The sequence below is a fragment of the Chitinophaga ginsengisegetis genome (assembly GCF_900168065.1).
GTDB classification, from domain to species: domain Bacteria; phylum Bacteroidota; class Bacteroidia; order Chitinophagales; family Chitinophagaceae; genus Chitinophaga; species Chitinophaga ginsengisegetis.
In genome coordinates this window covers 1,845,484-1,960,826 of the sequence record NZ_FUZZ01000001.1, presented here as the reverse complement: position 1 = coordinate 1,960,826, position 115,343 = coordinate 1,845,484, and the positions used below count along the sequence as shown (strand labels likewise).

At 47.4% G+C, this 115,343-nt stretch carries 103 protein-coding genes (2 of these 103 only partly in view); 58 read left to right on the top strand and 45 right to left on the bottom strand.

Annotated features, from left to right (window positions below; translation table 11 throughout):
- Positions 1–137, top strand: the 3' portion of a protein-coding gene (locus tag B5Z18_RS07775; RefSeq protein WP_310009845.1) for a pyruvate dehydrogenase complex E1 component subunit beta. Its footprint begins 898 nt before the window's first position; only the last 137 of its 1,035 coding nucleotides appear in the window; its start codon lies off the left edge, out of view; its stop codon occupies positions 135–137.
- A gap of 84 nt (positions 138–221) precedes the next feature.
- On the opposite strand, the gene cysM is transcribed toward B5Z18_RS07775, so the two are convergent.
- From cysM to B5Z18_RS07760, 3 genes are all read right to left on the bottom strand, one after another.
- Complete coding sequence (gene cysM, locus B5Z18_RS07770; protein WP_079468804.1) at positions 222–1,103, bottom strand: cysteine synthase CysM; 882 nt, start codon at positions 1,101–1,103, stop codon at positions 222–224.
- Between the two features lie 4 nt (positions 1,104–1,107).
- Positions 1,108–1,920 carry a serine O-acetyltransferase gene (locus B5Z18_RS07765; protein WP_079468803.1) on the bottom strand — a complete coding sequence of 271 codons (813 nt, stop codon included), beginning with the start codon at positions 1,918–1,920 and terminating at the stop codon, positions 1,108–1,110.
- Between the two features lie 98 nt (positions 1,921–2,018).
- The gene (locus B5Z18_RS07760) at positions 2,019–2,168 is read right to left on the bottom strand and encodes a GrpB family protein (protein WP_079468802.1); all 150 of its coding nucleotides are present in this window, start codon (positions 2,166–2,168) and stop codon (positions 2,019–2,021) included.
- Positions 2,169–2,270: 102 nt separating this feature from the next.
- Between B5Z18_RS07760 and B5Z18_RS07755 the strand changes: the two genes are divergently transcribed.
- Both B5Z18_RS07755 and B5Z18_RS07750 read left to right on the top strand, forming a co-directional pair.
- Positions 2,271–3,455, top strand: a complete 1,185-nt coding sequence (locus tag B5Z18_RS07755; RefSeq protein WP_079468801.1) for a sigma-54-dependent transcriptional regulator — start codon at positions 2,271–2,273, stop codon at positions 3,453–3,455.
- 12 nt (positions 3,456–3,467) lie between these two features.
- Positions 3,468–4,115: an alpha/beta fold hydrolase gene (locus tag B5Z18_RS07750; RefSeq protein WP_079468800.1), complete on the top strand. Its 648-nt coding sequence runs from the start codon at positions 3,468–3,470 to the stop codon at positions 4,113–4,115.
- Positions 4,116–4,122: 7 nt separating this feature from the next.
- On the opposite strand, the gene B5Z18_RS07745 is transcribed toward B5Z18_RS07750, so the two are convergent.
- Positions 4,123–4,992, bottom strand: coding sequence for a MerR family transcriptional regulator (locus B5Z18_RS07745; RefSeq protein WP_159454230.1), 870 nt, complete (start codon positions 4,990–4,992; stop codon positions 4,123–4,125).
- Between the two features lie 176 nt (positions 4,993–5,168).
- Between B5Z18_RS07745 and lepB the strand changes: the two genes are divergently transcribed.
- The 3 genes from lepB to B5Z18_RS07730 all read left to right on the top strand — a co-directional run bounded on the left by lepB (position 5,169) and on the right by B5Z18_RS07730 (position 7,427).
- Positions 5,169–6,368: a signal peptidase I gene (gene lepB, locus B5Z18_RS07740; protein ID WP_079468798.1), complete on the top strand. Its 1,200-nt coding sequence runs from the start codon at positions 5,169–5,171 to the stop codon at positions 6,366–6,368.
- 109 nt (positions 6,369–6,477) lie between these two features.
- Positions 6,478–6,966: a cytidine deaminase gene (locus B5Z18_RS07735; RefSeq protein WP_079468797.1), complete on the top strand. Its 489-nt coding sequence runs from the start codon at positions 6,478–6,480 to the stop codon at positions 6,964–6,966.
- Positions 6,967–7,043: 77 nt separating this feature from the next.
- Positions 7,044–7,427 carry a hypothetical protein gene (locus B5Z18_RS07730; protein WP_079468796.1) on the top strand — a complete coding sequence of 128 codons (384 nt, stop codon included), beginning with the start codon at positions 7,044–7,046 and terminating at the stop codon, positions 7,425–7,427.
- 186 nt (positions 7,428–7,613) lie between these two features.
- Here B5Z18_RS07730 and argS read toward each other — a convergent pair whose 3' ends face one another.
- The 4 genes from argS to B5Z18_RS07710 all read right to left on the bottom strand — a co-directional run bounded on the left by argS (position 7,614) and on the right by B5Z18_RS07710 (position 12,167).
- Positions 7,614–9,542 carry an arginine--tRNA ligase gene (gene argS, locus B5Z18_RS07725; RefSeq protein WP_079468795.1) on the bottom strand — a complete coding sequence of 643 codons (1,929 nt, stop codon included), beginning with the start codon at positions 9,540–9,542 and terminating at the stop codon, positions 7,614–7,616.
- A 106-nt stretch (positions 9,543–9,648) separates the two neighbouring features.
- Positions 9,649–10,224, bottom strand: coding sequence for a porin family protein (locus B5Z18_RS07720; protein WP_079468794.1), 576 nt, complete (start codon positions 10,222–10,224; stop codon positions 9,649–9,651).
- An 81-nt stretch (positions 10,225–10,305) separates the two neighbouring features.
- Entirely contained in the window at positions 10,306–10,791 is a 486-nt protein-coding gene (locus B5Z18_RS07715) for a GNAT family N-acetyltransferase (RefSeq protein WP_079468793.1), read from the bottom strand.
- Between the two features lie 65 nt (positions 10,792–10,856).
- Positions 10,857–12,167 (bottom strand): OmpA family protein, encoded by a 1,311-nt coding sequence (locus tag B5Z18_RS07710; protein WP_227024657.1) that lies wholly within the window; start codon positions 12,165–12,167, stop codon positions 10,857–10,859.
- 325 nt (positions 12,168–12,492) lie between these two features.
- Between B5Z18_RS07710 and dnaK the strand changes: the two genes are divergently transcribed.
- The 3 genes from dnaK (at position 12,493) to B5Z18_RS07695 (ending at position 18,346) form a co-directional block, all read left to right on the top strand.
- Complete coding sequence (gene dnaK, locus B5Z18_RS07705) at positions 12,493–14,400, top strand: molecular chaperone DnaK (protein ID WP_079468791.1); 1,908 nt, start codon at positions 12,493–12,495, stop codon at positions 14,398–14,400.
- Between the two features lie 230 nt (positions 14,401–14,630).
- Positions 14,631–17,243, top strand: a complete 2,613-nt coding sequence (locus B5Z18_RS07700) for a 4-alpha-glucanotransferase (RefSeq protein WP_143313522.1) — start codon at positions 14,631–14,633, stop codon at positions 17,241–17,243.
- Positions 17,244–17,305: 62 nt separating this feature from the next.
- Positions 17,306–18,346 (top strand): dipeptide epimerase, encoded by a 1,041-nt coding sequence (locus B5Z18_RS07695; RefSeq protein ID WP_079468789.1) that lies wholly within the window; start codon positions 17,306–17,308, stop codon positions 18,344–18,346.
- Here the strand turns inward: B5Z18_RS07695 and B5Z18_RS07690 are convergent.
- Together B5Z18_RS07690 and B5Z18_RS07685 are read right to left on the bottom strand one after the other, a co-directional pair.
- Positions 18,322–18,591 carry a hypothetical protein gene (locus B5Z18_RS07690; protein ID WP_079468788.1) on the bottom strand — a complete coding sequence of 90 codons (270 nt, stop codon included), beginning with the start codon at positions 18,589–18,591 and terminating at the stop codon, positions 18,322–18,324. The two genes, B5Z18_RS07695 and B5Z18_RS07690, sit on opposite strands and share 25 nt — an antisense overlap.
- Positions 18,578–20,134 carry a C25 family cysteine peptidase gene (locus B5Z18_RS07685; RefSeq protein ID WP_079468787.1) on the bottom strand — a complete coding sequence of 519 codons (1,557 nt, stop codon included), beginning with the start codon at positions 20,132–20,134 and terminating at the stop codon, positions 18,578–18,580. Before B5Z18_RS07685 ends, B5Z18_RS07690 begins: the two co-directional genes overlap by 14 nt.
- A 145-nt stretch (positions 20,135–20,279) precedes the next feature.
- Here B5Z18_RS07685 and B5Z18_RS07680 point away from each other — a divergent pair, with 145 nt between their 5' ends.
- The 9 genes from B5Z18_RS07680 (at position 20,280) to B5Z18_RS07640 (ending at position 30,343) form a co-directional block, all read left to right on the top strand.
- A complete protein-coding gene (locus tag B5Z18_RS07680; protein ID WP_079468786.1) occupies positions 20,280–21,503 on the top strand; it encodes a DUF6807 domain-containing protein in 1,224 nt (407 codons plus the stop codon).
- Positions 21,504–21,630: 127 nt separating this feature from the next.
- Positions 21,631–21,939: a hypothetical protein gene (locus tag B5Z18_RS07675; RefSeq protein ID WP_079468785.1), complete on the top strand. Its 309-nt coding sequence runs from the start codon at positions 21,631–21,633 to the stop codon at positions 21,937–21,939.
- Positions 21,940–21,958: 19 nt separating this feature from the next.
- Positions 21,959–22,486 (top strand): hypothetical protein, encoded by a 528-nt coding sequence (locus tag B5Z18_RS07670; protein WP_079468784.1) that lies wholly within the window; start codon positions 21,959–21,961, stop codon positions 22,484–22,486.
- A gap of 14 nt (positions 22,487–22,500) precedes the next feature.
- On the top strand, positions 22,501–23,511 hold the full coding sequence (locus B5Z18_RS07665) for a DUF3137 domain-containing protein (protein WP_079468783.1): 1,011 nt from the start codon (positions 22,501–22,503) through the stop codon (positions 23,509–23,511).
- Positions 23,512–23,882: 371 nt separating this feature from the next.
- Complete coding sequence (locus B5Z18_RS07660; protein ID WP_079468782.1) at positions 23,883–26,324, top strand: AAA family ATPase; 2,442 nt, start codon at positions 23,883–23,885, stop codon at positions 26,322–26,324.
- 36 nt (positions 26,325–26,360) lie between these two features.
- Complete coding sequence (locus B5Z18_RS07655; protein WP_079468781.1) at positions 26,361–26,807, top strand: hypothetical protein; 447 nt, start codon at positions 26,361–26,363, stop codon at positions 26,805–26,807.
- Positions 26,808–26,845: 38 nt separating this feature from the next.
- Complete coding sequence (locus B5Z18_RS07650) at positions 26,846–28,216, top strand: DUF5458 family protein (protein WP_079470003.1); 1,371 nt, start codon at positions 26,846–26,848, stop codon at positions 28,214–28,216.
- A 117-nt stretch (positions 28,217–28,333) separates the two neighbouring features.
- On the top strand, positions 28,334–29,233 hold the full coding sequence (locus B5Z18_RS07645; protein ID WP_079468780.1) for a hypothetical protein: 900 nt from the start codon (positions 28,334–28,336) through the stop codon (positions 29,231–29,233).
- Between the two features lie 9 nt (positions 29,234–29,242).
- Positions 29,243–30,343 (top strand): lytic transglycosylase domain-containing protein, encoded by a 1,101-nt coding sequence (locus tag B5Z18_RS07640; RefSeq protein WP_079468779.1) that lies wholly within the window; start codon positions 29,243–29,245, stop codon positions 30,341–30,343.
- On the opposite strand, the gene B5Z18_RS07635 is transcribed toward B5Z18_RS07640, so the two are convergent.
- From B5Z18_RS07635 to B5Z18_RS07625, 3 genes are read right to left on the bottom strand one after another with little or no spacing between them, the layout of a single operon-like run.
- Positions 30,324–32,150, bottom strand: a complete 1,827-nt coding sequence (locus B5Z18_RS07635; protein ID WP_079468778.1) for a type VI secretion system baseplate subunit TssF — start codon at positions 32,148–32,150, stop codon at positions 30,324–30,326. The genes B5Z18_RS07640 and B5Z18_RS07635 overlap by 20 nt on opposite strands.
- A gap of 23 nt (positions 32,151–32,173) precedes the next feature.
- Complete coding sequence (locus tag B5Z18_RS07630) at positions 32,174–32,605, bottom strand: GPW/gp25 family protein (RefSeq protein WP_079468777.1); 432 nt, start codon at positions 32,603–32,605, stop codon at positions 32,174–32,176.
- 9 nt (positions 32,606–32,614) lie between these two features.
- Positions 32,615–33,670, bottom strand: coding sequence for a PKD domain-containing protein (locus tag B5Z18_RS07625; RefSeq protein WP_079468776.1), 1,056 nt, complete (start codon positions 33,668–33,670; stop codon positions 32,615–32,617).
- Between the two features lie 232 nt (positions 33,671–33,902).
- Here B5Z18_RS07625 and B5Z18_RS07620 point away from each other — a divergent pair, with 232 nt between their 5' ends.
- The 5 genes from B5Z18_RS07620 (at position 33,903) to tssD (ending at position 38,211) form a co-directional block, all read left to right on the top strand.
- A complete protein-coding gene (locus tag B5Z18_RS07620; RefSeq protein ID WP_079468775.1) occupies positions 33,903–34,865 on the top strand; it encodes a type VI secretion system baseplate subunit TssG in 963 nt (320 codons plus the stop codon).
- A gap of 110 nt (positions 34,866–34,975) precedes the next feature.
- The gene (locus tag B5Z18_RS07615; RefSeq protein WP_079468774.1) at positions 34,976–35,830 is read left to right on the top strand and encodes a TssN family type VI secretion system protein; all 855 of its coding nucleotides are present in this window, start codon (positions 34,976–34,978) and stop codon (positions 35,828–35,830) included.
- 10 nt (positions 35,831–35,840) lie between these two features.
- On the top strand, positions 35,841–37,016 hold the full coding sequence (locus tag B5Z18_RS07610; protein WP_079468773.1) for a hypothetical protein: 1,176 nt from the start codon (positions 35,841–35,843) through the stop codon (positions 37,014–37,016).
- Between the two features lie 129 nt (positions 37,017–37,145).
- The gene (tssO, locus tag B5Z18_RS07605) at positions 37,146–37,670 is read left to right on the top strand and encodes a type VI secretion system TssO (RefSeq protein ID WP_079468772.1); all 525 of its coding nucleotides are present in this window, start codon (positions 37,146–37,148) and stop codon (positions 37,668–37,670) included.
- Positions 37,671–37,824: 154 nt separating this feature from the next.
- Entirely contained in the window at positions 37,825–38,211 is a 387-nt protein-coding gene (tssD, locus tag B5Z18_RS07600) for a type VI secretion system tube protein TssD (RefSeq protein WP_079468771.1), read from the top strand.
- Positions 38,212–38,298: 87 nt separating this feature from the next.
- On the opposite strand, the gene B5Z18_RS07595 is transcribed toward tssD, so the two are convergent.
- From B5Z18_RS07595 to B5Z18_RS07575, 5 genes are all read right to left on the bottom strand, one after another.
- Positions 38,299–39,057, bottom strand: a complete 759-nt coding sequence (locus tag B5Z18_RS07595; protein WP_079468770.1) for an MBL fold metallo-hydrolase — start codon at positions 39,055–39,057, stop codon at positions 38,299–38,301.
- A 36-nt stretch (positions 39,058–39,093) separates the two neighbouring features.
- Positions 39,094–39,540 carry a DoxX family protein gene (locus B5Z18_RS07590; protein ID WP_079468769.1) on the bottom strand — a complete coding sequence of 149 codons (447 nt, stop codon included), beginning with the start codon at positions 39,538–39,540 and terminating at the stop codon, positions 39,094–39,096.
- 82 nt (positions 39,541–39,622) lie between these two features.
- A complete protein-coding gene (locus B5Z18_RS07585) occupies positions 39,623–40,201 on the bottom strand; it encodes a Crp/Fnr family transcriptional regulator (protein WP_079468768.1) in 579 nt (192 codons plus the stop codon).
- Positions 40,202–41,158 carry a type I pantothenate kinase gene (gene coaA, locus B5Z18_RS07580; protein ID WP_079468767.1) on the bottom strand — a complete coding sequence of 319 codons (957 nt, stop codon included), beginning with the start codon at positions 41,156–41,158 and terminating at the stop codon, positions 40,202–40,204. It abuts the gene before it with no gap.
- Positions 41,159–41,167: 9 nt separating this feature from the next.
- Positions 41,168–42,523 (bottom strand): NAD-dependent succinate-semialdehyde dehydrogenase, encoded by a 1,356-nt coding sequence (locus B5Z18_RS07575; protein WP_235015887.1) that lies wholly within the window; start codon positions 42,521–42,523, stop codon positions 41,168–41,170.
- Positions 42,524–42,659: 136 nt separating this feature from the next.
- On the opposite strand from B5Z18_RS07575, the gene B5Z18_RS07570 reads away from it, so the two are divergent.
- Positions 42,660–43,835 (top strand): MFS transporter, encoded by a 1,176-nt coding sequence (locus B5Z18_RS07570; protein ID WP_079468765.1) that lies wholly within the window; start codon positions 42,660–42,662, stop codon positions 43,833–43,835.
- Positions 43,836–43,892: 57 nt separating this feature from the next.
- Here the strand turns inward: B5Z18_RS07570 and pyk are convergent, their stop codons facing one another.
- Together pyk and pfkA are read right to left on the bottom strand one after the other, a co-directional pair.
- Positions 43,893–45,380, bottom strand: coding sequence for a pyruvate kinase (gene pyk / locus B5Z18_RS07565; protein ID WP_079468764.1), 1,488 nt, complete (start codon positions 45,378–45,380; stop codon positions 43,893–43,895).
- Positions 45,381–45,392: 12 nt separating this feature from the next.
- Complete coding sequence (pfkA, locus tag B5Z18_RS07560) at positions 45,393–46,373, bottom strand: 6-phosphofructokinase (RefSeq protein ID WP_079468763.1); 981 nt, start codon at positions 46,371–46,373, stop codon at positions 45,393–45,395.
- 171 nt (positions 46,374–46,544) lie between these two features.
- On the opposite strand from pfkA, the gene B5Z18_RS07555 reads away from it, so the two are divergent.
- Both B5Z18_RS07555 and B5Z18_RS07550 read left to right on the top strand, forming a co-directional pair.
- Complete coding sequence (locus tag B5Z18_RS07555) at positions 46,545–48,638, top strand: prolyl oligopeptidase family serine peptidase (protein WP_079470002.1); 2,094 nt, start codon at positions 46,545–46,547, stop codon at positions 48,636–48,638.
- Positions 48,639–48,746: 108 nt separating this feature from the next.
- Entirely contained in the window at positions 48,747–49,646 is a 900-nt protein-coding gene (locus B5Z18_RS07550) for an SDR family oxidoreductase (protein ID WP_079468762.1), read from the top strand.
- Positions 49,647–49,649: 3 nt separating this feature from the next.
- On the opposite strand, the gene B5Z18_RS07545 is transcribed toward B5Z18_RS07550, so the two are convergent.
- The 3 genes from B5Z18_RS07545 to B5Z18_RS07535 all read right to left on the bottom strand — a co-directional run bounded on the left by B5Z18_RS07545 (position 49,650) and on the right by B5Z18_RS07535 (position 55,523).
- The gene (locus B5Z18_RS07545) at positions 49,650–50,585 is read right to left on the bottom strand and encodes an HU domain-containing protein (protein WP_079468761.1); all 936 of its coding nucleotides are present in this window, start codon (positions 50,583–50,585) and stop codon (positions 49,650–49,652) included.
- Between the two features lie 169 nt (positions 50,586–50,754).
- Positions 50,755–52,404 (bottom strand): TonB-dependent receptor, encoded by a 1,650-nt coding sequence (locus B5Z18_RS07540; RefSeq protein ID WP_079468760.1) that lies wholly within the window; start codon positions 52,402–52,404, stop codon positions 50,755–50,757.
- Between the two features lie 41 nt (positions 52,405–52,445).
- On the bottom strand, positions 52,446–55,523 hold the full coding sequence (locus B5Z18_RS07535; RefSeq protein WP_159454229.1) for a tetratricopeptide repeat protein: 3,078 nt from the start codon (positions 55,521–55,523) through the stop codon (positions 52,446–52,448).
- Positions 55,524–55,814: 291 nt separating this feature from the next.
- Here B5Z18_RS07535 and B5Z18_RS07530 point away from each other — a divergent pair, with 291 nt between their 5' ends.
- The 4 genes from B5Z18_RS07530 (at position 55,815) to B5Z18_RS07515 (ending at position 59,330) form a co-directional block, all read left to right on the top strand.
- Positions 55,815–56,222: a DoxX family protein gene (locus B5Z18_RS07530; protein ID WP_079468758.1), complete on the top strand. Its 408-nt coding sequence runs from the start codon at positions 55,815–55,817 to the stop codon at positions 56,220–56,222.
- A gap of 41 nt (positions 56,223–56,263) precedes the next feature.
- Complete coding sequence (locus B5Z18_RS07525; protein WP_079468757.1) at positions 56,264–56,674, top strand: acyl-CoA thioesterase; 411 nt, start codon at positions 56,264–56,266, stop codon at positions 56,672–56,674.
- Positions 56,675–56,692: 18 nt separating this feature from the next.
- Positions 56,693–57,940 carry a CinA family nicotinamide mononucleotide deamidase-related protein gene (locus B5Z18_RS07520; RefSeq protein WP_079468756.1) on the top strand — a complete coding sequence of 416 codons (1,248 nt, stop codon included), beginning with the start codon at positions 56,693–56,695 and terminating at the stop codon, positions 57,938–57,940.
- Positions 57,941–58,010: 70 nt separating this feature from the next.
- On the top strand, positions 58,011–59,330 hold the full coding sequence (locus B5Z18_RS07515; protein WP_079468755.1) for a dihydrolipoamide acetyltransferase family protein: 1,320 nt from the start codon (positions 58,011–58,013) through the stop codon (positions 59,328–59,330).
- A 134-nt stretch (positions 59,331–59,464) separates the two neighbouring features.
- Here the strand turns inward: B5Z18_RS07515 and B5Z18_RS07510 are convergent, their stop codons facing one another.
- Entirely contained in the window at positions 59,465–59,785 is a 321-nt protein-coding gene (locus tag B5Z18_RS07510; protein ID WP_079468754.1) for an RNA recognition motif domain-containing protein, read from the bottom strand.
- A 253-nt stretch (positions 59,786–60,038) separates the two neighbouring features.
- Between B5Z18_RS07510 and B5Z18_RS07505 the strand changes: the two genes are divergently transcribed.
- Positions 60,039–60,758 (top strand): hypothetical protein, encoded by a 720-nt coding sequence (locus tag B5Z18_RS07505; RefSeq protein ID WP_079468753.1) that lies wholly within the window; start codon positions 60,039–60,041, stop codon positions 60,756–60,758.
- Here the strand turns inward: B5Z18_RS07505 and B5Z18_RS07500 are convergent, their stop codons facing one another.
- From B5Z18_RS07500 to B5Z18_RS07460, 9 genes are all read right to left on the bottom strand, one after another.
- Complete coding sequence (locus B5Z18_RS07500) at positions 60,759–61,376, bottom strand: DUF4230 domain-containing protein (protein ID WP_079468752.1); 618 nt, start codon at positions 61,374–61,376, stop codon at positions 60,759–60,761.
- Positions 61,377–61,426: 50 nt separating this feature from the next.
- Positions 61,427–61,930 carry a cupin domain-containing protein gene (locus tag B5Z18_RS07495; protein WP_079468751.1) on the bottom strand — a complete coding sequence of 168 codons (504 nt, stop codon included), beginning with the start codon at positions 61,928–61,930 and terminating at the stop codon, positions 61,427–61,429.
- Between the two features lie 161 nt (positions 61,931–62,091).
- On the bottom strand, positions 62,092–62,931 hold the full coding sequence (locus B5Z18_RS07490) for a helix-turn-helix domain-containing protein (protein ID WP_079468750.1): 840 nt from the start codon (positions 62,929–62,931) through the stop codon (positions 62,092–62,094).
- A 131-nt stretch (positions 62,932–63,062) separates the two neighbouring features.
- Positions 63,063–63,815 carry an ATPase gene (locus B5Z18_RS07485; protein ID WP_079468749.1) on the bottom strand — a complete coding sequence of 251 codons (753 nt, stop codon included), beginning with the start codon at positions 63,813–63,815 and terminating at the stop codon, positions 63,063–63,065.
- A gap of 114 nt (positions 63,816–63,929) precedes the next feature.
- Positions 63,930–66,776, bottom strand: a complete 2,847-nt coding sequence (locus B5Z18_RS07480; protein ID WP_079468748.1) for an alpha/beta hydrolase family protein — start codon at positions 66,774–66,776, stop codon at positions 63,930–63,932.
- Positions 66,777–66,835: 59 nt separating this feature from the next.
- Positions 66,836–67,711, bottom strand: a complete 876-nt coding sequence (locus tag B5Z18_RS07475) for a DMT family transporter (RefSeq protein ID WP_079468747.1) — start codon at positions 67,709–67,711, stop codon at positions 66,836–66,838.
- An 84-nt stretch (positions 67,712–67,795) separates the two neighbouring features.
- On the bottom strand, positions 67,796–68,536 hold the full coding sequence (locus B5Z18_RS07470) for a polyprenol monophosphomannose synthase (protein ID WP_079468746.1): 741 nt from the start codon (positions 68,534–68,536) through the stop codon (positions 67,796–67,798).
- A gap of 71 nt (positions 68,537–68,607) precedes the next feature.
- On the bottom strand, positions 68,608–69,381 hold the full coding sequence (locus B5Z18_RS07465) for a 3'-5' exonuclease (RefSeq protein WP_079468745.1): 774 nt from the start codon (positions 69,379–69,381) through the stop codon (positions 68,608–68,610).
- Positions 69,382–69,415: 34 nt separating this feature from the next.
- A complete protein-coding gene (locus tag B5Z18_RS07460) occupies positions 69,416–70,777 on the bottom strand; it encodes a UDP-N-acetylmuramate--L-alanine ligase (RefSeq protein ID WP_079468744.1) in 1,362 nt (453 codons plus the stop codon).
- A 310-nt stretch (positions 70,778–71,087) separates the two neighbouring features.
- Between B5Z18_RS07460 and ytxJ the strand changes: the two genes are divergently transcribed.
- Genes ytxJ through aroQ form a run of 3 tightly spaced genes read left to right on the top strand, consistent with a single transcriptional unit; the run spans position 71,088 to position 72,509 of the window.
- Positions 71,088–71,420, top strand: coding sequence for a bacillithiol system redox-active protein YtxJ (ytxJ, locus tag B5Z18_RS07455; RefSeq protein ID WP_079468743.1), 333 nt, complete (start codon positions 71,088–71,090; stop codon positions 71,418–71,420).
- Between the two features lie 42 nt (positions 71,421–71,462).
- Positions 71,463–72,044: a UbiX family flavin prenyltransferase gene (locus tag B5Z18_RS07450; protein ID WP_079468742.1), complete on the top strand. Its 582-nt coding sequence runs from the start codon at positions 71,463–71,465 to the stop codon at positions 72,042–72,044.
- 39 nt (positions 72,045–72,083) lie between these two features.
- A complete protein-coding gene (aroQ, locus tag B5Z18_RS07445) occupies positions 72,084–72,509 on the top strand; it encodes a type II 3-dehydroquinate dehydratase (RefSeq protein WP_079468741.1) in 426 nt (141 codons plus the stop codon).
- 229 nt (positions 72,510–72,738) lie between these two features.
- Here aroQ and bioB read toward each other — a convergent pair whose 3' ends face one another.
- Positions 72,739–73,713, bottom strand: coding sequence for a biotin synthase BioB (gene bioB, locus B5Z18_RS07440; protein ID WP_079468740.1), 975 nt, complete (start codon positions 73,711–73,713; stop codon positions 72,739–72,741).
- Between the two features lie 157 nt (positions 73,714–73,870).
- Between bioB and B5Z18_RS07435 the strand changes: the two genes are divergently transcribed.
- On the top strand, positions 73,871–74,647 hold the full coding sequence (locus B5Z18_RS07435; protein WP_079468739.1) for a hypothetical protein: 777 nt from the start codon (positions 73,871–73,873) through the stop codon (positions 74,645–74,647).
- Between the two features lie 376 nt (positions 74,648–75,023).
- Here B5Z18_RS07435 and B5Z18_RS07430 read toward each other — a convergent pair whose 3' ends face one another.
- The 4 genes from B5Z18_RS07430 to B5Z18_RS07415 form a co-directional block, all read right to left on the bottom strand.
- Positions 75,024–76,124 carry a M42 family metallopeptidase gene (locus tag B5Z18_RS07430; protein ID WP_079468738.1) on the bottom strand — a complete coding sequence of 367 codons (1,101 nt, stop codon included), beginning with the start codon at positions 76,122–76,124 and terminating at the stop codon, positions 75,024–75,026.
- A 60-nt stretch (positions 76,125–76,184) separates the two neighbouring features.
- Positions 76,185–77,018, bottom strand: a complete 834-nt coding sequence (locus B5Z18_RS07425; RefSeq protein ID WP_079468737.1) for a UbiA family prenyltransferase — start codon at positions 77,016–77,018, stop codon at positions 76,185–76,187.
- 54 nt (positions 77,019–77,072) lie between these two features.
- Positions 77,073–78,611, bottom strand: a complete 1,539-nt coding sequence (locus B5Z18_RS07420) for an acyl-CoA carboxylase subunit beta (RefSeq protein WP_079468736.1) — start codon at positions 78,609–78,611, stop codon at positions 77,073–77,075.
- Positions 78,612–78,702: 91 nt separating this feature from the next.
- Complete coding sequence (locus B5Z18_RS07415) at positions 78,703–79,134, bottom strand: hypothetical protein (protein ID WP_079468735.1); 432 nt, start codon at positions 79,132–79,134, stop codon at positions 78,703–78,705.
- Positions 79,135–79,283: 149 nt separating this feature from the next.
- Between B5Z18_RS07415 and B5Z18_RS07410 the strand changes: the two genes are divergently transcribed.
- Positions 79,284–80,267, top strand: a complete 984-nt coding sequence (locus tag B5Z18_RS07410) for a LuxE/PaaK family acyltransferase (RefSeq protein ID WP_079468734.1) — start codon at positions 79,284–79,286, stop codon at positions 80,265–80,267.
- Positions 80,268–80,290: 23 nt separating this feature from the next.
- Here B5Z18_RS07410 and B5Z18_RS07405 read toward each other — a convergent pair whose 3' ends face one another.
- The gene (locus B5Z18_RS07405) at positions 80,291–81,013 is read right to left on the bottom strand and encodes a hypothetical protein (protein ID WP_079468733.1); all 723 of its coding nucleotides are present in this window, start codon (positions 81,011–81,013) and stop codon (positions 80,291–80,293) included.
- Positions 81,014–81,338: 325 nt separating this feature from the next.
- Between B5Z18_RS07405 and B5Z18_RS07400 the strand changes: the two genes are divergently transcribed.
- The 15 genes from B5Z18_RS07400 (at position 81,339) to B5Z18_RS07330 (ending at position 100,398) form a co-directional block, all read left to right on the top strand.
- Entirely contained in the window at positions 81,339–81,677 is a 339-nt protein-coding gene (locus B5Z18_RS07400; protein WP_079468732.1) for a hypothetical protein, read from the top strand.
- Positions 81,678–81,755: 78 nt separating this feature from the next.
- Positions 81,756–82,583, top strand: coding sequence for an HvfB family MNIO-type RiPP peptide maturase (locus tag B5Z18_RS07395; protein ID WP_079468731.1), 828 nt, complete (start codon positions 81,756–81,758; stop codon positions 82,581–82,583).
- A complete protein-coding gene (locus B5Z18_RS07390; protein ID WP_079468730.1) occupies positions 82,567–83,316 on the top strand; it encodes an HvfC/BufC N-terminal domain-containing protein in 750 nt (249 codons plus the stop codon). Before B5Z18_RS07395 ends, B5Z18_RS07390 begins: the two co-directional genes overlap by 17 nt.
- Positions 83,317–83,380: 64 nt before the next feature.
- Positions 83,381–84,343: a polyprenyl synthetase family protein gene (locus tag B5Z18_RS07385; protein WP_079468729.1), complete on the top strand. Its 963-nt coding sequence runs from the start codon at positions 83,381–83,383 to the stop codon at positions 84,341–84,343.
- 17 nt (positions 84,344–84,360) lie between these two features.
- A complete protein-coding gene (locus B5Z18_RS07380) occupies positions 84,361–84,549 on the top strand; it encodes a hypothetical protein (protein WP_200817211.1) in 189 nt (62 codons plus the stop codon).
- 530 nt (positions 84,550–85,079) lie between these two features.
- The gene (locus B5Z18_RS07375; protein ID WP_079468727.1) at positions 85,080–88,079 is read left to right on the top strand and encodes a SusC/RagA family TonB-linked outer membrane protein; all 3,000 of its coding nucleotides are present in this window, start codon (positions 85,080–85,082) and stop codon (positions 88,077–88,079) included.
- A 17-nt stretch (positions 88,080–88,096) separates the two neighbouring features.
- Positions 88,097–89,572, top strand: coding sequence for a RagB/SusD family nutrient uptake outer membrane protein (locus B5Z18_RS07370; protein WP_159454228.1), 1,476 nt, complete (start codon positions 88,097–88,099; stop codon positions 89,570–89,572).
- 12 nt (positions 89,573–89,584) lie between these two features.
- Entirely contained in the window at positions 89,585–90,727 is a 1,143-nt protein-coding gene (locus B5Z18_RS07365; protein WP_079468725.1) for a carbohydrate-binding protein, read from the top strand.
- Positions 90,728–90,729: 2 nt separating this feature from the next.
- On the top strand, positions 90,730–91,773 hold the full coding sequence (locus tag B5Z18_RS07360; RefSeq protein ID WP_079468724.1) for a DUF5007 domain-containing protein: 1,044 nt from the start codon (positions 90,730–90,732) through the stop codon (positions 91,771–91,773).
- Positions 91,774–91,812: 39 nt separating this feature from the next.
- Positions 91,813–95,052 carry a SusC/RagA family TonB-linked outer membrane protein gene (locus B5Z18_RS07355; protein ID WP_079468723.1) on the top strand — a complete coding sequence of 1,080 codons (3,240 nt, stop codon included), beginning with the start codon at positions 91,813–91,815 and terminating at the stop codon, positions 95,050–95,052.
- A gap of 21 nt (positions 95,053–95,073) precedes the next feature.
- Positions 95,074–96,543, top strand: a complete 1,470-nt coding sequence (locus B5Z18_RS07350; RefSeq protein ID WP_079468722.1) for a RagB/SusD family nutrient uptake outer membrane protein — start codon at positions 95,074–95,076, stop codon at positions 96,541–96,543.
- Between the two features lie 18 nt (positions 96,544–96,561).
- Complete coding sequence (locus B5Z18_RS07345) at positions 96,562–97,260, top strand: fasciclin domain-containing protein (protein WP_079468721.1); 699 nt, start codon at positions 96,562–96,564, stop codon at positions 97,258–97,260.
- 18 nt (positions 97,261–97,278) lie between these two features.
- Entirely contained in the window at positions 97,279–98,877 is a 1,599-nt protein-coding gene (locus tag B5Z18_RS07340; RefSeq protein WP_079468720.1) for an IPT/TIG domain-containing protein, read from the top strand.
- A gap of 28 nt (positions 98,878–98,905) precedes the next feature.
- The gene (locus B5Z18_RS07335) at positions 98,906–99,823 is read left to right on the top strand and encodes a class I SAM-dependent methyltransferase (protein WP_079468719.1); all 918 of its coding nucleotides are present in this window, start codon (positions 98,906–98,908) and stop codon (positions 99,821–99,823) included.
- 20 nt (positions 99,824–99,843) lie between these two features.
- The gene (locus B5Z18_RS07330) at positions 99,844–100,398 is read left to right on the top strand and encodes a DUF1415 domain-containing protein (protein WP_079468718.1); all 555 of its coding nucleotides are present in this window, start codon (positions 99,844–99,846) and stop codon (positions 100,396–100,398) included.
- Here B5Z18_RS07330 and B5Z18_RS07325 read toward each other — a convergent pair.
- The gene (locus B5Z18_RS07325; RefSeq protein WP_079468717.1) at positions 100,393–101,409 is read right to left on the bottom strand and encodes a LacI family DNA-binding transcriptional regulator; all 1,017 of its coding nucleotides are present in this window, start codon (positions 101,407–101,409) and stop codon (positions 100,393–100,395) included. The two genes, B5Z18_RS07330 and B5Z18_RS07325, sit on opposite strands and share 6 nt — an antisense overlap.
- Before the next feature lie 129 nt (positions 101,410–101,538).
- On the opposite strand from B5Z18_RS07325, the gene B5Z18_RS07320 reads away from it, so the two are divergent.
- The 3 genes from B5Z18_RS07320 to B5Z18_RS07310 all read left to right on the top strand — a co-directional run bounded on the left by B5Z18_RS07320 (position 101,539) and on the right by B5Z18_RS07310 (position 104,753).
- Positions 101,539–102,420 (top strand): inositol oxygenase family protein, encoded by an 882-nt coding sequence (locus tag B5Z18_RS07320; protein WP_079470001.1) that lies wholly within the window; start codon positions 101,539–101,541, stop codon positions 102,418–102,420.
- A gap of 140 nt (positions 102,421–102,560) precedes the next feature.
- Entirely contained in the window at positions 102,561–104,252 is a 1,692-nt protein-coding gene (locus tag B5Z18_RS07315) for a sodium:solute symporter family transporter (protein WP_079468716.1), read from the top strand.
- 138 nt (positions 104,253–104,390) lie between these two features.
- Positions 104,391–104,753: a hypothetical protein gene (locus tag B5Z18_RS07310; RefSeq protein ID WP_143313521.1), complete on the top strand. Its 363-nt coding sequence runs from the start codon at positions 104,391–104,393 to the stop codon at positions 104,751–104,753.
- Between the two features lie 9 nt (positions 104,754–104,762).
- Here B5Z18_RS07310 and B5Z18_RS07305 read toward each other — a convergent pair whose 3' ends face one another.
- The 4 genes from B5Z18_RS07305 to B5Z18_RS07290 all read right to left on the bottom strand — a co-directional run bounded on the left by B5Z18_RS07305 (position 104,763) and on the right by B5Z18_RS07290 (position 108,736).
- Entirely contained in the window at positions 104,763–105,677 is a 915-nt protein-coding gene (locus B5Z18_RS07305; protein ID WP_079468714.1) for a helix-turn-helix domain-containing protein, read from the bottom strand.
- 2 nt (positions 105,678–105,679) lie between these two features.
- Positions 105,680–106,564: an NAD(P)H-binding protein gene (locus B5Z18_RS07300; RefSeq protein WP_079468713.1), complete on the bottom strand. Its 885-nt coding sequence runs from the start codon at positions 106,562–106,564 to the stop codon at positions 105,680–105,682.
- A gap of 113 nt (positions 106,565–106,677) precedes the next feature.
- On the bottom strand, positions 106,678–107,718 hold the full coding sequence (locus tag B5Z18_RS07295; protein WP_079468712.1) for a hypothetical protein: 1,041 nt from the start codon (positions 107,716–107,718) through the stop codon (positions 106,678–106,680).
- 64 nt (positions 107,719–107,782) lie between these two features.
- Positions 107,783–108,736 (bottom strand): NADP-dependent oxidoreductase, encoded by a 954-nt coding sequence (locus B5Z18_RS07290; protein ID WP_079468711.1) that lies wholly within the window; start codon positions 108,734–108,736, stop codon positions 107,783–107,785.
- 100 nt (positions 108,737–108,836) lie between these two features.
- On the opposite strand from B5Z18_RS07290, the gene B5Z18_RS07285 reads away from it, so the two are divergent.
- Positions 108,837–109,721, top strand: a complete 885-nt coding sequence (locus B5Z18_RS07285; RefSeq protein ID WP_079468710.1) for an AraC family transcriptional regulator — start codon at positions 108,837–108,839, stop codon at positions 109,719–109,721.
- A 16-nt stretch (positions 109,722–109,737) separates the two neighbouring features.
- Here the strand turns inward: B5Z18_RS07285 and trhA are convergent, their stop codons facing one another.
- Positions 109,738–110,382: a PAQR family membrane homeostasis protein TrhA gene (trhA, locus tag B5Z18_RS07280; RefSeq protein ID WP_200817210.1), complete on the bottom strand. Its 645-nt coding sequence runs from the start codon at positions 110,380–110,382 to the stop codon at positions 109,738–109,740.
- Positions 110,383–110,579: 197 nt separating this feature from the next.
- On the opposite strand from trhA, the gene B5Z18_RS07275 reads away from it, so the two are divergent.
- The 3 genes from B5Z18_RS07275 to B5Z18_RS07265 all read left to right on the top strand — a co-directional run.
- Positions 110,580–111,158, top strand: coding sequence for an RNA polymerase sigma factor (locus B5Z18_RS07275; RefSeq protein WP_159454227.1), 579 nt, complete (start codon positions 110,580–110,582; stop codon positions 111,156–111,158).
- 77 nt (positions 111,159–111,235) lie between these two features.
- A complete protein-coding gene (locus B5Z18_RS07270; RefSeq protein WP_079468708.1) occupies positions 111,236–112,195 on the top strand; it encodes a FecR family protein in 960 nt (319 codons plus the stop codon).
- Between the two features lie 91 nt (positions 112,196–112,286).
- Positions 112,287–115,343, top strand: the 5' portion of a protein-coding gene (locus B5Z18_RS07265) for a SusC/RagA family TonB-linked outer membrane protein (protein ID WP_079468707.1). The gene runs 327 nt beyond the window's last position; 3,057 of the gene's 3,384 nt are visible here — the first part of the coding sequence; its start codon is at positions 112,287–112,289; its stop codon lies beyond the right edge, outside the window.

Sequence of the window (115,343 nt, the reverse complement as noted above, 5' to 3'; positions counted from 1 at the left end):
ACCTGGATGCACCTATCCGCCGTATCACCGCACAGGATGCACCTATGCACTACGCGCCTAACCTGGTTAAACAATATCTGCCGGATGTGGAACGTACCGTGAAACTGGTGAAAGAAGTGATGTACATGAAGAAATAGCAACCGCTATAAGTATAAAAAAGAAACGGAGCGAAGATTTTCTTCGCTCCGTTTCTTTTTATCTCTTTAAATATTAAATATTTATCAGGAAAACAGATCGCTGGAAAGGTACCTGTCGCCACGATCACAGATGATACTAACGATCACGCCACTACTTAACTCCTTCGATACCCGCACTGCCGCTGCCACAGCGCCGCCGCTGCTCATACCGCAAAATACCGCTTCTTCTTTTGCCAGTCTTTTGGTCATGATTCTCGCTTCTTCTTCTGAAATGTCCATAATACGGTCTACCCTCGGTTTTTCAAATATTTTGGGAAGATAAGCCTCCGGCCATTTGCGGATGCCCGGGATTTTTGAACCTTCTGTAGGCTGGCATCCCACAATCTGTACTGCCGGGTTCTGTTCTTTTAAATAGCGGGATACTCCCATAATAGTACCGGTAGTGCCCATTGCGCTTACAAAGTGGGTCACTTCCCCGTTGGTATCTTTCCAGATTTCCGGTCCGGTAGTTTTATAGTGCATGCCGTAGTTATCGGGATTGGCAAACTGGTTGAGCATATAATAGCCGCCTTTCTCCATCTGGGCATTGGCGTAGTCAATAGAGCCTTCCATCGACAGCTCCTTTGGCGTGAGCGTAACTTTTGCACCATATACTTCCATGGTGAGCACCCGTTCGCGGGTGGCGTCTGCAGGCATTACCAGCTCTATTTCAAGTCCGAAAATACTGGCAATCATAGCCAGCGCAATACCGGTATTACCGCTGGTAGCTTCTATCAGTTTCATGCCCGGTTTAATATCGCCCCTGTCCAGTGCGCCTTTGATCATGCCATAGGCGGCCCTGTCTTTTACGCTGCCGGCAGGATTGTTCCCTTCCAGCTTGGCGAAAATTTTAACGGCCGGGTTAACGGATATCTTCTTTAATTCTACCATCGGCGTATTGCCGATCAGATCTATGATGGAAGCCATTGTACTAGTCCTGGTTTGTATCTGAAAATTTATGTTCTGCTTTATAATAGATCCGGGAGAAAGGTTCCACACTTTTAATCAGCCACACATTCCCGCCTATTACGCTATGATGGCCTATCACTGTATCTCCGCCAAGAATGGTGGCGCCGGCGTAAATCACCACATGCTCCTCAATGGTCGGATGGCGCTTGCTGCGCGCCATACTCTTCTCAATGCTCAGTGCACCCAGTGTTACGCCCTGGTACAGCTTTACATGCGGTCCTATCACGGTGGTTTCCCCGATCACAATGCCGGTACCATGATCTATGCAGCACCACGGTGCAATTACGGCGCCCGGATGAATATCCACTCCTGTGCGGGAATGCGCCAGTTCTGTGATCATCCGGGGTAATACCGGTATCTTCAGCTGGTACAGGGCATGCGCAATGCGGTAAAAGGCAATGGCATAAAACCCGGGATAGGCGCGGATTACCTCGTATAAACAGGATGCCGCCGGATCGCCCTGGTAAATGGCCGAGGCATCTTTTGTCAGTTCATCATATATTACCGGTACTTTATTCATAAAGTCGCGGCTCAGGCCCGCGGCATCTGCGGGCAGCTGATTTTCCATTGATTGCAGCAATTGCTGCAACTGAGCTTCCAGTTCATGGCCAAAACGCTCCAGCGCCACCGGATCAGCAATTACCTGACCGGTATGTTCAGGGAATAACCAGTTTAACAGGTGGCTCACAAATTCATCTACTGCACCCGTGGCAGGATAGGCGTTCGCCGCTGCCAGCTGGTGCCGCCGCTTCAACTCTTCCAGAAAATCATTCATATGCGGATCGAATTACAGGTATTGGCACTTTAATAGTTACTGAAATTACGCATTAATCCTGTAAAGGTAGTAGACTGTCTGCTAATATTCAAGCCTTCTTATCTGCCCGGATATAGGCCACTTGTAGAACCAATGTGGTCAATAGCCAGCGCGTATTCACCGGCCGCATCGCCCGGCTCCCGGGCTATTTCGGGGAATTCTTCCGGCCAGCACGGACTATATGGTAATATCTCAATTGTTTCTGACATGTTAAATGATCCCTGATATAATGCAATTTTAAGGGATTAATCTTTATTTTTGCCCGTTGTATAAAAGGCAGGTATTGCCGGTCGTACAAAATAAAACTGATTATGGCTAACATTTTAATAATAGACGACGAAAAAAGTATTCGTAAAACACTCACGGAAATTTTAACTTATGAAGGTTATAAGGTAGATGAGGCCGCGGATGGTATGGAAGGATTTAAAATGTTCCAGGCAAAGTCATATGATGCCGTTCTTTGCGATATCAAAATGCCTAAAATGGACGGACTGGAGTTTCTCGAGAAAGCCCGTGAGGTGAACGGAGATATTCCTATTATCATGGTTTCCGGCCACGGTAATATTGATACGGCAGTAGATGCGGTAAAAAAAGGCGCCTATGATTATATTTCAAAGCCGCCGGATCTGAACCGCTTACTCATTACCCTGCGTAATGCAATGGATAAAACCACGCTGGTTACCGAAACCAAAACCCTGCGCCGCAAGGTGAATAAGGTGCCGGAAATGATTGGTCAGTCCAGCCCGATCCTGAAAATTAAAGAAACGATAGAAAAAGTAGCGCCCACGGATGCCAGGGTACTCATCACCGGAGATAACGGGGTAGGTAAAGAACTGGTAGCCCGGTGGCTGCATGAACGCAGTAACCGCGCCGCCGGCCCGATGGTGGAAGTGAACTGCGCAGCCATCCCCGGAGAGCTGATAGAAAGTGAACTGTTTGGTCATGAAAAAGGTTCCTTTACCTCTGCTGTAAAGCAGCGGATCGGAAAATTTGAACAGGCCAGCGGCGGTACCCTTTTCCTGGATGAAATTGGCGATATGAGTCTCAGTGCCCAGGCAAAAGTACTGCGCGCCCTGCAGGAAGGAAAGATCACCCGCGTAGGCGGAGATAAGGAAATAAGTGTAGACGTACGGGTGGTAGCCGCTACCAACAAAGATCTGCTGCAGGAAGTGGAAAACAAGAACTTCCGCCTGGATCTCTATCACCGTTTAAGCGTGATCCTGATCCACGTACCTTCCCTGAACGACCGCCGGGATGATGTACCTTTGCTGGTAGACAGCTTCCTGGACAGCGTTTGCAGTGAATATGGCATTACCCGCAAAGTAGCAGATAAAGAGGCCATGAAGGCTTTACAAAACCACAACTGGACTGGTAATATCCGTGAGCTGAGGAACGTGGTGGAAAGGCTCGTGATCCTTTCCGGTAAAACCATCACTGCGGAAGATGTGGACGATTTTGTGGTACCGAGCCGCGACAAAAGGAAAGTAAGCTCTTAACCGGCTAACAATATGCAAAAACACCTGTATCTGATCAGTGGGCTGGGAGCGGATGAACGCATTTTCAACAACCTGCGTTTTCCCTCCGGCTACCAGGTGCATCACCTGCATTGGATCCCTCCATTGCCGGATGAACCCATCAGCCGCTATGCGGCACGTATGGCCAAAAACATTACGGCTGATGGGACGGTAACCTTAATAGGCGTGTCTTTTGGCGGTATTATGAGCCTGGAAATAGCCCGGCACATCCCTGTAGAAAAGAACATCCTGCTATCAAGCATTAAACGAAGCTCGGAAAAACCTCCCTACTATAACTGGGTAAAGAAACTCGGCCTGCATAAGTTGCCCGACAGCCTGCTGTACCAGCGGCGAAGCGCTATTGTCAGGAAATTCCTCAATATTGAAACACCGGAAGAACGTACACTGGTAAACGAATATCTTGCGAAGCGCGATTACACCTATACGCGGTGGGCGGTAAATGCTATCCTGCATTGGGAAAACGAGCAGGTACCGGAAGGCGTGGTGCATATCCACGGTGCACGCGATATGCCTTTCCCGGTTAAATATCTTCAACCTACACACCTGATCCCCGATGGTGGCCATTTTATGGTGCTGAACCGCTCGGAAGCCATTAATCGTATCCTCGAAGAAGTGCTCTGAGAAATGGTCAGCTGAATGCCTGCAGCTCTTCCAGGCTTTTTATAACAAATACATTCGCCGGCAGCGGCATGGTCAATTGCCAGGACTGTGGCCCCGATAACAGGATTTTAATGCCCGGGAACTGCTGTGAGAGTGTGGCAGCAAAGCGGTTCATTACCTGTTGCGTAACATTGGTAAGCAGATGGGTATAGATGTGGGTCACCGGACGGGCCGGGGCAAATGCTTCCAGGTCTGCCAGGGGGACATTGGCGCCAAAACTGGTGACCAGTTTGCCACTCTTCTTCAACAGGTATTGTGCGTATAACAAAGGTATTTCATGAAATTCTCCCTCCGGGAGAAATAACAGGTAATGGGCGGTAGCCTGTTGGTTCATCTGCTGGCCGTCGATAGCCGTCATTATTTTAGTACGGATAATATTGGAGCAGAAGTGCTCCTGTGCCGGAATCACGTTGCCGGTAAGCCATAGTACGCCTATCTTTTCAAGGAAAGGGTAAATGATTTTTGTAATGCAGTGTTCAAATCCCAGGTGCAGTACCTGGCTGTAAAAAACACGTTCAAAGCGGAAGTAATCGTAGTCGAGTGTGGCGGCAATCAGCTCATTTACCTGGAGGCCGGCGGAAGATCCTTCAGCGGCCAGCTGCAAGGACAGTTTATTTTGTTCCTCGTCCGACAAAGCAGCTATGCGCGAGATCCTGATCCCGTGATGATATAAATACGCAATACGCAGTAAGGTTTTCAGATCCTCCCCGTCATAGATCCTGTGGTTGGTATCCTTCCGCCTGGCGGAGAATAACTGGAACCGCTGCTCCCAGATCCTGATGGTATGCGCCTTTATACCGGTAAAGTTCTCAATATCCTTAATCGTAAATGTATTCAACGGAGGTATAGTAAACGTCAAATTTAGGCAATTCGGCGTAGGGTACACCATATACCTAAAAATTATAATAAACAATCTTTTAATCTATTTTTAAGAAAACTTTTGTAAAGTAATAGCAACTGGCTAGCAACAGAATATTATATTTGCCTTTTTAAGCATCTAATAAGCGTAACTGAATGAACCTGGCATTTTGGAAAAAAAACAAAGACAGTCAGCCTAAGAAAAAGAAATCTGCGGTTAGAGAATGGTTAGACGCTGCGATCTTCGCTATTATAGCAGCCACGCTTATCCGCACCTTTATTTTTGAGGCCTATACGATCCCGACCCCTTCAATGGAAAAAACCTTACTTGTGAACGACTTCCTGTTTGTGAGCAAGATCAGTTACGGACCACGTATCCCAATGACCCCACTGGCAGTACCTTTTGTGCATCACACGCTGCCTTTCACCAAATCTGCCAAAGCCTATTCAGAGGCGGTAAAATGGAAATACAGACGTTTACCCGGTTTTTCAGCAATCAAGCGGTATGATGTAGTGGTATTCAACTTCCCCGAAGGAGATACCGTGGCCATTGATTCGCCCGATCCCAGTTATTATGGCATGGTGCGGCAGTTCGGCTGGCAGTCGGTCCAGAATTCTTACAAAATCATTCAACGCCCGGTAGACAAAAGGGAAAACTATATCAAACGCTGCATGGCCGAAGCCGGCGATACGATCCGGATCATTAAAGGTGCAGTATATGTAAACGGACAGGCAGCACCGGTTCCCCCTGGCAGCCAGCATAAATATGTAGTGGAAACTACCGGCGATCAGCTTAACAGCAGCCGCCTGGAAGACCTGGGCATTGCTACTTCCGGTTCTGACTTCTACCAGCTCGATGCCAGCAAGTTCATTTACAACCTCACACCGGCCAATGTTGCAGCGCTGGAACAATTTAAGCCGATCGTAAAAGACATTAAAATATACCAGGAGTCTGATTTTACAGATTTCAATTACAATAACGTTTTCCCGCACGATACTGCCCATTTCAAATGGACAGAAGAAAACTTCGGTCCGTTGTATATTCCTAAAAAGGGCGTTACCGTTAAGCTGGATGAAAGCAACATTGCTTTATACGACCGCATTATCCGCGTATATGAAGGCAATACACTGGAAAGAAAAGACGGTAAATTTATCATCAACGGTCAACCCGCTGATAGCTATACTTTTAAAATGAACTATTACTGGATGATGGGGGATAACCGTAACAACTCCCTGGATTCCCGTTTCTGGGGTTTTGTGCCGGAAGATCACGTGGTGGGTAAAGCCTGGCTGATCTGGATGAGTTATGGAGAAGGCGGTATCCGCTGGAGCCGTATCTTCAGAAATATCAAGTAAGCAACCGCCCGAAATATAATTTAAAGTAAATTACGGACCGGCACTATGCCGGTCCGTCGTTGTCTTACCCCGACAACGGCTATACGAAGAACCCTTTTCAACTGTTGTTATGGAGAAACAATTGCTGCATATCGAATACGAGGTATATGATGATCTTGCCGGTCTTTCCGACGCTGATGCATGGCTGCTGAAGGAAGCAAGGGAAGTAACGGAATACGCTTATGCGCCTTATTCCCGTTTCCAGGTGGGAGCAGTGATCCGGCTGGCCAACGGTGAAATCATTGCCGGTTCCAACCAGGAAAACGCTTCTTATCCGATCGGGTTATGTGCGGAGAGAGTGGCGCTGGCTTCTGCTGCGTCGGTATATCCCAATATTGATATTGATACCATCGCCATCAGTTATAATAACCTCAATGGGGAGAGTACGCATCCTATTTCTCCCTGCGGGATTTGCCGGCAAACATTGTCGGAGTACGAAAGGAAACAGGAAAGCCCTATCCGGGTGATTATGGGGGGATTAAGCGGTAAGATATATGTGATCAGCCGTGCGAATGACTTGCTGCCCCTTTCCTTTAGCGGGGACGAGCTGGGTTTGTGATTACTACATATAGATAAGTTTTCATTTGCAATATATTCTTTATATATTTGTCCGGCGCCCCATAAGTGCTGCGACCTATGAAACCCTGTCAGCTATCAGTTAGTATCTGTTGTATTGTATTACTTACTGCAGTGTATAGTGAACCGGCAGCCTGTTACTTTGATAAAAAAGAAGTCAACTACCGTCCGGGGCTATACGTTTTTAAGGATACCCTGAAAAGAGTTAACCGTTATCAGCATCTGGCACACGACTTGTACGAAAGGAAACTTTTTAAACAGGCAATAGTGCAATGGAAAAAAGTTTTACACTTGCAACCTACCAATGCTTTTGCTATGTTTATGCTCGGAAAATCGTATATGGGTGCGGGTGAGCAGGAGAAGGGGGAACGCCTGTGCGATGAGGCCATCATAATGGGAGAACTACATGATAAAAATATTTGCCACAGTGTAGAGGGACTTTAAACAGCGCATAAAGGATAGGCAAGCTCCTTTTTCGCTGCGCTGCTTACTGTGGTATTTTCTTCGGCAATTTCGGCCACGGCGGCCGCAAGTTGCTAACGCTGCAACCCGTAAGGGCTGCAGCGTTTTAATGAAACAAAAAAGGAAGGCATTGCGCCTTCCTTTTTCTGTTTATAATTTTAACCGTTATTACATTCTTTCCGGTACACGGATACCCAGTAATTTCATGCTTTGAGCAATAGTGTGGGCGGTGAGCATGATAATCTGTAAACGCAGCTTCTTCTTTTCTTCACTGGTTGCGCGGATGATGGAATAGGTGGGTACCCCTTCCACTTTCTCGGCATAAAAGGAATTGAATAACTGGGCCAGCTGGAACGCATAGTTGGCAATCACAGAAGGACTCAGTTCGCGGTACGACTCTGCGAGTATACCCGGAAACTGTTCGTTCAGGATGATCAGTTCCTTTTCCAGCGGCAGCAATTCTCCTTCGTAGGTGTACGCCTCCAGCCCTTCTGTTGTGCCGGCATCGCGGAGGATAGATTTGATACGCGCGTACGCATACTGGATAAACGGAGCGGTAAACCCGTGCAAATCGATTGATTCTTCCGGATTGAAGATCATTTTCTTTTTAGGATCTACACGAAGCAGGAAGAATTTCATAGCGCCCATGCCTACGGTATCATACAGTTCGTTGAGCTGCTCATCGGAAAACATATCCAGGTTTTTGCCGGATTGTTGTGTTTTTTCGGCGGCAGTATTCACCATTTCTGTGATCATATCATCTGCATCCACTACGGTACCTTCCCGGCTTTTCATCCGGCCATGCGGTAATTCCACCATGCCATAGCTGAGGTGGTGGATACCTTTGGCAGAAGGTTCTCCCAGTTTCTCCATAATCAGCTGGAGTACTTTGAAGTGATAGTTCTGCTCATCTGCCACTACATATACACTCTGGTCCATGTGGTACTGTTCATATTTCAAACGCGCCGTACCCATGTCCTGGGTCATATATACAGAGGTGCCATCTCCGCGGAGCAGCAGTTTCTGATCCAGCCCGTCGGCGGTCAGGTCTATCCATACAGAGTTATCTTCTTTTTTAAACAGCACGCCTTTCTCCAGTCCTTCGGCTACGAGGTTTTTACCTAACAGGTAAGTTTCACTCTCGTAGTACATCTGGTCGAAATCAATACCAAGCCGTTTGTAGGTTTGATCAAAGCCTTCATACACCCAGCCGTTCATAGTAGCCCACAATTCCCTTACTTCAGGGTTGCCGGCTTCCCATTGCTGCAGCATGATCTTCGCCTGCTGCATGATCTCTGTTTTATTACGCGACATCTCTTTGATGTCGTCCATGATCTTGCCAGACTTTTCTTTATCGTCTTTTACTTCCGGCTTATGCAGCGCAGTAACCAGCTTCTCCAGCTTTTCAGTTTCGGCGCTGTCGAAGTCGCGGAAATCATTTTCCAGTACGCGGTCAATGATAATTTCTGCCTGTTCCTTCACTACAGATTCAAACTTCACGTAGTAGTCGCCCACCAGGTGATCGCCTTTTATACCGGTAGATTGTGGGGTGTCGCCATGTGCAAACATTTGCCATGCCAGCATGGATTTGCAGATGTGTATACCGCGGTCATTTACCAGGTTGGCTTTGATCACTTCGTAGCCATTGGCTTTCATAATTTCAGCGATAGCATATCCCAGGAAATTATTACGCAGGTGACCGAGGTGTAAAGGTTTGTTGGTATTGGGAGATGAATACTCTACCATGATCCTTTTACCATTGGCAGGCTGTATCCCGATGTTTACGTCACTATAATGTTGCTGCAGGAATTTTGTCCAGTAGGTATCGTTAATGCTCAGGTTCAGGAATCCTTTTACTACGTTGAATCGCGCAATCAGTTCCGGATAGTGGGCAGTCAGGTATTCCCCGATACGTTGTGCAGTTTCTTCCGGTTTCTGCCGGCTGAATTTTGTAAAAGAGAAAACGACAATGGTATACTCACCTTCGAATTCAGGCTTGGTGGTATTAATAGCAATATCTGCTGCTGTTAACTGCTGATCGTAAAGTGAATTAATGGCGGCCACGGCGGCCGTTCTGATGGATTGTACAACACTCATGCTGAAAATGATTAATGCGAGGGGCAAAGATAGTTAATTAGCCGAAAGCAGCGAAGGTTGTCTTTATCAGACAACCTTCGCTTATCCGGAATATTTTATTCCTGCATTAAAAAGTGTAAAACACACCGATCTGTGCTACGGAGTTTTTGCTGTCCACTTTGTCGGAATCATACACATTGGTAAGTCCGAAATTATACCGGCCGCTAACACCGAGGCCCATATCGAACTTATAACCAAAGCCGAAGCCCAGTCCAAAGTCTACGGATTGCATATCATCTTTGATATCTACCGTTACGTCGCCGGATTTAACCTTGGCTGCTGTGAGAAAGCCTACCTGCGGACCTGCTTCCAGGTAAAATTCAGGCACAATGGAATACTGCACCATTACCGGTACATTAACATAGTTAACCTTTACGGTGTTGGAAGTGGTTAACCATAATACACTTCTTTCTGCTTTGGTGCCCTGGGTAGAATACAATACTTCCGGTTGGATAGCCCAGCTTTTATCCAGCCCGATGTTAACAAGACCTCCTGCGTGAAAGCCTGCGAGGGTTTTGGAGCCGTCGGTATCAGTTAGTTTGGAGATATTCAAACCACCTTTAACACCGAACTTTACATTTTGTGCTTGTACTGCCAGCATAGTTCCAATGGCTAATACACCAGACAGAATAAGTTTTTTCATGATATGTTATTTTGTAAGCCCCAGTTGGCAAGAAGTGTGCCGGTTTACAAAGAGGAATAGAAATCCACCTGTTGAGGAAAACTACAAATCCTTCAGCATCCAGCTGTCACAGCCAAAATGGCCGGTATTACCCATCGGGCCTGTCAGGTACCGGAATCCGAACTGTTCATATACTTTTCTGGCCCTGGCTAATTCGGGGGCAGTTTCCAGGTAGCATTGCGTGTAGCCGTTTTGTTTAGCGTAATCCAGGCATAAGGTGATTAGCTTGCCTGCCAGTCCTTTTCCGCGGGCTTCGGGGAGGAGGTACATTTTCTGTAGTTCGCATACGTGCGCTTCACCGCCATCCAGCGGGTGGATGCCGGCCCCGCCGATTATTTCATTGTTTGCCACTGCTACGTAATAAACTGCACGGGGAATATCAAACAGTTGCGAGAGGTGGTCGGTGGTAGGGTCTGAAAACGCAGTACCGGCCTTGTTCATGCCGAATTCTGTCAACGTGGTTTTTACTATATGGGCAATTGCCGGATCGTCTGCTGGCGCTATTGTTCTGATGATATATGGTTCCATAAAATGAAAATAGGGATTTTTTGATTTTTACATCAAAAAATCCCTATCATCTTATAGTCAGCCTGTTAGAATATTGTAAACTCTACTCTTCTGTTTTTCTGCCTGCCTGCCGCTGTTTTATTGGAGGCAATAGGTTGTGTCATACCATAACCTACGGCTTCAATTTTAGAAGCGTTCACGCCTTTTTCCACAAAATAGGCTTTAACGGATTCGGCTCTTTCCTTTGACAGGGCGAGGTTCCGTGATTTGCTGCCTACATTGTCGGTATGGCCGGCCAGCTTGAGGTTGAGGTTTTTGCGTTTCAGGAGTGCTGCCACCCTGTCGAGTGCAGGATAGGAGCTGGGCTTGATACTGGCCTTTGCAAATTCAAACTCCAGGTTCTGAATGGCTTCTCTTACTAGACGGTTATCTTCTTCTGTAATCACTACTTTTTCTTCCTGCTTCACTACTTCCGGTACCGGCAACGGACAGCCGGAACCATCTACTTTGGTATTGGCAGGTGTGCCTGGGCATTTATCGAAGAAGTCGGAAACACCGTCTCCGTCACTGTCTTTTGTCAGTTTATCCACATCAGCCGTCAACCTGGCATTGTTCTGATTGGCAGCATCCAGTGAGGCTGCGAGGGTGGTTTTCTGGGCTTCCAGCTCGTCGTACATCACTTTGGCCGGATTGGACCACTGCAGTTGTTTTTTGCCTTTCTTTCCCAGGGCGAACTCCAGTCCTGCGTAGCCATAGGAGTACTTATCCTTATTGGGACCGTAGTTGTAACCGTCGAGGTTATCACCGTCGGTGTAATACATGGTATAGCCCAGGTCCAGGTTAACAGCTTCTGACAGTTTGAATTTGAGCCCAGCGCCTACAGGAATAATCAGTTCCTTGATGGCTTTATCTTCTGCTTTATAAGGAAAGCTGGTGTTATCGTTCCTGGTTACGGTTGGTTTATATCCGGCCAATCCGCCGCCTACAGAGGCGTACAGCTGAACAAAGTTCTCACGGAATAACCAGTTGACCGTGGTGATATTAAATACGGCGTTTAAAGTTCCTGACCAGTTTAGTTTGGTTTCGTAGGATTTATATGGTCTGACAGGAAGGGAGCCATTGCCGAGTTCCTTGCTGTTATCGGCCTGGAGTTTACCGCCTACATAATCGGCCCGGAGGGCAAAGAAGTGCAGGATCTGGTACTTCACATAGGCGCCGTAACCGGCAGATCCTTTCCACTTGGTGAAGTCGTTACTGCCACCAGTGGCAGCAACTGGCGCCAATACGCCGCCGTTTACGCCGATTGACCATGTTTTATAGTCACTGGGGCCACTGAATAATTTCGCTGTGGGTACAGCCGCAGAAGTGGCAGAAGGTTGATCCTGAGCCTGGCTCATCATTGGGGTGGTTGCTAACAACAAGCACGCAGCCCTCCATAAAATGGATGTGTTCATAAGAAATAACGGTTAGGTTACACAATTTGTACAATTATTAAAACAAAGGGTCAGGAATAAAATAGCTTAAAGGAAGGCGAGGTTATGAACAAATTAAACGATACAGTTATTAGTAATCAGGTGTGTTTACCAACAGGCTAACTGCGATCTATGATCAAATATAGGGTACCTGACTGACATAATTTCATATTTTTTTGCTTGGCATAATCATTGACAAACCAACGACAAACACGAAAATACTTACAACTAAAGGATAATCTTTAATACTATGGGAAAAATAATAGGCATTGACTTAGGAACTACCAATTCATGCGTTGCCGTAATGGAAGGTAACGAACCGGTAGTGATTGCCAATGATGAGGGCAGGAGAACAACCCCATCTGTAGTGGCTTTTTTAAAGAACGGAGAAAGGAAAGTAGGTGACCCCGCAAAGCGTCAGGCTATTACCAACCCCGTAAACACTATTATGTCAGTGAAGCGTTTCATGGGCCGTCATTTTGACGAAGTTGCCAGTGAAGTGAGCCACGTTACATATAAAGTGGTAAAAGGGGACAACAATACCACAAGAATCGATATAGACGGCAGATTATATACTCCGCAGGAAATTTCAGCAATGATCCTGCAGAAAATGAAGAAAACGGCCGAAGACTACCTGGGCCAGGAAGTAACAGAAGCAGTAATCACTGTACCTGCTTACTTTAATGACGCACAACGTCAGGCTACCAAAGAAGCCGGTGAAATTGCCGGTTTAACTGTTCGCCGTATTATCAATGAGCCTACTGCTGCGGCATTGGCTTATGGTATGGACAAAAAACACCACGACAGCAAAATCGCTGTATTTGACCTCGGTGGTGGTACCTTCGATATCTCTATCCTGGAATTAGGTGATGGCGTATTTGAAGTAAAATCTACCAATGGTGATACTCACCTGGGTGGTGACGACTTCGATAAAGTGATCATGGATTGGCTGGCAGACGAATTCAAAAAAGATGAAGCAGTAGATTTACACAAAGATCCAATGTCATGGCAGCGTTTAAAAGAAGCTGCTGAAAAAGCAAAGATCGAATTATCTTCTTCTCAGGAAACTGAAATCAATCTTCCTTATATCACCGCAGTGGATGGTGTTCCCAAACACTTAGTGAAAAAATTAACCCGCGCTAAATTTGAGCAGCTGAGCGACAGCCTGGTGGAAAGAACACTGGAACCTTGCCGCAAAGCACTGAAAGATGCCGGTATGAACACTTCTGAAATCGACGAAATTATACTGGTAGGTGGTTCTACCCGTATCCCTAAGATCCAGGAAGTAGTAGAAAAATTCTTCGGTAAGAAACCTAATAAAGGTGTAAACCCGGATGAAGTAGTAGCCGTAGGTGCTGCTATCCAGGGTGGTGTACTGACAGGTGAAGTGAAAGACGTACTGTTACTGGACGTTACTCCGCTGTCACTGGGTATCGAAACAATGGGTGGTGTAATGACCAAACTGATCGAATCCAATACCACTATCCCTACCAAGAAATCTGAAACCTTCTCTACTGCAGCAGATAGCCAGCCTAGCGTGGAAATCAATGTACTGCAGGGTGAAAGGCCAATGGCTAACCAGAACAGAACCCTGGGCCGCTTTATCTTAGGTGATATTCCTCCCGCTCCGCGTGGCGTTCCACAGATCGAAGTAACTTTCGATATCGATGCCAACGGTATCCTGCACGTAACTGCAAAGGATAAAGGCACCGGAAAAACACAGAACATCAAGATTGAAGCTGGTAGCGGTTTGAGCAAGGAAGAAATCGAAAAGATGAAAGCCGAAGCAAAAGCCAACGAATCATCAGATAGAGAACAACGCGAAAAGATCGAAAAGCTGAATAAAGCAGACAGCCTGATATTCCAAACCGAAAAACAGGTGAAAGAATACGGCGACAAACTGCCTGCTGATAAGAAAGCAACTATCGAAGCGGCACTTGAAAAGCTGAGAGAAGCACACAAATCACAGGATAGCGCACAACTGGATACTGCTACCGCAGAACTGGAAGCTGCCTGGACTGCTGCTTCTGAAGAGCTGTACAAAGCCTCTCAGGGTCAACCGGAAGGTGGCCAGCCAAATGGCGGTCAGCAACAGGGCCAACCTCAGGGTGGTGGCAACGATGGCGTTACCGACGCAGAATTCGAAGAAGTAAAATAAGCGCATATGCTGTCTTTCTCAGGATTAGACTGATTATGCTGATTTCTTTGATTTTACTTTTTAGATTATAAATGATTTAGGGGAGATATAGGCGAATATAATCGCTTATGTCTCCCCTAATCTTTTTAAATCACTGTGATCAAATCCCTGAATCAGCATAATCAGTCTAATCCTGAGAAAGACAACATTCGCTATTTTTTCCTACTTTGTTCCGGCTTAGCCGGGACCAGATGAGTTATAGTGTACGTTTTTATCTCCGTTATCATACTTATTACGGGCAGGATCTATACCTGCTTGGTAATTTACCTGCGTTGGGTAATGAAGTTCCCCTGCATGCCCGCCGTATGCAATGGGGAAATGAAGAATGGTGGTATACGGATATCCAGCTGACACCCGGTGGTGCTTTTACCCTGCGATACCAGTACCTGTTAAAAGAAGGGGAAGAAGCAGTATATGAAGGCGCTGTGCGCGAATTTGTTTTTATCCCCGGAGAACATCCCGATATTGTTTTCATAGATAGCTGGAATGATGCTTATCGCCCGGAGAATGCCTGGTTAACGGCTCCCTTTTCACGTGTTTTTTATAAAAGACCTGCCGCAGCAATTGCTGCTGTACTAACAGCCACGCATATATTCCGTGTACAGGCCCCCCTGTTAACTGCCGGTAAAACCGTTTGTTTGCTGGGTAGTGATCAACCGATGGGTAACTGGAACACCGGTAAACCCCTGCTGCTGCAATACGATGAACAGGGCTGGTTTTCTATAGCACTGGACCTTTCCGGCGTAACGGCGCCTGTGTATTATAAATACGGCATCTACGACCTGGAGCGGCAACAATTTGTTCAGTATGAAACCGGCAGCAACCGCGAATTACACACCACTGCTGTGGCAGGGCGGCAGGTAATTTTGCACGACGGATTTTTGCGTGTTGTGCATACCCCCTGGAAGGGCGCCGGTGTGGCTGTACCCGTGTTCAGCCTGCGCAGCCCGGAAGGATTTGGTACCGGCGAATTTGCAGACCTGCCCGCACTTGCGCAATGGGCGCAGCATAAAGGACTGCAACTGATACAGCTGCTACCGGTGAATGATACCATACAAACCGGTACCTGGAAAGATTCCTATCCATATGCCGCTATTTCTTCCTTTGCGCTGCATCCGCAATATATCCGCTTACAGGATGTAGGCAGCCTGCCCGCACAACACCCGTTGCAACGGCAATTCGACCGGCTACGGCAATGGCTCAACGAAAAAGAAACCGTTGACTATGAAGAAGTGATGTCGTTTAAACTGGCCTATCTGCGGGCACTGTTTGAAGCAGAAGGCAACCGCCTGCAAACGGCTGAATACCGGCAATGGCTGGGTGCCAATGAACATTGGTTGCTGCCTTATGCCGTGTATTGCTTCCTGCGCGATCGCTATGGAACCGGCGATTTTACGCTGTGGCCGGAGTATAACGTATATGACTATACGGCTGTAAAATATCTGGCGGAGACGGATAAAAATGCTGCAGCGGCCGTGCAGTATCACTTCTTTGTACAGTATCACCTGCACCGGCAACTGGTTGCCGCCAGCACCGCGGTACACAGCTACAACGTAGTGCTGAAAGGGGATATCCCCATTGGGGTAGCCCGCCACAGTGCAGATACGTGGATGAACCCGGATCATTACCACCTGGATATGCAGGCAGGCGCGCCACCAGACAGCTTTACCAGCGAAGGCCAGAACTGGGGATTTCCCACCTATAACTGGAAACGCATGATGGAAAACGGGTTGCAGTGGTGGCAGCAGCGGCTCCGTCATATGTCTGTTTACTTTGACGCGTTCCGCATTGACCACATCCTCGGATTCTTCCGCATCTGGCAGATTCCGCGGGAAGCGATACAGGGAATCCTGGGATATTTTCATCCAGCCGTTCCCGTTACCCCGGAGGAAATACACCGCCGCGGCATTCACTTTGACGAAAGCAGGTACTGCCTGCCTTATATAACAGACGCCATCCTCGGGGAATTATTGGGTAACTACGCAGGCATGATGAAAGAGCAGCTGATGCATCCCTTGCCGGATGGGCGCTACCAGCTATTGCCGGCATACAGCACGCAACGAAAAATAGAGGAATCAGCATTGCCGGAAGCAGTAAAAACAATCCTCTATACCCTGATAGCCGATGTATTGTTTATAAAAGTGACTGACGCCGGCAAAGCGTTGTACCATCCCCGTTATGATATGGCCGCCACCAGGTCGTTTGCCGCGTTAGATGCCAATAGCAGGGAAGCGCTGTCTGCATTGTACCACGACTACTTCTACCTGCGGCAGGAAAGCTGTTGGCGAAGGGAAGCGCTTGATAAGCTCCCCCTGATAAAAAGGGCCACGCATATGCTCATCTGCGGAGAAGATCTCGGCATGGTGCCCGCCTGCGTGCCCGGCGTGATGCAGGCACAGGGCATTTTAAGCCTGGAAATTGAACGCATGCCCAAATCAGGAGATGCCCTCTTCGCAGACATCTCAAAGGCGCCCTACTTGTCTGTTTTAACCCCTTCCACGCACGACATGAGCACCCTGAGAGGGTGGTGGAAGGAAAACGCATCTGTCTCCCGGAAATACTATCAGCAACAACTGCAACATACCGGACCAGCTCCTGCTACCGCCACGCCGGAACTGATCCGCGAAATTATCAGCCGGCATATGGCGGCTCCCGCCATGTGGCGCATCTTCCAGGTACAGGACCTGTTAGCTGCGGAAGCCCCGGAAAGCAACCGGCATCCTGATGTGGAAAGGATCAATATTCCCGCAGTAGCATCGTATTACTGGCGTTACCGCATCCCACGGAACCTTGCAGACAGATGACCGGGCGCAGTTAACAATATCATAAATGCGTTGTATTTTCACAGAAAGAACCCGTTAGTAAAATGAAGCTCACCCTTTTTCCTTTTGAACTGAAATTCAGGCACACTTTTACGATTTCCCGTAAGTCAAAAGATCTGCAACCCCTGCTGGTAGTAAAACTGGAACAGGAGGGCAAGAGCGGGTTGGGTGAAACCGCCGACAATGCCTATTATGAGATGACTATACCACGGCTGATGGCAGATATTGAACAGCACCGTTCTTTTATTGAAAATTATACCCTGCACACACCTGAGCTTTTCTGGCAGGATATGTATCCGCTGCTGAAAGACAATATGTTTGCACTATGCGCGCTGGACATCGCCGCGTGGGACCTGTACGCCAAACAACAGCAACAGAAACTCTACGAGGTATGGGGACTGGATATTTCGCATAACCCACTCACCGACTATACCATCGGTATTGATACCATTGAAAATATGGTGCGGAAACTACAGGAATTTCCGTGGCCTATCTATAAAATTAAACTTGGCACAAAGGAAGATATTGCCATTATCAAAGAGCTGAGAAAGCATACCACGGCTGTTTTCCGGGTGGATGCCAATTGTGCCTGGGGAGTAGAGGAAACCCTGCGTAACGCGGTTGCCTTAAAGGAACTGGGTGTGGAGTTTATTGAACAGCCAATGGCTGCAGCAGATAAAGAGGGTATGAAACGGGTATATGATGAAGTAGTGTTACCGGTTATTGCCGATGAAAGTTGTATTGTAGAGCAGGATGTAGCCCAATGCCACGGCTATTTTCACGGCATCAATATCAAGCTCACCAAGTGTGGTGGCATTACGCCGGCGCTACGGATGATTGCGGAAGCGAAGCGTTCAGGCATGAAGGTAATGACCGGCAGTATGAACGAAAGCACCGTGGGCACCTCTGCAGTGGCGCATCTGCTGCCGCTGCTGGATTATGTGGATATGGACGGACCGCTGCTACTGGCAGAAGACAGCGCTGATGGTATTAAGATGGAAAACGGTCGTATTATTTACGCCGACAGATGGGGAACCGGTGCTGAGTTATTACATGAAGATCACTCTTCTTCTTTCCACGTTTGAGCAAGGAAAACATAGTCTTCAATGCAGCCGGTGGCTACTATTATTTTGCCGGCCAGTGGCATCAGCGGGTTAGGCATAAAAGGATTTGCTCCTGACGGGCGTATCAGGTAATCTCCCTGATCTGTTACCAGGAATACGCCGAGGTGTTCACTTTTACTGTGTTTACCAAATGTGCGGAGCACCAAACGCCCGGTAAGTGTAATAAAGGGACTGTTTTTGTCCCTGTTGCTGTTATCTGCTGACATATTCACGATACCCCAGTATTTGATTATTCTTTTCTTTCACCACTATCACCTTTGTTGAAGGTGAGTCCCCAATGGTGGCAGATTCCGAAAATACGTGAAATTTTACAGATGGCATGGAACCGCTCACATCTTCTTTCACCGCCGGGTTATTTTTCTTGTTTATAAATACTTTCGGATCCCTTTTTTCGGCGAAGTTTTTTTCGTCCAACAGCTTGTGCATCGCATTGTGCAGCGCGGGATCTGTGGCATGCGAGCCGTCGGATGGATGGGGTACAGCGATAAAGTCGTCCAGCATTTTACCCCGTGCTTCGAGGTTATCGCGGCGGTTTTGCAGGGTGTTCACAAAAAGCTGTGTATCACCGGGGCTGCTGGGATCTTTGTCGTTGATCACCGGCTGCCAGGATGGATCGCCCAGCAGGTAAAACTGTGCAGCTGTTTTCAGTTCGTAGGGGTCCAGCGTGGGGCCCATTTCATTCAGGAACCGTTGCCTGGCCTCCAGCAGGGCTCTGCCGGTAGAGGCGCCGTTCAGCACATTGATCACAAAATACTGTGTAAGCAGATCTGCCAGTCCCTGCCCGGTGGGCGGGCCATAGGCAATATTGGAGCTGCCTACAAAAGCGAGGGCATGATTCAGCAGGTAGCTGTTGGCCATGCTAATCCGCTTACCGCTGTTTTTCTTCGGGTCAAACAGCTGGCCGCCATAGCAGCATTCTGCCGCTACGATGGTGCCGTGGGTGATTTTGTCTTTCAGGATATCTGATCTGAGCGCCAGTGGAAATTCGGTGGATTTTTGTCCGTAAAACCCAGGATTATAAATTGCCCCGTGGCAGTTGATGAAATGTGTTTTTGCCTGTAGTTGTGCGGCGGTCCAGTTGGTGCCATTCAGCGTTTCATCGCTGCCGGGAAATATCAGCAGGTTGGCGGTACTGCCAAAAATGTTCTGGAGCGTGTTCTGGGTAGAGTTCTGCCAGTCGAAAGTGCTCATGGAAAAATAGGGGAGGTAATCGCCCTGTTGGGAGGGCACTGCCGCCATAATATTGGTAATGAGCGTGTGCAGGTAAGAAGCATCCGCCACGCCGGGAATATCCGGCAGGCGGCCTACCACCCGGATAGGCGAAATAAACTTACCCGGGTCCGTATCATATGGCGTGTCGCACGCATAGGGCAGATCGCTGGGGATAAAGGTATCGGGGTCATTGTCTCCCGGTAATAAATTCTTCAGCCGCTGAAATGGAATGATGTCCTGTGAACCCAGCAACAGGATATATCCGGGTGAAAAGAAGCGGTACAACTCATCAATCGCTTTTTTATTCTGGGCGTCGTCCGTAACCTGTGTCACTGCGGTAGACTGGCAGGCTTGCATCTGTGCCGCATCATCAAGGAAAATAATGTGGGCATCCAGGTGCCTGTTGTTATCAAATGCCTGTAATGCGTTTATATCATCCAGGATCTGCTGGTGAGTGTCGCCGTATTTCTGTTGAAGGGCGGATTTATTGGTTATAATGAGTTTTGTTGTCAGCATATTAATGTGAGGGCCGGCCATAATTATCCTGATTAAGCGTTCAAAAATATTGAATTAAAGGGTAATATGGTACCGGTCTCCAAACAATATTAATATTTCCCTGCGCAAGGTATTTGCATACTGAAAAAGTAAACCGTATTTTTCAGGGAATCTACTGGCGCGTTATATGAAAAAATTCCACCTGTTATCGTTACTATCTGTTTTCTTTTATACCGGCACTTATGCACAGGTAATTGCACACTTTACTGTAAAGGCAGGGAAACTAAACCGTTATAACAGTATTGTATATACGGGCGTTCCTTCATCTGCCACCGGTCCGGTAGTGCTGGAAGAAATAGCCGGCAATAAACGTATACCCGTTGCCGTTAGCCGGCAGGCGGGCCAGCTTTGCTGGATTCTTACAGGAGCCACTGCGGCCGGTGCAGAAAGGAAGTATGAACTGAGCAAAGGTAAGGGCACCGCCGGCACCCTTATGAAAGCGCTTCGCCAGGATGGGCACGTACTGCTGGAACAATCCGCGGAGCCTATCCTGCAGTATAATTTTAAAACGGTGCCCGCGCCTGCCGGTGCAGATACCGTGTATAACCGCAACGCATTTATCCACCCGCTCTGGGCGCCCAATGGAGTCGTGCTCACCAACATCTTCCCCAACGCTGGTCACCGCCATCATATGGGCATCTGGAACCCGTGGACGCATACGCTTTTTGAAGGACGTGAAACTGATTTCTGGAACGTGCAGAAGAAAGAAGGTAAGGTTCGCTTTGCCGGTAAAATGGAAACCTTTTCCGGAAATGTATGGTGCGGATTCAGCGCCAGCCAGGATCATATCGCATTGCTGAAAGATGGTACCGAAAAAACAGCCATTCATGAAACCTGGCTGGTACAGGCGTATCCCGCCACCAATGATGGCGCCCGCCGCCTGTGGGATTTTACTTCTACTTTTACACCGGCAACTCCTACCGGCATCACGCTGCTGCAGTACCGCTATGGCGGCGGATTCGGATTAAGAACCACTGCCGACTTTACGGATAAAACAAGCCAGGTGCTTACCTCCGAAGGCAAAACGCGCCGCGACGCCGACAGCACCCGTGCCCGCTGGGTAAAAATATCCGGCGCCACCCCAAAGGGAAAGGCAGGACTGCTGATCATGAACTATCCTGATAATTTTGATTCTCCTGAACCGCTGCGTGTATGGCCCGAAAATGCGGAAGGCGGCGAACTGATGTTCAATTATACCCCCACCCGCATGAAGCCGTGGCAGCTTTATCCGGATGCCCGCTACCAGCTGAAGTACCGGGTAATGGTGTACAACGATGATATCACCGCGGAAGAAGCAGAGGCGGCCTGGCAGGATTATGCGTATCCCCCGGAAGTGATCACAGCGCCGTAATGTGTTTGTGAATTATCTCTTTTTCATTTATTTTCGTAACGTGAGTGATTCGGTTTCAATTCGGTTAACCTCGGAGAAGCCATGTGAACAACAGCCCTGTATTTAATAACCCTTAACCATCATCCAAATGAGTAATGTAAATGAACCTGGTAAAGACGTGCGTCCCGACAGTCCTGAAGAAGACGATGATCCGCCTTCCTGGGGTGGCGTTATTGTTGGCTTGTTACTCGGCATAGCAGGTATCGTGCTGATCTTCTACCGTTATAAACAATTTCACGCCATTAGCGACGCCAGTATCAGTATCACCAAAATTGAAATGCTGATCTATAAAGTAACAGGTGAAAGCATCTGGGCACTGATGGCTGCTTATGGGCTGGTAGCGCTGGCAGGATTCTATCTTGCTATCAGTAATTACAGCAAACTGCGGGCAAAATAATTTTTCAAAACCGTATCTGATGAATAACTTCTCCGAGCTGAAAACAACGCTGCTGGAAATCCATGAAAAAGACAGAAAGCAGACCATCACCGCCCTCATTACCGCAGAAGTATTGGCGGTACTGGTGTTTGGGCTCATCGGCTACAGCATCTTTGCCGGTAAAAGCACTGAAACACCTACAGCCGTTCTTTTTATACTGCTGTTTATGCCGGTAGGCGTATTGATCCCCTATCTTTTTATGTTTGCACAGATCAGGAAACGGCCGGAGAAAATTAATGATTTGGTGAGCCGTCTTGAAAGAGGCGAAGCTGTGAATAACGTGAACACCTATACGGACTATAAACTTACTTTGCCACTGCGGATTATCAGGGTGCGTTTATTTCCTATGGAATATGCGCATATACAACTGGGACAAAGCCGGTCGTTTTTCAAACTGCCTTTGTCTGCGGAAAATGTGCAACCGTTTAAAGCGCTCATCAGCCAGCCATTTACAGGCGAGGTGGTAAACAGCATAGGTGGCACTGCTGCACACTGGTCCTCTAACTGATAACAGCAATTGTAATGAAAACACTGGAAGAATTCAATGCCTTCCTGGATCAGCAGCTCGGGGATGAAGTAGAGTCGCTGGAACAGCAGCGTATTACCGGCCGCAACTGGGTACGCCGGATGTGGGTCGCCTCCCTGGTGCCGTTTGCTATTTTTGTTTTTTTTATGGTGCGTTTTTCCCTGCAACCCGCTTCGGGAAATGAAGGGAACAGAACGTTTATTATAGTTGCACTGGTACTGCTCGTTACCCTGGGCGGTTATGTAACACGCTATTTTATGATGAAACGGGGAGGGGTAAACGAAGCAACAGATTACCGGCCTGATTTTAAGAACAGGATTGTAAAACCGCTGATCAGCTTCCTCCATCCGGACTATCACTACCAGCCTCTCAATCATGCCAGCTACGAAGAGTTTACAGAAAGCGGGCTGTTTGAAAAGAAAGCATATCAGATGACCGGTAACGACCAGGTGTATGGTAAATTGGGAGAGATGAATTTTCAGTTCTGCGACCTCACGGTGACGCATATGCCGGTTGTAACCGTACGCGGACAAGGACCGGATACCGTTTTCTGCGGCAGCTATTTTATCGCGCAATTTCCACGGTACTTCAGTACGCCGGTGTATGTGCTGTCACGTAACAATAACGCTGCCGGCGACGGATATATCCAAACCTGGCATCTTGGTAAGAAAGTGTTACCGGCTGATGCCGCTTTTAATAAACTATTCATGGTGTATGCCCCCGATGATGCGGCAGCACAGCAGTTGCTTACGCCGGCGCTGATGGAAAGGATTGTGGCGCTGCATGAACGCACGGCAGCGAAATTGTTTATTTCTTTTTATAATAACCGTGTTTACGTGGGCATTGATCATGGAACGGATTACTTTGAAACGACCCTGAATAAGTCACTACATAACCGGCAGATGCTGAATAATTTTTACCTGGATTTTATGTCTATGTTACAACTGGCAGAAGACCTGAAAAGTAATCTGCCTATCTGGACGTCCCGTTCATTTTCCCCGTCGTGAAAATTCCGGATGAGTATGCCTGGATTTTTTTTCGGGAGATATAAAGACCGCACGTTCCTATTTAATTGGTAGACATCCTCCCTATATCCGCTGTTATTTTTTAATGATTATTTATATTAGTAAAATATTAAATAATATTGTTTGATTATTGACGTTCTTTAAAACCCTTTACTGTATTGTGTTTGGTGGGTTTTATTTATTGCGGGGGATAAGATATATATCCGGTGCCGGTGCGCTTAAAAAAAGAGTGCATTTTTTTCCGGAATGAATTCTATGTATATGTTTTCGCTGTATCTTTACTTTGCTTCCAAAAGAGGCAACCCGGTAATTGTAATTGTTAACTGAATTCTGAAAAACCTGGAATCATCCAAATGACCCTGTCAACCTTGACCATATTCGGCCCGGCATTGCAATCTGCTATTAGAATTGCAACAGCCATTGCAAAGGAGTATCATCATCCGCAGTTTACGCCTGCGCACTTATTGCGCGCCTGTTTGCATAAGGAAACAGGTCTGGCTCCTGCATTGCATCAAATGGATATCGATGTATACTACCTGGAAGAATGGGCGGAAGTGCGGCTGGATGAGATGCCCAGGGCATCGCGTATTCCGGATGAACCGGAGCCCGATGAAGCCGCAGCCGCAGTGTTGAATGAGGCCATCAGCATAGCGCAGGATAACGACAGTGAACCGGATGCGTGGAGCCTGCTCATCGCTTTGTGCACACCGGGTGTGGGCTTTTCCTATGAGCAACTCAAAACATTTCCGTTCACACGCGACCAGCTTATAAGCGCCGGCAAAAAGGGGAAAGAAACCAATACTGCTAATACCGTTGCGCCGGGCGTTATCAAACCGGGCGCACTGAAATATGTATATCGTATCACCGATCCGCAACTGCTGAAATCCTTTCACCCGGTAATTGGCCGCGACGGGGAAATCAGGGCAGTAACGGAAGTGCTTACACGTAAAGACCGCGCCAGTGTACTGATCATTGGTGAAGGCGGGGTAGGGAAAACCGCAATGGTAGAAGGATTGGCCCGCGCCATTGTGCAGAAGCAGGTGCCGCTGCAGCTGCAATCCTCTGAAATTTACGCACTGGACTATGGCGCATTTATAGCAGGCGCCGCCTATAAAAGTGAACTGGAAGACCGTCTCCTCCAGATCATCCAGCAACTCAAACAATCAGGCAGGCATATCCTCTTTATCGATAATCTTCACAGCCTGCTGGATAAACAATCCGGTACCGGCATGGCCAATGTGCTGAAAGCAGCGCTGGGTAAAGGAGAGATCATCCTGATAGGAACCACCACACCGGAAGGTTTCCGTAAACTTATTGAGCCGGACGCTATCCTGCGGCACCGTTTTGAAACGATTACACTGGCAGCGCCCGATGAAACGCTGGCAGGAAGAATGGTAAGTGCCGTGGTGCCGGTGTATGAAAACTTCTACCAGCTCAAAGTTTCACCCGAAGGGATATACGAAGCCATCCGTTTGTCAAAACGTTACCTGAAGGAAAGAAGCCTGCCGGATAGCGCCGTAAACCTGCTGGACCGCACAATGGCCGCAGTTAGAGCGATGGAAGATACCAGCCAGCCGCTGTTGCAAACTTTACAACAGGAATTTGCTGATCTGAATAGTAAGGAATCCTTACAGGAAGCAGATTTTCATTGGTTTTACCGCCAAATGAAAGAAAGACTGGGTGTACTGTTATCATCCCGTTTGCATACAGATACCGATCCTGATAAGATAACATCTGTTCCGGAACTGCAATCTTCATTGCAGCAATTACTGGAGCAGCTGGAAACAATAGCCGCCAACCGGCAGGAGGAAGTAACCCCGGTGGATCTGGCCACCATGATAGCTGCCATAACAGGTATTCCCCTGGGGAAGGTGCAATCGCAGGAAAGGGAACGGCTGATCAATATGGAAGCGCAACTGCGCAAACGCGTAGTAGGGCAGGACCATGCCCTCAAAGCAGTAGCAGATGCGATCCTGGAATCCCGCTCCGGCCTGAGCCGCCCCGGGCAACCAATAGGCTCCTTCTTTTTCCTGGGGCCAACAGGAACCGGTAAAACGGAACTGGCAAAATCACTGGCGGATTTTCTCTTCCAGGACGAACGCTCCATGATCCGTTTCGACATGTCGGAATTCAAGGAAGAACACGCCGCAGCGCTGTTATATGGCGCCCCTCCGGGATATGTGGGATATGAGGAAGGCGGATTACTGGTAAATAAAATACGGCAACAACCCTACGCAGTAGTGTTGTTTGATGAAATAGAAAAAGCGCATCCGTCTGTATTTGATATTTTTCTGCAGATCATGGATGAAGGGAAGCTGCACGACAGGCTGGGAAAAACAGGCGACTTCTCCAATGCGCTGGTGCTGTTTACCTCCAACATAGGTAGTGAAGCCATTAGCCGCTCCTTCCAGGAAGGCGTGATTCCTGCTTCACAACAGCTGATGGAGTTAATGGCCCGCCACTTCCGGCCGGAGTTTTTGGGCAGGCTCACGGAGATCGTTCCCTTCGGACCTATCCAGTCTGCCAACGTAGAAAAGATCTTCGATATTCATTTACAGCATTTACTGCAACTGCTGGAGCAACAGCAGATCAGTTTTACCGTAACAACAGATGCCCGCCGGCACCTGGCGCTGATGGGATATTCTCCCCAGTATGGCGCAAGGCCGCTGCGGGAGGTGATACGGGGACAATTACGGAAGCCATTGTCGAGAATGATCATCGACGGCAGCCTCCGGAAAGATATGACGGTAACACTGGATATAAAAAATGATCAGTTAGACTGGACAATAATTTGATGATTGTCAGATTCCAAAATTCTAAATTTATCTCAAATGAACGACAACTACGGAATTGGCGGCACAGAAGTGAAGCTGGACGCCAACGAAGCCATCGCGGAAATTTCGCACAACCGTACCTTGTTTGCTGAAAAGTTAACCCAGCAGGCACCTGTTAAACCGGAAATAGTGGAAGGGCTTACTTCCGTAGAAAGTGTGTTTGAACACTTCAAACCGGCAGTGAATGTAAGTTTCCATGATGCAGAAGGCCGCCCTGTGCCGGAAAAATTACAGTTCCACCACCTGGGCGATTTCGGCGTAAAAGGTATCACTGCACAAAGCGCTTTTCTGAACGACCTGGCCACTGAAAAGGAACAGTACCTGAAAATTATGAAACAACTGAAAACGAATAAGATCCTGAAGTCAGCCCTGGCAGATCCGGACGCCCGTAAAGCCATGCTGAACGCTATTCGTGGAATGATGAAAGACCTTAATACCAAATAATTAACCGTTGCCTATACGGGAACATAACCTCAATGATTATGGCAGAATTACAGAAAAACGAGGAACTGCAGAATGAAAGCCTGTCTTCACAGCAATCTGAAGTAAACCTTGCCGGAAGTATTGAAGACCTGGCAAAGTATGGCGGCTTCGACCTGCTGGAAGCAGCCGTGGAAGGTGCGCAAAACCTTAACCCCGATCGTAAGGCGCGCCGCAATATCTTTTTGACCGAAGCCGGCAAAAAAACAGAAAGAGATAAATTAAAGAAGATACTGTCCCTCTGGGAAAAAGTATTGTCCGAAACAAACGAACTGCCTGAAATGGTGGACTACTGTACGTCTCATGCAGAAGAAGCGGAGAAGGTGCTGTCAACTAATCTCGGGGAAGCAGTAGAGGCTACCCGCGAGCTGGAGCAGTCGTACCGCAATGTGGCCCTCTTCTTCAAAAATACAGAGTCGGACAAGGTGAAGAATATATCCTTCATCAATGTGGAACTGGAGCAGCTCAAAGACCTGGATAACACCCGGTTTATTGATGCCATCAGTACCGAACTGGTGAACAACTACGATCGCCTGGATCTTCGCACCAACTACAGCCTGCTGGTGATTCCCGGCTACCTGGGCTCCAACAAGGTGATAGAGAAATGGGCAAAAATTGCGCATGAAAACAAAGCCATGCTGGTAACAGATTTCGCGCATCTCGACGCACCGGATGATGTAATGGAGATGTTTGAACTGGCGAATCTGACCGGTGGGGAAATTCATCGCTCCAATGTAATCATGTCCTGCAACTGGCTGGTTGGCCGCGGGAAATTTGATGAAGTGGGAGAGCAGGAACACCTGTATGTACCACCTTCCGGCGCACTGGCAGGTAAGATCTATAAAACCCTGATGTCGCAGGTGACCGCCGGTAAGAAATTCGGTGGCATGAACGAAGTAGATGGGGTGAAATTTGAACTGAAGAAAAGTGAAATCGCCAGCCTGGAAAAAATGGGCCTGGTACCAATGGTGAAAGAATACGGAAAAGTGATGGCGTTCAGTGCCAAAACACTGTTCAACGGGGATAACCTGGGGCTGCAAACCTATTCGGTAGTACGTGTGTTCGACTTTGTAACCAAAGTGCTCATGGACTTCCTGAACCGCAGGGCCTTTGAAAATTTCAACGCCAATACCCGCAAGGACCTGATGAAACAGATCATCCGCTTCCTTGATGGCATCACCGGGCCGGACAAGCTGATCGAAGATTTTAATATCCGCCGTTTCGAGCAGGACCCGATACAGAAAGACCGTATCCACCTGGATATACATCTGAAGCCTTATTTCCCTGCCAAGAACTTCCTGATCAAAATGGAGGGGCAAAGAGGCGATGATGCGGCAGATTGGGATACTACTTACGAACAGGATGGTAAATAGCCGTCAGCGGTCAGCTTTGGGGCTTAAATGTGCATTTGGGAGTAACCTCCCATCCCGGAGCTGATTGCTTTAACCCCCGTAGATAAAATATCATAAGCATTAAAGCCAATTGAAACGATGAAACATGTGCTGTGCAGTTTGCTGCTTTGTTTGTTAATCACAGGCGCCTTGTCAACGGTAAGTGCCCAAACGGGCACAGATAGTATTCTGACCACCAAGGGGGCTGTGACGCTGATCACATCCGGTGCGCCTATCAGCACTTTCCAGATCGGCGACGGGAAAAACACCGACTACGATTACCGTATCGTGGATGGTAACATGGTTTTTCTGCGCCCTATAACGCCTACTCCCCGGCCTACCAACCTGATAGTGAGAGAGGGAGAAAATATCCACTACATGATTATTGCCTTCCGCGATAAAGTGGACCTGGCCCGCCTGAAGTATACGCTGTCCGGTAAAACCAAAACAACCGGCGCGTTTACCACACCAGAAACAGCGCCACAGGCGCCCCGCGCCGGCTATGGCGAAAGGGACGGACAAATCTCCCTGGCAGAAGTGCCCGAAGAAACCGGACACCTGATCAGTGTTGATACCGTAACAGTTGGTAAAATTGCGGAAGACTTCGGGAAAGACCGTAAAGTGAACCGCCAGTATGAAGTGAAAGTGGAAGATGTGAGCGTTGGATATGCACAGGCCATGACACTGAACAACATGAACTACTTCTGTTTCCGTATCCGCAATAAAGGAAAGGTACCCTTTGAAATAGTGAAGACCAGCCTGCTGCACAAGGAAAAGAAAGATACCGCCCTGCTGCATGCAATGCCTATCCTCTATAAAAAGGGACCGGAAACCATAGCGCCAAAAGAAGAGGCCAACGAAGTATTTGTGGTGCCTTCCAAACAATTCAGGAAGGAAGATGAAGTGATCATTGTACTGCAAACCACCGAAGGAAAACAACAGCTGGTATTGTATGTACCGGTAACCGTGTTCCCGAAATACATGCTGGCGAAGCAATAGAAAAACCAAATGAAGAAACAGGTTGTTCTGATAGGAATACTGCTGTTGCTGTTGCCGCGTTATACCACGGCGCAGCAGGTGGATTTCTGTGGTGAGGTGGTGCCAATGGAAAGGGACTTTGTTTCTTACCGCCTCATGGATGTTATTAAACGCAACCTGCGCTACCAGGGCTATCTGCCGGCACTGCGGCTGAAAGCGGAACAATATTTCCCGGTGATAGAACCCATATTGCAACAATACCAGGTACCACTGGATTTCAAATACCTGCCTATTGTGGAAAGCGGTTTAAGCAATGCCACCTCACCTGTTGGCGCACAAGGCGTGTGGCAGATCATGCCCGGTACTGCTGCTGAACTGGGACTAACCGTTAGCGCAGGTTACGACGAAAGGAATCATCTGATCAAAGCCACACACGCCGCCTGTAAACTGATACGGTTATTACACCAGCAGCTCAACTCCTGGACACTGGCCGCAGCAGCCTATAACGCCGGTTCGGGCAACATCTCCCGGAACATAAAACGCCAGGGGAGCAGTGATTACTACCAGCTACTGCTGAATAACGAAACAGCCCAGTATATCTATAAGATCATCGCTATAAAACAGCTTTTTGAAAGTCCCGAATTATACCTGCCGGGTTTTGGATATAATGTGTTCAGTAAAAGTTCTGCTAACGGTTCCGTCTTCTCTACGCCCGCACCAGTAAGCAAAGCGGGCGACAAAGATTTTAATTCTATCCGTATCTCTGTAGGTAAACAGGCCATTAGCCGGCCGGCAATGGTGACATATGCTGCCCGGCTGAAAATCAGCAAAGCCTTTGAAGATGGCCAGCTGATAAGCATCCAGCTATTGGACGATCTGCAGGCGAATGGCGTGTACATCCGCAAAAATGCGAGCCTCTCCGGCAAAGGCTGGATGGTGGGCAGCCGGATCTATGTGGATCTTGGCTTTGAAAATGCCGTAGTGTTATATGCCGCGGATGGCAAAAAAGGAGTGCCCGCCGACTTGCTGAAAACCGGCGGAGATGTACAGTTGCGCGGAAGAAGCGATAACAGGAGCGCTATTTCGGCACTCTCTTCACCAGCTGACGCACTTACATCAATACTTCATTAATAAACACCCGGAACGGAAAAGTATTGCTGGACTTTTCTTCCAGCTGTAAAAGCAATTCCTCTTTCATGTATTGCAAATTGGCAGCAGGATAACGTTCGGTTTGCTGGAATAATGAAATACGGATATCAAGCGTACGGCTGTAACCCGCATTCATACCAGGCTGCAGGGCCATCCCTTTAACAACAGCGGCCGATTTCATTTCCCTTCCGAAAATAGTACGGCAAAGCGCCTTGATATCTTCCGGGGTAACCACACGGTTGTGCGACAGTAAATGAGAACGGTACAGGTTAATTTTCTCATCAATATTCAGCCTGTCTTTTCCCCCCTGCGTATTGCTCAGCAGTGTGATACTGTTGGGACGGGCATTGATGCTGCCATATTCCAGCAGCCGCGTACCCATGCGGATGTTATTCGCGGCGGTGCCGTTGGTAGAATAGAATTCCAGGAAGATGTATTCTGCATTTTCTTTGGGTTTCACCATCACATAAGGAATATTTCCTTTATTGTTACCGGGTTGCAGCTGTTCTTCCAGTGAGGCAATCAGCTGATGCAGTTCCCGCATGCGGTTGGTAACAAAATCATTCTTTACTTCTTCAAATAAAGAGCTTTCGTCGCGGATCACTTCCACGAGGTATGCAATCACTTCTTTGGCTTCGCGGGTATCAAAACGCCCGATGCCACTGCTGCGGATCACCAGCTCCCCTTCCTGCATTTGTCCGGCTGTAGAGAAGTTGCGCACATAATAATCGGTTCCTTCCAGATCGTACACGCGTTTGATATCAAAGAAGATATCCGGTGTTTGCAAAGGAATGATATTCAGATAACGATTCAGTTTCATGGACTGCTCGTTATTTTTTTTGTTGATAACCGGGAAACAGTTGATGCTGCAATACAGGTCTTCCAGCAGGGTATGGTGCAGCGCTTCGGGAAACTCGATGCGTAACCAGTGCACCTCTTTGTTTAAGCGGGCGGTATCCTGACCAAAGATCCTGGTGAGGGCTTCCGGTGTGCGGGAGGCCAGAGGAGGCTGCGTATCCGTGATGGTAAGGAAGTGACGGCGGAAACGTTGCAGGATATGCTGGCTGTAACGGGAGTTATTATTTACCGCCACCTGGATCATATTATCAGTTTCTTCTTCTGCCACGCTCCGGCTGTGGTGATAGCCGCCTTTTATCATCAGTTCCCTGTTGCCGCTGAATACTTTTGCCAGCGGGAGATAGTGATAAAACATTTCCTGCTGATGGATATTCCGCAGGTCAAAAAAGAAGGACATGCCTTCCCAGGAGTTCGGTACATCTTCCAGTGAAATGCCTATCCATAAATGATTTGGGGCCATATCCGGGAAAACCTGACCCTGTAATATCTGCTCTTTGAACCAGTGATCGCGGGTTTCGTACAGCTTATTACCAATGGCCATGTATTGTACTTGTCCGCGGAACAGGCGGTGACTGGTCACTGGCGCAAAGAACAGGTCGCGGTTATGCGTGCCTGATTTGGTATGATGATAAAACTGGTGATCGGCATGAATATCGGCTACCGGCTCAGTAGCAATGGCGTGGAGGATGCCATAGGCAGGCTGACTGCTGGTAATTGGTTCCGGCATCATGATCTGTGCGAGCCGCTCCACCAGCCGGGCATGTGAAACGTCTACTTCTCCTGAAATTTTCTCCAGCTCGCTGGCACAGGCTTCCAGCAGCAGTTGCACTACCGGGTCGAAAGAAGTTTCCACTTCAGCATCCGGATATCCCCATAAACGTGCAGCTGTTTTCAGCATGCGGTCTTTTATTCTTTCTTTTTTTTCTTTCATGAGAGTGGTTAATAAACAAGTAATCAATCGTACGACAACGGGCTGATGTAAAAGAAGCTGCTGTACTGAAACGGATGATTGTTTTTGGTAACGTTTCCTGAAACGGTTACCCGGATCTTCTTTTTCATCTTACGGGTAGATGGCAGCAACAGCTCTTCCTGGTTCACAGCGGCCACTACCCTTATTTGCGAAATCCGTTTTTCGTACCGGGTAATGGATGCTTTAACCGCATTTTCTATCTGTTCTTTTACTTCGTTATTGGAAGCTTTGATGTCAAAGTCGCTGTCCCACCATTGGCAGCCGTAATTGGGATCATCTTTATTTTCCCCCAGTACGGTAGTAATGAGCAGATGGATATGCTGTGCGATAGAGTCTTCCAGCGAAATGGCCGGCATATCTTTTTTCTGCAGCAGCTGCGAAAAGTCGATGGGTAATTGATAATATTTTCCTTTCATGATATCAGCTTAAAATATGCCCAGCACTTTTTTGCGGTCGTACATGATGAGAATTTCCTTTACACATCCTTTCTCGTCTTTTGCCAGGTTTACTCTTTCGATCTTGAATTTCTTCTTTCCATAAATCCGTTGGCAGAAGTGCGTGAAGTTATCCACGTCGTTGGTATTGAGTACTACTCTTGCGTTGAGGTTATTGCAGAGGTATTGAGCGAAGTCGTTAGCCGTTTTTTGTTTCAGCGTCACCTGGGTGAGCATGTATTTAAACTCATCATCGGAGATGGTAGGCCGTGGCTCTTCTTTCTTTACCGGTGCTTCCGGCGTTGGTGCAGGCAGTGGTACCGGGTTAAAGGCCGGTTCGGGCTGCTCTTCATGCTGCGGGGCTCTTGCAGGGAATACGGTGATATGTTTCAGTACCATATGGCTGCTATCGCCGTTGATGATCAGTGACAGGGTTCTTTCCCCGGGAGAGGAGAAAGTATAGGTAACAGAAGAACCGCCATGAGGCTCTGCATTATCCTGCAACAGGCGCCAGGTCCAGCTTTTGGCAGTTGGAGTAGAGTTGGTAAAGGTAACCGGCCGGCCTGCAAATGCTTCAGCGGGGCCATCAATAACCGGGAAGATATCGGGCTGACTGCTGGTGGCAGCAGGTGTATTCATGATTACCAGTACTTCTTTACGCCAGGTGCATTTGCCGGAAGTGAGGGTGATCATATAGCTGCCGGCTTTGTTAAAAGAGTGGTATACCTGTCTGCCGGTGGCCCTGGCACTGGAGTCGCCGAATTCCCAGGAGTAGTCTGCAATTTTTTTATCAGCGCTTTCTGCATTAAAGGTGATCACTTCTCCTACGGCATATGCTTTACTGTTACTATTTTGAATATGACTGAGTTTTATATCTGTATTACTGCAATCTTCCCGGCCGTCGAGCTGAAAAGCCAGCAGCACAATGCTAATGAGGAACAGGCCCAGGAAGGTCCACAGTACCATCGGGTCAACATGACTGGCAATTTTTCCAAAGGGTCTGAATGAATTTACCTTGCGTTCATTTTCGGGTTTACGGGGGGCCATCGGTTTTTCAGGTTTTTACAATTTTAGTGTTTTTTTTAGATAAATTGCCAAAGATAAATGACCGTAGAAAAAATTTTTTCCCGGTTCAAAATTTAAGCCGTAATATTCATAATAATAAAATCAAACCGCTATTTTTGTTACTGGAGTTGTTAGCCCGGAACCATAGACGAAAGATAGTTATGCTAACAGTTTACCGCTAATAGCAGAATCAGAGAAACCTAAATATGACCTCATGGTAAATAATGCGCAGAAGGCTGCCGTGCTGGAAGAAGTGATTGACCACGTCAATGCTTTACCATACGACGTAAGAGCCGAGGTAGTGGTGGGGGAATTACTCGATAATCATGTGCGGGAGGAGGAAATTGTAGTGCAGTTGCAAAATGTGTTTACCCGTTCTTTTGCAACAGATATTACAGGGGTGAAGCTGGACGACAGCCAGCCCTATCAGCCGTTTATTAGTTTTTCCCTTTCGCGCGATGGTATTTACGACCGGCTGCCGCAGGGAATGTTTCATGAATTTAAGCAGGAGCCCTCTTCCAGGCAGAACGCTGTTGCCGAAATGGTGGTGCGGTATAAAAGGCAGCAGCAGCAGCAACAGCAGGCGCGCCGCTTTTTTCAGCCCCTGGAAAATGAGTTCTTCCTGCAACGTGTATACCTGGAGCAACGGGAAAAGCACCTGTTGTTTGATGTATTCGGCAAGGATACGGACCAGTTATTTCATGAATTCTGGAAGTTGCCCGCCGGGCTTCCTGATGCCGCCGTGAACAGGCTGGTAAAGCTGTTACCATATGTTCACCGGATAGCAGGTAACATGACCCTGGTTAAACTTTGCCTGGAACAGGTATTGGAGGAAACCGTAACAATCAGCTGGCAACGCCAGCCACAGATGGTTAGCACAGGGAACAGTGTTCCGCTGGGCGAATGTATGCTTGGGGTAGATGCGATGGTAGGAACAACGTGCTATACGGATATGCCGGTAGTAACGGTGAGTATAGGCCCGGTAAAACGCCAACGGATATACGATTACCTGCCCTGGCAACCCTATGGGAAGCTGCTGGAAACCTGCTATGGCTACCTGTTTCCGGCGGATGTGGAAATTAATACCTTGCTGGTGCCTTCTTCCGGGGAGAAAAAAGTAATCCTGTCCGATAAGCAACCTGAGCAGGGAATTATGGGTTATAATTTTTTTCTCTGAAAACAGCGGGCAGCAGCTTACATGGAATCATTTTTGCTATTAACGACCATCTGAAAAAACCTGAAATGTTAGTACCCAAACCCGAAAAACCTTGACATACCAACAGAACTATGAGATACACCGCTAAGTTTTATATCATGCTGGCCGGCGCCCTGGCTATAGGCTCCTTTATAGTGGCTCTGCTCAGCAGGTACATCAAAAATTTCAGTCTTTATAAGAAGAAAGCACTGCTGTATTTAGTGTGTATGACGCTGGTATTTGCTGTAATCAGTTCCATTCCTTTCCTGTTTACCCACCAGAACCTCATGAACCAGTATCTCTTTTATGAAGTATGGTTCCTGGGATTAGGTGTAGTGCATTGTCACTTTATGTATACCCGCTTCTGGGCCAATGAAACCACCCTGGTATCTGAACTGGCTTTTATACTGGCCATCTGGTTATTTGGAGGCGCCGGATTTGTGTTGGTAAACCGCTTCCTGGATAAGGACACCTTTCTTTACTATCCGATGCTCACCAGCATGTTTTCCTTTGTACTGCCCACCTTCGTTTATAAAACTTTTGAAAAGATGATGGCCATCCCGGTAAAGGTGCATAAGTGGTGGCAGTATCCTGTTTATAAAGATGTACCGGAAGTGAATGAGGAAGAAATGAAAGACCTGATTGTCATTGGCCTGGAAATGGAAAAAGGACCGCTTGACAACAGCCGTACTTACTTCCGCGCACGTACCCCCATCAAGATGGACCTGGGCGACCTGTTCTATCATTTTATCAATGACTACAACGACCGTTATCCCAATACCCCGATTGATTTTGTGGATCACACCGGGCAGCCCTATGGCTGGGTTTTTCACCTGAAACCACGCTGGTTTGGCAGCGCCAAAACACTGGACCCGAATAAGGCCGTGTTTATGAATGGCATCAAAGAAAACAGTGTGATTATTTGCAACAGAATTATGTTATCGTAAAAGCAGTATTATGGCAGAACCGCTAAAGCATTTTCCCGTTAACTGGGTTGATGGTATGAAGATAAAAAAGCAGCATTTCATTGATACGGAAAATGCTTTGCTGGACCAGATCAGGGATGCATTGGCGTGTGGTATCCATGCACTTAATTATGGACTGCTGCCACCCAAAGCAGAAAATAAAGAGTCGCTGCGTTGCTGGTTTGTAAGCGACAACCAGCAGCAGTGGAGGATCAAGCTAACAGAGTGCCGTGCGGTAACCCCTGGCGGCGGCCGTATTGAGATCCCTGAACATACCGTGCATTCATTGAAGTATGCCACCACTTTTCCGGAGGCCACTTATACCTGGGACCCGCAGCACACAGAAAACACCTACTACATCTTAATACAGGTAAATCCCTTTAACAGGCAACCCAGCGGAGAACCTTTGCTGGATGAAGATCCGCCAAGACTGCCTTATGCTACACCGGAATACAGCCTTTATGTGGCGCCGGCGTCGCAGCTGCCTTCTGGCCAGTTAGGCAGCTACCAGATGGTGCTGGGCCGCATCAGCGTGACCGACGGCCGCCCACAGATGGATGATGATTACATTCCACCCTGCAGCATTGTTAGCGCGCATCCTGCACTGATAGATCTCTTTCATGAACTGGATCAGTTCCTCGGACAAATGGAGTTATACGGCGTGCATATTGTGCAGAAGATCTATGGCAGAAACCAGCAGAATGACCTGGCGCTTGTTGTGTTGTATATCACCGAAAAAATGGTACAGTTTCTCGGTACCAGGATCACACAATTCAGGTGGCTGGCATTACAGCAACCACCGGCTCAAATGCTGGAAATTATTGCGGGCCTGGCCCGCACCATGAAAAATGCTATTGATCAGCGTGCCGGCGCAGGTAAAGAGGAACTGCTGAACTACTTATCCGAATGGTGTGAGCTGCGTCAGGGTGAACTGGAAACACTCATGATCAACTGCGCCAATATCAAGTATAAACACCTGGATGTAAGAGAGTGCCTGCAACCAATGATTCCTTTTGTAAGGGCTGTGAATAAACTGTTTGAAAGCCTGAGCAGGCTGGATTATATCGGACGCAAGCAGGACAGCAATATTTTCGTAAAAGAAGAATCACAGGAAGATGCAGAATATCTGCGGAAGCATAAAACCAAACGCTGGTTTTTTACAGACTAATATGGTTACTGCAGTAATATAACGGCTACCATAAAAGGTGTAGGCCGGCTGCCATAACACTATATGTTTCAACAGGAATTCAGCAGATAAATCAACAAGATAATTTCCATCAAAAAAACGATCCGCAATATGCAAGTATTAAACAGGCAGGAAAGAAATGTTTCCTTTATTTGGTTCCTGTTATTTTTCATCATAACAGTCGCCTTATTTGTATTGGCCGTATTCTTTAATTACCAGGTGCCTGCCAGGGAAAACGCATCCCTGCGGAAAGAATTAACTTCATTCAGGGAAGAGCAGGCGTTCCAATCGGAGTTCCTGCAAAAGCTGGATAAGGTAAAACATAACCTCGATTCTATTAACCTGCCTAACCAGAACGCGAATTACATGGATCAGGTGATTGCCGCATCCCTGGCGGATATGCGCAACTCTATTCCAAAAAATGCGGTAACGCATTATGGCTTGTATGATAACATTGTACAGAACTGTTTGTCGTTGCAACAAACAAAACAACAGCTCCGCGAACTACAGAATGCACAACAAAATATTGCAGGTTTGAAAGAGCAGGTGGCCGACCTGAATGCGAAGCTGGAAAGTAAGAGCAGGGACCTTGATAACTGCAGGCAAATGATGTTGTTAAACAGCCGCGCTCACTAACTTTAAGAAGGGTATTAATCCGGTAAATATTGGAATAATAATTATTTGTTAGGAATCTTGACTATTAAAATTTTCATCCTATATTTGGTACTTATAATTCATAAATAAATACTAATTATTTTTTCTTTATTGTAACCTTAAAAATTAACCCAACATGTCATTCAAAGCCAAATTTGAAGCCGGCGGCAACGAGTACAATGTACAGCATGTCGCCTACGATCTCACACAAGAAGTAGATGCAACCGGTCGCCCTTCAGCCATTACGCGTGGCGGACGTATTAAGCTGACCGTAGAATCTACCGGAAAAACAGATCTCTTTGAGTGGATGGTAAACAACTTTGAAAGAAAAGATGGTACCATTACTTTTTACAAAAGAGACACTGATTCCAAACTGAAAACCCTCGAATTTAAAGAAGGGTATCTGGTAAAGTTTGAAGAGTCTTTTGACTACGAAAACAAAAACCCAATGGTAATTTCCTTTACCATTTCGGCCCGTGAAGTTAGCATGGGTAATGCAAAACATGTTAATGAGTGGGTATAAAAACTCCTTACATTATGCAGAAAGGGCTGTCACCGGAAGGTTACAGCCCCTTTTTTTTGCGGGCAAAAGCTCCGCATGAAATCCTTTTTATGAAAGACTAATCCATTCACCTTGTTCAGGGATAATCGCCGACAACTGTTCAGCGGCAACAGCTTCCCTCAGCGCTTCCCTGCTGAGGAAGCAGTGATTAATAGCACCCATATGCACCGCTATTACTTTCGGCTGCGTGGCATGCCGGATGGTTTTAATAACGTCTGCTGCAGTCATGGTGATAGGATCTCCCTGCAGGAATTGTGCAGCGCCTGCATTTACTACCACGTAACCGGGGCGGAAAGTATCCAGCGCAGCCACTACGTCCTCACACCAGATCGTATCACCGGCGATGTATAATGTAGTGTTCCCCTCTTTCAGTACAAAGCCGGAAACAGGTGCCATCATTTTACCTATTTCACCAGTGCCATGTTGCCCGCCTGTACGGGTAATCTCTATGTTTTCCCAATTAACCGATGTAACAACAGGAATCACCTGCGTAAAAGCCTGTTCCCTGATAACGGCCTCGTCTTCCGGCTGACAAAACAAGGGAATACTTTTAGGCAGTATAGCCTGTGCCGTTACATCCCAGTGGTCACGGTGCCGGTGGGTAACCAGTATAGCATCCAGGGAAGATAACAATTGTTTTAAAGCGTCGTCGTCGAGCGGAAGGTCGGTCATGGGATTCCGGATGCTGTTGGCTGCGTTGGGAACGGGGTCCAGGCTGTCTTTAACGCCGAGCATGGGATCAACCAGTATTTTCTTATTATTCCATTCTATCAGCAATGTGGCATTGCGTAAATAATGTATGCGCATGGTTAAATTTTTTATAGCATGGCATAAAGTTATTGATTAATTGATGGCCCACCATATCCATAAAATATAAACAGGTTGAAATAATAAGCGGCTCCATATGTACCAGGGTTTTGAAGGTAATCCACCAGGCGCCGGTAAGTTCAGCACTGCCACGCGGATGTTGGCGGGAAACATGGCTACCAGGAGTATTATTAATCCCCATCCGGCATAATATTGTGTAGCAGGAAACAGCAAACCTGCACCCAGCAGTATTTCCAGCGCCCCGGTAAACAGCACCATGAATAAAGGGTACGGGATCATTCCTTCAATCATATAAGTAAGCTTGCGTGGTTTGAGCAGATGCGTAACCCCTATCATGAGAAACATAACGGCAGCGGATATACGGGCATCCGCAGGGAGTTGCTGTAACAGCGGAATCTGGAAGATATAACCAATCGCCAGTAATAAGAGGGCAATGCTGCATAACCCGGAAAAGAAAGCCATTTGTATATTTTTTAGGACTCAAAGATCCACATCTTCCGGAGGAATAAAACTAACAAATGTTAGTTAATGGAGAGGGAGCAACTCAGGTGCTTCTTTTTTTCCTGATCCGGCTTAAACTCTCCGGCTCAATTCCCAGGTAGGAAGCAATTTGTTTGACAGGAATATGCTGCACAACTTCCGGGTGTTCGTGCAGCAGCTGCGTATACCGCTCCTGTGCGGAGTACTGCAGGAAGGATAGTTCCCGGTTGTATTTCCGCAGGTATTGCTGCTCGGCTATCAGTCGCCCGATCTTCTCCGCCTGGTGGGAGGTGCGATACAACTGTTGCAGATCAGCATAATAACAGGCGTATCCACTTACCGGCGTAACCGCCTGTAAACTAACCGCAGCGGGCTTTTGTGTAATGAAAGAGGCATAAGAAGTAGTGAAGTTGTGTGGAAAGGCAAAGTCCATACTGATGTCTTTACCGTCGTGGAGGGTATATACCCGCACTACTCCTTCTTCAATATAATAAATGGCGTTGGCAGTTTTACCGGCTTCCGACAGGTGATCGCCTGCCGGAAAAGTTACCGGCTGCAGGATGGCTTTAAACAGTTCCCAGTGAACTATTGGTTCCTGCAGCAGTGCCTGCAGCTGTTGCCGGATAATTTCTGTGCCTTGCATTCAGGTCTTCCTCAATTGAATGGATTGAACGAAATGATGATGACCTTTTTCCAGGATCAGGCTGGCGCGGTAGCGGGTAGGCGCAATATTTTGTTCCAGGTTAGGCTTGTTGATATCGTCCCATATTTGTGTGGCCAACTCAATAGTGGCAGCATCAGAAAGGTGTGCATAACGGTGGAAAAAAGACTCCGGGCTCTGAAAAGCAGTTCTGCGCAGGGTTTCAAAGCGCGCAATGTACCACTTGCGGATATCTTTTTCTGCAGCGTCTACATAAATGCTGAAGTCAAAGAAATCGGATACGAATACAGCGGGATCTTTTTGTTGCTGACGGTGACGAACCTGTAACACATTCACGCCTTCTACAATTACAATATCGGGTTGCTCAATCCATTGCAGCTGGCCCGGCAGGATATCGTATTCGAGATGGGAATACAGCGGCGCTGCTACCTTTTCTTTGCCTGATTTTACATCTGCCAGGAAGTGGATCAGTCTTTTGATATCATAACTTTCCGGGAAGCCTTTTCTGTTCATGATATTATTGGCTTCCAGTATTTTGTTGGGATACAGAAAACCGTCCGTTGTTACCAGGTCTACCCGCGGATGATTGGGCCATGCCTGTAATAATTTCTGTAACACCCTGGCGGTGGTACTTTTTCCAACGGCCACGCTTCCGGCGATGCCAATAATATAAGGCACTTTATGTACCTGGCTGCTGAGAAAATTGCTGGTGGCGGTATGCAGTTGTTGCGATGCTGTTACATATAAGTTGAGCAGATGTGCCAGCGGAAGATATACCTGTGTTATTTCTTCCTGTGTGAGTGGTTCGTTCATGCCGTGCAATGCTTCCAGGTCATAATCCTGTAGTTGCAGCATGGCATCATCGCTTCTTTCTGCCCATTCTTTACGGGAGAAACTGATATAGGGAGTATAGCGGTCGCGTTTCAGAGAGGTGGTCATTCCAGTGCTTTATTGTTGTATATAGACAGTCTTTACATTCAGAAATTCGTGTGTGCCTTCCAGTGATAGCTCCCGTCCGTAGCCCGATTGCTTTACGCCGCCGAAAGGTAAGCGTGCATCGGAGCGAACCATCGCATTAATAAATACGTTGCCGCTTTCTATCTGTGTGGCCAGTTGTGCCGCTTTGTCGAGATCGCTGGTCCACAGTGCTGCGCCCAGTCCAAATTCCGTTTCATTGGCCAGTGCAATAGCATCCGCTTCATCTGCAGCTTCGATGATCACTGCCAGCGGACCAAAGGTTTCTTCTTTGAAAGCAGTCATTTTGTTGGTAACCCCGGTAAGCAGGGTAGGTGCAAAGTTACAGCCTTCATGCGTGCCACCCAACTCCAGCTTTGCGCCCTGGTTAACAGAGTCCTGTAATTGTTTGGCCAGCTCCTCTGCCAGGTCGGGGCGGGCCATCGGGCCCATTTGTGTGCTTTCCTGTGTGGGATCTCCCTGTTTGAGGTCCTGTAAAATCCGTTTTACTTCCGCAGTAAACGCAGGAACAATATCTTTTTCTACGATCCACCGTTTTGCGGCAATGCACGACTGACCAGCGTTTTGCATACGGCCCTGTACTGCTGTTTTAGCGGCGGCTTCGAGGTCGGCATCTTTCAATACAATAAAAGGATCGCTGCCACCCAGCTCCAGTACCGTTTTCTTAATGTATTTCCCGGCAAGCGCAGCTACACTTTTACCTGCGGGCGTACTGCCGGTAAGGGTAACGCCCTGCACACGGGGATCTGCGATAACGGGTTCTATATCTTTGGAAGATATGAGTAACGACTGGAAAGTACCGGCGGGAAAATTACTTTCAGAGAAGATTTTTTCGATGGCCAGTGCGCAGCCGCTTACATTGCTGGCATGTTTCAGTATGCCGGTGTTACCGGCGAGGATATTGGGAATAGCAAAGCGGAATACCTGCCAGTAGGGGAAGTTCCAGGGCATAATGGCCAGGATAATTCCTTTGGGTTCGTACGATACATAACTTTTATACGCGTCCGAACCAATAGGTTTGTGTGCCAGCATTTCCACGATATTTTCCGCATAATATTCTGCGGAGGTAGCGCATTTCAATACTTCGGCCCGTGCTTCTTTCAGCGTTTTTCCCATTTCCTGTGTGATCAGCGCGGCATGTTCATCTGCATTGTCTTTCATGGATTGCGCTACCTGCATCATCCATTGCCGGCGTTGTTCCAGGGGAATCTGTAATAACTCCCGGTAAGCTTTATGACCCAGCTGCAATTTTTGCTCTATTTCTTCCGGTGTGTGTGCTGTATATACAGCGATGGTTTCCTGCGTAAATGGATTGATGCTTGTAAACATACTTATAGCATTTAGCTGTGCGTGAATAGTCAGACAAATTTACCGTTTTCCGGTAAAAGCTCGTCTTAAAAGCTAAAGCGTAACTGCTAAACACGAAAAGGCTATCTTTGCATCTCTCGGAAAACAGTACAATTTTATGGCGCTTAGCAGATGGAATATCATGATAATGGCCCTTTGCACAGGGCTGATCGTTGCCAATATTTATTACAGCCAGCCTTTACTGGTGTTGATGAGCGACGAATTTGGCGTATCCGAAAGTAACGCAGGACAGGTCACATTTTTTACGCAGGTTGGATATGCGCTGGGCCTGTTATTTTGTGTGCCGCTGGGCGACAAACTGGAGCGCAAGTGGCAGATCGTAGTGATGACACTGGCGGCGGTAGTGGCGTTGGTGGCAGCTGCGGAGTCTGTAAACATCACCATGCTGAAAATTACGGGTTTGCTGATTGGCTTTACTTCGGTAGTGCCGCAGCTGATATTGCCACTGGCGGCGGGCCTTTCTGATCCTGCAAGTCGTGGTAAAGTGATTGGTACTATTATGAGTGGCTTACTTGTGGGTATCTTATTATCCCGTACGCTCAGCGGCGTAGTAGGGCATCATTTCGGATGGCGGGCCATGTTCTGGATAGCTGCCGGTATCAGTGCTTTGCTGGCGGTAATCATGATCGTTTCCTTTCCTTCGAGTAAACCGAATTTTAAAGGAAGTTACGGCGACCTGATGAAATCTTTGCTTACGCTGATCAAAGAACAGCCGGTATTGAGAGAGGCTTCCGCTATTAATGCCTGTTGCTTCGGCATGTTTGGCATGTTCTGGACAACGGTGGTGTTTTTATTATCAGATGCTCCTTTTAAATATACCAGCGAACAGATCGGATTAATGGGACTTGCAGCTGCTGCCGGCGCTTTGGGCGCTCCATTGGTAGGACGGATTGCAGATAAAAAGAATCCGCGTATTGCTGTTGGTTATGGCATCATCTTTTTGTTTCTCGGTTATTTTCTCTTCTATATTTTCAAAGCCAATATTATAGGTATTATCATTGGTATCATCGCCATTGATCTCGGTTTGCAGGGCATACATGTATCCAATCAAACCCGCATCTACACGTTGTTACCGGATGCAAGGAACCGTTTGAACACGGTATTTATGACAACCAGCTTTATTGGTACGTCACTTGGTTCCGGCATCGGGTTGTGGGTATGGTCTTTTGCGCAATGGAATGGTGTATGCGTGGCCGGTACTGCACTGATCACTATTGCCCTGATCATTTACCTGGGCACGTATAAAAAAACGAAAGGAGCGGTTACTGCTTAAAAAAAAGCGGCGGAAAGGAACTTCCTCTCCGCCGCTTTACTAAATCCTTATAGCTTATTAGTCCACTTTCGTGATCTTCAGCATGTTTGTTGGCAGGTGTTCTTTAACAGGGGTGCTACCGGTGTTAACGGCTACATCTCCTGACTTGATGAATCCTCTTTCTTTCAGGATATTGATCTGATCGAATACGATATCATCCAGGCTTTCTTCTTCTTCGTAGTAGAAAGCGCGTACGCCCCAGCTCAGGCTCAGCTGATTTACCAGTGATCTTTCTTTGGTGAAGATATAGAGCGGGCTGCGTGGGCGGTAGCTACTCAGCATAAAGCCGGTGTAACCGCTCTGGGTCATACCAATGAGGGCATCAGCGTCCAGGTCTTCCGCAATTTTACAGGCGTTGTAGCACAGTGCATCGCTGAGGAAGGTAGGAGAGTGACGGTGAGGGATCAGGTTACGGTTGTAAATGATCGCTTCTTTTTCCACTTCCTGGATAATTTTATTCATGGTCTGGATAACCAGTTCCGGGAACATACCGGTAGCGGTTTCGCCGCTCAGCATTACCGCATCAGCACCTTCCAGTACAGCGTTTGCCACGTCGGTGATTTCACTACGGTTTGGACGGGTACGGTCCATCATGCTTTCCATCATCTGTGTAGCCACGATAACGGGTTTTGCACGGTGAATGCACTTGCGGATGATATCTTTCTGGATCATCGGGATCTGCTCTACCGGCAGTTCCACACCGAGGTCACCGCGGGCAATCATCACGCCATCACTTTCCCAGATAATTTCTTTCAGGTTCTGGATAGCTTCAGGTTTCTCAATTTTAGAGATCACCTTCATTTTAGAATTACGTGCTTCCAGGCGTTTGCGTAATACAGCCAGGTCTTTTACGCTTCTTACAAAGGAGAGCGCTACCCAGTCGCATTCCTGGTCGATGATGAATTCCAGGTCGATAATATCTTTATCTGTCAGCGCCGGGAGGGAGATTTTGGTATCCGGGAGGTTAAAGCCTTTTTTGGAAGACAATACACCTGGCAGGGAAACTTCAGCTTTGATTTCGCCGCTGGCAGTGATTTCTTTTACAATTGTCTCGATTTTACCGTCGTCCAGCAGAATTTTCTGGCCAACTCTAAGATCTTTGTACAGGTCAGGGTAGGAAACGTAAATTTTTTCCATGTTGCCCACCAGCTTTTCGTTTACGAAAGTGAGGATATCACCTTTCTTCAGCGGGAGCGCATTGTTTTCGATTTCACCCACACGCAGTTTTGGTCCCTGCAAATCGGCCAGGATGGCTACTGTGTATGGTTCTGTTTTATTGATCTGGCGGATATATTCAATAATCCGCAGTTTATCTTCGTGCGAGCCGTGTGAAAAGTTGAGGCGGAAAACGTTAACGCCGGCTTTCACCAATGTCAGTAAGCCTTCATAGGTATCGCATGCCGGGCCAACAGTGGCCACGATTTTTGTTTTGTGCGAAGAGTGCTCTCTACCCGCAGCGTTATCCATCTGCTTGTGATAGTATTTCGAAAGATCCTTTGTACTCATAAGTCTAATTTTTTAACTCGCAAGAATTTTAACAATCTTAAACCATTCGGGGTCAATTTCCTGTTTGGCTTTTACAGCTTTATCAAGAGGAGTGTAATGGATCTTGTCGTTGACAACACCGATCATTACATTGTGGATGCCTTCGAGAAGGGCATCTACGGCTGCATAGCCCAGACGGCTGGCCAGAATACGATCTGTGCAGGTGGGAGCGCCGCCACGCTGGATATGTCCGAGGATACTTACCCGGGTATCCAGTTGTGGGCACCTTTCTTTAATGATACGACCAACTTCAGTAGCACCGCCGGTTTCATCGCCTTCGGCCACTACAATCAGGTTAACCAGTTTTCTGCGGCGTTCGTTTGCCTGCAGTTCTTCAATAATGTCATTTACTTCGGTTTTGCGCTCAGGCAGCAATATGTGCTCCGCACCGGTGGAAATGCCGCTGTGTAATGCAATGTAACCGGCGTCGCGCCCCATTACCTCAATTACAAACAAACGGTCATGCGCATCGGCAGTGTCCCTGATTTTGTCGATAGCTTCCACCGCTGTATTCACAGCAGTATCAAATCCAATCGTAGAATCAGTTCCTGCAATGTCCTTGTCAATAGTACCAGGCAAGCCTATACACGGAATATCAAATTCCTGGCTGAACTTTTGCGCACCATTAAACGAGCCGTCTCCACCAATTACTACCAGCCCGTCAATGTTGTGTTTTTTCAGATTTTCGTAAGCCATTTTTCGCCCTTCATATTCATAGAACTCTTTGCACCGGGCGGTCTTCAATATGGTGCCTCCGCGCTGAATAATGTTGGCAACGGACTTTGACTCCATTGGGAAGATCTCGTTCTTCAACATTCCCCTATAGCCGTACATAATGCCATACACATTCAGCTGATGATAAATGCCCGTTCTTACAACGGCACGAACGGCGGCGTTCATGCCAGGAGCATCTCCTCCCGATGTAAGGACTGCAATGTTGTTCAGTTTTTTCATATAAATTGCTAAAAAAATATCTTAAAGGCGCACAAAAATAACATTTTGCAATTGTTTTCTAACTGTTATCTGATGAAATAACCTAAATTTTTAATTTCCATCAAACAAAGTAGATAAATTTTTCAAAAAATATTACGCATGTTAAATAAAAATAATAAACGGTGGGTCTTTATGAGCGTAAGTTTAATCGCCGGGCAGGCAATGGCACAGCAACAGCAAACGATTACTTATCCCGAAACAAAAAAAGTGGATACCATTGATAACTATCACGGTACCCAGATCGCAGATCCTTACCGGTGGCTGGAAGACGATCACAGCCCCGAAACAAAAGCATGGGTGGACGCCCAGAATAAGGTAACAGAAAACTATCTCTCCAACATCCCTTTTCGCGCAGAAATCCGGAAAAGACTGGAAGAATTGTGGAATTACCCCAAAAACGGCGCCCCCACCAAACATGGTAATTATTATTACTTCTTTAAAAATGATGGTCTGCAGAACCAGTCCATTCTTTACCGCTCCGCCACTTTAGGCGGCGCCCCGGAGGTTTTCCTCGACCCCAACAAGCTCTCGGCAGCCGGCACCACCGCACTGGGCAGCATGTCGTTCTCCAAAGACGGGAAACATTTTGCCTACCTGCTCTCCAAAGCAGGATCCGACTGGCAGGAAGGTTTTGTAATGGATGTGGAAACCCGCCAGCTCCTGTCCGATAAACTCGAATGGGTGAAGTTCAGCGGCCTCTCGTGGAAAGGTAACGGCTTCTATTACAGTCGCTACGACAAACCCGATGAACAAAACAAGCTATCCCAGAAGAATGAATTCCAGAAAGTGTACTACCACCGCCTGGGCGATCCGCAGGAGAAGGATGAACTGATTTATGTGGATAAAGAACACCCGCTGCGCAACGCCGGCGTGGACGTAACGGAAGATGAACGCTTCCTGATCCTCTCCACCTCGGAAGGCACTTCCGGCCGGGAGCTGTGGTTCCGCGACCTGCAGAACCCCGCGCAAAAGGAGTTTACCTTGCTTGTGAAAGGCTTCGCCAACGAGCCGGACGTTATAGATAACGACGGCGATAAACTACTGGTGCGTACCAATCACAACGCGCCCAACTATAAGATTGTGCTGATAGACCCCGCCAACCCGGCGGAAGCCAACTGGAAAGTAATTGTTCCCGAAAAGAAAGAAGCCCTCCAGGGCGTGGGCCTCGCCGGCGGCAAATTATTCCTGTCCTATCTGAAAGACGCTTCTACCAGGGTGTATCAATATGATTATAAAGGTAAGCTGGAACATGAAGTGAAACTGCCGGGTCTTGGAACTGCCAGTGGATTTGGCAGTAAAAAAGAAGACAAGGAATTCTTTTATACCTATACTTCCTTTATTACTCCGCCCGCTGTATATAAATATGAAGTGGCCACCGGTGCTTCTACCTTATATAATAAGGCGGAAGTAAAATTCAACCCCGCAGAGTACGAAACCAAACAGGTGTTCTTTAAAAGTGCCGACGGAGAGCGTGTGCCCGTATTCCTTTCCTACAAGAAAGGTATACAGCTGAATGGCAATAACCCCGTGTTGCTTTACGGCTACGGCGGATTCAATATTGCCATGACCCCTTCTTTCAGCGTTTCCAACCTCTACTTCATGGAACAGGGAGGCATATACGCAGTGGTATCGTTAAGAGGCGGCAGCGAGTATGGAGAAGCCTGGCACAAGGCCGGTATGATGGAAAAGAAACAGAACGTATTCAACGATTTTATCGGCGCAGCCGAATATCTTATCAAAGCAAAATATACCAATCCCGGCAAAATAGCAATCCGCGGCGGTTCCAACGGTGGTTTGCTGGTAGGCGCCTGTATGACACAACGCCCGGAACTGTTTAAGGTGGCACTGCCTGCCGTAGGCGTAATGGATATGCTGCGCTTTCAGAAATTCACCATCGGATGGGCCTGGGCAGTAGAATATGGTAGCAGCGACAACGCAGAACAGTTTAAATACCTGCTGAAATATTCGCCGCTGCATAACCTGAAGCCCGGCACCGCTTACCCGGCTACGCTGATCACCACCGCAGATCACGACGACCGCGTAGTGCCGGCGCACTCGTTTAAGTTTGCAGCCACGCTGCAGGCAGACAACGCCGGACCCAACCCAACCCTGATCCGTATTGAAACACAGGCAGGGCACGGTGCAGGCAAGCCCACTTCCAAAATGATTGATGAAGCCGCCGATATCTGGGCATTCACCATGTACAACCTGGGCATGCACAAGTAAAGTTGCAAGTGATTAGCTTTTAGCTGTTATTGAAATGCCCCGCATTTTGGTGAACAGCTAAAAGCTTTTTTTTCTTATCTTTAGAAATAGCGTATTGAACATGGCTCTATGAAGGTACTTATAACTGGTAGTAACGGATTATTGGGACAACATCTGATCCCGCTTTTTCTGCAAGATGGAAAATATGATGTGATAGCCACAGGCAGAGGCCCTAATCGTTTCCCCCTGCGGGATAAATACACTTATGAGGCTGTAAACCTCCGCGATGCAGGCAGCGTAAAGCAGCTGGTAGAAAAACATCAGCCGGATATCATTATTCATGGCGGCGCCATGTCACAGGTGGATGACTGTGAAAAAAATAAAGATGCCTGTTGGGATACCAATGTAGGAGCCACCCGTTACCTCGTACATGCAGCAGAAAGTTGCAACGCCTTCTTCATCTTCCTGTCCACCGATTTTGTATTCGATGGCTTACAGGGCCCCTACAGTGAAGACGCTACCGTAAATCCTATCAATTATTATGGTACCAGTAAAGTTGCCGCAGAGCGACTGGTGATTAACAGCAAACTGCAGTGGGCCATTGTACGCACCGTACTGGTGTATGGCGTAGTGGCAGACCCGCACCGCAATAACATGATTACCTGGGTGAAAAATAATTTGCAGCAGGGTAAAAAAGTGAAAGTAGTAGATGATCAATGGCGTACACCTACTTTATGCCACGACCTCGCGAAGGGGTGTTTGCTGATTGCAGATAAGAAAGCAACCGGTTTCTTCAACATCTCCGGAAATGAAATTCTCACTCCTTATGATATGGCCATTCAAACGGCTGAATACTTTAAACTGGATACTTCACTCGTAGAAAAGATCAGTGCCAAAACACTGGCACAACCTGCGGCCCGTCCTGCCAAAACCGGGCTGATAATAGACAAGGCCGCGAAAGAACTGGGATATAAGCCCCGTACTTTTGCAGAGGGGCTGGAAATTGTAGCAGGCGAAATAAAAGCTTAACAGCTAAAATTCAAGAAATACTTTATTACCAAACACTTTCCGGATACTGTCGCGTTGCACGGTGGTATCAGCCACCAGTGAATGCAGTTCCACGGCAGTTCTGTACATGCTGTCTCTTTTATAGAGCACCAGCGTTTTTCCCCAGGCGAGCTGCTGCTTCTGTTTTTTCACTGCGATAGTGCTGTCTTTATACCTTTCCACTACTGCATAATAAGTAATCGGCGTAATTGCTGCTTTCGCTGTGGAGTCGGCCAGGGCTTTTTGTATGGAATCTGCGGCTGCAGCGGCGAGCTGCTTTGCAGTAACTTCCATATCGGGAGGTGTTTCGGATTGGGATACTGCTTTGGAAATACCAGACAAATACCACCAGGCGGCTAATCCAATTACAATGGCGGCAATGGGAATAGCAGCCCACCACCATTTAAAACCACTTTCTTCCGTTACGGCTTCCAGCGTATCTTCCACTTCTTCTGTCATAATAGGCTCCAGCGCCTCGGGTGGTGGTGGCACAAAAGCTGGCGCTGTGCGGCTATCCGTTGTTCGTTCAATCGGTGTAAGATCCAGGGTTTCTTTTTCTACCGGCAGTTCTTCCGCATGGAAATGAATGTTGCCGGTAAAGTCGCCCTGTAACTGGCCGATGCCCGGCAATACCAGCGGCTTCCCGGATTGAAGTTCTGCTTTCAGTTCCTCCAGGTATTTTTCCAGCTTCCGCTGTGCCACGGCAGGCACCAGGTTTTCTTTCAGGGCAATCCATTCCACGCAGGAACCATCGTCCTGCCATTGCTGGGTAAACATCACCTGTTCACGCGGCGCCGTAAGCGTTTGTGCGTGGGAGTTATAATGTGCCGGGAAATGTTGTACAGAAAATGTTCCCAGCTGTGGTACTACACAAATCCGCTGTTTAAACAGCACTTCCTGGATATATTGCTGAAGTATCAAGTGGAGAAATTTTTAGTGAATAATGCCGTGGATGTTGTCTTTCTCAGGATTAACCTGATTTTACTGATTAATTTGGTTTTCAAATTTAAATTAATCTCAAATGTAAAAAATAGATCAATGTAATCAGTAAAATCAGGTTAATCCTGAGAAAGACAATCTCCGCATAAAGTTAAAACTTAATCATCACACCACCCACAATATTGAACCCATAAGTAGGGTAGAGGTAATACCGCTGGTAGTGTGTATTGAACAGGTTATTTGCATTCACCCATAGCCCGAAATTTTTACTGATATCACAAGAGGCGCCTGCATTCAGGTCCCACGCGCCTTTGGTTTTGCCAAAGTCTTTGTTGGGGAGCAGGTAATAGCTGCCGCTCAGAGCAAAGAGATCGGCATTCAGGTGTAATTTTTTAGCGATGGTGTATTGTGCAAACAAATCACCCTGGAAGGCTGGCAGATGCCACGGCTGCACTTCTGTTTCCTGTTTGTTATAATTATACCAGTCGAAGCTAACACGCGCCTGGAATTTTTCTTCCTCAATATATCCTACTTCGCCATGCAGCTGGAAAGCGCGCAGCTGGGCTTCGTTACGGGTGGTGAATTTTTTGGTGTCGGCGCTATCGTTTACAAACAGTGGCATATTGTACCAGGTAACGGAAGCGAATTTGGTGTTGTAGTTGAAATGGCTGCCCAGCGTACCTTTGATACCGGTATATTTTTCTTCTACACGGGTATTCATCATTTCTCCCGGTAAGCCGGCGAGGAAAGGATTTTTATTGGCAAGGTTACGGTAGGAATTCTTTTCAAAATAAGAGATCCATCCACTGCTCAGGATCAGTTTTTTACGGATCAGGTGCGACTCATTCACGATGTCGGGCAGCAGGTAAAATTCGCCGTTGCTCCAGGTGGGATTTACACCGGCATGCAGCACAAATCCGGGCTTCATGATATCTACCGCAGGGTGGATGGAAGCGATGTTGTTGTTGATGGCACGGTTATTATCTTCTTTATAGGTAGAAAGATCAAACACACCTTCTACTTTTATGTAGATATCTTCAAACACCTGCTTGCGTACCGGCACATTCAGCTGGAAGGTATTTTCGGTACGCTTGTAGGAGTCGTTGAAAAGAATAAACTTCACTTTTGGCTGGAAGGTAAATGCCCAGTCGTTTTGCGGCCTGTTCTGCATACCCACGGAAGCCGTGAGCTGGTTAAACGTTTGCTCGATATCCTTCTTCTTATAGCTGGCCGTATCATGACCATAACCATAGTAGTGAACGGTGTTGCGGTCGTACCCGATGCTTCCGTCGAACCGGAATTTTGGCAACAGGTAGGTACCTGCTGCCAATACATTCAGGTTACTATAGTCCTGGTCTGGAATTTCCTTGCCCTTGGAGCCGGTATAGTTTACATACAGGCCGTAGTTGTACATATCTTGCCTGCCGCTGCCGAAGCCCGCCTGTACATACGGTGTTTTATAATTGCCATATCCCAGTTTCACGAAGTTGTTCTGCAGGTACGACAATGAATCTTTGCCCAACGCCAGTGGTTTCAGTGGCATGGCCTGGTACATAAAGTTCAGGTTCAGCGCCGGTATCTCGTACTTCATGGATGGCCGGGTGGTATCGATCCCCGGCAAAGAAGCCGTGAGATTGAGTTTGTAGGCATCGCGCAGTTTGGGTTGGTTGGTGGAAATGATATCAATCGTTTCCTGTTTCAATACCTCCTGTGCGGTGGCCGTTTGTGCAAACAGCATTCCTGTCAGGCCCAGTGCTGATATAATAAAAGTTCGTTTGTTATATATTGCTTGAATGTTCATGCTTTGTTGCGCTTAAATGTCAGGTTCCGGAATCCGGGTGATTATTTCTTCGGTTTTTTGCCAGCCGCTTTTTCTTCTGCTTCCGCTTTTGCCAGTTTATCTTTCGCTTCCTGTTTCAGCTCAGGAATAGAGCTGTTGGTAACGATACTCTGGTAAGTAGCTTTTGCATTGAAATAATCCTGTTGGCGGGCATATACATCTCCCAGCAGGATATATGATTTAGCCACCCAATACTCGTAAGACGGCGTATTTTTAATCACATCAAAACCGGCTTTTTCAGCAGCGTCCAGTTCATTCTGTTGCAGGTAGCAATCCGCAATGTTGTAGCGTGCTTCGGCGCCAGTTTCAGATTTGGTCATGTTGGCCACTGTTTTGAATTCAGACAGGGCGCCGGCATAATCTTTTGCCTGCTGCAACGCTTTACCACGATAGAAATGCGCGATGATCTGATCATCTGTACTGATATTGGCAGCAGCCAGTAACATTTCCGAGTAGTTGGTTACTTCGTCCCAGCGTTTCAGCTGGTAGTTGCTGCGGAGTAATCCCCTGGTGGCGGTAAGACTGTTTTCCTTGCTGGTAGCGAGATCCTGCAGTTGCAGGTAGTAGCCTCTTGCCTTATCGTAATTTTTTACCTGGTAGAAGTTGATGTTAGCCGCCTGTAGTGCAGATCTTTCTGCATACAAACTGTTGTTGCGCGATAACACAAATTCGTAGGCAGGCAATGCGCTCGTATAGTCTTTACTGTTATAAGCACATTCTGCTTTGTAGAAATAAGCCGGCAGGATAAACTGGCCGTTCGGATATTTCTGGATATAGTTATTGAAGCCGCTGGTGGCGCCTGCGCAATCGTTGCTGGTGAACCGGGATTCGGCAGCAGCATAAGTGAGGGAGTCTTCAGCAGAAGTGGTAACGGTTCTGCCGCTGGCTTTCAGGAAGGCGAGGTAGTCGTCGGTTTTACCCTGACTTACATAAATCGACTTCATACTTTGCAATGCTTCATTGGATTCCGGTGAGTTAGGGAATTTCTCCACTACCTGGCGGTAATAAGCCAGCGCTTTGCTGTCGTTGTCTTTGTTATAGTAGCTCAGGCCCAGTTTCAGGAGTGCGCGTGGTGCATTCGGTCCGTTGGGTTGTTTCTGTAATACATTTTCCAGGAAGGGGATGGCTTCTGTATATTTTTCTTCCGAGAGATAGGTATTGGCTATCTCAATATCTGTTTCGTTATTAAAGCCGGACGATGGAAACTTGTTACCCAGTTGTTTGAGCAGTGCCAGTTTTTCACTTTGCTTGCCCTGTAAACCGAGGATCACGGCTTTCTGATAAGTGGCGTAATCGGCGCCGGGAGCGTTGTTGCTGATGATACGGTCATACAGCGATAATGCTTTCGGGAACTGGCGGAGCATATAATAGCAATCGGCACTGCGGAGGGCGGCGTCGGTGGCAATACGTTCTGCATTGGGGCCGCTGGTGCGCTGGGCAGATTCAAAGTAAGGCAGTGCTTCCGTGAATTTGTCCTGTTTCAGGAGGCTGTATCCCAGGTTGTAGCTGGCAGTTTGTGCATTCGCTTCGCCGGATACCGGGGCTGTATTATTCAGATAGGCGTTCAGGTTAGTAACTGCCTGGTCTGTTTTATTCTGACGCAGCGCAATTTCTGCTTTCCAGAAATGCGCCAGTTGTTTGATCTGCGGATCGTATGGGTTGCTGATGGCAACATCCAGCAGGCGGTCGGCTTCTGCCAGCTGCTGATCATTGATCAGCTGGGTGGCGCGGCCGTAGGCTACTTTCTGGTAGGCTTTCAGCACCGTAGGGTTTTTGTCGGGAATCGATTCAATCGTCGCTAAACCATCTTTATAGTTATTGCTGTTCATGAAAAGATTAACGAGTATTTCCCTGGCTTCTTTGTTATAAGCAGATTGCGGATATGTTTTTACAAATTGTGTAAGCTCGCCGAGCGCGGCATCGGGGTAGCCCAGTTCGTACGACAGTTTGCCGTAGTTGAACCGGGAAATTTCCTGTTGCTGTGCGTTGGAACTGTTGTTGGCACAAAAGGCAAAAGCGTTGCGCGCATTGGCTTTCTGACCGGTGCGGAGGTAGCAGTCGCCCAGCAGGTACATGGAATTTTGTCCCAGTGAATCTTTGGAGCTGCTCAGTTGTTTAAATCCGGCGATCGCTTTCGACAGGTTATTTGTCTGGTAGTAAGCGTATGATAGCTGGTAGATGTCTTCGTTTCTTACTTCATCTGCATTATCCTGGAAGTCCTGCAGGTAGGGCAGTGCTTTGGGATAGTTCTTTTTTTCAAAGTAGGCTTTACCGAGCAACTGTTTCAGTTCTGCTTCGTAGTATTGTCCGCCTTGCCGCAGCAGTGGCTCTGTGTAGGCAATCAGCTGATCTGTTTTCCCCTGGAAGTAATATATTTCAGCGATGTAATAAGGAACCACATTGCTGTATTTGGGTTCGTTCACTACTTTCTGGAAACTATTGAGGGCTTCTGCATACTGGTGATTGTAGTAGCTGATGAAGCCATAGTAATAGTTGGCCGGGATGCTGTATTTGCCGGGTACTTCTTTGATGGAGGCAAACAGGGGCTGTGCCTTTTTAAAATCTTTTAAATTGAAATAGCAATAGGCCAGTTCAAACTTCGCTTCCGCAATTTCTGCATTGGAGAGGTTTTCGATATTGGCTTTCTCATAGAGGGGAATGGCCTCTTTGAGTTTATTCTGGCGGAAATAATATTTTGCCAGCTGATAGCTCACCAGTTCTTCACGGGCATTGTTATTGGCCAGTTTCAAAAATTCCAGCGCCTGTTTTTCCGCATTGTCCTGTTGCAGTTTCAGTGCACAGATGGTATAGTAGTAATACGCATCTGTTTTAACAAGATCGCGGTTGGTTTCGTGGAAATAGTCGATGTTATCAAGGGTTTGCTTGAAAAGCTGCATGGACACGGCATATTTTTCCTGCTGGAAATATTGCTGGGCGTCCTTGAATACTTTTTCCGGATCTGTGTAAATGCGTGTTTGCTGTGCCTGTGCGGCAGGCAGTGCTATCAAACCTGTACCCGTAAAGGCCAGGAGTGATATATACAGATGTCCGGGAACAAAAACTCTTCTTATAAATTGCATGCTATAGCTGTTATTTCTTGAATATGCGTTTAAAACGAATCCCGGGAGGAAATATTTTCCAGCCGGGGAAGTACTCTGCCGTGGCCTGACCCTGGTAGTCCGTTTCTTTGGTGCCTGTGTGCCTCCGACAATCATGATGAGAAACGAACCAGGTGATATCAGCAAATATAAAAGTTATATCTTTTCCTTTCCGATTGTGTTTCTAACAATGTGGATAACTCCGGTAGCAAGGCAAAGGCTATTCATTTATCTTGCGGAAAATAATTTTTAAGTACAAAAACCTTACCTACTATGAGAAAACTGTTCTCTGCCGGCTACTCGAATGGCGCTGTAAGTTTTTCCATGCTCGTGCTCCGACTGGTATCCGGTGGTCTGATCCTCCTGCATGGCTGGCCCAAGCTGATCAATTTTACTGCCAAAATGAATTCTTTTCCTGATCCATTGGGAGTAGGACATAAAATTTCTTTGGGAATGGTGGTTTTTGCAGAAGTGTTCTGCGCGGTGTTGCTGATCATGGGACTGTTAACCAGACTGGCTTCTGTGCCATTGGTGATTTGTATGGGCGTAATCATTTTCATGATTCACGGACATGACCCGGTATCAGAAAAAGAAATGCCTATTCTTTTCCTGGCAGCATTTGTGACGTTGCTTTTTACAGGACCGGGCAGGTTTTCACTGGATGGCGCATTGGGCAAATAAAATATTCAAGTAAACGTTTAGGATAAAAATAGCAGGGAACCATGTTTATCAGCACAACAACAATCAGGGTACGTTATGGGGAAACAGACCAGATGGGATATCTGTATTACGGCAACTACGGCCTGTATTATGAAGTAGGCAGGGCAGAAGCCATACGCGAACTGGGGTTCAGCTACAGAGAGCTGGAAGAACAGGGCGTGATTATGCCGGTAGCCGAACTGAATGTAAAATACCTGCGGCCTGCCTATTACGACGACCTGATAACGGTGAAGACTATACTGAAAGAGATGCCGAAGGGCTCTAAGATACAGTTTCACAGTGAGTTGTATAATGAAAAGAATGAATTGCTGAATGTTGGGGTGACCACACTGGTATTCATTGACGTGAAAACGAAACAGAAAGCCGGCCTGCCGGAAGATCTGGGGAAAATACTGGCACCGTTTTTTGGATAGCAGTTTAAACAACGCACTATGGATAAAATCACCACCAGCATTATCACCATCGGAGATGAATTGCTGATAGGACAAACGATTGATACCAATTCTGCCTGGATGGCACAGCAGCTGAATGCAATGGGGATCTGGGTACACCGGCGTGTAGCCATTGGCGATATCCGGGATGATATCCTGGATGCCCTGGCAAAAGAATCGGCGGTGTCGGATGTGGTGCTGATCACCGGCGGCCTCGGGCCAACAGCAGATGATATCACCAAGCCTACCTTATGTGAATACTTTAACACCAGGCTGGTACAACACCAGGAAACGCTGGAAAATGTACTGCATATTTTTGAAAGCAGGGGCCTGCCCATCCTGCAAAGGAACCTGGATCAGAGCCTGGTGCCCGAAACGGCAACAGTCATTGAAAATAAAAGAGGTACCGCGCCGGGAATGTGGTTTGAGAAAGAAGGTAAGATCTACGTATCCATGCCCGGAGTGCCGCATGAAATGAAGGGAATCATGGAGGATTATGTGCTACCCCGGCTGGCAAAGGATTTCAAAACCCCAGCGGTAATACATCAAACACTGGTTACCTCCGGTATGGGCGAATCCTTTATCGCCGAACGGCTCGTTGCTTTTGAAGCAAAATTACCCGCCCACATCAAACTGGCTTACCTGCCCAGTTACAGCCTCCTGAAACTCCGGTTAACCGGCTTTGGTAAAGATAAATTATCAGTAGCCGCAGAGGTGAGTATCCTGTTTCACCAGCTGAAAGACCTGCTGGCAGATATCACCGTAACCGACCAGGATATTTCAATAGGAGAAGTATTGGGTAACCTGTTAAAGGAGAAAGGTAAAACGATGGGTACCGCGGAAAGCTGTACCGGCGGACTGATTGCCAGCTGGATTACAGCGGTTCCGGGAAGTTCTGCTTACTTCAAAGGCAGTGCGGTAACGTATGCCAATGAAATGAAAGTGAAGATGTTAGGCGTGAAACCCGAAACCCTGCAGGCGCATGGCGCCGTGAGCGAGGCCACCGTGCAGGAAATGCTGACCGGCGCACTGGCACTGCTGCAAACCGACTACGCCATTGCGGTATCAGGGATCATGGGCCCCGATGGCGGCACGCCGGAAAAACCGGTAGGTACCGTTTGGATAGCAGTGGGAAATGCAAAGAGAACGGTTACCGTAAAATACCAGCTGCGTTACGACCGGGAACGGAATACGCAAATGACAGCTGTTTATGCCATGAATGAGTTGCGCAAACTCATTCTGGAATAGGGATATTCACGTATTTTGAATTGGTACAATTCCCTTATTTTTGTTGCGCACTAAAGCAAAAATCAATCTTATGGCCATTGTAGAATTGGTAATGCCAAAAATGGGGGAGAGCATCATGGAAGCCACCATTTTGCGTTGGCATAAAAAGGCGGGCGATCACGTAAAAGTAGATGAAACCGTACTTGAAATTGCCACCGACAAAGTGGACAGCGAAGTTCCTTCCACTGCGGAGGGCGAAATCACTGAACTGCTCTTTAATGAAAATGATGTAGTACCGGTAGGTACGGTCATTGCCCGCATTAATACCAATGCCGATGCAGCGGCGGTTTCCGCCCCTGTTACGCCTGCAGCTCCTGCAGCCACTGAACCAAAATTCACTACCGCGCCGGCGTATACACCCGCTGCCGAAGCGCCTGTTTCCGGTGGCGGAGCCAAATTCTACTCCCCGCTGGTACTCACTATCGCACAACAGGAAGGCATCAGCTTTTCCGACCTGGAAAAGATCCCCGGTTCCGGCAACGATGGCCGCGTAACCAAAAGAGATATTCTCCAATACGTAGCCGATCGCCGCGAAGGAAAGGTAATTCCGGATGTAACGCCTGAACCGGCCACCTCCACCGCAGCGGCCACTACCCGTCAACCGGTGGTGACCACTACCGTGGCTTCCCCTACCTACAGCGGTAATGTGGAAATCATTGAAATGGATCGCATGCGCAAACTGATTGCCAACCACATGGTAATGAGCAAACAAACCAGTCCGCATGTGACCAGCTTCGCCGAAGCAGATGTTACCAACATGGTGAAATGGCGCGACCGGGTAAAAGGCGACTTCGAAAAACGCGAAGGCGAAAAACTGACTTTCACACCACTGTTTATAGAAGCCATCGTAAAGTGTATCAAGCGTTTCCCGCTGATCAACTGCTCACTCGACGGTGATAAGATCATTATCAAGAAAGACATTAACATAGGCATGGCTACGGCGTTGCCCAGTGGTAACCTGATTGTTCCGGTGATCAAAAGCGCAGATATGCTCAACCTCACCGGGTTAACCAAACAGGTAAACTACATGGCTAATTCCGCCCGCCAGAATAAGCTGAAGCCGGAAGATACCCAGAGCGGTACTTTCACCCTTACCAACGTAGGTACCTTTGGCAGCCTGATGGGTACGCCTATCATCAATCAGCCACAGGTGGCCATCCTGGCAGTAGGCGCTATCAAAAAACGCCCGGTGGTCATTGAAACGGAAGACGGCGATACCATTGGTATCAGGCACATGATGTACCTGTCCATGTCTTACGACCATCGTATTGTAGATGGTTCCCTGGGTTCTACTTTCCTGAGCGCAGTAGCGAAGGAGCTGGAGAATTTTGATCCGAAGAGAGGAATTTAAAAATAGCTATTCATTTAGCAGGAATGCAGCAGGGATCATTTTCTGCTGCATTTTTTGTTTTTTAAAGACAACAAAAAAAGAGACACTCGGAAGAGCGTCTCTTTTAGTTCCTTAGTGCCGAATAAAGGGGATTATTAATAACGACGGTCGCGGGAACCATATCCTCCGCCGCCACGGTTATTACCACCGCCACCTTTGAAATTATTATTCGGTTGTTTAGGTCTTGCTTCGTTTACCATCAATTGCTTACCTTCGATTTCGCTGCCGTTCAAACTATCCATAGCCTTTGCTCCTTCTTCTTGATTAGGCATTTCCACAAAGCCAAAACCACGTGAGCGGCCTGTTTCGTGGTCTTTGATAACCTTAGCGGAGGTAACCTCTCCAAAATCGCTGAAAATCTGATGGAGATCCTCATCGTTCAACCTATAGTGCAGGTTGGCTACGTAAATGTTCATGATAACTGAAATTAAAAAAATGAAAAATAATATACTGAAGTTATGAAAATTACGCTAATAAAAAAGTTAGCGTCAAAATATTTTTGTAATTACCTAGTTTTTTACTACCATTTGACATAGTCAGATCCTTTGTAGTACCCCATTTGACTGGCACAGAAATATTATTTAAAATACTGCTCTGACGCTTATAAACGCTCCTTTTTACGGTTTTTTTTTCGTAAATTCAGTACATGATCCATTAAATTAAATTCATATGGGAGCGTTAAGTGAAACATGGTTTGCCGATGGTTATATAGACTTTGAGCTGAAAAAGTACACGCTATTGGCTTATTTACAGGACATTAATCAACACTTCACCCAGAGCAGGCTGTACCCGCAGTTGTCAGACATCATCTTTCATTACAACAACCTGGTTGCTTTCCGGGACAACAAACAGTTTTTACAGCAGCAATTTCCAAAAAGGCTCACGGCAGTGAACATCCAGAAGCTGGAATTATTGTACGAGCAGCTGATTGCCGACGATGAACTGATGGAAGAACTGGAATCCATCATCCATTATTCCCTGCCACAGCTAAACAGCACTATTAAGGAAGGAACGGAGATCTACGAGTACGTGGCGGAACACCTCAGTATTTTCCCCGTAGGACTGGTGCCGCTGGAAACAGCCGAAGGCTACCTGCTGCTGTGCGACGGGCGTGGCAGGCAAACGCTGGTATATACCTACCGGCTTACCATCTTTGAAAGACATGATGAAAAATACCGGGGTATTCATACCCAATATCTCCAGGCTTATAAAAAAGACCTGGTACATACCATCAGCCATATCAAAAGTATGCTGATCCGGGAGCGGAACAATTTGCCCAACCCCGCGGTGTATTGTGTGGAAACGCCGTTGGTAGTGCCGGTAGATGAAACTTTGCTGCCCATCGCCAAAAGAAGCCTGGTAAAGTACATTGCGCAGGAAGCAGCGTAGCTACTTTAAAGCCGGCGCGCTGGTTTCCCCGTCGTAGTGGATTTCCAGGGTATGATCCTTCATAAATGGGGCATAATACTGCTCCATTACTTTCCTTATTTTCTCTTTGGATTGCTGGATGTAAGTAGGATTGTTTTCCAGCTGGGCACGGGAGGTGCGGTAAAGTTCTTTTTGTACAGCGGTATAGGTTTCGTCATCCTGCGACAGCAGCCAGCCCTTACGGTTGGAGGTTTCCATCCGGTCCATTTTCAGCTCATAGCTGAGCAAACGGGGTGCCGGCAAATTGATAATGATCTTCTTATCAGTCATTTGCACTTTAAACAACTTATCGTCGATATTTACGCCGTATTTGGCCTGGTACGGAATAGTAACCCACACCGTATTTTCCAGGAAGGCTTTCTTCAGGTTATCTGTCCATTCGCCGCTGTTTTCAATATTACTTCTTTTAATGCTGGCGCTTCCCTGCACATCCAGGCTGGCCAGTTCTGCAATTTCCTTTACAATAGTGCTGTTGGAAATTACCTGCTGACTCACATTGGTGCTGCCGAAACGCTTGCCCAGCCAAAAGATCAGGAGCGCGAATAATATAAATACAACGGGGTAGAGAACTTTTTTCATGCCTAAATTTAGTAAAAATGTAAAGAGCCGGCAGCGGATAGGCGTTACCGTTACCTGGTAAGACTATCAATCAGCGCTGCATGTTCCGGGTAAGCCGCCTGCAGCGGCGCTTTTTCCGCCAGTTCAAAATCTGCAAAATCAAACCCCGGCGCTACGGTGCAACCGGTAAGGGCGTACCCGCCGGGTACTTCCACACGGGAAGCAAACCAGTTGCCCGCGGTGATGATCACCTGCAGGCTTTCGTTGTTTTGGATATCGCGGCCAAGCTTGTGTACCAGCAACTCTCCGCCGGGAGCTATCTCGTAGATCGTCAATGTATTGCCATCATAAAAATGCCAGATCTCATCGGCTGCGATACGATGGAACGCAGAAAACTCTCCTTCTTCCAGTAAAAAATAAATGCAGGTAGAAGCATTGCGGTTACCGCTCATGCCGGCAGGCAGGGTTTTCATATCGAGCACCCACTCTGACCGGTAAGTTTCGCGGAAAGCGCCGCCTTCAACATGGGATTGCAGTTTCAGTTGTTCACGCCAATGGGCTGCGGAATATTGCATAGTAATGCCTGTTAGGAAAAGTAAGTTAAACAAAAAGTGCGGTTATTATACTTTTTCGTGTATAGGTAGAGGTTATACTACACGTGGATTTTCCGGGAGCAGGCAGGGCCTGTTCCCGGAATGTTGGTTTTTTCCATATTTGTGCAAAAAGTATCTTTTTCTTAGCTGGCTACTGCTACCTGCTGCAGGTTATCCACCTGCATATGTGCAATAGTTCCTGTGGAAGGAGTGAAGTAAGAAGGTGTTTCATGATTAAACAGCAGGTAATCTTTTATAAACATGGCCTGGTTATACCACGGCGTTGCTGCCACCGGTGTTTGCCATTCTGGTAAATTCAGCTGGCGGAGCGCGCTCAGGGCTGTTTTATAACGGATCATCCGGGCATATAACTGCGGCGGAATACCTACTATTTTGCTGAAGAGTCTTTCCAGCGTAGGGCGGGAAAGTCCGTAGCGGGCCGTGAGTTCTGCGATGCTTACATTTCCCTGCATGATTACCAGGTAATCGGCAATGTCGTCTACTTCACGGAGATTGCCAGGTTGCTGTGAAAGCGCTTGCAGGCAAGCATCATCGAGCAATGATTCCACACGTTGCGGCTCCTTTTCCTGTTGCAGGGCGGTGATCAGCTCCTGCCACACAGGTTGTTCTGCCGTGAGCAGGTTGCGGTAATAGTTGGTGAAATTAGCGGCGTCCATGCCTAAAAGTCGGTAGCATCCGTAGGCGTTCAGCTGCACTACTGCTGCTTTTACCGGTCCCTGTACCTGCAACTGGCAGGCGCAGGTCATATGACCCAGTACCGAGCCCGCAGGCAGGGTGAATGCTTTGTGGTTCACCGGCTTCACTTCTGCCTTCCCTTCAAGGATGAATACCATGTACTGATCGCCCAGGGCAAACAGGTTTTGTGGTAGCTGAATAATACCACGGGTATCATCTTCCCAATAATAATATTGCTTTACAAATGGACGTAATGCATCCGCGGGATGATGGATATGGAAGTTCATAGGTACAATAATGTGGTGTTAAGGATATCGCTATCGCTGCAGATCACACCATACGCTAAAAGTGGCGATGTTATTGTAAATATATGTTAAATAATTTATATTAAGAAAAATATATTTAGAGAGAGATAGAATCACCTGACAGTGAACAGGATATCCCTGGCAGGGATACTTTGAATGCTTCCTTTTTTATCACTGATAATGAGTTCCCGGTTATGACGGGCACTCATTTCCACCAGGTTGCACATCGCTGTATTGAGCCCCTCCATTATTTTCCCGGAGCGCACTTTAAATTCATACCGGCCCGCTATTTCCGGTTCCTCCCTGCCGCAATGCAACGGGAATATATCCCATATACCGAAAGATTCCGCAGCGATGTTGGTGCCTGAACTTATTTCCAATGGCGCTGTACTGGTATTATCAATCATCAGCCAGTTGTCGCAGATGGGGATATATAAATTCATCAGGTTACTGATACCCCGGTGGTATCTTCTTTTAATTACTTCTGCCGGCATATCATGGCCTCCCTCTTCCACCCGTTTCAACACCCTTTTCTCCGCCATTTCGGGTGAATTCAGCCAGAAGAAAAGCAGGGTAACCGTGTACCCGGTTTCTTTTGCTTTTTCAATCAGTGATACATAGCTTCTGGTGGCCAGGGTAGTTTCAAAAGCAAAGTCGGTTTTTTCCAGCATCAGTTCCCTGATCCGGTGTAACATCTGCCTGCCTGCGGGCAAAGCAACGCTTTGGGGGTTAAGAGGGCACATCTCAGCAGCAATGATATCTGCATTCACAAATTCTTTACAGCCCAGTATTTCAGGCAATAAAGTGAAACTGGCAGTTGTTTTCCCTGCTCCGTTGCAACCAGCTATGATATATAATTCCGGCATTGCTCAAAAATGCGTCAACCATCGTTAATAGCTGTTAATAGGATTATCAGTGGTCCTGTATTAACAAAAAAACGCCGCAGAAACCTGCAGCGTTTTTTTGTTAATACGTTTAATTTACTGTTGCGGATCCCAGCCCCAGTTGATCCCTTTTTCTGTAGCAGGTACGCCGCTTTCCAGCCATTGTGGCGCCGGTGCGCCTTTCAGGAAGTGATCAAAAAACTGTTGCTCCCTGCGTTGAATATCTTTGCGGTTCTGGCGTTGTACCAGGTTATGCGCTTCATTGTTATAATTCAGCAACCACACCGGCTTGCCTAAACGGCGTAACCCGGTAAACATTTCAATGCCCTGGTACCAGGGAACGGCGCCATCGGCATCGTTGGCCATAATAGCCACCGGCGTGTTTACACGCGGCAGGTTGAACAACGGGGAGTTTTCAATATACAGTTCAGGCTTTTCCCATAAAGTAGCGCCGATACGGCTTTGTGAATGCTCATACTGGAACTGCCTGTTCATACCGCTTTCCCAGCGGATACCACCATAGGCACTGGTCATGTTGGCCACGGGAGCGCCGGCCCACGCCGCTTTAAAGAGATTGGTTTGCGTGATGAGATAAGCCACCTGGTACCCGCCCCAGCTCTGACCCTGGATCCCCATATTTTTTCCATCTACCCACGGCTTTTTGGCCAGATCTTCTGCGGCACTCACAATATAATCGTACGCACTTTTACCGGGATAACCATTTTCATAGCTGATATCCGGTGCTACTACCAGGTAACCGCGACTTACAAAAAATGAAATATTGAGTCGTGATGGCGTTGGCGCAGGCGCCTGGTAATTGTACAATCCATCTGTTAACTTCTCGTAGAAATAAAAGATAACCGGGTATTGTTTGGCGCTGTCAAAATTTTCAGGCTTATAAAGAATGCCTTCTGCAGGTTTGCCACTGAAGGTAGTCCACTTATATAGCGATGCGGTGCCCCAGTTATAATCCTGTTGCTGGGGATTAGTATGACTGATCTGCACAGCTTTTGCGATATCATCTCCTGTAAAAACGTCCGGGGAAAGCTCATACCGGCTACGGGTATACGAAAACACGTTGGCGTCTTTTGCTTTCAGCAAATCAGTGTAGGAATAAGGCCCCAGTACCACGGGTTGCAGGCTGGCGGCCTTACCGCTTTTACGTGGCAGTTCCAGTGAATAAAAGCCATTGTATTTGGTGCTGTCCTGGAAAGCCGTTAACGTCAGGCGATCGCCGGGCAGGAAAAACTTCTTATCAGGATCCAGGCGCAGGTAACGGAAACGTATTTTGCCGGTACGGCCCATACCTTTGGTAATGTTCAGCGGCGCTGCTTTTCCGGAAGGATCTACCTGCCATATATCGTAGCGGTCGTAGATGTACACGTAATTATCATCCGTCATCCAGCCGGCAATGCCATAGGCATCCGGTACATCGGGATGATCATCTTCCTCATCATATACTTTGGTGGGAATGCCTTTGCTTACACTTACCGCTGCGCCGGTAGCGTTGTTATAACTGAACCACTCCCGGTTTGCCAGGTCGTACCAGATGATATATTTTCCATTAGGGGAGATGAAAAAGCTACCGTCCAGTTTTTCTTTGATCTTTTTTCTCGTACCGTCATTTATGTTTACGAGGTAAGCTGTTTTCAGTGTGCGGCCCACCCATTGCATGGGAATGCGCGCGCCTTTGTCCGTATAGCCGAGCGCGTTAGGGCTGTTGCCTTCCGCTGTGGTGATCACCGTTTCCAGGTCTTTATCGCTTAACTGGATCACCCGTTTGCTACCCGGATAGTATACGGCGGCATAACTTCTTTTCAGTTCTTTATCTGCATTTTTTAACTGCATGGGCTGCAGGTAATCATCTTTATAATTCCAGATATCCACTTTAGCTACTTCGAAATCCACGAGGGTGGTATCTTTCACGGGCAGTATGGGAGCGGTGCCAAAAAACAGGCGCTGACCATCTTTGCTAAAGTAAATCAGGCTGTTGGGACTGATGCTCCAGTTGGCCGGAATGCCGCTGCTGTTTTTGTCGGCTACTTCGTAGGCGCTGTCCTGACTGGGTTTGAAATAATAGAGCTTATAGAATTGCTGTAATGCTTTGGCCGAATCGCGGGTACCGAAATACGCCGCCTGTTCTCCTTTTTCGTCGAAGGCGAATTGTTTATAATCGCTGTTGCCGTTGCTCAGTGCAGTAGCTTTCCTGTTGGCGGTATGCCACAGGAGTACACCGTTGCGCGACAGTGAATCTTTTTTATCTGCTTTTGTTTCTATAAGGAGTTGGTTACCGGGTTTGCTGAAGGCAAATTCAGTCACATTCTTAATGGTATCCTGTGTACCGCTCAGCAGCTGACGAATCACCAGCGTACCGCTTTCAGCGCCGGCAGCAGGTGTTTTGTCGTCATCTGCACGATCATCGCCATCCAACGGCTTAGGCGCTTTGTTGCCTTTGCCTTTGGCGCTATCAGCTGCTGGTTTTTCCAAAAGGTAGGCGAGTAAACCACTGCCTTTTTCCGGTGTTTTAAAAGATTTTACCGCTGGAAATTTCAGGATACCGGGTTGTCCCAATGCAATGATAGCCAGGGAATCTTTAGGCATTTCCGCCGCTTTCTTCTTTTTGATCTTTGCTTCGCGGGTATCTTTAAAAAACGGTTTGATGCTGCAGATCACGTAGCGGGAATCTTCCGTGATAACCGGGTTGCTGCCACGGGCAATGGTAGCTGACTGACCGGTTTTACGGTCGTAAATCACCAGGCTGGCGTCGCCTTCCTGTGGTACCACTGAATACACTACCCACTGTCCGTTATTACTGATCAGTTTAGTGCCAATGCTTTGCCAACTGTCGTAAACACTGTGGTCCAGCGGCTTTTTTGCAGGTTGCTGTGCATAGGTAAGAAGGGAGGAGCCCAGGAGGGACACCCCTAATAAAACTTTTCTCATAAGCGCAAAGTAATAATTACGGCGCTCAAGTTACAAATAAATGAGGATGAGCGGGGGGATTAGGATGCGGTTTTGCCCCTTACCACACGCAGCATTTGTAGTCCTACGGAAAGGATGATACAGCCCAGCCCGGCGTAGAAGGCGTTGTTCAGAAATTGGTTTTCATGAAACAATATAAACGCCATCACGATGCTGTAAACCGGTTCCAGGTTGAAACACAGGTTCACGGTAAAAGCGGATATTTTCTTTAACGCACTCATATTCAGCAGGTACATCAGCACGGTGCAGAACCAGGCCAGTATAAACAGGTAGAGTAAATCCATAGATGAGGGCAGCAGGGAAGGAGCCGGGAATAAGTGGAGGTACAAAGGCATAGCGAGACTCAGTACCAGAAAGCCTGTTGACAGCTCATAGAAAGTGATGGTGGGCGTATCGAACCGTTTGATCAGTCTTTTATTGAATACAGTAAACAGCGCGGCAAACATGGCGGAAATAATGCCCAGGATGATGCCGGTACGGTATTGTGTATCAAAGTGGAAGATCAGCAGGATTCCCAGCAGGGTGAGCATACTCAGTAACATTTCGGCTACATCAAAGCGGCGCCTGTTAATGAGCGGGTCAAATATGGCGGTGAACAGGCTGGTAAGCGAAAAGCAAACCACCCCGATAGATACGTTGGAATATTTGATACTGCCGTAAAAGAAAAGCCAGTGGAGGGCTATTACCACGCCGGTGCTGCCAATGGGAAGGATATCCTTCCAGGGAAGCTTTTTAAAAGTGCCCTGGAAGCGGAATAAAACATACAAAGTAACGGAGGTGATCAGTAACCGGTACCATACCAGTAATCCTTCGTTGAGGGAAATCAGTTTACCTAATATCCCTGTAAATCCAGCCAGAAATACGGAAAGGTGTAGCTGGAGAAATGCTTTCTTCATGGTCCGTTAAAATGTATTTAGGGACCAGGTCATTTTTTAAATGAACAGGTCCCTAAATGCTATGCAATTGATGTGATTTATTAATTAATTCTGTACTCTTCTTTTATAATTGCGGAAGAGGCTTTGCCATTGTATTTTGAGTACCCCGAGGATCCCTTCTTTTACAATGCCTTTGCTCATTTTGGAGTATCCTTCTTTCCGGTCTTTAAAGGTGATAGGTACTTCTTTTATTTTAAAGCCGAGCTTCCATGCCGTAAATTTCATTTCAATCTGGAAGGCGTAGCCTACAAACTGTATCTGGTCCAGGTTAATGGATTCCAGTACGGTATTGCGGTAACATACAAATCCCGCGGTGGGATCTTTTACGGGCATCCAGGTGATCATGCCAACATAAATGGAGGCGCCATAAGATAATACGGCGCGGTCCCATGGCCAGTTTTCGGTTTTGCCGCCTTTTACATAACGGGAACCTACGGATACATCTGCTCCTTCTTTGGCGCAGGCGTCATACAGGCGCGGGAGATCTTTAGGATTGTGTGAAAAATCCGCGTCCATTTCTATAATGTACTGATAGCCCCGGGCCAGTGCCCATTTGAAACCGTGGATATAAGCTGTACCCAAACCTTGTTTGCCGGACCTTTCTTCCAGGAATAATTCGTTGGGATGCTGCTGTTGCAATGATTTCACAATAGCGCCGGTGCCGTCGGGCGATCCGTCATCCACAATGAGGACATGAAAATTCTGCTGTAAGGAAAATACAGCGTCAATGATGTTACGGATATTATCCTTTTCATTGTACGTAGGAATGATGACAAGCTTTTCCAATCAGCAGATGATATTTTTGGACTGCGAAAATAATTCAATTCCGGCGCAAGATATGACGTTCCCGAATAACATTACATTTTTTTTAACATCATATTATGGAAGATCTCAGTCAGTTTCTGTTTGGTATTGAGCGGGAAATCTGCTTTCATCATCCAGTCGTAGTACTGAGGTTCTGCCTTTAGCACGTCTCTGACGGGACGGCCTTTATACTTACCAAAGTTAAATACTTCCTGTCCGCCCTGCATCACGAGGCGGCGGGCAAAGTCGATATAATCTTCCTCTTTTGTAAAATCGGCCAGTGAGTCGATATCCTGTTGTAGCTGTTCGTAGCGGCCCAGCTGGGCTTCCAGGATCTCGTATGTAGCCAGTGCGTCTGCTTCGGCGCTGTGTGCGTTTTCCAGCAGCTTATCGCAGTAGAACTTGTAGGCGGCGCCCAGGGTGCGTTTTTCCATCAGGTGGAAAATGCGCTGTACATCTACGAATTTGCGTTTGGATACGTCAAATTCGATGTCTGCCCGCAGGAATTCCTCTACCAGGAGGGGAATATCGAAGCGATTGGAGTTATACCCGGCCAGGTCGCAGTTGTCCATGAACTGTTTGAGTTCATGAGCGGCCTGTTTAAAGGTAGGTGCGTCTTTTACATCCTCGTCTTTAATACCATGAATTGCTGTAGATCCTGCTGGGATCGGCATTCCGGGGTTAATGCGTTTCACTTTGGACTGGGTTGTTTTGTCCGGAAACACTTTGATGATAGCAATTTCAATGATACGATCGGAAGCCACGTTGGTACCGGTAGTTTCCAGGTCGATTACGGCCAGCGGCCTTTTGAGGAGCAAAGAAGGCATTATGAATAATTTATAATTTAGTTTAATGTATTTACTAATCTGACGGCAATAATGCTTTCAGTTTGCTAAAATCGAGGCCATCGTATGTTCCGGAGCTCATCAGCAGCAGGTTGGTGTCCTGGTATTGTTGTGCGGCCAGGAATGCTTCCAGTTTTTCCCTGTTGTGGAAAACGTGGAGGTCATTACGGCCAAACCGCTGTGCAATCAGTTCCGGCGCCAGGTCCGGCATTCTTTTTATTTCCAGTGCATGTTTGCTGTAAAATACAACGGCGGTATCTGCTGTATCGAGGGCGCCGTGGTATTGTTCCAGGAAATCTGCATTTAAACTGCTATAGGTGTGTAATTCCAGCACGGCTATCAGCTTCCTGTCTGGAAACTGGTGTTTGGTGGCTTCCATAGTGGCTTTCACTTTAGAAGGCGCATGTGCAAAATCACGGTAAATAACGCAATGATCATTTTTTGCTACCAGTTCCAGTCTTTTTGCGGCGCCCTTAAAGGTAGCAATTGCTGCCAGGAATTCCGCATCAGACAGGCCCAGTTCATTACAAACCAGTTTGGCGGCGTGGAGGTTCAGCAGGTTATGATCGCCAAAAACTTCCAGGCAGGCCTGCTGGTTGCCGAAAATAACACGGGTTACGCCATTGGTAATGGTATGTTCCGGCAGGCCGTAGGGCACCAGTTTCAGGTGACCGCCGGTAGCAGTTACCAGGCTAACGAGTTCAGTATCCGTATTGTTGTAGATCAGTACCTGACCGGCTTCCATCTGCCTGATAAAAATGGCAAACTGTTCTTTATATATTTCGTAGGTAGGAAATACGTTGATATGATCCCATGCAATGCCTGTTAACACCGCAATTTGCGGGTGCAGGAAGTGGAATTTGGGCCGTTTTTCAATGGCCGAGGCCGGGTATTCGTCGGCTTCGCACACAATTACTGGGGCGTCTGTAATATTTACGGACTGGGCAAAACCTTCCAGCCGGGCGCCTACGAGGTAGTCGAACGACTGCTGATTAACCTGCAAAGCGTGCATGACCATCGCGGTGGTGGTAGTTTTACCATGACTTCCCCCGATGGCTACCCGTGTTTTATTTTTACTTTCCTGGTAGATATATTCCGGGAAAGAATAAATTTTCAGCTGCAGTTCCCGGGCTTTTATCAGTTCGGGGTTGTCGTCCCGGGCATGCATACCGAGGATCACTGCGTCCAGATCCGGCGTTATCCGGGCAGGGTCCCAACCCATGCTGGCTGGTAAAATGCCCGCCTGTTGCAGGTTAGACAGTGCCGGTTCGAAAATCTCATCGTCACTGCCGGTTACCTGGTAACCTTTATTTTTGAGCGCAATGGCCAACTGATGCATTACGCTGCCGCCTATGGCAATAAAATGTACTTTTGTCATAACGCTGGATATTTTCGGCTTGCCGAAAATTACATTGTTGTTTTTTTTAATGTATTTTCTATATTTGCAAAATAACGTTACAAAAGACGATTAAAAAAGTGGTCGTATCATATTTCCTGTGAAATTTCGTTTTAGTCATAAATTATTTAAAACTGCCAGTATGCAATCTTATGTAAGAATTTTGGGCTACACCGCTATGGTTTGTATCTTTGCCGCTTTCTTGACGTCCTGCGCAAGCCATCAGAAATTAGGCTGTCCCATGAAGGGCATGGCCAAGTCGCCTGCGATAGAACATAACAAAGCATGTTAAATGAATTGGAAAACGTTAACCAACGAGGAACAACTATCTGAAATCAATGCGGCATCAGCGCATCAGCCGGTAGTTATTTACAAACACAGTACGCGATGCTCTATCAGCTCAATGGCCAAAGCCAGGTTGGAACGGTCGGCTGAACCGGAAGGGTTAACGTTTTATTACCTGGACCTGATCACCTACCGGCCGGTATCCAATAAAATAGCGGAAGTGTATGATGTTCCGCATGAGTCTCCCCAGGTACTGGTTATCCGCAACGGCGAATGTGTTTATAATGAAAGTCATGGCGGCATCGCAATGGACGAAATAGTTGCACAGGCTGGCGTATAACCACCCAAATAGGCTAGCTTTGTAAATTCAACAGCATAGCCAATGAAACATCGTATAGTAGTAGCAGTTACCGGGGCAAGTGGTTCCATCTATGCCCGTCAGTTGTTACAAAAGCTGCAGGCAGCACATGAACAGCTGGACCAGGTAGCTGTGGTGATGACAGAAAACGCCAAAACGGTATGGGAAACAGAGCTCAGGGACGAAGAATATAAACACCTGCCTTTCCGTTTTTATACCCAACAGGATTTCCACGCTCCTTTTGCTTCCGGGTCCGGACGCTTTAACACCATGATCATCTGCCCCTGCTCCATGGGCACACTGGGACGCATTGCCACCGGCATTTCCAACGACCTGATTACCCGCGCGGCAGACGTAGTGCTGAAAGAAAGAAGAAAGCTGATCTGCGTAGTACGGGAAACTCCCTATAATCTTATTCACATCAAAAATATGGAAGCGGTTACCCTGGCCGGCGGTATTATCTGCCCTGCCACTCCTTCCTTTTACAGCGTTCCCGCCAACCTCGAAGAAATGGCCGCCACGGTTGTGGACCGGATCATAGACCTGGCCGGCCTGGAACAAACTACTTACCGCTGGGGAAGCGATAGTAATAATAAACAGGATTAATTATCTTAGTCCCTCATTCTTCATTCTATAACCATTATCATGCAAATAGCTATCATCAACGGACCTAACCTGAACCTGCTCGGCAAGCGTGAAACGGGCATCTATGGCAGCGAATCTTTCGAGCAGTATTTCAAACACCTGCAAAAACAGTTTCCGGCAGTAACTTTTAGCTATCACCAGAGTAATATAGAAGGGGAAATTGTAAACTATCTGCATGAAGTAGGATTTTCATACGATGGCGTACTGCTCAACGCCGGCGCCTATACGCATACCTCCATCGCCATCCGCGACGCTATTGCCGGCATCAAAACACCGGTGATGGAAATTCATATCAGCAACGTGTATGCAAGGGAAGAATTCAGACATACTTCACTGATAGCGCCTAAATGTATTGGCTGCATCTGTGGACTGGGGCTGAAAGGGTATCAGCTGGGCGTGGAGTATTTCGGGATGAATGATTTGTAGGAGGGCCTTCGGCGCTGGAAATTGTCTTGGAGCAGGATTAGACAGATTAATCGTGATTACCTTGATTTTATTATGTTTTGATTTTAAAAAGATTAGGGGAGATAAAAGCGGAATTCGCTTATATCTCCCCTAATCTTTTTATCAAAAACCCAGAAAATAAAATCAAGGTAATCACGATTAATCTGTCTAACCCTGCTCCAAGACAATCGCCGAAGGCGATCCCCACCCGCTAGCAACAGCTGGCTTCCTGTGCTTTGAAAGCCTCTCTGGGCTTCAGTCCCAGCAGCTCAAACATCATGTGGTCTTCTTCAAACGAAGGATTGCCTGTTGTTAATAATTTCTCTCCTGTAAAAATAGAGTTGGCGCCTGCCATAAAGCATAATGCCTGGTCGGACATACTCATTTCCGCACGGCCGGCACTCAAACGTACCATTGCCTTTGGCATCAGGATGCGCGTGGTGGCAATCATGCGCACCATATCCCAGAACTCAACTTTTGGCAGATGTTCCAGCGGCGTACCTTTTACACGGGTGAGCGCATTGATGGGAACAGAATCCGGATGGGACGGTAAGCTGCTGAGTGTCCACAGCATGGCGATACGGTCTTCATGCGATTCTCCCAAACCTATAATACCGCCGCAGCATACGCTTACACCTGCTTTTCTCACATTGTCCAGTGTTTGCAAACGATCGTCGTAAGTACGGGTAGTGATAATTTCTTCGTAGTGGTCGCGGGAAGTATCCAGGTTATGATTGTAGGCAAACAGGCCGGCATCGGCTAATTTCTTTGCCTGGTCTTCATTCAGCATGCCCAATGTGCAGCATACTTCCATGCCAAGCTCATTTACACCTTTTACCATATCCAGTACACGGTCGAAATCGCGGTTGTCGCGCACTTCACGCCAGGCGGCGCCCATGCAGAAACGGGTAGATCCCGCCTCTTTTGCTTTTTGGGCATAACTCATCACGTCCTCTTTTTTCAGGAGGCCATGCACATTGATGTCAGTATTATATCTGGCAGCCTGTGGGCAGTAAGCGCAATCTTCAGGGCATCCGCCTGTTTTGATAGACAAGAGGGTGCAAACCTGCACCTCTGCTGTATCCTGGTATTCACGGTGAATAGAGGCAGCACGGTACACCAGTTCCAGTAAGGGCGTGTTGTAAATAGCTTTAATTTCTTCTAACGTCCAGTCATGACGGATCATAGATCTGATTTTGTTTGAATAGCAAACGTAGCAAATTATTACGAAATACAAATTACCAATTAGTAGGAGTGAAAATGAGGGAAATTTGATTATTCTGTTGAAATACACTTAATTGCGGGACTCAATTTAAATAACCAACATCCAGAAAACCACTTCTATGAAACATTTCCCCAACGGCAGCAAGCTGTCCGTGCTCGTTCTATTTGCCGCGATGGCATTTTCCAGTTGCAGTAAAAATGATGATGACCCAATCCTGCCTCCGCCGCCGGTGTACACCCTGGATCAACTCTACAATCAGGCTGTAGACGACGCCATGATTGCAGACAGCAACGAAATTACCGATGCACTGTGGCCCATCACTCCAGACAACCCGGACCTCCAATGGAAAACCATCAATGGCCAGCAGTATGTGTTGATGGCTACCTTTATGCGTTTCCCCGGAAGTTACCCGGCCGGAGATTCCATCAACACAGTATGGGGCGAATCCTGGCTGTTCATCCCCAAACAGATGAAGAACCGGATCGGACCTTCCTTTACAGCTACGTCAGATACCATTCAACGTATCTGCCAGTTACTGGGCCTGCCACCGGTTAATGCAAAAACGAATACCCATATCGCTACCATGTGGGTAAGCGCTTCGAGGTTGTACCGCCCCGCCGGCAACCCCGCCATTACCACCAAAACCACCGGTGCCGTACCCATCAGCGGTGTATCGCCGGAGTTTTCCACCTGGTTTAATAACTACATCATTTTTGCTTATTACCGCCCGTTGACATCAGCTACGGATATGCATTATCCGTGGACGCGGCTGGGGTATACCTACGACTGGGCGCCGGGCGCCAGCAGGGTAGGACTGAGTGAATATGTGATGCAGGCCAGTTCCGGTGCATGGGTAGAGAAGGTGAACAGGGCGGCAGACTTCTTTAAAAACTAAGTACACACAAGCGTAAAATTAGTTTAAGCGGCCAGGATCCGGTGATATACCGGATCCTGGCCGCTTTGCTTTGGGGGCAAAAACCAATAGTGGCGGCAGCGCGTCGCTACGCTGAGCCGGGCCCTACCCTGGAATATTCCCGGGTATATTCATATTATATTTCCGGCAAAGACAGAGATAAGCTGTATCTATATAGGTACGGGTTATCTACGGGTTATCTACGGGTTATCTACGGGTTATATACGGGTTATCTACGGCTTATCCTATGATGGGGCATGCCGGACGCTACCAGAGGATATAGCCCTTGTATAAACAAAAATGCCCCCAAAAAGCACCTGGCTTTTTGGGGGCATTAAGTTGATCTTCTCTTTATATCTTACAGGTACTGAAAATTCGTTTTAGGCGTAATATTCAGTAATGTCTGGTAAATCAGCTGAATTGTATTTTCAATATCATCTTTCTTCACCATTTCCACAGTAGTGTGCATATAGCGCAATGGTAAGCTGATCAGGGCGGAAGGCGTACCGTCGTTGCTGTAGGCAAAAGCATCGGTATCCGTGCCGGTACTGCGGCTTACTGCATGCAGCTGGTGAGGAATGTCGTTCTTCTTGGCCGTTTTGATGATGAGATCACGGAGGATGTTATGTACCGCCGGACCGTAAGTGATGCTCGGACCACCGCCACATTTTATTTCTCCCTCAATATTTTTGTTGATCATCGGGGTGGTAGTGTCGTGGGTTACATCGGTGATGATGGCTACATTCGGCTTAATGCGCTTGGCGATCATTTCGGCACCGCGTAAGCCCACTTCTTCCTGCACCGCATTTACGATATAAAGACCAAAAGGTAACTGCTGCTTCTTTTCTTTCAGCAAGCGGGCTACTTCTGCAATCATAAAACCACCGATACGGTTATCAATAGCGCGGCAGATGTAGTAATCGTAGTTCAGTTCCTCGAAGCCATCTTCAAATGTACATACGCAACCTACGTGTATACCGAGGTCCTCTACTTCTTTACGGGAGCGTGCGCCGCAATCGAGGAAAATGTTTTCCACCTTTGGCTGTGGTTCTTTACCATCGCCGCTACGGATACGGGTGTGGATAGCCGGCCAGCCGAAAACAGCTTTTACGGTACCTTTCTCGGTATGGATATTCACGCGCTTGGAAGGAGCAATCTGCTGATCAGAGCCGCCATTGCGGATTACATAGATTAAACCTTCCGGGGAGATGTAGTTTACGAACCAGGAGATTTCATCTGCGTGGGCTTCTATCACCACTTTAAATTCCGCTTTAGGATTGATAACACCAACCGCAGATCCGTAAGAATCTACAAAATATTCATCGATGTAAGGCGTCAGGTATTTCAGCCAGAGCTTTTGTCCTTCTTTCTCAAAACCGGTAGGAGACGGGTTATTCAGGTAGGTTTCCAGGAATGTCAGGGATTCCTTATTGAATATTGATTTCTGTTTTTTAGACATAATATTTGCAGATTGTGACGCGACAAATGTAAGGAAAACGCGGGATTGTGCTGCCCCGGTTTAAACGATCATGAGATATAATACGGCCGACAAGGCCATGAAGCCATCCAGTACGAAGTAGAACAGGTAATCGGAATCGGTGCGTTGCGCTTTACGGGTAATGAGTGCGGTGGCGATAACGGGTATCATCAGGGTAACAACAGCAGGCAGCGTTGTATAGGACCACATCAAACCGGCGCTTATGGCGGCTATCACGAGGGATGAATAGTAGAGCCGCATCAGGTTTTTCTCATCCAGGGCGGTGATCAGGCTGCGGATACCTTCTTTCTTATCTGATTCCAGGTCGCGGTAATCAAATAAGATACAGATCGCATAGATGAGTCCAAAGCGGTGTATAGTAAGATATACCAGTGGCTGTGTAACCACGTTGTTGGCTATCAGCGCGGGAAGTACCGTGGTTACATACGTCCATACGAAGGTGAGGAACAAGGTTTTGCCGATGGCTATTTTACTAAGCCACCGGAATGCTTTGTGTGGCACTTTGGGGGCAGAGTACAAAAAGGTGAGTACTGCGCTGCCACTTAGTACCAGCCAGTGTTCGCGCAGTTGCCAGAAAAACCATAAAGAGCCGGCCAGGCCAATGCCGCATAAAATGAGCATAAGGGCACGGTGACGGTTACCCCAAAGTATTCTTTCTGAAGCGGAGTAGCTACCAGGTGTAAGGTACCAGTGAAAATTGTAGCTGCAGATAGTAGAAAAGAAAACGAAAAGATAAAAGGTATTATGTGGGTAATCGAGGGCCAGCAACTGGTTGGTTTGCCAGATCATCCCGATGGCGCACCCGGAAATATAAACGGACGTGAAGAGAATAAGATTGAAAAGGCTGCGGAGCATATGTTTAGCTTTTAGCCTCCCGCTTTTTAGCACTAAAAAGCGGGAAGCCAGTTGCTACAAAGGTATATTGCCATGTTTTTTTCGTGGCATATTTACCACTTTATTTTCAAGCATTTTGAAAGCCTTGATCAGTTTGATACGGGTCATTTCCGGTTTGATCACTTCATCGATGTATCCTTTTTCTGCTGCCAGGTAAGGGTTTGCGAACCTTTCCGTATAGTCGGCCACGAGTTCGTTCATGCGCGCTTCCGGATCGGCGGCGGCATCTATTTCTCTTTTGAAGATGATTTCCACAGCGCCTTTAGCGCCCATTACGGCAATTTCGGCCTGTGGAAAAGCGAAGTTGAGATCAGCGCCGATATGTTTGGAGTTCATCACGCAGTAAGCGCCGCCGTAGGCTTTGCGGGTGGTAACGGTAAGTTTGGGTACGGTGGCCTCGCTGAGCGCGTACAGCAGTTTGGCGCCGTTGGTGATGATGCCGTTCCATTCCTGGTCGGTGCCTGGCAGGAAGCCGGGAACATCTACCAGTACCAGTAGCGGGATGTTAAACGCATCGCAGAAGCGGGTGAACCGGGCGCCTTTTACGGAGGCGTGGATGTCCAGTACACCGGCGAGGTGGGCCGGCTGATTGGCTACTATACCGATGCTTCTGCCGGCGATGCGGGCAAAGCCCACGATCATATTTTCCGCAAAATTTTTATGTACCTCAAAGAAGCTGTCGGCATCCGTAATCTGTGCGATAGCCTCTTTCATGTCGTACGGCTGGTTCGGATGTTCCGGGATCAGCGTGTTGAGGGCTTCCCTTAATTCATTGCCAGGCTCGTACGGGTATACCGGCGCTGTTTCTTCACAGTTCTGCGGCACATAGCTCAGGAGCTGTTTGATATACTGGATGCATTCTATTTCATTGGCGCAGGCGAAATGGGTTACGCCGCTTTTGGCAGCATGCGTTTGGGCGCCACCCAGTTCTTCTGAAGTCACTTCTTCATGGGTAACGGTTTTTACTACGTTAGGCCCGGTCACAAACATATAGGAGGTTTGTTCCACCATCATGATGAAGTCGGTGATAGCAGGGGAGTATACGGCGCCGCCGGCGCAGGGGCCCATGATGGCGGAGATCTGCGGGATCACGCCGGAAGCCCTGGTGTTGCGGTAAAAGATATCGGCATAGCCACCAAGACTCACCACACCTTCCTGGATACGTGCGCCGCCACTGTCGTTTAAACCGATGAGGGGAGCGCCGTTCTGCATAGCCAGGTCCATGATCTTGCAGATTTTACGGGCATGCGGTTCAGATAAACTACCGCCATATACGGTGAAGTCCTGTGAGAAAACATAGGTCAAACGGCCGTGGATAGTACCGTAGCCGGTTACCACGCCATCGCCGAGAAACTGCTCCTGGTCGGCCGTAAGACCGCGGTTGCGGTTAGTAACCAGCATATCCAGTTCTTCAAAAGAACCTTCATCCATCAGCAGCTGTATCCTTTCGCGGGCGGTGAGCTTACCTTTTTTATGCTGGGAAGCAATACGTACATCTCCTCCGCCAAGCATTGCTTCGGCGATCTTTGCCTGTAGTTCTTCTATTTTATCCATATGCTAAAAATCAAAAGTAAAGCTAAAAATAAAAGGATCCCTTTAGTAAAAGGAATCCTTAAATGTATGATATTTTAGAATGTAACGTTTGTCAGGGAATGTTGTAAGGTATTTTTGGAGTAGCGAGGGTATCACTGATATTTCCGGCATTATCGCGGATAAATACCAGGAAGTGGATGCTGTCGTTCAGGCTTTGGTAGGTTCTGAAATCTACGGGATCGAGCCGGATAGCTACTTCTGCTTTTACGCTGTTGCCTCTGTTGGCGCCAATTTCAGGCATCCGTCTTACAATATAGAAGGTATCCTGTATTTTAGTATCGTAGAGGGGGGCTATCTGTAAAGTATCTTCTATATCACCGTCCCCGTCCCGGACATCAAGCGTTACAAACATTACCTGGGTATTGGCTACCACGCTGTCGAGCGAATATCCTTTGAAGCTGAGAGTGGGCTTAGTACCTATTTTATCCTTTTTACAGGCGTAAAATAACCCGGCCAGCAGGAACAAAAACAGAATTTTCTTCATAAAACAAACCTACATTAATTTAGGAAATATACAAATATTCGGTTATCGCCATCCATCTATACCAAAACGTTTTTTTGTGACAATTGTTACTTACTGCGGATAGATTTATTCTTCTCCCTAACTTTGTGCGATTTTAAATTCAGTTTTGCATGACCGCCGTATCACCGGAATATATATTTTCATTAACCGAAAGTGGGCTGGAAGCCGCTGCACTGGAGCTGTTTCAGTACCAGTACCGGGAAAATGACCTGTACAGGGCCTATACTGATGCCCTGCACATCCCGCCTGCTTCGGTGAAAAGCATTCTTGAAATTCCCTTTCTCCCCATACAATTTTTCAAATCACATACCGTGGTATGCGGCCGGTTTGAGCCGGAACTGGTCTTTGAAAGCAGCGGCACCACCCAAACGGTGAACAGCCGGCACCTGGTTAAACACTCCTCCATCTATACCCAAAGCTTCATGACGGCCTTTGAGCAGTTTTACGGCCCGGTGAGCGACTATGTGGTAGTGGGGCTGTTACCTTCTTACCTGGAGCGGCAACATTCTTCGCTGGTGCGCATGGTACAGGAAATGACCATCCGCAGCGGGCATCCGGAAAGCGGCTTTTACCTGTACGAACATGATAAGTTGTTCCATCAATTGCAGGAGCTGGAAGCACGCGGACAAAAGGTATTGCTGATAGGCGTTACTTTCGGATTACTTGATTTTGCAGAACAGTACACCCTTTCCCTGAAAAATACCATCGTGATGGAAACGGGTGGAATGAAGGGGAGAAGGGAGGAATGGACGCGTGAGGAAGTACATGCTTTCCTGAAAGAAAGACTGGGAGCAGCCTGTATCCATGCGGAATACGGCATGACGGAGCTGCTATCGCAGGCTTATTCCAAATGTGATGGTTTGTTTGAAACGCCGCCCTGGATGAAGGTGTTGCTGCGCGATGAGAATGATCCTTTCCAGCTCACTGCCGGCAAAGGCGCGGGCGTTATGAATGTAATTGACCTGGCCAATATATACTCCTGTGCGTTCATTGCCACTGAAGACATTGGCCGTATGCATGCCGATGGCCGGTTTGAAGTACTGGGCCGGCTCGATAATTCTGCTTTGAGGGGCTGCAGCCTGATGGTTAGCTAGTATGTTGAATTTATATGATGTATTTATTCGTCCATTGCGGCGAGGTGCAGGAGCGCCGGTAATTTCCCCGGATCGTGCATAATAGCGGATAGGGACGACATATAAGGAAAGGAGTGATGATCCATCCCAAATTTATGAAGCAGGTATACATCCAGTTGCTCCGGTGAGGTATGCCCCTGTATATAATCACTGAGGTAAAAGAGAAAACGTTGTCTTTCTTTTTCAGATAATAACACCAGTGCTACCTTGTCTTTCAGGCTGTTATGCTGGCCCGACCGGAAAATCCTCAGCGCCTGTTTGTAATGGGCCACTGCCAGTTCACCGGCGGAAGCAGGTAATAATTGTGTACAGAAATAGTCTACAGCGATATCATCAAAGAACCCGGTTCCATCGTCGGTATCCGGCTCGTTATGCCAGGTAGCCCACTGGATCAGCTGTTCCGTGGTGATATAACCGGTAAGCATTGCCTCCAGCTGGTGGATAACTCCTTCGCGTGTGGGAGTGGTATCGGAAGCATGGGAAATAGCAGTTACAATATCCTGGTAATAATGTTCATTGATTTCACTGGCAGTCTGGAACAGCAACCTGCTCACTTCAGTGTTTGATTCTTCTCCGGCCTTCTGTTGCAGCGGGGATACGCTGCGCAATTCATCTATTACTTCCTGTCTTGTTTTAGTACCACGTAAATATGCTTTCAATAATGTTACAAAGTAAACGGACGTTACAGGCGACATTTCATTTTTCATGGGCCGAGTTTAATTCATATTTCATTGGGTACAGGCCAAAAATAGGATAAAATGCTGAATAGTGGATGCCGTTATCCCGCCATTTACCTTCCTGTCCTTGCCGGTTATCCGCCTTTAACATTTTTTTGGGTTGCGGAGAAAACTAAAACAGGTAAATTTCGGTAACCTTTCTGCTACAACCGGCAAAACAATCATATGCGGGCAGAAGCTTTTCAGACAAGCGCAACTGGAGAAATAACCGGATTACCTGTAAGGATTTTTTAATCACCATGTCTACCTCTCAAACACATATATTTTCTCACCAGTTTTTTAAATTTTTAAGAAGATGAAAAACAACAATCCTATCAGCAAAAAAGTACTGTTTTCCGGCTCTCTTGTTGCCGGTGCTATCCTCGGTATGGCTGCATTGCAGGTAACAGCAAGGCCCGCCGGGTATACTAACCTGGGCTCCGGCGCAGCAGTAAGAAGCGCACTAACCGGCGCATCCGGCAATACGGCCAATGCCATTGAACTGTCTTGCGGCGCAAAAAAAGACAGCGCTGCGGCAGGTAAAACAAAAGAAGGTAAATGCGGTCAGGGCAAATGCGGTGAAGGAAAATGCGGTGACAAAAAAGGTAAGAAGGGAGACAAGCATAAAAAAGACACTACCAAATCCGGTAATTGATTTCCAGGTCAGGTAAAGGCCGGTGTGGTACGCACAGGCCGGTCTTTACTTTATTTTAACCTCCTAAAATGTACGATCATGGTAGGTGTAGGTTTTCGCAGGGAGTTTGCGGAAGAAATGATCAGCGGTGAACATATCCGGCCCGACTTTATTGAGTTTGCTCCTGAAAACTGGATGAACATCGGCGGATACTGGAAGAAAGTATTACATCGTGTAGTAGAAAAATACCCGGTGCTGTGTCATGGGCTTTCCCTGTCAATCGGCAGCCCCGAAGCACTGGACAAATCATTTCTGCAATATGTAAAAACATTTCTCCGGGAATACAACGTACAGATTTATTCCGAGCATCTGAGCTATTCCAAATGTGATAATGCACATCTGTACGACCTGCTGCCCATCCCTTTCCGGATGGATGCGGTAAAGCATATTGCAGGCCGGATACAGCAGGTACAGGATTATTTGCAACGCCCGCTGGTAATGGAAATTGTATCCTATTACACACCTGTAGCGGCGGAAATGAGTGAAGTGGATTTTATCAATGAAGTGGTAAAACAATCCGGCTGCCAGCTGCTGCTGGATGTAAATAACATCTATGTAAATGCTTTCAATCATCAGTATGATGCCAAAGCATTTATACAACAACTGCCGCTCAGCAAAGTAGCTTATATCCATATGGCCGGCCATGAGCAGGTAGCGCCCGACCTGATTATCGATACCCACGGGGAACCGATTATAGACCCGGTGTACGACCTTTTTGAATGGACCATTCAACACCTGCAACCGGTACCGGTTTTACTGGAAAGGGATTTTAATATCCCGGAAATGGCGGAGCTGCAGGGCGAGTTAACAAGACTGAAAAATATTTGTCATAAACAATGGAAACGGAAAGATGAACTTGTTGCCTGACACTTATCATATCCAGCAAACTTTTTCCACCTATTGCAGAACAGGTGAAAAAGTAAAGCTGCCCGGCGTAGCGCCTCACCGGCTGAAACACTACCGCCAGCTGGTGTTTAACATGATCCATGATACAATGGAAAATGCCTTCCCCATTGCATTCAAACATATTCCCACCGCAAAGTGGAATAAAATGGTGAAGGAGTTTTTTTCGAAACATGCGTGTCAGTCGTACCAGGTGTGGAAGCTCCCACTGGAGTTTTACACCTACGCGGTAGCGCATAACTGGGAAGATACTTACAGTATCCCCTTCCTCAACGACCTCCTCGCTTTTGAGTGGGCGGAAATGGAGGTGTATAACATGGAAGATATACCTGCACCCGCGTATTCCCTTTCCGGCAACTGGCTGGATACGCCGCTGGTACTCAATCCTGAACACCGGTTGTTATCTTTTCATTACCCGGTTCACCTGGTAGCGAAGCCAAAAGACATCCTGAAAAATAAGGGTGTTTATTTTGTGTTGTTGTTCCGCCACCCGGAAACAGGGCATGTGGAATTCACGGACCTGTCGCCCTGGCTGGCTTTTTTAACGGAGCAGTTAACATCGGGTATCACGGTAAGGGATATACTGGAATATGCACCGCAGCTGAATATAACGGATACGGGCACACTGGAACAGGACACGCTCGCTTTTCTGAAGCATATGCAGCAATTACATTTTGTGCTGGGCTTTCAGCAATAAAGAAAGTCAGGTTATACTTTCCCTCAGAAATCGTAATTTCGGCCCCGTTCTTAGTGATGATCATATGCAATTAGCCAGGGAAACGATTGGTAGCGAACTACAACGGTTTGAGGAGATTTTTCATGATGCCATGCAAAGTGATGTACTGTTGCTGAACAGGATTATGGCGGATATTGCGGCCCACAAAGGGAAGCAGATGCGTCCTATGTTTGTGTTGCTGTGCGCCCGCTTGTGTGGCGCCATCAACGATGGTAGTTACCGCGCCGCCCTGCTGGTGGAAATGCTGCACACCGCTTCCCTTGTACACGACGATATGGTTGATGATGCGATGAAACGCCGAAGCGCGTTTTCCGTAAATGCCCTCTGGAAAAATCGTGTATCCGTAATGGTGGGCGACCAGCTCTTTACAAAAGGTGTACTGCTGGCGCTTGATAATAATGATCCTGGTCTGCTTAAAATTTATGCCGCCGCCATCCAGCAAATGATAGAAGGAGAACTGTTGCAGCTGACCAAGGCCAATAAACTGAGTTTTGAGGAAAAGGACTACTATGATCTCATCAACGCCAAAACGGCTTCCTTCCTGGCCGCTGCCTGTGCCGCCGGCGCTTCTTCTGCCTGCGATAACCCGGAAACCATCCGGCTGTTACACGACTTCGGGCAAAAAGTAGGCATGGCCTTTCAGCTGAAAGACGACCTGTTTGATTATGGCAATACCGACATCGGTAAACCTACCGGCAATGATATCAAAGAAAAGAAAGTAACCCTTCCCCTGATCTATACCGTTCAACAGGCAGCCCCGGTGCTGCGGAAAAAGATCCTTCACATTGTAAAGCACCAGCATACCGATAAAGACAAAGTGAACTTTGTAGTGGAAACCGTGAACCGCTCCGGCGGCCTTGATTATGCCACCCAAAAAATGATGGACTACCGCGATGAAGCATTCCGGATCCTCTTTACCTTTCCGCCTTCCCCCACACGCGCCGCACTGGAAGAATTAGTGCGTTATACCACCGACAGGGCATACTGATCCTGGGATTTTTGCTGGTGGCACGCTTGCCTGACCTGCGCATCTTTGCGTTAATCCGCATGGGGATTCATGATACAGATAAAATTGCGCATATCCTCCGGTACTCAGTAAACACCATCAACACTTATAAAACCCGGATTAAGAATAAGTCGGTGGTGGCGAATGAAGAATTTGAAAAAAGGATCATAGAGATGAAGGCGGTGTAGCCCCTCAGGATTAAATTTTTAAAAATAATTCACAAAAAACTATGAAAAATCCATTTAGCTAATTACATTTGGTGCAGTAGCGTTAAAAAAACAACCAGAATTTAAAGAGCATTGATAGTACAAATGACCAGTTAGACCCTGTGTTTGCTGTAGTTTCCCCACTGTGCGTTGGTACTAGCAATTATTGAAAACCAGAATTACAGATCGATTGAAAATTTCACGTTAATTAATCTTTGTTTCCATGACTCAACGTTCATTACATCCTGACAGGGTTACCCGCTGTCCCTAACTACTACACGGGCGTTATGCTTTCACAGTCGACATTATTTTGGCATCCTGCTTATGCTGCACGAGGCATTTTGCATGGCAGATATTGTGCTGTAGTGGCCATGGCGTGCCCTGAACTCTAAATTTACAGACATTCCCCTAAAGGGAACAGGGCAACCTATGCCCGTTCATGTCAAAAAAAAATTAATGTGGTGTAAAGCTTCTTTTACACCCTGGGATTCTCATTCCTAAATATTGCATGTATGAAATACTTTTACTTTTTCCTGCACAGAGGTATTTATTTTTTTGCAGCCATGTGCCTGGTGAGTACCTCATCGGAAGCACAGAATGTGTTGTTTAAAAATAATAAAGATACCTCCGGTGTGAATGCAGATTCACTTGCCTTTTCCAAAGTGACATCTACCAGGCGCGACACGCTGGGATATTTTCCCAACAATGAACTTTTCCTGAAACGTAGTGCCAGCGGGGCTATTTCTTCAGTAGACATTGGAGAAGTGAAAAAACTCCCTTATACCAGTATCGATCAGATGCTGATAGGAAGGGTAACTGGAGTGGATGTACGAATTCCTTCTGCGGAACCCGGAAAGCGTAACAGCGTATTCGTAAGAGGCACCTCTTCCCTGCTATTGAGCAACCGCGACTTGTTTTACGCGCAACCTACCTATGTGGTAGATGGTGTGCCCCTCATCATGGAGCATGCGTTTGCCTACGACATCCAGCGGTTCGATTTTAACAGGATGGGAACAGAAACCAACCTGCTTGGTTTCCTGGATATCAATGATATCGAAAGTATTGAAGTGCTGAAAGATTTTGCTGCCAGCGCAAAATACGGTCCCAATGCAGCCAACGGCATTATCAACATCACTACCAAAGCGCCGCGTGTAGGGCAAATGCGGGTGTCTGTAAATGCTTATGCCGGTGTGGCGCTGAAACCCGCGGTAGATGCAGTAAACGGCAGATACGAGAGTGATTTCCGCCTGCCCTTCTACCAGAAATATGCGGATGAAACGCAATGGCGCAACTTCCCCCGCTACCTGGCAGATTCTTCCCAGGCCCGCTACTATGGCCCTGCCAACTGGGACGATCTTTTTCTCCGGAACGCATTTACAGAAGGTATACAGGCGGCTGTAAGCGGAGGTACCCCTTACGCGAACTTCCGTTTCAGCATCGGGCAATCCTCGCAGCAGGGCGTATATGATAAAACAGGAATCAAACGCTACGATGTAAACTTCGGTATCAATATTCAACCGGTCAGGAACCTGATTTTTACAACAGATATTTCCGTAGCTAATCAAAACCGTAAGAGGAATGAGTTTATCCGCGACCGTGCCGGGGATGAAGACTATCTCTTTAACTACGATGCCCCCTTATCACCTAACAAAGCCTACCTGCAACAGTATTATACGGCGCTGGAAAATACCATTAACCGGAACAAGAATAATTCAGCCCGTATCATTGCCAATGCGAAGTACAGCTTCTTATCGCACTTCACCTGGAATACCCGTTTCGCTATTGACTACGGACAAAATTTCCGCGACTTCTTTGTGCCTACGGCGCTCGGTGAAGGCAACAGCTATGTATCCAACTACGATGGCCTGAACAGGCGGATGATTCTCGATAACTCCCTGCAGTTTGCAAAAACTTTTCCTGGAAAACATCATGTTGAAATAACGCTCGGTCAATATGGTCAATGGGACAAATGGCGCTATGACTACGGCCGCGCCTACAAAGGCTCCAGCGATTATGTGAAGATTTACCAGCCAGGTACCGATCAGCAGAAAGAAGGCCGCTTCGGCAACTTCCGCCTGATGTTTAATACCAAAGATTTTACGCAGTCGCGCCTGGCATCTTTCTACACCAACATCGGGTATAACTTCAATGAAAAATATTTTGTTTCCCTGTATGTGAGAAGGGATGGCAGCTCTTACCTCGATGCGGATAACCGCTGGCTGATATCGCCTACCTTGTCTGCATCATGGAAAGTACATAAGGAAGATTTCCTGAAAGAATCTTCCTGGCTGAGCAACCTGAATGTCCGCGCCAGCTGGGGCCGCGTAGGCCGTTTGCTGATGGATGAAATGTATACCGGCGGACCGGTATATAATGTGGATGCAGGTTGGAACGGTGTGCCCAATATGTCGACCTACAACGGTTTCCCTGTTATCAACGCTGCCTATACCACCGGTTACGTAGTACCGGGTACTTCCTGGCCGGTAGTAGAACAGTTGAACGGCGGCATTGATATCGGTCTGTTTCACGACCGGTTACGTGCATCGCTGGATGTATACGCCAAAACAGACCGCAACCTGGTACTGAAAGTGCCTACGCTGGAAGAAGAAGGATATACCGGGATTGTAAAAAATGGTATGGACATCCGCAACTATGGCTATGAGCTGTCTATCGATGCAGATGTAGTGAAAGGAAAGAAATTCCAGTGGACCACCGGTATCAATATTTATACAAACCAGAATAAGCTGATGGCTTTGCCTGACGGGATTACCGACCTGGTGATCAACAACCGCCGCTTCCTGGTAGGCAAGCCGGTAGACCGCTACTGGCTGCTCCTCAATGAAGGCATTTACAACTCCGATGATGAAGTGCCCGTAAATCCAAAAACAGGCAGGAAAATGACCTACCAGGGTGTTACCCTGAAAAAGGGTGATCCCAAATGGACAGATTTAAACCGCGATTTTGATATCAACGACAAGGACCGTGTAATGAAAGGCCGCTTGTCGCCCGCTGCTACCGGAGGTTTCACCAACACCTTCCACTACGGCGCATGGGATGTGAACATCCTGCTGAATTATTCTTTTGGTCGTAAGGTGATTAACCAGGCGCTGGCCGATCGCTTTGATTTCGCCAACAGGGAAGCTATTGATGATCCAAAGGCGATCAAAGAAATCAGCTGGTGGTCGAAAGTAGAAGGCGACTACAGCAAGATCCCGCAATACAATCCCTGGAGCGCGGTATATGCCTATCAGCCCAATCAAACCCTGTTCCTTGAAGATGGCTCCTTTGTAAAGCTCCGCGCATTAACAGTAGCCTATAACATGCAAACAGAGTGGATGAAACGTTCGGGTGTTGAACACCTGCGTATTTACGCCACCGGTAACAACCTGCTTACGTGGACAAAGTATAAAGGCGGTGATCCGGAAGCAGTGAGCTACTTCGGGTATGACGAAGGGTATTACAACTGGGCGGCTCCACGCACCTTTACACTGGGCTTTAATTTTCAATTCTGATGTTAAAAAACAAGATCATGAGAAAGATAGGGTTGATACTATTACTGGCGGTGAGTATGCCGTCCTGTAAAAAAATGCTGGATGTGCCGTCACATCGTGCCCTGACAGAAGAAAATATGTGGCAGACTAAAAATGATGCACGCGCGGGATTGTCTGCCTGCTATGCTTTGATGCGTGCTGCCATGTCAAATGAAAACGCGCACTGGGTGTACGGAGACCTGCGTGGAGGCGACTTCCAGTCGACCAAACGCGGTGATCTGCGTGCGGTAGTTGAAAATAACCTGAACGCAAGTTATTCCACCATGGAAGAATGGCGCGACTGGCGAAGATTTTATACAGCTATTGCGCAATGCAATCTTACCATACAAAAATTACCGCAGGTAACTGCTACCGACTATCGTTACTCACAAAATGAGATGACACTGGACCGCGCACAGGCCATTTACATCCGCGCATTTTTGTATTACTATATAGTAAGGATCTGGGGAGATGTGCCACTGGTCACTGCTCCGTCTGATGGGACCTCAAAAACGATTGCCCGTGAAAAATCGGACAAAGTACTGGACTTTGCAGCTGCAGAAGCAAAAGCCTGTATTGATGGCTTACCCTGGAAATACAATGGTAAATCGCCGGAACAACAGGGTGATTACCGCGGCCAGGGCGAATCACATCATATCTCCATCACCATCACCAAAGGGATGGCCTACACGCTGCTCGCGCATATCTATAACTGGAAAGGGGAGTATGATAAGTCGCTCGAGTATGCCAACACCGTTATCAATAACCAGTCGAACACCGGTTACGGCTTTGTAAGCCTGAACGACCTTACCCGGCTGGATGGCGCTTTCCGCGGACGTATCGGGGCTAATATCTTCCAGATAGATATGAACTTTGACCATGCGGAAATATCTTCCACCGGTCAGCTGGAAGACTGGACCCTCCGTGAACCCTATATTCCAAAAAGGGAGTCTGAAATTTATGTGCCGAAAGACAGTGTACTGAAAATTTACAGCGAACCGCGCGAACAACGGCCTACTTACTTCTTCACAAAAATGGAAGAAGCCTATCCCATCTTCTTTAAGATGAAACAGATCAATGGCGCGGTGAAAGACCCGGTGTTGAAAATGTATTCGTCCTGCATTATCGTATTCCGGTATGAAGAACTGTACCTGCTGCGCGCAGAAGCCAAAGCGCGGTTAGGACAAACAGCGGAAGCACAAAAAGACCTGAACCAGATCCGTAACTCCCGCGCACTCAAAAATGTAAACGTAGCTATGGCCGGCCAGGAGCTGATGGATGCCATTTTGCTGGAACGCAGAAGGGAGTTGATGGGAGAAGGATGGTACTGGTACGACCTGGTACATTTCAAAAAGATCCCGCAATACACCAGGCTTACACAGGCTGATGTAGACAGGGGAGCGGCCCTGTGGCCACTATCGCAGGAAGCGCTGTCCAACAATGGCGCGCTGGTTCAAAATTCTTTCTGGAAATAATAAATCACTGCCATGAAAAAATATTTAATACTACTGGCTGTCACGGCTTGTTTTGCATGCGAAAAAGGGATGCAGGACTACCGGAATGCAAAGCCCGTATCGGAAGTGAAAGTAAGTACCTATGATTTTCTCAAACAGCAGGGAGGATTGTACGACACCCTGCTATTACTGATAGACCGCGTAAAGCTGACCGATACGCTTAAAAGTCAACAGGTCACTTTTTTTGTTCCGCAGGATAACAGCATCACCACTGCTATCAGGAACGTGAATTTTTCCAGGGAACGTCTTGGCGATAAAGGCAACTGGACGCTGGACAGTATTCCGCTTGAAGTATGGGACAGTCTTTTACGGCGCTACATTGTACGCGGACTGGTAACTGCCGATTCGTTGAGATACGCGGATGGCAGCGACCTGGAATCTTTATACGGTCATGAGATGAACGGCAAAACCGCCAGCACCAATGCTTCCGGTGCAGTGGGCGCCGGCACGGCGGTATTGCAGTACAGTGATAAAAACGAGTCGAGGTTTACAAAAGACTGGTCCATTGCGCTCACGCAAAACGTGGATATCAAATCTACCAATGGTTTGATGCACATCCTGGAAACCAGACATGTATTTGGCTTTACCTCCTTTGTTGGAAAAGCCTATCCCAAATCGCTGGAACCGCTGCAGGGGCCATACCTGGGCTACCCGATTGAAATACCCGGTATCGTAAACGCAGCGGATTATGATGAGGGGCCCAAAGAAGTGGCTTACCATTACGGCAATCCCAATGGCGGTCATACTTACCGTCCTGATGACCCGGGTACAGAAAACTGTTCGCAGGGGGATGGCTCCACAAGTCCTGGTGGCAACTACAACATCGGCTGGACCAGCGATGGCGACTGGGTACGATACACCGTTGATATCAAAGAAGCCGGAAAATATAAAGTGGAACTGAGGATTGCCGGTAATGGCGGTGGTCTTATTTATCTGCTGATAGATGAAGTAAGGGTATGTGAAGATATCCCGATACAGGGCACCGGCGGCTGGCAAAACTGGCAGGGAGCCTTTGGTACGGCAGATCTGCCCGCAGGAAAGCACCTGATGAAAGTGATGATTAAGAAAGCAAATCTTAACCTGCACCGTCTCATCTTCACCAAAATAAATCCATAAAAATGAAAAGGCAAGTATATACTTTATTAATAGCCGGCACACTGGCAATGATGGCAACAGGCTGTTACAAGCAGCTGTTGCCGGATGAGAAAGAACACTTCAGCAACAACGCTAACTTCGACGGGGATACGTACCAGGCTAATTTTGGACGTACCAATGTGTTCTACGGAAAATTCAACGCAGATAATTCAACGCAGCCACTCACTTTTGAAATGAAGAACATTGCCCGGCCGGATGGTATGCCTGCGCCGGAGCTACTGGAAGAAGTGAATACCTGGCAATGGAAAGAATACTACAGCGGTACAGAAAAATCCGTAGCGGAAATTGAAGCCAAACGCATCCAGGTGAAACGACCTATCCTCGATATGCGCTCCACTTCAGGCGATCTTGTGTTCTGGGCTACAGATACTTCCAAAATAAAACAAGGCATCTACACTTTTGATATCCTGGTGAAGAACAAAGGCGGACAGAAAACTTTCCAGAAAAGAAAGCTGGACCTCCGCCGCCCACGCCCGTATGAGCCATACGAGTTTGATGATATCACCGGCCTGCAAAAGAAAGAGTCTAATTCCAATAACCTTATTTACAACCATCCTACCGTAATAGGCGTGCAGGATATGCAGAACAACGAGATTAAAAGCGAACAGGTAAATGTGTATTTCGTTAAAACAGGTACTACTAAGAATACGCTCACATTTAAGTTTTATGATCAGGATTCCTTACCTATTAAAATGTCGAAGTTTAATGTTACCAAATGGGATAGCCTGAGATATTACAGCAATACCGCCGGCCTGAATGTGAATTTTGGCTTTAACCGGAAGTTTTCATCAGACAGCGCCATCGTTACCTGGGATGTAACCAGTCCGTACCCGGTACTGGCCGATGTAGGCATTAATGAAAAAGCCAGCATCATGTTCACCTATGAACGGGTTTCCTATGGTATCCGCCGGCAGGCAGGTATCGGTTATGGCTTTGCCGTATTTGAACCCGGCAGCTGGGACGTGATCTTCAAGTTTAAAGTAAATCCCAAGTTTACCAACGATTAACCTGGTAACTGTATTCTGAAACATTAAAATATTAGTGCCATGAAAAAACGGTACATACATACGCTGGTTGTTCTATTCCTGTTACTTGCAGGAGCCGGCAGCACGGTATATGCCCAACAGGCTGTTACCATCAAAGGCCGGGTGACGGATGCCGCTTCGAAAGAGGGGATTCCGGGCGTAACCATCATCGATATAAAAAATAATAAAGGTCTTGGTGTTACGGATCCCACCGGGCGTTTCACCATTTCCGTAGAACCGGATAAAACCATCCAGTTCCGCTACATCGGCTACCGCCTGGAAACGGTTAAAACAGGGAAGGTAACCACGCTCAATATTACCCTGAGCCCGGAAAATAAATCGCTGAAAGAAACGGTGATCATCGGTTATCAGAAGCGTACCAAAGAAACATCCTCCGGATCTGCCGGCGTGATCGATGGAAAGGCGCTGCAGGATGTACCGGTATCCAATATCCAGGAATTGCTGCAGGGTAAAATCGCAGGTCTTAATATCCAGAATAATTCCGGTGCGCCGGGTTTTCGTGGTACCATGTCCGTCAGAGGGGTTTCCCAGCTCGATGTAAGCGGTAGTGGTGATAACGCCTATCTCACCAGTAATAACCCATTGCTGGTAATTGATAACGTACCGGTAGATTTCGACGGAGGTATTTCCCAGTCGATGTTACAACCCGGCGCCGCCACCGGCCCGCTGGCATTGATTCCACCGGAAGACGTAGAATCCATCGTAGTAATGAAAGATGCGCAGGCTACTGCTTTGTATGGTTCCCGCGGCGCCAACGGCGTAATTGTGGTCACCACCAAACGTGGTAATTCACCTACCCCGATCATTGATATCAACAGCAGTTTGTTTGTGAACCTGCCGCCAAATCTGCGGCCTACTATTGGTGGTAATGCAGAGCGGAGGTATCGTATTAACTCCATCATGAAAAATGCGAGAGATGCACAAGCGGCGCGCAGCATACTGGGAGATCCCGATTCCCAGTTCCTGACAGATAGCCTCAATGCGTTTTATAATAATTCTACCGACTGGCAGGGATTATTTTACCAGACCACTTTAAATACCAATAACAACGTCCAGATCAGCGGTGGTAACCTGAAGATGAACTACAAGGCAAACTTTGCCTACCAGATGAACCAGGGCGTATTAAAGAATACCGGCTTTAATAAATACAGCCTGAACATGCAATTGAATATGCAGCCAAGCAAGAAGCTGCGTATCGGCGCACAGTTGTTCAGCGCACTGGGTCAGAAGCAACGTGGTAATGGTGGCGGATTAACCAACAATGGTGCGGGAAATTCCTTTACCTCTTCCCTGATGCCCGGCCCTTCTACCTTTGTAGGTAACCCCCAGCTGAGCGGATATGAAAATAATATAGACGATAATAACACCCTCAATATCCGTGGCTTCGTGGATGTAGACTATGAAATTATAAACGGACTGCGTATCAACTCCACTACTTCTTACGATTACTATACAGATACCAGGGACCGGTTTAACCAATCGTTTTCCAATAACAACCAAACCGGTTTGTATGGTTTCGTAGGCCGTCACGATGAGCTGAACACCAGGAATGGCGTGAACTACAGCTACAGCAGCAGACCGTCCGACCTGGAGAAAAGCCATAACATATATGCCAGCGTATTCAGTGAAATAAACATCAAATCAGATGACCAGCATGTGAAAGACATACGCAATGGTCCGAACGATTATTACTGGGGGCCCCGTGGTTATTCCCCGAGGTTTTATCCCGGTAACCCCTGGAATAATGCGAACGAAATAAACGTAAATGGTACGCCGGTATCTTATGTGTATCATGCCGCGTCGTGGGCGGGGTTCTTCTCTTATAACTACCGGACCAAGTATGTATTAGACCTCGCTTACCGGTTAGATGGAAACTCTTCTGCGGGTATCAATAACCCCTATACGAAAAATCCATCTGTAGGCGTACGCTGGAACTTCAACAAAGAGAACCTGATGCGGCGCTGGAACTGGCTGGATTACGGATCGGTGCGTGTAACGTATGGGGTTAACAGTCGCCCTACCGCTACTATCCTCAATTCACTGGGTGCCTATGAAAGTGTGAAAAACTACAACAACGCCGTTTCCATCAATCCTAATTACAATATACTGGCTAACCCCTACATGGAACCGGAGAAGTCTTCGCAGTTCAACTTCGGGGTAGACCTGGGCTTGTTTAAAGGCCGCGTGGAAGTTATCTATGATACTTATTATAAAAACAACTACAACCTGGTGCGGGATATCCCGTTGCCCAATTCTACCGGGTATGGCAAGATGCAGGTGAATGGTGGCGCTATTGTGAACTATGGTCATGAGTTGTCTATCACCACGCGCCCTATTATGAACCGCGATCCTAAAGGATTCCAGTGGATCTTTTCAATAAACGGCGCCTACAACAAAGGCGTGCTCACGGAATTACCCGGCGGCTCACAGCTTTTTATAGCAGTGGATCAAAACACTTACCAGAGCATTGCTTTGAAAGTGGGCAGAAATCCGCAGAGTAACTACATGTATCAAACAGACGGCGTATACAGCAATACTTCCGATGTACCGGTAGATCCTATCAGGGGCGTACGTTACAAAGCGTTTAAAGGCCCCGGTACCCAGTATTTCCAGGCAGGAGATCCTATCTGGAGAGATCTGAACGGCGACTACGCACTGGATGGCGCCGACTATATGATTATGGGTAACCCGGAACCAATGTTCACCGGTGGTTTGAATAATACATTGAGCTACCGGAACCTGTCGCTCAATATCAACTGTACTTTCCTGGCGGATCGCAGCATCCTGAATAACGCTATTGCTGCGAGGATTTACCGCCTGCAGTATCCCCAACTGTTGAGTAAAGACGGTACCGCCGCCGGCCCTATCAACCTGTATGATATCAGTAAAATCGACTACTGGAAAAATCCGGGCGATAAAGCATCGCATCCTGCCATCGTGGGGTCTTTTGATCACGATGCACAGGTAGCGCCTAACAGGCTGGATCAGAGCCTGTACATGGAAGATGGCTCCTACTTCAAAATTAACCAGATCACACTGGCTTACCAGTTCCGTGATTTTGATTTTATGAAGAAGTTAAAACTGCGTGTATTGCGTGCTTATCTCACCGCATACAATGTGGGCATCTTCTCAAAGTATACAGGGCCTAATCCAGAAACCGTGACTTCACTCGGCAGGGACGATATCAATGGATATCCGAATGCCACCAGTTTGACATTCGGTATAGGCGCTCAATTTTAATGACACTTAAATTATTTTCAGATGAAACATTGGTTTAAAATAGGAATACTTTTCTGCCTTTTGCTGGGAGTGGGTTCCTGTAAGAAGTTCCTGGAAGTAAAGCCACTGGATACGCTTTCCGGGAAGGATTTCTGGAAAACAAGAGGCGATGCACAAAAGGCTATCAGTGGTGCCTATGCAAAATTGCTGCAGAAATTTACCAACGGCGTTGTATATAATGTAGGCGATTTCCGGCCCGGTAACTGGAACTGGTTTGATAAGAACGGGTTCCGCAACCTGGCCGCCAACCGCCTGCTGCAGGCCGGTGGCGATGGTATTGAAGATATCCCGGACTGGGGATTGTTTTACCAGGCCATTGCTACCGCTAATCTTTGTATCGACAGGATACCCGGTATTGAAGATCCTGCCTTCAGCTCAAAAGAGAAGAAAGCCCTGGTAGCAGAAGCCCGCTTTATACGCGCCTTCATCTACTTCTATATGACACGGCTGTATGGAGATGTGCCCCTGCAAACAGACCCGTATGATATCACGCTGAGGCCGCGTGAAAAAATGCTGACCGTGCTGGACTTCTGTCTCAAAGATCTCGAAGCATGCAAAGAGGATATGGTAATTTCCTACGATGACCCTACCAACAGGGCTGTGCGTGGCACCAAAGGCGCTGCACTGGCGCTGATGGCACATATCAACATGTGGAGCGCCGGTTTTGATCCCGCCAATCAGCAAAAATACTGGACACAAACCGCCGATCTGATCAAAGAACTGATGGATCTGCACGAATACAAACTGCTGCCTTACACCAAAGAAACCTTCCAGACCATTTTCAAAGGCCGCTCTGAAGAAGGCATCTTTGAACTGTCGCTGGATGCCAACTATGGCGGCGCTTTCCACTATCTCATCTGTCAGTGGACTTTACACGATCCTATTATCCGGGATGGATTGAACGGTAACAGCGAAATTACCCCGATGGTAAGGCACCTGGACAGGGTATATCCCCGCGGTGAATCCGACAGAAGGCTGGAGCTGTGGTTTGATGACCCTTATGCCTCCAAGGGAGAGAAGAAACCGATGTTCCTGAAATTTTCTGCGATCACCAATCCTATTACCAGGGACTACGATGCCAACTTCATCCTGTTCCGCTATGCAGATGTAATCCTGCTGAGAGCAGAAGCACTGGCCAACCTGGGTAACAGAAACGCAGAAGCCATAGCGATGCTCAACCTGGTACGTGACAGGGCAGGCGCAAAACTGTACGCCGGCGGTGGCGGTGAGCCGCTGAAAACGGCTATTTTCTATGAAAGGGAAAAGGAACTGATGGGAGAAGGACACCTGTGGTATGACCTCATCCGCACCGGCAGGATTGGCGACAGAACCCTGACGGAAAATCCACTCACACCAGACCTGATGGAGAAAGGTGCATGGACCTGGCCAATAGCCACATCCGCAGTAAACAACAATCCGCTGGTCACCAGAAATCAATACTGGATACAATAACTGTAAAAAATATTCACTATGCGAAAGCTATTGCCCATAGCCGGCATTCTGCTGATAACAGGTCTGTTGTTATCTTCCTGTAAAAAAGATTATTATATCGACAGCGGTATTGCAGATCCGCACTATAAAGGAACCATTTACGAGTACCTGGTACAGAACCCGGACCTTTTTGATACCGTGGCGTATGTAGTAGAAAAAGCCGGGCTGAAAGAAATGTTGCAGAACGATTCCGTTACCTTCTTTACCCCAACAGATCAGAGCATTGTGGACGCGATCGACGATCTGAATGAATACCGTTACCGGATGGTGGAAGACAGCGTGAAACTGGCTGATATTCCCCCTAAAGTATGGAAGAAATTCCTGGGTATGTACATGCTCAAAGGCAAGTATACCGCCAATAAATTTGCGCGTATCGACCCGGTGAATGTATATGCTTACCCGGGAATTAACTACGTGATGAACAGTGGCTATATCCTCAACATCGGGTTAATTTACCAGAACTATAACGGCGTGGAAGCGGTAGGTGCGCGTGTACTGCTGCTCACAGACATCACCTATGATCCGGTGACTTTTGCCAATAATCAGAAAGTACAGGTGATGACCTCCGATATTCAACCAACAAACGGTGTATTGCATGTGCTGAATTTCCGGCACAACTTCGGTTTCCGGCCGGGAGAATTTGTCAGAATAGCGGAACAGGAACTGCAGAATCAATAACTCATTAACGCATTCAGTATGAAAAAATATACGTATTTAATAGCGCTGCTGGCAGTGTTGGGCGCCTGTACCAAAGATAAGATCAGCTCCAAAGGGGACGATCCTTATAAAGAGCAGGTGAAGCCGGCGATCTATATCAATAAAGATGGTATCAGTCCGGCTCGTGCACGTGTAGGAGAGGAAGTGCTGATCAGTGGAAAAGGCTTCCTGGCAAACAAGGATAAGCTGGCCATCCTTTTTAACGGCGTGAGCGCGCCTATCCTGGCGCTTACAGATACCACCGCGCGCGTAAAAGTGCCTGCGCAGGCAGCCACTGGTAACGTGGCTGCACAGGTAGACCAGCAGTATTTCTTTGGTCCTTTCTTCCGCGTAACCGGTGTTTTCGAGATGGATACCCTTTTCCCCAGTAAAGTAGCCGCTAACGGAGGTATCTCGGATATTATACCTGTGGAAGACGGGAAGTATTTAGTGGTCGGTGATTTTACTGACTTCGATAACTCCGGTAAAGAAGGAAAGCTGAACCGCGTGGCCAGGATTAACCATGATGGGAAAGTAGATGGCAGTTTTGGCCCGGACAAGAAAAACGGCACCAATACTTTTGTGGCTACTGCCGCCGCACTGCCCGGCGCCGACCGGAGATACCTGGTAGCAGGCGCCTTTAATAACTATGAAGGCGTAAACTTTGTAAACAGTATTGCACTGCTGAATAACAACGGCTCACTGGCTGCAGATAAAATATTCAGTCCTACCGGGAAGGAAATCACTGTGTCTTCCCTGAAGGGCGGCATTTCCGGGCAGGTAGCCAATATGCATGTGCAGGCAGATGGCAGGATCCTGCTCACAGGCTTCTTCCGTTTTTATGTACAACCCAACTATAACCTCACCGGCGCTGCCGGTCAGGATTCCGTACATCTTGATTCCGTACAGATTAACGGACTGGTTCGGTTAATGCCCGACGGAAGCCTGGATAGTACCTACAACTACGACCTGGCGAAACACATGGGTAAAGAGGGCCCCAATGGTTATATCAACCGTTCTATCCTCCTGCCCGATGGAAAACTGCTGATTGCAGGTACTTTCACCAAATACAACGGACAAGCGGTGAACCGTATTGCCAGGTTGAATGCAGATGGTTCTATTGATCCTTCCTTTTCGGCAGGTGCAGGCCCCGATCAGAATATCCTGAATATGACCCGCCAGGCAGATGGAAAGCTGATTATTGTAGGCCGGTTCAATACTTTCGGCGGACTTAAACTCGCTAACGTAGCCCGTATCAACGAAAACGGGGTGGTAGATCCCACGTTTAATGTAGGTGCAGGCTCCAACGGTTACCTGTTCAATGCGCATGTAATGCCCGGAGGAGAGGTAATTGTGAGTGGTATCTTTACGGAGTTCAGCGGACTGGTTCGCAACAACATGATTGTGCTCACCGACAAAGGCGCTATTCATCCTTCGTATAACACTATTGGCGGTGTAACGCTGGACCAGAACGCCAACAGTGGCGGCATTACACAGATCCTGCCGCAGGTGGGAGAGAAGTCGCTGCTGGTAGTAGGCACCTTTACGAAGTTCGATTACCGCGACGCCAACAGGTTTGTACGGATTACTTACCCGTGATCCCCTAAAAGCAGCGTACCTTTGAGGTATGTATGTTTTACCGGAGATAATAAAAAGTATTTCGTCACAACATGATCAACATAAAGAACTGAATCTTTTTTATGGCGGGAAAAGCGCCGCACTGGCGTGGACGCCTTATACCAGGTTCCTGCTGGCCACCTATCCGCGTGAAATTTTACAATTGAACGCGGATGGGTTGACAGCAGGTTTGGTTAATTACCTCACTACCCAGGCCCAGCTTACTTTTTGCGCTGCCAACCAGTATATGAATGTTTCCGGTATTGCCGGCGAGTCGCTAAAGGCAGTATATGTTACGTTAATGGAGGATATTGTTACCCGCCTCAAAAGGAAACAAACCAATTTCGATGACCTGGAACAACTGCATGGGCAACGCTTAACAAAGTGGTTGCTGCACACCAATCCATTTGTAAAAGAACTGAACGGCGACCAGGAGCCTCATGTAAAAAGGGTGGTGTGTGCAGAATATACACCCGCCACGCAATTATCCGTGCTGCGGCTAAACCTGGCTACCATCAAAGGTCCTGTGCTGGATATCGGTTGTGGTCAACATGCTTACCTGGTGCGATACCTGCGTAAACAGGGCATCAAAGCATATGGAATAGACCGGTTTATTGAACAGCCGGAAAGTTATCTCGGGTCTGCCGACTGGCTGGAATACCGCCTGGAGCCCAATAGCTGGGGCACTATCATCTCCAATCTGTCTTTCTCCAATCATTTTCTGCATCATCACGGGCGCAGCAACAGCGCTTATATGAGCTATGCCAAAAAGTATATGGAGATACTGGCATCGCTGCAAACCGGCGGTAGTTACCATTATGCGCCGGCTTTGCCTATGATTGAATCTTACCTGCCTGCTGCGCAATATGATATCAGCCACGACAAAGTAGGCGATCACTTCAGGAGTACCGTGATCACCAGAAGATAGTTATCCGTACCTTCACTGCTATGGTATATGATCCGGAGCAGGCAGCAGCGGTAATAACACAAACTCAGAACTGGGTCAGGGAACTTGTGATCGGTTGTAACTTCTGTCCCTTTGCAAACAGGGAGGTAAAGAAGAACAGCATCCGGTACCAGGTGAGCGGCGCTGTATCGCTGCAGGTGGCCAGTGATGAGCTGTTGCAGGAGTGTTTGCTGCTGGACAGTGAACCGGCAGTATCTACTACGTTGCTGATTTTTCCCGCAGGCTTTCCGGTGTTCCGTGATTATCTCGACCTGGTGTCGGTGGTGGAAAAAATGATTTATAAGAAGAAGTACACCGGTATTTACCAGCTGGCGAGTTTTCATCCGCTGTACCAGTTTGCCGGTGCTGATCTGGAGGATGCGGCCAATTATACCAACAGGTCCGTTTACCCGATGCTGCATCTTTTACGGGAAGCGGAAATAGAGAAAGCGTTGCAGCAATATCCCCACCCTGAAAACATCCCCGAACGCAATATCAGCTTTGCCCGCGAAAAGGGCACTACGTACATGAAAATGCTGCGGGATAGTTGTTTATAGCCCTGACTTTGTAGAATTTCTTATAATCAGTGAAGAAGGAATCACCTGTTGCTGCTCCTGCAGCGGAAAGCTGCTGCTTTTGAGCGCTTTGAACAATACGGTGGCGGCGGCGTGTCCCATGTCGAAGGCGGGTTGCGAAACGGTGGTTAATGATGGCTGCAGGAACCGTGCGGTGCTGAGGTTGGAAAAGCCGATCACCTGTACATCGCCGGGGATAGCGAGGGATAGCTCTTCACAGGCGAGGTAAACAGCTGTGGCCAGTTTTTCCGTGGTGGCAATGAGGCCGTCGTAATGATTTTGCTGTAAGGCTGTTTGCAATAGTTGCTGGGTAGCTGCGGGATCATTGGAGCAATAGAGAATGCTGGCAGGAGTAAGCGGAAGCTGATGATCGGCCAGTGCCTGCCGGAATCCTTCTGCCCGCCTGTTGCTGATAGAAAGCTGTCTCGATGCTGATAACAGGCCGATATTCCGGCATCCGCCGGCAATCAGGTGTGTAGTGGCGTTATAAGCGGCGTTAGCGTCGTCTGTGGTGATCCTGGCGGCTGTTACTTCTTCACAAACCCTGTCGAAAAACACTACGGGTATTTCTTTCACCAGCTGTGTCAGTCCGTGTGCTGCTGCCGATGTTTCTGTAGTAACAGAAATAAGTACGCCATCTACCCGTCCGCTCTGGAAATCTTTCAAAATAGCCTCTTCTTTCGCAAAACTTTCATGGGTAAGATAAATAAGCACATGGTAGCCTTTCTCCTGTGCAACAGATTCAATACCGTTGATGGCTTCTGCAAAAAAGCTGTCGGCCACTTCGGGGATGACCACTGCAATGGTATGACTGGACTTTTTCCGCAGGCTGCTGGCATATGGATTGGGTACATAATTCAGCTCTGCGGCGAGCGCCAGCACCCGCTGCTTTGTTTCTTCGCTTATTTCATGACTGTTGCTCAGCGCTTTTGAAATGGTAGCGGTAGATAACTGCAACCTTTCCGCAAGCATTCTGATGGTGACGTTTTCCATATAACGGCCGTGTTACTTAATCGGTTAAGTAAATAAAGTTATTCTATTATGCGGAAGATTTTTAAAAAGATCGCATATTTAGAGGAGGATATTTTTCTGCATTTCCACGAACTTTTAAAATCTGATATTATGGATAGCGTTAACGGGCAGCCAAATCCTGCACCACTTACTTCACTTGATCAATGGGAAGATGATTTACTGGAGCGATATCCTGATCCCGCCAATATCAACAAGGAAAAAAGCACTGCTGAATTCCGGAATTATGAAGCGCCTCCACGTGACACCGTGCGGGAGTTTTACCGGTTAAATCATACTTACCAGTCTTATGCATTTGTAAAAGAAAAAGAGAAAGAATTTCTTTCTTTCAATAAAAGAGAAATGTCGGTATGGGATGCCTTCGATTTTCTCAACCAGTTGGTAGATGATTCTGATCCGGATACAGACCTGGACCAGTTCCAACACCTGCTGCAAACATCTGAAGCTATCCGTGCTGATGGTCATCCTGACTGGATGGTACTCACCGGCCTGTTTCACGATATGGGCAAAGTATTATGCCTGTTCGGCGAACCGCAGTGGGCAGTGGTAGGGGATACGTTTCCTGTTGGCTGCGCCTTCTCCGATAAAATTGTTTTCCCGGAATTCTTCAAAAATAACCCGGACATCAACAACCCGGATTACAACACAAAGTATGGCGTATATGAACCTAACTGCGGTTTGGAAAATGTACACCTGAGCTGGGGACACGACGAATATATTTACCAGATCATGAAAAATCATTTGCCGGAACCGGCCCTGTACATGCTGCGCTATCACTCCTTTTATCCGCAGCACAGGGAACATGCTTACGGTCACCTGATGAATGCGCATGATGTGGAAATGTTTAAATGGGTGGATCTGTTTAATCCGTACGACCTGTACTCGAAGAGCCCCACCCCACCTGATTGGAAAGTATTAAGACCATATTACGAAGACCTGGTAGCAAAATATCTACCATCCACCTTGAAGTTTTGAACAGTGATATTATGGATTACCGGTGGAGATGCGGCTTGCTGACGTCTCTCCGGTGATCCTTTTTTTTACATGCCGGAAAGTGTTATATTATATCCAGGTATTACCCACGTTAAAAAAACTGCTGATCAACCGCTCCACTTATGAGTAATCAACTTGTGTTCAAAGACTACCTGGTATTTGCGTTGTATTTTGTGATTGTTGCTACCTACGGATATTGGATTTATAAAAGAAAGAAGAAAGGAGCTGTAAGCGCTTCAAAGAATTTTTTCCTTGCAGAAGGATCTCTTACCTGGTGGGCCATCGGGGCTTCCATCATTGCTTCCAACATTTCAGCGGAACAGTTTATCGGGATGAGCGGCGATGGCTTTTTTGTGGGCATCGCGGTATCCGTGTATGAATGGGTGGGTGCAGCAGCGCTGATCATTGTGGCGGTATTCCTGATGCCGGTGTATATCAAAAATAAGATCTACACCATGCCACAATTCCTGAAAACGCGCTACAATGAAACCGTAGCGTTGATTATGTCTGTATTCTGGTTGTTTTTATATGTATTTGTTAACCTCACTTCTATTTTGTATCTGGGCGCTCTCGCTATCAACGGACTACTTGGGGGCGCCTATTTTCATGAAGTGATGGTGGCGTTGGCCATCTTCTCCGTAGTGATTACCCTGGGTGGCATGAAAGTAATTGGTTACACAGATGTAATACAGGTGGGCGTGCTGATCATCGGCGGACTGGCCACTACCTGGATGGCGTTAACCGTAGTAAGCGAAAAATTTGGTATGGGGAAAGATGTGCTGGCCGGCTTTAATATCCTGATACAGGAAGCACCCGACCATTTTCATATGATGCTGAAGAAGCCCGCTGTGGGCGCACCGCAGGACTATGTGAATAAATACCTCATCCTGCCGGGCTTTGGTATGTACATCGCTGGACAGTGGATCAGTAATCTTAACTACTGGGGCTGTAACCAGTATATCACGCAGCGCGCACTGGGCGCAGATCTGCAAACCGCCCGCACGGGTATCTTATTCGCCGGCTTACTCAAAATACTCATGCCGGTAATTGTAATGCTGCCGGGTATTGTGGCGTATGTGTTGTATCAGCATGAGCACCTTCCACAGCTGGAAGGAGGACAAAAAGACGGCGCCTATGCCGCCATTTTAACCCTGCTGCCGGCCGGTTTGAAAGGGCTTGCCATTGCGGCGCTTACGGCAGCTATAGTAGCTTCGCTGGCTGGTAAGTCCAACAGTATTTCCACGATTTTTACTTTAGATGTTTACAAGAAATATATCAATACCAAAGCAGATGAAAAGCAGCTGGTATGGACAGGCAGGCTCACTATTATAGCCGCTATCGTCATCGGCGTGTTATTCACCTGGAACGATGTGCTGGATATTGGTGGCGCCGGCGGTTATACTTTTGTACAAAAGTATTCCAGCTTTATCAGTCCCGGTGTATTTGCCACTTTTATCCTCGGCATGTTCTGGAAAAGAACCAGTGGCGCTGCCGCCATAGCGGGGATTATTACTGGTTTTGCTGCTTCGCTGTTCTTTAACCAGATTGCTGTGAAAATCTTTGGTCCTGAAACGGTATTGTATTCCGCTTTCCACAATGCAAAGGGCGAATACGAAATTCCTTTCTTTATCAGCCTGGGATGGTCTTTCCTTACTACGGTGCTGGTAATGGTGGCTATCAGCCTGGCGGGGCCAAAGGTGAGTGCCAAAGCTTTTGAGCTGGATTATGAGATGTTTAAGCTGAAGCCTTCTTCTGTGATTTTAATTGTAACGATATTATTGTTGCTGTCAGTTATTTATGTGAGGTTTTGGTAGTGAGGCGTATGGAAATAATGAGGTTCCTCATCTTAATAAATATTTTTTAGTAAGATGAGCAACTTAAAACACCAACGGTTATACGTTATTATCAACATACTTGCTGTTTGCTTGTTATTTTTATTGCTCTGGGTTTTTATGCGACAACCACGCCCTGTTCGTAACCGATTGGTTACATTTATCATGTTTGACCCTGAACGGGTAAAGCAGTATCCAGAAGTACTTCGCGGTCCTTATCCTGCTAAACGCAATTACCAGTTGATACGGCTCACCGGGAACAACAAGGCGGATAGTCTTTCATTAGAGTATTCACGGTTGGTAATCCATAGGATGCAACAGGAACACGATACCCTGAATGGTATTCATTTACAATTTGAGCGTGGTACGCGCTACTGGACGCTGATCACCGCGCTGGATATACTTGTTCAGGAAGGGGCGCAATCTTATATGGTCGAACCAGCAGATATCTGGTTTATGATTTATCCCGGTGACAGGGAATGATTAATTTTTTCAATTAAACGACTGCCTGTACTCCAGCGGCGTTACCTTCATTTTACTCTTAAACAGTTTGCTGAACGACTGCGGGTGTTCAAACCCCAGCTCGTAAGCAATTTCGCTTACAGACAAACCGGTGGTGGACAATTTCTCTTTTGCCTTTTCCATTAATTTGTCGTGGATGTGTTGCTGGGTGCTTTGCCCCGTCAGTACTTTGAGCAATGCGCTTAAATAGCCGGGTGATACATGGAGTGTGTCGGCGATGTATTGAACGGTGGGTAACCCTTTGGTTGCGAGGGAATCGCTGTTGAACCAGGCGGTGAGTACGCTTTCCATTCGATCAAGGATAGTATGGTTGGCTATTTTTCTTGTGATAAACTGGCGATGATAGAACCTTTCTGCATAGGTTAATAATAGTTCCAGTTGCGCTATCATTACATCCTGACTGAATTTATCAATGCTGGTATGATATTCCTGCTCCATATTCTGCACAATGCCTGTAATAATCTCCTCTTCTTTTTCTGACATATGCAGGGCTTCATTCACTGAGTAGCCAAAATATTCGTATTGCTTTATTTTCTTTGCCAACGGGGTGTTCCAGAGAAAATCGGGATGGATCAGTACAATCCATCCCGAATGTTGAAAATCTTCCTGCGTTTCAATGGAATACACCTGGCCGGGTGCAATAAAGAAAAGGATTCCTCCGTCGAAGTCGTATTCCTGCTGGCCGTATTTCACCCTGGTATTAACGGCCCTTTTCAGGGCAATAGAATAAAAATCCTGTATCAGGCTTTTCGGTTCACCCTCGCCGATGCGTTTAATCGTTTCAAAATTGATGACACTGATTAACGGGTGCAGCGGCCTGGACAAATTCCGGAGCTGGTGAAATTCGTTGATCGTTTTAATTTTATATGGTTGTACACCTGCCATAATTATTTTTTAAAAGCAGCAGCAAATTCTTTTGCAAAATCCTCCAGCTTTACTTTTCCCATAGCCGGTTTATTCAGGTAATAGTCGGCGGTTAACGCGCCGCTGTGAATACTTGCAAACATCTCCACGAAGCTGGTTCCGAGGGATGCAGGCACTCCATGTGCTTCCATACTGCTTTGCATTTGCTCATTAGTGATGACTGTCCACTTTAAATCCGGCTTTCTGATAGCGGCGCCCAGAATACCTGCAATTTCACTGGCAGTGCGTTCATCGCTGGCCACATAATGCACATTGCTGCCGGGAGCTGCGGGCGTTACTATTTCACCGGCGATGGCGGCCGCAATATCAATTGGCGATACCAGTACAATCCTATCTTCTCCGCCATAATTTGCCGTTATCACGCCTGTGTGTTTTATCATTTCTATAAAGCTAAATAAATTATAGTAGAAATAAGCGGGGCGCATATGCGTAACGGCTATGCCAGGCAATTCATTCAGCATCACTTCTACGTGGTGGGCGCCAAGAATCAGGCCGGTACCTTTATCCAGGTGGGCGCCATAACTACTGAGATGGATCACCCGTTTTACACCCGACTGTTGAATCGCCTTTATGTAGTTGCCGGCAATTCTGCGATAGTACGCAACCTGGTTGGGTTCGGAGAGATCAGGAGGTATCATGCAATACACGGCGTTTGCCCCGGTAAATGTAGCTGACAGGAAATCCGCATCTTCCAGTGAGCCGATGGCGGCGGTGGCGCCCAATGCTTCAATGTCTTTCTGCTTTTCCGGTTTGCTGCTGATCACCACTACGGCGTGACCTTGCTGTACTAACTCCTTTGTCAGCGGCTGACTGATATTCCCTAAGGAACCTGTAACGATGATTTTCATGTTGCTGTTTTTTTGATGCTACGAAGTTCCGTAGCGGCAAAGAAACAGCTGTAGCCGGATCTGCTATTGTTGTAGTCAAAACGAAGGTTGCTATCAATTTAAACAGGAGGTAATTATTCCTTTTTTGAAGGGATCATGAGTTCTGTGTTATTCACCAGCATTACGAAGTAAGCTTGTGCGGCTGTCTTTTTTTTCATCATCAGCAGGAATGGTTTATCAAATAGCATTGTCTTAGGACGAGGTCTTGATGAATCAACGGCTGAAACCGCTATTTCTGCTTCGCTTTCCATCATGCTGCCATGTTCATTGAATACAAGCGCAGTACGTTGGGCGGCTGTTATTACCTCGAAAAAACGGAGGCCGGTTGTAAAGGTCTGTCCTTCCAATTGCGGGTAATGGGCGGCAATGTTGAATGCTAATGCTGGTATCAGCAATTTATCTTCCGTTGTGAAAAACCGTTTCCAATATAAGTCACTGTTATTGGCTTCTTCCTGGCCCAGGCGCTCCTGTTTTTTCAGTTGTTTGATAATATCATCAAGATTGGTGGCTGTGTCTATCCCTTTCATTAAAATAATTTCCTGGGTGCTGTCTGCGGGAATTAGTTTAATACAGAAGTGATCATCATCTTTATAATACACGATATCTACATTTTGTGTCAAGGTGTAGTTATAATCGTAAATGCCAAAAGAAACCACCGGCTGCTTGTTAAACCGTAGTAAAGTATCCCATCGTTGCATGGAAGTGTAAAAAGGGAGTGATTTGTTAAAGGAAGCGGTGGCGCGGATCGTGTCGCGGCTAACATACACGGTTGTTTTAAACTCCGCCTTGCCCAGGGAAGCTTGATGGCTGGCGGATTTATTGAGCAATAAAAAATCCGCTGAACTTCCATCAGAAGGCAAAACCCCGCCAGGAAGATGTTCCTTTACCTCATCCCATGCAAACAATAGTGTAGGCGTATAAATCACATTTTTATCATGTGGAATCCTGCTTTCTAGTGTGGGTACAAATACGGTAGTCTTTAATTTTTCAATAGCTATAACGGGAGGGAATCCGCCGGGAAGGCTATCTGTGGCGTCTGTCAACGGCTCGTTACTGTTTGTATGGCAGCTGCTCATGGCCGCGGCCAGTGCGATTAATACAACATATACTTTCATAGGTAATAAATCTGCCCCAACATACAAATAAAATGTATGCCAGGACAGATTTATTGCGATCCAGCTATATCTTCACCACCACCTTTCCCAGCGTCTTTCCGGTAGCTACCTGCTCATGCGCTTTGCCTGTTTCCTCCAAAGCATACACATGTGCTATTTCAGAGTGCAGATCTCCCTGTTCCAGCAATGCGGCAATGGACTTCATATCATCGCCGTTGGAAACCACGGATATCCGGTGTGTATACACGTTTTTAGCAGCAGCTTTTTGTTTTTGCTCATCACTGAAAAATACGAGTAGGCTGATCAGGCGGCCACCATCTTTTACGGCTGCGAGGGAGCGGTCGATATGATCAGGGGCGCCGAGAGAATCGAGTACAATATCTGCATCGGTCACTACTTCTTCAAATTTCTGGCTGTTGTAATCGATGTGTTCATCTGCGCCAAAACGCAGTACTGCCTCTTTTTTAGCGGCGGAAGACGTACCTATTACATAGGCGCCAAAGTGTTTGGCAATTTGTACGGCATAATGTCCAACGCCGCCTGCGGCTGCATGGATCAGCACTTTATCGCCCTTTTTTATTTTGCCATAGGTTACCAGTGCCTGCCAGGCGGTGAGGGCAGCCAGGGAAGCGGCGGCTGCGGCTTCGTAGGAAGTGTTGGCGGGCTTCAGGGCCAGTTGGCTTTCAGGGGCGGCTACATATTCTGCATAGGCTTTACCATGACCGGTAAAGTTCACCATGCCAAATACAGCGTCTCCTGGTTTAAACTGTTTTACATTTTTACCTGTGGCGGTTACTTCTCCCGCAATATCCCATCCAATGATAATATCCTCGCCTTCCTGCGGTTGCAGGAACATGTTGAGTGCGCCTTCACTGGCCCTTACAAAGGCATCTACCGGGTTAATGCCTGCGGCATGGTTGCGCACCAGTACTTCATTATCCTTAATAGCGGGAACCGGGATATCCCTGAGTTCCAGGTTTTCTGTACCGCCTACCTGCTTTAATACGATTGCTTTCATATGCTTGTTTTGTTTTTTGTGATTTGATGAGTCAAAATTCCAATAAATTTGCAGGTATACCCTTGTACGAATCAGGGTACATTTTGTACAATTATAGGTTATGGAAGTATTGAATCTTTTTAAGCCGTTTGACATTGCGTATATAGAGGAAGAGGTATGCCCGATGGGACAACATCGTAACAATTTCTTTGAGCTGGTATATATTGTGAAGGGGACGGGCACCTTCCACAACAACCAGCATGCTTTTCAATATGAGCCGGAAAACCTGTTCCTGCTTATGCCGCAGGACGTACAGTATACCCGCATAAAAAGCCGGACCGGCTTCCTGTTTATCCGTTTTAACGGTATCTACCTGGAAGCGCAGCGTACGGGCAGTACTCATAGTAACCTGGGCGACTGGGCAAAGAAACTGGAGTTTATCTTCCATAATAATCATCATTTCCCCGGCTGCATTTTATATAATTCAGCAGACAGACCGATTGTAAATGCGCTGATAAATGCACTGATGCTGGAGTATCCGCGCGAACAATCCCTGCGCAACGAGGTGGTGCAGCAGCTGGTAAATACCATTATCACCATCGTGGCACGTAATGTATCGCTGCTCACACCGGAAAAAACGGCGGTAAACAGTGAGGTATCCAACGATATCATCGGTTATATCCATCAGAATATTTATTACCCGGAAAACCTGCGTGCCGAAAAACTGGCCGCGCGGTTTAATATCTCCCCGAATTATATCAGTGAATATGTGAAGAAGTTAACCGGAGAGAGCATTCAACGGTATGTAACCAATTATAAGCTGAAGCTGGTAGAAACGCGGTTGCAATACAGCGATATGCGGATGAGTGAAATTGTGGATGAACTGGGCTTTACGGACGAAAGCCATCTGAACAGGACGTTCAAGAAATACACCGGTATCAATCCTACCGACTACCGGAAAAAGATGTGGGCAGAGAGAAATTACCAGCCAGGGTTAAGCGGCTGATAATTTCCCGGAACGTTTACATGGCCATCAATACCGCCACATAATGACAGATAGCCGCTGCCAGTACCAGCAAATGCCATACGGCATGCATATAGGTGTATTTATCCCAGATATAGAAAATAACCCCTATTGTGTATAATCCGCCGCCAATGGCCAGCATAATGATCACCGGCAGGGGAAGGTTATCAAAAAACCGGCGGCCGCCAAATACCATGATCCAGCCCATCAAAAGATAGATGATAGTGGATACAATATCATATTTTCCCGTAAACCAGGTTTTAAATAAGACGCCGATCAGTGTAAGCCCCCATAGGATCGACAACAGCGTAATCCCAAAGGCATTATTCATATACACCAGCAGGAAAGGCGTATAGGTGCCGGCTATTAAAAAGTAAATACTGATATGATCAAATATCAGGAACAGTTTTTTTATGGCCAGCTCCTGCGATAAATGGTAAATAGTGGAGTTTGTAAACAACAATATAAAACAGAAGGTATAAATACACGCGCCTACAATACCCGGCGTATTGCCATGTGTGGCGGCAATACCCGCCAGCATGGGCAATGCACTTACCCCGAAAATAACGCCTGCCCCATGTATCAGCCCGTTCACGATTTCCTGTTTACGGCTGTACCCCTTTTCTTTCATTATAACTGCCATCCCTTCCTTTTTTCTAATGTTAGCAAGCTGCATTTCCGTGCAGTATCCCTGCAAAAATAAGCTAATATTACTCAGAAGGCAGATCGAGTTTATCTATTCCTTTATAAAACTATTCGTTTTATAAAGGGTAGTTGATTCTCAGCATAAATAAGCGTAAGTTAGACCACCAATATATTTCTTCAAAGCACTTCAATCCTGTGGACACGAACGAAATAAATGAAGCCACTATTAAAGAGGCGCTGAAACGCGGCGACAGGGAGGCGCTGGGGCAGTTGTTCCGCCTGTATTATCCCCGCCTGCTGGGATACGCATGCAAATTTGTGACGAAAGAAGCCGCGGAAGATATTGTGCAGGATGTGTTTATACAATTGCAGCATAAAGGCGCCGCCGGCGATATCAGGCAAAGCCTCCCCGGATACCTTTTCCGCTCCGTACACAACAGCTGTGTGGATCACCTGAGACATGAAATGGTACACCGGCGCTATGTAGACGCCGCCCTTTCCCTGGAAGAAGCAGCCTGGTACGACCCCGAAAAAGGACGGCAAAGCCTGGTCCTCACCGCGGGCGACGATGAGGTGCAGCAAGCCATCGGGCAACTGCCTCCCAAATGCCGCGCTATACTGGAACTCCGCTACAAAGACGGCCTCCGGACCAAAGAAATATCCGGTATCATGGGCATATCTGCCCGCACCGTAGAAACGCAACTCTATAAAGCCATGAAACAACTCCGCTCCAGTATTAAAAAGGTGAAAATCCTCCTCTGGTCGTTATACTGATCGCCCTCTCCGGCCGGTCAATAATTTTTTTTATCCACGTACGTAGAATTGATTTACTCATCCGTCTTTATATTATCATGGAAGAACAAGATTTTGATTATAATCTCCTTGTCAGGTTTATTGAAGGGAACGCAGATGCCCGTGAAAAGGAACAGGTAATGGATTGGCTGCATCAAAATGAACAACATAAACAGCTGTATTTCCAGGTAAAGGATATCCTGGACTATGCCGCCGCACCCGGCGTAACCGCCGCAGAAACAGAACAACGCTGGCAACAGGTATCCGCCCGGTTAGCAGCAGCGCCAGCCACCGCAAAAGTATTATACCCGTGGTACCGGGTGGCCGCAGCAGTAGCCGTATTGATGATCCTGGCCGCCGCCATATTATACACCTGGCTCCCCGCGCGTCCCGCCCTGGTAACCATCCTTAATAAGGATGCCGCTCCCAAAGTAGTGATGCTGCCGGACAGCAGCCAGGTATGGTTACTGAAAGGCAGTGAGCTAAGCTATGCCCCCGGCTGGGAAAAAGAAAGAAAAGTGACGCTGAAAGGAACCGCTTTTTTTGAAGTAAATAAACACACGGAGCATCCTTTCACCGTAAAGATGCAGCAGATGGACATCATAGTACTGGGTACCTCTTTCATTGCCAACAGCGGCGCTGCCACCGCCGCCGCAGCGGTGAGCGATGGTATGGTAAAAGCGGTGCTGCCGGGAAAAGAATGGACGCTGAAACCCGATGAAGGCGTTTTCTTTGAAAATGGAAAAAGCAGCAAACAGGTAGTGCATGGCAGCTACTACCGGATGATGAAAGCCGGCTACTTCGACTTTAATAATACCACGATGTCCGAAATCGCGGAAATCCTGCAGGTGGTATATGGCTACCAGGTAACGGTAAGGCAGCCGGAAGTATTGCAGCAACGCAGTATGAGCGGACATATGGCGATTAGTGATGAGGCCAGTCTCCATAAAGCCATTTCAATTATTATGCACGTAGAGATAATAAAAGATGGACAACAAATAATTATTCAACCAAAATAAACAGATCGAGCGATAATGAATGAGCCTGCCGGCAGGAACAGTGTACTGAAAAGGAAAACCAAAATTAAAATCAGATAAATCAAATCCCGTTATGAAGAATTTGCTTCCACTTACGTGGGGACTGGCACTGCTATGCCTGACTACCAACGTGTTTGCCGCGGACGACGGCTTACGGCAAAACTTTGCCGGTAATGGTTATAACCATAACGCCTATACGCCGGTAAACGAAAAAGTTTCACGCGATACGCAGCTAACACTAAAAGTTGCGCTGGAGGAGATATACAGGGTAAAAGGTATCCTGTTTATTTACAACGATCAGCAAATAGAAGGGATCACCTTTCCCCGCCAACTGCTGAAGCTGGAAGCAGCCCCGCTGATAACAGCCATCGATAAAATATTGACCAGTCACCAGCTGCGATGTAGTAAACTCAATAATAAACAGTATCTCATTGTAGCGGCATCAGAAAAAGATGCACCCGCTGCGCAAATCACGGAGCTACCGCGGAAACCGGCAGTCGTCATCTCCGGAAATGTAAAAGATGGTATCGGTAACCCGTTGCCGGGAGTAACGGTGAAAATCAGCCGCACAGGCAAAGGTATCATCACCAACGCTGCCGGCCATTATGCGATCGACGCAGAACCACTGGACACCCTGGAGTTTTCTTTCATCGGCTATAAGAAACAGCTGCAGCCGGTACGCAACCGCCTGGAAATGGAAATCACGATGGAAGCAGAAGAAGGAGGACTCAATGAAGTAGTGATAATAGGCTATGGCAAGCAACGGAAAATAAGTTTGATCGGCGCGCAAACAGGCATTAAAATAGAAGAACTCAAACAGCCGGTCCGCAACCTCAGCACCCTGCTGGCAGGCCGCCTCGCCGGTATCATCGGTGTACAACGCAGCGGCGAGCCGGGTTACGACGATGCCCAGATATGGATCCGCGGCATCTCCACTTTTACAGACAGCCGTCCACTGGTGCTGGTAGACGGCGTTGAACGGCCTTTCTCCAATATTGACCCCGAAGATATTGAGAGCTTTAATATCCTCAAAGATGCCTCCGCCACAGCTGTATACGGCGTAAGAGGCGCCAACGGCGTTATCGTGATCACCACCAAAGGGGGTAAAGCACAAAAAACACAGATCAACGCCGACCTCAACAAAGGCATCACCCAATTCACCCGCCTGCCTCATTATGCCGATGGCGTAACCTATATGAAAATGGCGAATGAGGCCACCACCACCCGCGGAGGCACTGCCCAGTATTCGGAAGAAGCGATCCGGAAAACCGCCACCGGAGAAGATCCGGAGCTGTATCCCAACGTGAACTGGATAGATGAAATTTTCAGAAAGAATGGCAGTAATAAACGCGCCAACCTGAATATGCGCGGTGGCACAGATGTTACCAGCTACTACGTGTCCGTTTCTTATTATGATGAAATAGGATTGTTTAAGAGAGATGATCTCGCCAAATATAATTCTGACATAAAATTTACCAGGTATAACTTCACTTCCAACCTGAACATGAAGGTGACAAAAACCACCCGCCTCGAATTTGGCGTGCAGGGTTATATCGGCAATGGTAACTATCCCGGCACAGGTACCGACGCTATTTTTGATGCCGCCATCAAACTGCCGCCAATCGTGCATCCTCCCAAATATTCGGATGGCCGCATCGGCGGACAACGGACCGGCGACGTAACCAATCCCTACGACCTGCTCACCCAAACCGGCTACGCCACCGAGTTCCGGAACCAGATCTTTTCAAATATCCGCCTCCGGCAGGATCTCGGTTTTCTCGTGAAAGGACTGTCGTTTACCACCATGTTTTCTTTCGATAGCTATAACCTGCATAAAATGGCCCGCACCAAAACAGTAGATAACTGGATTGCCACCGGCAGGGATGCAGACGGTAAACTTATATTTGAACAAACCCGTATCGGGACCAACTATTTGTCTTACGCCCGGAGCAACGGCGGTAACCGCCAGTTCTATACTGAAACCGCCCTTAACTACGACAATACATTTGGCAAACACCGCGTAGGCGGATTATTGCTGTATAACCAGAGCGATAAAATAGACGCTTTCAAAGATGATTTTATTGGCTCTATTCCACGCCGGCAGCGCGGCCTGGCAGGAAGGGGTACTTACTCCTGGAGCGACAAATACCTCGCGGAAGTGAACTTTGGTTATAATGGCTCTGAAACATTTTCCCCCAACAGGCGATATGGATTTTTTCCCTCCGCCGGTTTGGGCTGGGTAGTATCCGGCGAAAACTTTTTCAGACCCATCACCAACACTATCCAGTTCTTAAAGTTCCGCTTCTCCTACGGACTGGTAGGTAACGGGGAAATCCTCGATGGCGATAACATCCGCCGTTTCGCCTATATCCCTATTGTGGCATCTACCACCGGGTATACCTTCGGAAAAGACCGCAACAATACGTTTAACGGATATGATATCGGTGAATATGCTTCCGACGTAACCTGGGAAACCGCGAAGAAAACAAATCTCGGGATGGAAATCACCACGTTCAGGGACAAGCTGAATATCCAGGTAGATGTTTTTAAAGAGAACAGGAAAAACATTTTCCTGCGCCGCTCTTCCATACCCGCTTTGATAGGGCTGCGCAGCAATCCTTATGGCAACCTCGGCAAAACAGAAAACAAAGGCATCGACATCTCGATAGATTACAACCATAAAATCGGCGCCGTACAACTCAATCTTAAAGGCAACTTCACCTACAACCGTAACAAAGTAATAGATGACGATTTGCCTGCCTGGGCCTATCCCTACCTGGAAAGAAAAGGACAAAAGATTGGTCAGCGTTTTGGCTACATCGCTGAAGGACTGTTCGCTGATTCTGCAGAGATCCTCCGGAGCCCGGTGCAGAACGGTAATGTACGTCCCGGCGACCTGAAGTTTAAAGATATCAATGGAGATGGTGTCATTAATGCCTACGATCAATCGGCCATCGGGTATGGTTCCGTTCCTGAAATTGTATATGGCTTTGGTGTAAATGCCGCCTATAAAAACTTCTCCATTGGTTTATTTTTCCAGGGTATTTCCAATGTGGATATCTATGCCTACGGAGAAGGTTTTGTACCCTTCCAGCAGGGCGGTACCCGCGGTAACCTGATGGATGTGATC

Excerpts from the sequence above, each read along its gene's own strand:
- B5Z18_RS07300 (WP_079468713.1), bottom strand. The coding sequence starts at position 106,564 with ATGAAAATCATCGTTACAGGTTCCTTAGGGAATATCAGTCAGCCGCTG.
- ytxJ (WP_079468743.1), top strand. The coding sequence starts at position 71,088 with ATGAATTGGAAAACGTTAACCAACGAGGAACAACTATCTGAAATCAAT.
- B5Z18_RS07330 (WP_079468718.1), top strand. The coding sequence starts at position 99,844 with ATGGTATATGATCCGGAGCAGGCAGCAGCGGTAATAACACAAACTCAG.
- B5Z18_RS07665 (WP_079468783.1), top strand. The coding sequence starts at position 22,501 with ATGAAAACACTGGAAGAATTCAATGCCTTCCTGGATCAGCAGCTCGGG.
- B5Z18_RS07450 (WP_079468742.1), top strand. The coding sequence starts at position 71,463 with ATGAAACATCGTATAGTAGTAGCAGTTACCGGGGCAAGTGGTTCCATC.
- B5Z18_RS07520 (WP_079468756.1), top strand. The coding sequence starts at position 56,693 with ATGGATAAAATCACCACCAGCATTATCACCATCGGAGATGAATTGCTG.
- B5Z18_RS07760 (WP_079468802.1), bottom strand. The coding sequence starts at position 2,168 with ATGTCAGAAACAATTGAGATATTACCATATAGTCCGTGCTGGCCGGAA.
- B5Z18_RS07635 (WP_079468778.1), bottom strand. The coding sequence starts at position 32,150 with ATGAAAGAAAAAAAAGAAAGAATAAAAGACCGCATGCTGAAAACAGCT.
- B5Z18_RS07370 (WP_159454228.1), top strand. The coding sequence starts at position 88,097 with ATGAGAAAGATAGGGTTGATACTATTACTGGCGGTGAGTATGCCGTCC.
- B5Z18_RS07595 (WP_079468770.1), bottom strand. The coding sequence starts at position 39,057 with ATGCGCATACATTATTTACGCAATGCCACATTGCTGATAGAATGGAAT.
- B5Z18_RS07535 (WP_159454229.1), bottom strand. The coding sequence starts at position 55,523 with ATGCAATTTATAAGAAGAGTTTTTGTTCCCGGACATCTGTATATATCA.
- B5Z18_RS07305 (WP_079468714.1), bottom strand. The coding sequence starts at position 105,677 with ATGGCAGGTGTACAACCATATAAAATTAAAACGATCAACGAATTTCAC.
- B5Z18_RS07700 (WP_143313522.1), top strand. The coding sequence starts at position 14,631 with ATGAGTTATAGTGTACGTTTTTATCTCCGTTATCATACTTATTACGGG.
- B5Z18_RS07405 (WP_079468733.1), bottom strand. The coding sequence starts at position 81,013 with ATGAAAAATGAAATGTCGCCTGTAACGTCCGTTTACTTTGTAACATTA.
- B5Z18_RS07640 (WP_079468779.1), top strand. The coding sequence starts at position 29,243 with ATGAAGAAACAGGTTGTTCTGATAGGAATACTGCTGTTGCTGTTGCCG.
- B5Z18_RS07680 (WP_079468786.1), top strand. The coding sequence starts at position 20,280 with ATGAAAAAATTCCACCTGTTATCGTTACTATCTGTTTTCTTTTATACC.
- B5Z18_RS07395 (WP_079468731.1), top strand. The coding sequence starts at position 81,756 with ATGGTAGGTGTAGGTTTTCGCAGGGAGTTTGCGGAAGAAATGATCAGC.
- B5Z18_RS07465 (WP_079468745.1), bottom strand. The coding sequence starts at position 69,381 with ATGCCTTCTTTGCTCCTCAAAAGGCCGCTGGCCGTAATCGACCTGGAA.
- B5Z18_RS07585 (WP_079468768.1), bottom strand. The coding sequence starts at position 40,201 with ATGCAAGGCACAGAAATTATCCGGCAACAGCTGCAGGCACTGCTGCAG.
- B5Z18_RS07655 (WP_079468781.1), top strand. The coding sequence starts at position 26,361 with ATGAACGACAACTACGGAATTGGCGGCACAGAAGTGAAGCTGGACGCC.
- B5Z18_RS07460 (WP_079468744.1), bottom strand. The coding sequence starts at position 70,777 with ATGACAAAAGTACATTTTATTGCCATAGGCGGCAGCGTAATGCATCAG.
- B5Z18_RS07540 (WP_079468760.1), bottom strand. The coding sequence starts at position 52,404 with ATGAACATTCAAGCAATATATAACAAACGAACTTTTATTATATCAGCA.
- B5Z18_RS07410 (WP_079468734.1), top strand. The coding sequence starts at position 79,284 with ATGACCGCCGTATCACCGGAATATATATTTTCATTAACCGAAAGTGGG.
- B5Z18_RS07735 (WP_079468797.1), top strand. The coding sequence starts at position 6,478 with ATGGAGAAACAATTGCTGCATATCGAATACGAGGTATATGATGATCTT.
- B5Z18_RS07325 (WP_079468717.1), bottom strand. The coding sequence starts at position 101,409 with ATGGAAAACGTCACCATCAGAATGCTTGCGGAAAGGTTGCAGTTATCT.
- B5Z18_RS07290 (WP_079468711.1), bottom strand. The coding sequence starts at position 108,736 with ATGAAAGCAATCGTATTAAAGCAGGTAGGCGGTACAGAAAACCTGGAA.
- B5Z18_RS07625 (WP_079468776.1), bottom strand. The coding sequence starts at position 33,670 with ATGGCCCCCCGTAAACCCGAAAATGAACGCAAGGTAAATTCATTCAGA.
- trhA (WP_200817210.1), bottom strand. The coding sequence starts at position 110,382 with ATGGCAGTTATAATGAAAGAAAAGGGGTACAGCCGTAAACAGGAAATC.
- bioB (WP_079468740.1), bottom strand. The coding sequence starts at position 73,713 with ATGATCCGTCATGACTGGACGTTAGAAGAAATTAAAGCTATTTACAAC.
- B5Z18_RS07385 (WP_079468729.1), top strand. The coding sequence starts at position 83,381 with ATGCAATTAGCCAGGGAAACGATTGGTAGCGAACTACAACGGTTTGAG.
- B5Z18_RS07765 (WP_079468803.1), bottom strand. The coding sequence starts at position 1,920 with ATGAATGATTTTCTGGAAGAGTTGAAGCGGCGGCACCAGCTGGCAGCG.
- B5Z18_RS07415 (WP_079468735.1), bottom strand. The coding sequence starts at position 79,134 with ATGAAGAAAATTCTGTTTTTGTTCCTGCTGGCCGGGTTATTTTACGCC.
- B5Z18_RS07500 (WP_079468752.1), bottom strand. The coding sequence starts at position 61,376 with ATGAAAAAAGTTCTCTACCCCGTTGTATTTATATTATTCGCGCTCCTG.
- lepB (WP_079468798.1), top strand. The coding sequence starts at position 5,169 with ATGAACCTGGCATTTTGGAAAAAAAACAAAGACAGTCAGCCTAAGAAA.
- B5Z18_RS07340 (WP_079468720.1), top strand. The coding sequence starts at position 97,279 with ATGAAAAAATATACGTATTTAATAGCGCTGCTGGCAGTGTTGGGCGCC.
- B5Z18_RS07590 (WP_079468769.1), bottom strand. The coding sequence starts at position 39,540 with ATGGCTTTCTTTTCCGGGTTATGCAGCATTGCCCTCTTATTACTGGCG.
- B5Z18_RS07575 (WP_235015887.1), bottom strand. The coding sequence starts at position 42,523 with ATGTTTACAAGCATCAATCCATTTACGCAGGAAACCATCGCTGTATAT.
- argS (WP_079468795.1), bottom strand. The coding sequence starts at position 9,542 with ATGAGTGTTGTACAATCCATCAGAACGGCCGCCGTGGCCGCCATTAAT.
- B5Z18_RS07530 (WP_079468758.1), top strand. The coding sequence starts at position 55,815 with ATGAGAAAACTGTTCTCTGCCGGCTACTCGAATGGCGCTGTAAGTTTT.
- B5Z18_RS07695 (WP_079468789.1), top strand. The coding sequence starts at position 17,306 with ATGAAGCTCACCCTTTTTCCTTTTGAACTGAAATTCAGGCACACTTTT.
- B5Z18_RS07620 (WP_079468775.1), top strand. The coding sequence starts at position 33,903 with ATGGTAAATAATGCGCAGAAGGCTGCCGTGCTGGAAGAAGTGATTGAC.
- B5Z18_RS07515 (WP_079468755.1), top strand. The coding sequence starts at position 58,011 with ATGGCCATTGTAGAATTGGTAATGCCAAAAATGGGGGAGAGCATCATG.
- B5Z18_RS07425 (WP_079468737.1), bottom strand. The coding sequence starts at position 77,018 with ATGCTCCGCAGCCTTTTCAATCTTATTCTCTTCACGTCCGTTTATATT.
- B5Z18_RS07365 (WP_079468725.1), top strand. The coding sequence starts at position 89,585 with ATGAAAAAATATTTAATACTACTGGCTGTCACGGCTTGTTTTGCATGC.
- B5Z18_RS07435 (WP_079468739.1), top strand. The coding sequence starts at position 73,871 with ATGAAACATTTCCCCAACGGCAGCAAGCTGTCCGTGCTCGTTCTATTT.
- B5Z18_RS07480 (WP_079468748.1), bottom strand. The coding sequence starts at position 66,776 with ATGAGAAAAGTTTTATTAGGGGTGTCCCTCCTGGGCTCCTCCCTTCTT.
- tssO (WP_079468772.1), top strand. The coding sequence starts at position 37,146 with ATGCAAGTATTAAACAGGCAGGAAAGAAATGTTTCCTTTATTTGGTTC.
- B5Z18_RS07505 (WP_079468753.1), top strand. The coding sequence starts at position 60,039 with ATGGGAGCGTTAAGTGAAACATGGTTTGCCGATGGTTATATAGACTTT.
- tssD (WP_079468771.1), top strand. The coding sequence starts at position 37,825 with ATGTCATTCAAAGCCAAATTTGAAGCCGGCGGCAACGAGTACAATGTA.
- B5Z18_RS07400 (WP_079468732.1), top strand. The coding sequence starts at position 81,339 with ATGAAAAACAACAATCCTATCAGCAAAAAAGTACTGTTTTCCGGCTCT.
- aroQ (WP_079468741.1), top strand. The coding sequence starts at position 72,084 with ATGCAAATAGCTATCATCAACGGACCTAACCTGAACCTGCTCGGCAAG.
- B5Z18_RS07315 (WP_079468716.1), top strand. The coding sequence starts at position 102,561 with ATGAGTAATCAACTTGTGTTCAAAGACTACCTGGTATTTGCGTTGTAT.
- B5Z18_RS07430 (WP_079468738.1), bottom strand. The coding sequence starts at position 76,124 with ATGTCTAAAAAACAGAAATCAATATTCAATAAGGAATCCCTGACATTC.
- B5Z18_RS07525 (WP_079468757.1), top strand. The coding sequence starts at position 56,264 with ATGTTTATCAGCACAACAACAATCAGGGTACGTTATGGGGAAACAGAC.
- B5Z18_RS07570 (WP_079468765.1), top strand. The coding sequence starts at position 42,660 with ATGGCGCTTAGCAGATGGAATATCATGATAATGGCCCTTTGCACAGGG.
- B5Z18_RS07610 (WP_079468773.1), top strand. The coding sequence starts at position 35,841 with ATGGCAGAACCGCTAAAGCATTTTCCCGTTAACTGGGTTGATGGTATG.
- B5Z18_RS07630 (WP_079468777.1), bottom strand. The coding sequence starts at position 32,605 with ATGAAAGGAAAATATTATCAATTACCCATCGACTTTTCGCAGCTGCTG.
- B5Z18_RS07390 (WP_079468730.1), top strand. The coding sequence starts at position 82,567 with ATGAACTTGTTGCCTGACACTTATCATATCCAGCAAACTTTTTCCACC.
- B5Z18_RS07755 (WP_079468801.1), top strand. The coding sequence starts at position 2,271 with ATGGCTAACATTTTAATAATAGACGACGAAAAAAGTATTCGTAAAACA.
- pfkA (WP_079468763.1), bottom strand. The coding sequence starts at position 46,373 with ATGAAAAAACTGAACAACATTGCAGTCCTTACATCGGGAGGAGATGCT.
- coaA (WP_079468767.1), bottom strand. The coding sequence starts at position 41,158 with ATGACCACCTCTCTGAAACGCGACCGCTATACTCCCTATATCAGTTTC.
- B5Z18_RS07750 (WP_079468800.1), top strand. The coding sequence starts at position 3,468 with ATGCAAAAACACCTGTATCTGATCAGTGGGCTGGGAGCGGATGAACGC.
- B5Z18_RS07320 (WP_079470001.1), top strand. The coding sequence starts at position 101,539 with ATGGATAGCGTTAACGGGCAGCCAAATCCTGCACCACTTACTTCACTT.
- B5Z18_RS07675 (WP_079468785.1), top strand. The coding sequence starts at position 21,631 with ATGAGTAATGTAAATGAACCTGGTAAAGACGTGCGTCCCGACAGTCCT.
- B5Z18_RS07715 (WP_079468793.1), bottom strand. The coding sequence starts at position 10,791 with ATGGAACCATATATCATCAGAACAATAGCGCCAGCAGACGATCCGGCA.
- B5Z18_RS07710 (WP_227024657.1), bottom strand. The coding sequence starts at position 12,167 with ATGAGCCAGGCTCAGGATCAACCTTCTGCCACTTCTGCGGCTGTACCC.
- B5Z18_RS07645 (WP_079468780.1), top strand. The coding sequence starts at position 28,334 with ATGAAACATGTGCTGTGCAGTTTGCTGCTTTGTTTGTTAATCACAGGC.
- B5Z18_RS07690 (WP_079468788.1), bottom strand. The coding sequence starts at position 18,591 with ATGTCAGCAGATAACAGCAACAGGGACAAAAACAGTCCCTTTATTACA.
- B5Z18_RS07720 (WP_079468794.1), bottom strand. The coding sequence starts at position 10,224 with ATGAAAAAACTTATTCTGTCTGGTGTATTAGCCATTGGAACTATGCTG.
- B5Z18_RS07685 (WP_079468787.1), bottom strand. The coding sequence starts at position 20,134 with ATGGCCGGCCCTCACATTAATATGCTGACAACAAAACTCATTATAACC.
- pyk (WP_079468764.1), bottom strand. The coding sequence starts at position 45,380 with ATGAGTACAAAGGATCTTTCGAAATACTATCACAAGCAGATGGATAAC.
- B5Z18_RS07375 (WP_079468727.1), top strand. The coding sequence starts at position 85,080 with ATGAAATACTTTTACTTTTTCCTGCACAGAGGTATTTATTTTTTTGCA.
- B5Z18_RS07360 (WP_079468724.1), top strand. The coding sequence starts at position 90,730 with ATGAAAAGGCAAGTATATACTTTATTAATAGCCGGCACACTGGCAATG.
- dnaK (WP_079468791.1), top strand. The coding sequence starts at position 12,493 with ATGGGAAAAATAATAGGCATTGACTTAGGAACTACCAATTCATGCGTT.
- B5Z18_RS07420 (WP_079468736.1), bottom strand. The coding sequence starts at position 78,611 with ATGGATAAAATAGAAGAACTACAGGCAAAGATCGCCGAAGCAATGCTT.
- B5Z18_RS07670 (WP_079468784.1), top strand. The coding sequence starts at position 21,959 with ATGAATAACTTCTCCGAGCTGAAAACAACGCTGCTGGAAATCCATGAA.
- B5Z18_RS07335 (WP_079468719.1), top strand. The coding sequence starts at position 98,906 with ATGTATGTTTTACCGGAGATAATAAAAAGTATTTCGTCACAACATGAT.
- B5Z18_RS07550 (WP_079468762.1), top strand. The coding sequence starts at position 48,747 with ATGAAGGTACTTATAACTGGTAGTAACGGATTATTGGGACAACATCTG.
- B5Z18_RS07310 (WP_143313521.1), top strand. The coding sequence starts at position 104,391 with ATGCGACAACCACGCCCTGTTCGTAACCGATTGGTTACATTTATCATG.
- B5Z18_RS07660 (WP_079468782.1), top strand. The coding sequence starts at position 23,883 with ATGACCCTGTCAACCTTGACCATATTCGGCCCGGCATTGCAATCTGCT.
- B5Z18_RS07285 (WP_079468710.1), top strand. The coding sequence starts at position 108,837 with ATGGAAGTATTGAATCTTTTTAAGCCGTTTGACATTGCGTATATAGAG.
- B5Z18_RS07475 (WP_079468747.1), bottom strand. The coding sequence starts at position 67,711 with ATGAAGAAAGCATTTCTCCAGCTACACCTTTCCGTATTTCTGGCTGGA.
- B5Z18_RS07490 (WP_079468750.1), bottom strand. The coding sequence starts at position 62,931 with ATGAACTTCCATATCCATCATCCCGCGGATGCATTACGTCCATTTGTA.
- B5Z18_RS07350 (WP_079468722.1), top strand. The coding sequence starts at position 95,074 with ATGAAACATTGGTTTAAAATAGGAATACTTTTCTGCCTTTTGCTGGGA.
- B5Z18_RS07270 (WP_079468708.1), top strand. The coding sequence starts at position 111,236 with ATGGAAGAACAAGATTTTGATTATAATCTCCTTGTCAGGTTTATTGAA.
- B5Z18_RS07510 (WP_079468754.1), bottom strand. The coding sequence starts at position 59,785 with ATGAACATTTACGTAGCCAACCTGCACTATAGGTTGAACGATGAGGAT.
- B5Z18_RS07495 (WP_079468751.1), bottom strand. The coding sequence starts at position 61,930 with ATGCAATATTCCGCAGCCCATTGGCGTGAACAACTGAAACTGCAATCC.
- B5Z18_RS07650 (WP_079470003.1), top strand. The coding sequence starts at position 26,846 with ATGGCAGAATTACAGAAAAACGAGGAACTGCAGAATGAAAGCCTGTCT.
- B5Z18_RS07615 (WP_079468774.1), top strand. The coding sequence starts at position 34,976 with ATGAGATACACCGCTAAGTTTTATATCATGCTGGCCGGCGCCCTGGCT.
- B5Z18_RS07355 (WP_079468723.1), top strand. The coding sequence starts at position 91,813 with ATGAAAAAACGGTACATACATACGCTGGTTGTTCTATTCCTGTTACTT.
- cysM (WP_079468804.1), bottom strand. The coding sequence starts at position 1,103 with ATGGCTTCCATCATAGATCTGATCGGCAATACGCCGATGGTAGAATTA.
- B5Z18_RS07485 (WP_079468749.1), bottom strand. The coding sequence starts at position 63,815 with ATGCCGGAATTATATATCATAGCTGGTTGCAACGGAGCAGGGAAAACA.
- B5Z18_RS07730 (WP_079468796.1), top strand. The coding sequence starts at position 7,044 with ATGAAACCCTGTCAGCTATCAGTTAGTATCTGTTGTATTGTATTACTT.
- B5Z18_RS07555 (WP_079470002.1), top strand. The coding sequence starts at position 46,545 with ATGAGCGTAAGTTTAATCGCCGGGCAGGCAATGGCACAGCAACAGCAA.
- B5Z18_RS07295 (WP_079468712.1), bottom strand. The coding sequence starts at position 107,718 with ATGAAAGTATATGTTGTATTAATCGCACTGGCCGCGGCCATGAGCAGC.
- B5Z18_RS07345 (WP_079468721.1), top strand. The coding sequence starts at position 96,562 with ATGCGAAAGCTATTGCCCATAGCCGGCATTCTGCTGATAACAGGTCTG.